Below are 115,343 nucleotides of genomic sequence, written 5' to 3'. Positions count from 1 at the left end.
ATCTGGTTTTACAAAATCCTAAAAATTCAACTTCGGTAAATGAACTGGCGAAAGTCATCAAAGCCAGAAGCTTGATGAACAATGGAAAAGACAACGAGGCGAAAACTGCGTACACAACTTTAGAAAAATCTTCAAATACCGAAGTTGCGGCCGAAGCTTTATATGCAAAAGCCTTTTATCAAAACAAAGGAAAAGCCTTTAAATCTTCTAACGAAACCATTTTTAAACTGGCTAATAATTATGCATCCGAAGAATATTGGGGTGCAAAATCTTTAGTCTTAATGGTGAGAAATTATATTGGATTGAAAGATAATTATCAGGCAAGTTACACGGCTGATCAGATCATCGCTAATTACGGTGATTTCCCGGAAATTGTTTCAGAAGCTAAAGATTTAAAAAAGCAAATTAAAAAGTAGGGACAAGTCGAGACTTGTCCAAACGACAGCATGCAAAGTATCTTTAACAAATTTAAAATACATTGTACATCAGACTTTTCAAATTAATACAAGAATAAATGAATAAGACCATTCAACATATATTTTTTATCGGTTTACTATTTGGCTCAACCGCAGTTTTTTCTCAGATCAAAGAAGAAAAATTGATTCTGGATCGAAAGCGTGAACCGGAAGTGAAGAAAATCGAGAAGAAGAAAACTTCCATCGAAGCAGAAAAGAACTATCCGCCTGAAGAAAAATCTGCAAATCCGCCGACTTACGATATTACGAATGTTCCGGCATCTTCAGATTTTAAAACTTCGTTAATTCAAGGAGAAGATATTTCGCCGAAGTTTGATGCGGATCATCAGAATAATTATTTCCAGATCGGAATGGGGAATTACGGTAAAATTCTTGCCGACGGAAATATTTCTACCAAATTAGAAAACGGAATGGAAGTAGGCGGCGATGTACATTTCCTTTCTACAAATGGTTTGCGAAAAGTTTATGACTGGAATTCTAAACAAAATTCCGGGAACGCTGGAGTGTATTTAAATTCTTACGGAGAAAAGGGGAAATTCAGTATCAACGCGGATTACGGTTTAAACGATTATAATTATTACGGAATTTATGCTTTAACGCCGGCTTCAAATAATGTCGATCTAAAGCAGAAGACGGACCGCATGAAAGTAAACGGATACTATGATTTTTATTCGAATGATATCTTAAATGATGTTCGTGTGAAATCATCTTTTTTAAGTGATCATTTTGGTGCGAAAGAAGATCAGGCAGAAATTTTAGTCAATTTATCCAAGCATGGAGTAGCGTTGCCGAGTTTTGATGATGTGAATTTTAATGCTGATTTAGGGCTTAATTTAGAAACTGTGAAAACGGATTTTAAATTGCTCAATGAAAATTCTTCTCAATATTTGAACGGAACTTTATCGCCGAAAATGACTTTCTTTAAAGGGAAATCTTACTTAATGATCGGTTCCGATTTTTCTTTTCTTAACGGGAAAACCGCGAGTTTGTGGAGAGGAGATGATTTTACATTTGCACAGGAGGATAAATGGAACAAAACGTACTGGTTTCCAAAAGCGGAATTACAGTTTGCGGCAGCCGATGAATTTAAGTTTTATGCGGGAATTACGGGTGGTTTAAAATTGAATACTTACGCAAATTTGCTGGAGGAAAATCCATATCTGGTTTCAGATCAGGAATTGCGTCCTACAGAAACAAAGTATAAATTCTATTTTGGATTGCGAGGTGACATCGATCAAAACATTAAGTACGATTTTAGCGCAGGATTTGGGAAAGTAAATGATATTTTATTCTTCCGAGCCAGTGATTTATTCAATAAAACGGTTGATTATAACCGACCATCGTATGATTTTGCTAATACTTTTTTCTCGGTGTACGACAATGGATCAATAAGTGAAGCAAAAGCCAGCGTTCAATATTTTCCTTTGGCAAATCTGGCTTTAGATGGTGAACTTAATTTCGAGAAATATATTCTGGATAATTATGAAAATATTTACTACAAGCCTTTGGTGAAAGCCAGTTTAGGCGCAAAATATTCGATGTTAGATAAAAAATTAAACTTAGGAGCGAAGGCAATTTTTGCGACGGATCAAACCACGAACTCTTTTCAGTTTGATAATGGCGGTATAAATCCGGACGTTTTTACTTCATCAGAAGACAGAAATGATAAAGTTGGAGGATTTGCTGATTTAAATTTGTCTGCAGAGTACAAAGTTCACAAAAATTTCAGTATTTTTGCACTCGGAAATAATTTACTCAACACCCAGTATCAAACTTACAAAGGTTACAAAGTTTTGGGAGCGCAGATTTTGGGCGGTGTGAAAATTACTTTCTAGTTATAAGCAATGAGTAATAAATAATGAGTAATCATAAATTGCTCATTACTTATCGCCAATTACTCATAAAGAAATGGCTGCGTAGTTCAACTGGATAGAATATCAGATTTCGGCTCTGATGGTTGCAGGTTCGAACCCTGCCGCGGTCACAACAAAAGGATAAAATTAATTTTTTATCCTTTTTTCTATTTAATTTACTATCAAACAATTCATATTGTTAAAGCAAAATTTTAAAGTAAAAAACGGCAAAACTTAAATAAGCTTGCCGTTTTAAATCTGGATCAAATCTTCTAATCGATTCAATCTTCTATATATATTGATGTGTTTCTATATAAATTCGACCGAAGAGAATTAATTATTGGTCACCATAAGTTTGACTTCAATATTATTTCTGGTTGCGTTCGAGTATGGACAAACCTGATGCGCCTGATCTGTCAGTTTCTGAGCTTCTTCCAAAGAAACTCCGGGCACATTTACATCCAGTTCTACCGCTAAGCCAAAACCTCCGTTATCAATCTGTCCGATGCTCACTTTTGCTTTTACCGTAGTTTCGCCGGTTTCTACTTTAGATCTTTTGATCATCAGGTTTAACGCACTGTCAAAACAAGCTGAATATCCAGCAGCAAAAAGCATTTCCGGGTTCGCAAAGTCATCGCTTGCACCGCCTAACGCTTTCGGAGTTTTAACCTCTAAATCTAAAATTCCGTTTTCACTTTTAACTTTTCCATCACGTCCGCCAGTTGCGGTAACGCTTGTTGTGTATAATGTTTTCATTTTATTATTTTTCTATTAATTGCATCAATTTGGTTACTGTTCCTTTCATTTCTAAAATATCAGCTTCCGTTATGTTAAGTTTTTCCTGCATTTTTCCCGGGATGATACATGCTTTTTTCTGAAGTTGGTTTCCTTCTTCTGTCAGAAATACTTCCACCACGCGTTCATCTTCCTTCTTCCGGTGCCGAATGATATATGATTTTGCTTCGAGTCTTTTCAGCAAAGGCGTCAAAGTTCCACTGTCTAAATATAATTTTTCGCCGATTTGCTTTACGGTTAATCGCTCATATTCCCAAAGTACCATCATGACTAAATACTGGGAGTAAGTTATGTCCAGTTCCTCCAGAAAAGGTCTATACAAGCCAGTAATTTCTTTAGCGATAACATAAAACGGAAAGCACAATTGCTCGCTTAATTTTGGGGTATCTTGATTTTCCATCATTCAAAATTTATAAAATTAAGTAACTCAATTATTTTCGGATGATAAATTCCTCCATTGGAATTCTCACCTTTTTCATATGAGATAAATAATCTTTTTCGGCATCTCTGTAACCGAGGTAGAGTAGGCTTACACTTCTTAATCCCAATTCTTTTAAACCCAACATTTCATCTACGATCTGGTTGCTGAAACCTTCTGCAGGAGTACTGTCGATCTTTAATTCTGCGGCTTGCGCCATCGCTAAACCTAAAGCGATGTAGGTTTGTCTTGCAGTGTGTGCAAAATGCTCCTCTTTGGTTTGACCGTTGTATAATTCTTTGATTTGATCGGTATAACTTCCGAATCTTCCTCTGGGTAAATCTCTTACATCGGTGTGATGATCGTAAACTTTGTCGATTTTTGCGTCTGAATAACTATCCCAGGCTGCAAATACCAAAACCTGTGAACAGTCTTTCATCACTTCCGGGTTCAATGCGCCCTGAACCATTTTTTCTTTTAATTCCTGATTTTCTACTACGATCACTCGGAAGGGTTGCAATCCTGAAGAAGTTGGCGCCAGTCTGGCAACTTCTAAAATCTTGGTTAAATCCTCTTGAGATACTTTTTTCGATGAGTCGTACGCTTTTACTGCGTGTCTCCATTTTAAATCTTCTATTAATGACATATATTTAATTTGTGTTGATTCTATTTTGAAGTGCAAATATAGGAAACAGTTATATTGTGCGCAATTTAATTGCTAAAAATATTATTTATTTAATTGATTCAAAAAAAACCATCTGATTTCTCAGACGGTTTGAAGAATTCGATCGTCGATTTAATGAGTAATTCATGAGCAGCTGAAAGCGTTTAGCAGCTATTCCCGCCTTCCGGTTTCTCCCGATTTTACATTGGAATTCATTCAAGATGGCTTGTGAGTTTATAGATTCTAAATATATCGGTAGATGAAGACTAAAACTTATTATGAATTTTCACTGATCAACTGTAGCAGATCTTCTGCGCCACCGTCAAATTTTTTCCCATTTACAAAAAAGGACGGAGTTCCGTTGACACCGCTCAATATACCGCTTTCGAAATCGTCATCAACTTTATCAGCTAATTCCGATTTTTGAACATCATTTTTGAATTGGTCGACATCTAAATTTAATTTTCCTGCTAACTCTAACAAAAAGTTTTCGTTCAGATCTTGCTGGTTTTCGTAAATAGCATCGTGCATTTCCCAGAATTTATTTTGCAAAGCAGCAGCTTCTGCTGCGATTGCCGCCGGACGTGCGTATTGATGAGATTCTGCTAGAGGAAAATTTCTGAAAACGAATTTTATATTATTTTCATACTTCCTCATCATTTCCTTTAAAACAGGATAAGCAGCGCCACAAGCCGGACATTGGTAATCTGCATATTCTACAATTTCTAGATCCGAATTGTCATTTCCCTGGATATGGTCAGAACTGCTGACCGCTTTTTTTAATGACATATTATTTTGTTTTAAGATTTTTTAATGCTTCTAAAATTCCGTCTGCACCAGGATTCACCGCCGTTGGAGACAGATAACTCCATTCGATAATCCCTTCTTTGTTGATTACAAAAAGCGCACGGTTGCATTGTCCTTCTTCTTCATCGTAAACGCCGTACTTTTTGGCTACTTCTCCCTTAGGTTCAAAATCTGCTAATAAAGGAAAATGTAAATTTCTTGTTTTCGAAAATTCTAAATGACTCCATTTGCTGTCAACAGATATTCCAAATATCTCTGCATCATATTTTTTAAAATAGTTAAGCATTTCATTATATAATGCCATTTGATCACTGCAAACTGGACTCCAGTCTGCCGGATAAAAAGCAAGAATTACATTTTTACCTTTAAATTCTGATAAGGATATTTTTTGATCGGGCGTTGCAAATAGTGTAAAATCGGGTGCAACCTCTTTTTCTTTTAACATATTAGTCTATATTTTAAAGTTAAGTGTACAAATAAAGAAGCAATAATTTAGCCGTGATCACTAAATTTACCGATAGATTTTAAGATTATCTTCAAAATAAATAGATAGAAACTTCCAAAAAAATCATTTAGAAATCAGATTGATCTGTCTGATAAATTGATAATTCGCACATCATTTCGTTGATTTCGTTTCCTCGATCACTATTAATGACAACGAATCGATATCAAAATTTCTTCAGATTTTACAGAAAAAGCATTTTTAAGTCCCTTGAACAACCGAAAAAATGCGCCATAATTATTTATGGGAATGTTTCGCTTAAATTTTTTATATTTGGGTACACACAAATGAAATGAAAAAAATCTATTTTTTTCTGATTGCCCTATGCGGTATTCAGATATTTTCGCAGATTACTATTGCTAAGGATAGTTCTTTCGGAAATAACGGTGCCTTTACGGCCAATCTTACATCTACCCAAACAATTCTCAACAGCAACGTGCTTATTTTATCGGATAGTTCGATACTCTATGTCGTTAATGGTGCAGAGAAGGATTATCTTCTAAAATTGAAATCTAACGGAAATCTAGATTCCAGCTTTGCCGTTAATGGCAAATTAGAATTTGAGCAGAATAATGCTATAAACGCGGTTCTGCAAGGTGAAAAGATCATTGTTTATTTCGGACCCAAACCCACAGATCTTAACACTTACGAAGATTCAAAAATATTGCGATACAATAGTAATGGAACATTAGATCAAACATTTGGTAATAATGGAATCCTAAATGAAGTGACTGAAAGTGCAAATCCACAATCTTTAAGTGTTTTGGTTCTTGCAGATCAAAGTTTAGTAATAACCAATTCCAATTCTACAAATCCTAAAAAGTATACGGCGAACGGTCAGCTACAAACCTCTTTTGGTAATAATGGTGAAATTATTTATGATTATCATTTTCCGCTGGGCCAGTCTTCAAACGGAAAAATAGCAACCTGCGATGTTAGTTCTCTCTCTTCCTCCGTATATTCGTTTTTTGACTTGAATTCTTTAACAACAAATACCGTATTAAATTTAAATAATAAGTCTTGTCACCATCTTAACGGAGTTTATTTACAGAATAAGACCAACCTTTCTACGCGTATGACCACTGACGGAATTGTTTATTCAATTTTTGAATATCAGAATTACCCAACTCCGGATTTTAGTAGATTAGTAGTGATGAAGAATGAGGAATTAAATCTTGATTTCAACGGGAATGGCTTTGTGACTTCTGAAGATGATGAACAGTTTTTAGATAGCGGATTTTCTAATAATGCATTTTTAATCTTATCTCAAAAATCAAATCAGAAATCATTAAAAGCTTTCTTATCAACTGGAAATCCTCTTGCTATTAACAACAGTGAGGATTTTGATCTTCAGTCTGGTCAAGAAATTGAAATGAAGGAAAATTATATTTTAGTAAATTCTATTCTTCCAGATGAAAATCAAAATATGAATCGCCTAAAAATTGAAAAGTTTATAATGGTAAATGAACTTCTTTCAACCTCAAATAATACGCTCAATAAAATTGAAATTGAAAATCCGGTTAAAGATTTTTTAAATATTAAGTATGCAGACAATGCTGAAAGTTTCGAGATTTATAATATGGAAGGCCGGAAAATTTCGGAAGCCAGCAACTTCAAAAATATTAATGCGACGAATCTTTTAAAAGGAAATTATATCATCAAGATCAATATGAAAAACGGAGAAATCTTTTCTAAGAAATTAATTAAGAATTAGAATTTGCTTTTTTAATAGCGATTTTAATTTAAGCTCCATTTAATTTTCATCCCAAAAAAACCGTTTGATTACTCAGACGGTTTTAATATTTTGCAAAGTGATTATTTATCCCATTTTCTTCGCATCAGCTACAAACTGCGCTAAGCCTTTGTCCGTTAATGGATGATTTAATAAATTCAAAATTGAATCTAAAGGCGAAGTCACTACATCAGCACCAATTTTCGCACAGTTAATAATATGCATTGGTGAACGGATCGAGGCTGCCAGGATTTCTGTATCGAACATATAATTATCAAAAATAATTCTGATCTCTTCAATTAGATTCATTCCATCTACTGAAATATCATCTAATCTTCCCAAGAAAGGAGAAACGTAATTCGCTCCCGCTTTTGCAGCTAATAAAGCTTGTCCGGCAGAGAAAATCAAAGTACAGTTGGTTTTAATTCCTTTGTTTGAAAAATATTTTAAAGCTTTGATACCGTCTTTGATCATTGGAATTTTAACGACGATATTTGGGTGAATTGCTGCTAATTCGTCGCCTTCCTTAATCATTTCTTCATAAGTCGTGCTCAAAACTTCTGCAGAGATATCTCCGTCAACAATTTCGCAAATGGTTTTGTAATGGTTCATCACAGCTTCTTTTCCGCTGATTCCTTCTTTCGCCATTAATGATGGATTGGTGGTAACTCCATCTAAAATTCCTAAATCCTGTGCTTCTTTAATTTGCGCAAGATTGGCAGTGTCGATAAAAAATTTCATATTACTTTTTGTTTTTGCAAAGGTAATATTTTCGGGTGCAATTAGAAAATGATTTCAATCTTAAAAAGAAACTTCATTCAGAAAAGGCGAATAGTTTTTAGATGTTGAATTCATAAGTCACATAGGCCGTTTTGATGATAAGTTCAATTCTTCTTATTTCCAAAAGTACTCATAAGCAAATGAATAATTTCCGAAGATAACCCAATCATCTGAGTTTCTTAAACATAATTTTAATGGTGAATTTCTTATTCAAATCGTGTTATTCGTGAAATTATTTGTGCCATTTGAGTTTAAGAAGAATTAAAAATGAAATTGTTTATCAATTATTTCACACCAAGTTTCTCCTCAATCACAGCCAACGCAGATTTCACATCACGCATTTTCTCCATAGAATCCGCATCGATCTCAATATCAAAAACTTCTTCAACATCTAAAATAACATCAACTAAATTAGCAGAATTAATATTTAAATCATTGATGAAGTCTGTGTTTTCATTAATGTTTTGCAATGCTGATTCATCCTTCACATAAGGTTTTACAATTTCTTTCAGTTTCTGAATAGCCTCTTCCTTGTTCATATTGAGAATTAATTTTTATTAAGAATATTTTTTAAAGATAATACATCCGTTCACGTCGCCAAAACCAAAACTCACTTTTGCCGCAATATTAATTTCCTTATCAATTAACTGTTGCGGAATGCATTCTAAATCGATGATTGCCGATATTTCTGGATTTAAATCTTCACAATTAATATTGGGTGCAACAAAATTTTCAGACAGTTGCAAAACCGTCGCCACACATTCAATACTTGCCGCCGCAGAAAGACAATGGCCTGTTAAAGATTTCAAAGAATTGATGTAAGGGAAATATTTTCCGAAACGATTTAAAGCTTCTGCTAAATTTTTAATTTCTGTGCTGTCTTTCGATGTTGCGGTTAAATGTCCGCTAATGTAATCGATGTCGTTTGCCTGAATTCCAGCATCGATAATGGCATCTTTCACACATTTTTGAACCGCTGTGGAGTTTGGAGCAGTCATACTTCCGCCGCCACGTTGACCGCCGCTGTTGAGATTTCCACCGAGAATTTCACAATATATTTTCGCATTTCGTGCTAAAGCAGATTCCAGATCTTCGATAACCAAAGCTCCGGCGCCACTTCCAGGAACGAAACCAGCTGCTGAAGCGCTCATCGGACGGGAAGCAACTTCGGGATCATCATTTGATTTAAAATTACAAACTTTTATTGCATCAAAACCTGCCCAAATGTAAGGGCCTGAATCACTCGTGCTTCCGGCTAAAATACGTTTTGCTTTTCCTGCTTTTATACGGTCAAAAGCCATTAAAATACTTTCTGTTCCGGTTGTACAGGCAGAAGAATTGGTGGTGACTTGATTTCCAAAACCTAATTTTCCACCCAAATAAGCGCTAATTCCACTGTTCATTGTTTGAGAAACGGCGGTACTTCCTAATTTTCTGGTTTGCAGCGCGTCGATTTTGTAAATACTTTCGCGAAATTTTTCAATTCCAGATGTTCCAGCACCGAAAATTGTTCCGCTTTCCCAATCTGGATTTTCGTCTTCTGACGGTTCTAGACCGGCATCTTTCCAGGCATCTAAACCTGCAATAACACCAAACATGATTCCGGTCGAATTGAAATTCCGCATTTCTAAATCCGTAAAATATTGATTGAGATTATCTTTATCAACAGGCGGAGTTCCGGAAACCTGACAGGAGAATTGCAAGTCGGCTAGCTGTTGATCAAACTGGATTCCGGAATGTCCATTTTTTAAAGCAGATCTGAAATTATCCAGTCCAACACCATTTGGTGCGACGACTCCTAATCCTGTGATGACAACTCTTCTTTCCATATTAATTCACTTTGATAATGCCGGCAATCATTCCTTCACAAACGATTTCGGATTGTTCATTCAGCATTTTGACTTTGCATTTTAATTTATTAAATCTAAAGTATATTTTTTCTGAAATCACAGTTACTTTTTCACCCGGAAAAACGGGTTTTAAAAATTCAATATCGGTTGATGTTAATCCAATTTGGCTTTCTGAATCCAGATCATTTCCAACCAGAAAAATCCCTAAACAAACCAGTCCGATTTGCGCCATAGTTTCCGTTAAAATAACGCCCGGAGTTACTGGATGATCTTTAAAATGACCTTTGTAGAAATCTAAATTTTCATCAAAAGTAAAAACTCCCTTTGCGCCATTTTCATCAACAGATAATAGTTCATCAACAAATAGAAACGGTTTTGAATAAGGTAATTTATCTACAATTTCTTCTGATTTCATTTTAAAAAATTCGTGTACGTGAAGATGCGAAAAAAATAGATAATCTAGCTTTGGTTGAATTAATTATTTTAAAGATTCACATCTTAATATTTAAATGGTTTCAAATTGAGAATTTATAACCCATGATAAACGTAAAAGTAACGAATAGAATAAATGCGCGATAAATTTAACAAAATCTTACCATAGGTCAGGAAGACTGTGGCCGGATTGTTGGTAGTTTTGCAATCACAAAAAATAATTAAATGAAACTCTTAGAAAAATACACATCAAAAAATTTAAAGTTAGAAAACAGAATTGTGATGGCGCCAATGACGAGAAGTCGCGCAGATAATGAAGAAAACCTTGCAAATGACCTGATACAAAACTATTATGCACAAAGAGCAACTGCAGGTTTGATCATAACCGAAGGCGTAAATGTGAGTAAAAATTCGGTTGGATACATCAACGTTCCAGGTCTTTATACCGAAAATCAAACAGAATCATGGAAAAATGTAACTACCGCCGTGCATGTAAATGGTGGGAAAATTTTCGCTCAACTGTGGCACGTTGGCCGCGTTTCACATCCAGATTTTCACGATGGAAAACTTCCTTTAGCGCCGTCTGCAGTAAATCCGGATACACAATCGTTCACTTATAACGGATTTAAAGATACGGTTACGCCAAAGGAAATGACCACTGAAGATATCAAGCAAACCGTAAAAGACTTTGTTAATGCTGCAGAAAATGCAATTAAAGCAGGTTTTGACGGGGTAGAAATTCACGGTGCAAACGGTTATTTGTTTCAGCAGTTTTTTGCATTGACTTCCAACAAAAGAGAAGACAGTTACGGCGGATCAATTGAAAATAGAGGTCGGTTTTTATTCGAAGTTTTAGATGCAGTTGGAGAAAAAGTTCCCTTTTCTAAAATTGGTTTGCGGCTCTCCCCCGATTGCGACGGTCTTTTCGGAATGAAGAGAGATGATGAAACGACAGAAATGTTCGAATATTTGGTTAGTAAATTAAATGAGTACGATTTGTCTTATCTGCACTTCAGTGGATTTGCAGGGAAAGACGATGATCCTTTGAAAACTGTTCTGGAAACTGCGGAACATTACCGCAAGATTTATAAAGGAACATTTATGATCAACGGTGGATTTACAAAAGAAACTGCCAATAAAGCACTGGAGGATGATCTTGCAGATCTGGTTTCATTTGGAATTCCATTTATTGGAAATCCGGATCTCGTACAGCGTTTTGCAGTTGATGCGCCTTTGAACGAGTTTGATAAAGATACTTTCTATACTCCCGGATCAAAAGGATATATTGATTATCATACTTTAAAATAGTCAAAGACAAACTATAGAAGTTTTTAGAATACATTAAAGTTTTTCGAAAGTAGTAGAAGATCAGTTCATAGCGCTGATCTTTTTTTAATACTTTAACTCAAATGTTCGCCGCCATCAACAGGTACAACGCAACCATTGATCCAAGCAGCTTCATCCTGGCAAAGCAAACTGACCACATTTGCCACATCTTCCGGCGTGGTTAATCTCTTAAATGGATTACGTTTTTTGGTGTGTTCTTTTATTTCGTCACTTCCCGGAATCATTTGTAGAGACCGAGTATCAGTCACGCCGGCTTGAATACAATTTGATCGTAAACCAAATGATGCAAATTCCAAAGCAATGTTTCTGGAAATTGCTTCCAAAGCAGCTTTTGCAGCGGAAACTGCGCCGTAGTTATTGATGGGTTTTGAACTTCCTTCACTGGTAAAAGCTAGAATTCTTGCATCGTCAGCAAACAGATTTTCATTGTGAATTAGCTTCGTCCAATCGTATAAACTTGTCGCCATCGCTTGGAGAGTGATCGCGAAATCATCGGTCGATAAACTTTCGTTTTCATTCCCGATCATTGGTTTTAAATTTCCTTTAGCAATGCTGTGTAAGAGACACCGAACCTTTCCGTCTGGACCTAAAGTGTTTTTTAGTTGTGATATTATATCTTGCTGTATGATAGGATTTAAGATATTAATATTTAAAGTTAAATATTGGATCTTTTCATTTTTAATAAAGGAAAATTCCTGGTTAATCGATTCCATTTCAGCACGTGAGTTTCGGTGAATAATGAAAATATTCATTCCTTCACTTGCTAATTTTTTTGCAGAAGCCAATCCTAATCCTGAACTTCCGCCCAGAATGACTGCCCAATAATTTGTATTGTCAAATCTTCTTACCATTGCAATAAAACCCGTTGTGCAGAAAATCCCGGTCCGAAACTTAGCATTAAGCCCTTCTCGCCTTTCTGCGGTTTTTGATCCATGATTTCTTCTAAAACGTAAAGAACGGTCGCACTCGACATGTTTCCGTACAATCTTAAAATTTCTTTCGTTGTATCAATATTCTTTCCCAATTCTGAAAACAAACCTTCTACCATTTGAACAATTTTTTTTCCACCTGGATGAAAAATAAGATAATCTACATCTTTAATTTCTAAATTTTGTTTGGCTAAAAACGGATGGATTATATTTGGAAAATGTTCTCCAATCGTATCTGGAACTTCAATATCTAAAATCATTTGCAACCCAGAGTTCGTTAATTTGAAACCCATCATGTGTTCGTTATCATAAAAATGATACATTTCTTCCGCCAAGATTTTTGGACCTTCTGCATTTTCTTCTGATGATAAAAGGACACACGCAGCGCCGTCGCCAAAGATTGCAGCGCTTACAATATTTGCCATGGAGAAATCCTCTAACTGAAAAGTAGCGGTCGGACTTTCAACTGCGATTACTGCAGCACGCTTTCCTGGATTTGCCTGAAGAAAGTTCTTGGCATAAATAATTCCGGAAACTCCGGCTGCGCAACCCATTTCGGTCACTGGTAATCTAACGATGTCTTGCCGTAAATTTAATTTATTGATCAAATAAGCATCAAGCGACGGAATCATAATCCCAGTGCAACTTACGGTGATAATATAATCTAAGGATTGCGGATCCCAATTGGCTTTTTTCAAAGATTTATCCAAAACCTGTTCGCCTAATAAAACGACTTCACGGGCGTAAATATCATTTTTATCTTCGAACGATGTTGCAGTGAAAACTTCAATTGGATCCATAATGGAATATCTTTCGTCAACCGCGGCACCTTCAAAAATCTTTTTGACTTTTCGGACAAATCGGCTGTCTTGATCAACCAACCATTGATCTAAAAAAGGTAGAACTTCTGAAGTTTTTCGGGAATATTTGGGCAGTTGCTTAGCAACGGTAACTATTTTTACACTCATTAATTAAATATGTTTAACCACGAAATCACAAGATTTTCGCAATGATCTTTGTGACTATGTGGTTTTAAAATTATCTTTTTGTCGATCTTTATTTTTCGATGATCCATTGGTATCGGAAGGCCCACTTCCAGCTAATGCTGAATTTTTTAAATCCTAAATCTTTGGAAAATCTCTTCAGATCTTCTCTCTTAAAACCTCGCAAAATGGAAATTAGACCGTCATGCGCGGTCATTTTTTCTAACCTAAAAATAAAAATTATTACCTGGAAAAGTCGGTAAGCAATTTTGCTTCTTTGCAGATCGTTCACCACAACTCCTTTGGTAACAAGACCATAAATAACTTTCATTATGTTGATGATCCCGTCATTTTTAAAGTGATGTAAAGTAAGCGTAATTAGGGCGATATCTATACTAATTTTTGAAAAATCGTATAAAAATATATCTTCTGCCAGGTAGGAAATATTTTCAAATTCTGCAGAACATTTTTCTGCGTGTCGAATCGTAGCTTCATTAGCATCAATTCCAATTAATTTGAAATTTAAATTATTATTTGTTCCATATTTAGAAAGCATTCGAAGCATATCGCCGCCACCGCATCCAAAATCGATGATCGTCACTAATTTATCTTTCGGAAAATCTTTAATTAAGGTTTTGACGCCATCTAAAGTCACTGAATTTCCACCAAGCAATTGATTTATTCGCGCAATATCGTCTAGGGCAGTTACCAATCCTTCGTTATCCATCGAAAAATCATCCATTGATTCTTCTAAATCTGTTCTGTAAGTTGTTTCTAAAGCCATTATTGATTGATGGTAATTTCCTTACCATGGGTTTTTCTTATAATTAAAGGGAGCAGAAAGGGAACGTAAGTAATTAAAGTGGTCAAAATTTCTGAAAGTTTTGAATGTTCAAAAGTACTACCTAAAATTCGGCCATACCGTAATCTTTTTTTGAAATTTTTATTCCATTTCAAAGAATAATTTTTTTCCATTTGTTCCCGTGAAATTTTATTGGATAAAAAATCTAAGGTTTGTTCCGAAGCTAGTTTAGCGCTGTGAATCGCCATTGCCATTCCGTTTCCACATAAAGGATGAATTAATCCGGCAGTGTCGCCCATCATTAAAATATGGTTTTCTACATTTTTTTTCTTCTCAAAACAAATCTGACTGATGGTCAAAGGTTTCTCAAATACAGAACTAGAATTTTCTAGAATATTTTTTAAATGTGGATTTTGCGAAACTATTTTTTCTTGAAATTCTTCAATATTTTTGTATTTCTTAAACGATTTAAAATTCGTTAAATAACAGATGTTGAGCAAATTGTTTTCGACTTTTGAAACGCCACAATAACCGCCTCTAAAATTATGCAAACCAACCACATCATTTTCAAATTCTCCTTCATAATGGGATTTCACCGCCAACCACGGAGATTTTTTCTCAAGAAAATTTCGCTTCATTTTAACATCTAAATTGGATCTTTTTCCAAATCCTCCCAAAACTACTTTCGAAGTCAAAGTTTTTCCTGACGCCAAATGAATTTCAAAGAAATCATCCTTAAAAATAACTTCATTTACTTGATCTTCGATGATTTCGCAATTTTGAGATAAGGCTTTTTGGTACAAAAATTCATCTAAAGTAAATCTGCTAATTCCAAAACCACCCAACGGAAGTTTAGTTTCGATTTTCCGTCCAGACTCGGAGGAAAATTGCAGTGTAGAAATGTGCGTTGGATTTAAAGATTCGATGTCCACATGCAACCAATCAAAATAGGGAAGGACTTCGTTGGAAATATATTCGCCGCAGACTTTATGTTTTGGATAAGAATTCTTCTCGATAACAATGACTTTACGACCCATTTTCGTGAGGTGTATCGCGCTTGTTAAACCTGCTAAACCTCCGCCAATGATGATGACTTCGGTATCGCAATTTGAATTCTTCAATTTTTTATTTAAATGTAGTTATTTTTGAATCATGATAGTTTACTATTAATTACAAAGTCACAAAAGTTTTGGTAGTTAAAATAAACCTTTTTAGAAAGAGTATAAAATTTTTTATTCTATTTAAGCCATTTCTGCTTTTCCAATATAGCGTGAATCGAATCATAAAACTTTAATAGACCAAGAGAACCTTTCTCGCCATAATCATAGATCATTTTTATTTTTCCGTTGTCATATATTATCTTTGTTTCAATTGCAGAACAGTCATAACAGTCAATGAAATATTTGTCTTTTAAATTTTTAAAATCAATCTTATTAAGATACAATGCTAGATTTTGAAAATCGTGTTTATTATTTCCGAAGAAATTACCTTCTAATTTTTTGTAAAATTTTGAATTTAAAATGATCGAATCTTTTTGTAAAGTCAACGTGTAGGAAACTCCAGGTGCATAACCTCCAAACTGGGTGAATATAATTTCTGAAATAATATTGTTACTTCTTTCATTTACAAATTCTGTAAGTTGATTATTTCTAACCATCAAGGCATCAAACTTCAGGATATTATTTAAGTCATCAAATCTTGGTTTGAAATTTAACACCTTAATCAAATTCTGACCTTTGTAATTTATAATTTTGGCAGCATAGATATCGTAAACTCTCTTCTTACCTGCATTTAAAATTTTATAGCCAGTCGAAGTGCTTAATAAAATTACACAATTTTTCGAGTCTTCATCAAAGAAAGGTTTTACAATTACTTGATTCAAACTTTCTTTTTGATATTCTAAGTTGACTAAATAATCCTGTTTTTCGTCACCATTCAGATCCCCTTTAAAAATACGTTTTAGATTTTCATTCTCAATTATTTTTCTGAAAGATTTTATAGAGTCAATGAAATTTTCACCATATAAAAAATTAGATCGTAATTGAAGAGCGTGGTAATTATCATCCGCATGAATGATTTCTAATATTTCCTTATCAGTAAGATCTTTTTTCCCGCACGATACAATTAGTAATATACCAAAAAATAGAAAAATATATTTCATCTTTTAAATTTCATATACGGAAAGATACAATTTATCACAAAATAAAAAACCTCGCGTTTCCGCAAGGTTCATTATAATTAAGTATTGTGTTATCATCAACAAATCAACACATCAAATCTTCTCATTCTTAATCTCCTCCACAATCTCCGGATTCAAAAGGGTAGAAGTATCACCGAAATTAGCAAAATCACCTTCCGCAATTTTACGCAAAATACGACGCATGATTTTTCCGGAACGGGTTTTCGGTAAGGCAGAAACAAACTGAATTTTATCCAGTTTCGCAATTGGCCCGATCGTATCGGAAATAACGCTGTTGATTTCTTTTCTCAAATTATCTTTATCACGTTGCTCGCCGCTATCTTTCAACATCACGAAACCATACAACGCACTACCTTTCACATCGTGTGGATAACCGACAATAGCGGATTCCGCCACGGCTGGATGTAAATTCACACTATCTTCAATCGGTGCTGTGCCCAAATTATGTCCGGAAACAATGATCACATCATCAACTCGTCCGGTGATTCTGTAATAGCCAACTTCATCTCTCAAAGCGCCATCTCCAGTAAAATATTTTCCAGGAAAAGCTGTGAAATACGTTTCTTTATATCTTTGATGATCACCCCAAATTGTTCTCGCAATTCCCGGCCATGGAAAACGGATACATAAATTTCCATCTACTTGATTTCCGGTAATTTCATTTCTTTTGTCATCCATCAAAACAGGCTGAATTCCCGGTAATGGCAAAGTCGCATAAGTTGGTTTTGTTGGCGTGATAAATGGCAATGGTGAAATCATTATTCCTCCAGTTTCTGTCTGCCACCAAGTATCGACAATCGGACATTTTTTCTTTCCGACGTGATCGTTGTACCAATGCCATGCTTCATCATTGATCGGTTCACCAACGGAACCAATCACTCTTAAACTAGACAAATCATGCTTTTCAACCCATTCGTAAGATTCTTTTGCCAAGGCACGAATCGCAGTCGGAGCCGTGTAGAATTGAGTCACTTTATGTTTTTCAATGACTTCCCAAAAACGATCCGGTTCTGGATAAGTTGGAACTCCTTCAAAAATGACGGTCGTCGCACCATTTGCAAGTGGGCCGTACAAAATATAAGAATGTCCCGTAATCCAACCGATATCTGCGGTACACCAATAAATGTCGTTCTCTTTATAATTGAAAACATTCTTAAAAGTGTAAGCCGTAAAAACCATGAAACCAGCAGTTGTGTGCAACATTCCTTTCGGTTTTCCAGTCGAGCCGGACGTATATAAAATAAACAACGGATCTTCCGCATCCATAATGACAGAAATAAAATCTGCCGGCGCTTTATCATAAAGGGGTGCTAACCAAAGGTCTCTTCCTTCCTTCATTTTCACTTCGCTGCCGGTTCTTTTTACCACTAAAACTTTTTCCACAGTCGGACATTTTTCGACGGCTTCATCAATAATTCCCTTCAAATCAATCGATTTTGAACCACGGAAACTTCCATCAGAACAAATGATCATTTTCGCACCACAATCGTTCACTCGAGATTCTACCGCTTGAGCCGAAAAACCTGCAAAAATAACAGAATGTATTGCGCCCAATCGTGCACAAGCCAGCATTGTTACTGCTAATTCCGGAATCATGGGCAAATAAATACAAACACGATCTCCTTTTTCTACGCCTTGATCACGCAGCACATTGCCCATTTTACACACACGATCGCGCAACTCTCGATACGAAATATGTTGCGCTTCTTCTTTCGGATCATTCGGTTCAAAAATAATCGCCGTTTTATCGCCACGCTCATTCAAATGCCGATCGATACAGTTTTTCGTAATATTCAGTTTGGCATTTTTAAACCACTCAATCTTCGCATTTTCCATATCGTAGGAAACCACTTTCGACCAGCGTTGGTACCATACAAAATTCTCATCAGCAACCTTATCCCAAAATTTCTTCGGGTTTTTAATCGATTTTTTGTACTGTTTGAAATAATCTGGCAAATCGTCTATCACGTAATTTTTCATAATATTTAATTTTTTTTAATTCTAATTTTAATTAGGAGCCAAGAACCTGCTATCCGCTCATACTCCTCACGCCAAGGCTTTGCCCAACGCTTGTTCCGGGGTAACCGCTTCTATCAGGGCTAGTTACGACCCTTTTTTTTATGCCAATTTTGGTTTAAATATAATTTCATTTTTTCATTCATAGATTCATAGGGCTACACCCTATGCTATTGATTTCGCCACTTCGTGGCTATATAACCTACGGAGTTTTAAGTTTTGCTGAGTGAAACGCCTTTGCGCCTTTAAAAGCAGCATCATAAGTATTGTATTTGTAAAGAAATTCTTCGCGTCTTTGCGTGAAAACTCCATTATTAATCACCCAACAATTTACAAATACTTCTTTTTATACTCATCCATTTTCGACTGCAATTCCTCCACAACACTTTCATCATCAATCGTCGACGGCATTTGATATTCCTTCCCATCCAACATCGTTCTAATCAATTTCCTCAATATTTTCCCTGAACGGGTTTTTGGTAAACGATTCACCACCAAAGCATTTTTCATACTTGCAACTGGTCCAATTTTTTCACGGATCAATACTACGAGTTCTTTTTCCAAAGTCTTCTGATCCACTTTCGAACCTGATTTTAAAACTGCAATCGCAAAAGGAATCTGTCCTTTCAAATCATCATCAATTCCGACCACGCAACATTCTGCAACTTCTTTATGAGCTGCCACAACTTCTTCCATTTCTGCGGTAGAAAGTCGATGTCCGGCAACATTGATCACATCGTCAACTCTGCCAGTCACGAAAACATAACCGTCTTCATCTTTAATTGCGCCGTCTCCCGAAAAATAATAGCCGGGAAATTTGGTTAAATATCCAAACTTAAAACGTTCCGGATCACCCCAAATTCCCATCATTGCTCCAGGTGCAAGCGGTAATTTAATCACCAAATAACCTTCGTGATGCGCTTCCAATTCATAACCTTCTTCACTGAAAATTTTAATATCATAACCCGGAATCGGTTTGCCAGCCGAGGCTCTTTTGATCTTAACGTCTTCAACTCCAGGCATTAATCCTAACATTGCCCAACCAGATTCAGTTTGCCACCAATGATCAATCGCGGGAACTCCAACAAATTCATCAAACCAATCGAGCGTTGCAACGTCACACCTCTCCCCTGCGAGAAATTGCGTTCTCAAAGAGGATAAATCATATTTCTTTACCAATTTTCCTTCCGGATCTTCTTTCTTAATCGCTCTAATTGCAGTTGGCGCTGTAAACATTGCCACCACTTTATGCTCTTCAATGACTCTCCAAAATGTTCCCGCATCCGGAGTTCCAATTGGTTTTCCTTCAAAAATAATAGTTGTATTTCTATTAATTAATGGGCCATAAACAGAATAACTGTGTCCAACTGCCCAACCAATATCGGAAGCCGCCCAAAAGGTTTCCCCTTCTTTAACACCGTAAATATTTTGCATTGAAAATTTCATCGCCACGGCGTGACCGCCATTATCGCGAACAACTCCTTTCGGTTTTCCGGTCGTTCCAGAAGTGTATAAAATATAGAGCGGATGCGTAGATTCTACAGAAACGCAATCGGTTGGTTCTGATTCAGTCATCAAATTTTCAAAATCGGTAAGCGAAGAATCATTTTTAAAATCAACCCGATTTCCAAGTAATTTTCTATCAAAAGCCACGATATGTTTTGGTTGATGTTCCGACATCGTAATCGCTTCTTTTACAAAAGGTAAATAAGGAATTCTCCGGGAAACTTCCATTCCAGAACTTGCCGTGATGATCGCTTTTGGATTACAGTCATCAATTCTAATCGCTAATTCTTGTGGTGCAAATCCGCCAAAAACTACGGAATGCGTAACGCCTAATCTTGCGCAAGCCAACAGCGCAAACACAGATTCTGGAATCATCGGCATATAAATAATGGCAGTATCACCTTTTTCTAAACCTAATTTTTTCAGTCCTCCAGCAAATTTTGAAACATGTTCTAAAACTTGGGTGTAAGTATATTTAAAAATCCTGTTCGTTACTGGTGAATCGTAGATGATCGCAGTTTGATCGCCAAATCCATCATTGACATGTTTGTCAACCGCGAGAAAACAAGTGTTCAATTCGCCGTCTGCAAACCAGGTTGGATAAGTTTCACCATCGTCGGTTAGAATATGTGTTGGCTTTTTAAACCACTCGATTTTATCTGCTTGTTCCGCCCAAAATTTTGCTTTGTGAGCGATACTTTCTTTGAACATTTCATTTGCTTTCATGATATTTAGGTTTTAGATACTGGGTTTCAGGTATTAGTCTAGAGTACGAAGCCCGAAATTTTAATTTAATGCTTATTGCAAATTACTTATTACTTATCAGCCAAAAGTTCTTCAACTCGTTCTGTCAATTTTTTAATGGAGTAGGGTTTGGTGATATAATCGTCTGCACCGAGATCGAGTCCTTTTTTAATATCGGCTTCTCCAGTTTTTGCGGAGAGAAGAATGATCTTGATTCCGGCCATATTTTTATCTTTTTTAATTTCTGTAAGCGTTGCGTATCCGTCAACGTTGGGCATCATAATGTCCAACAGAATCATATCCGGAGTTTCGGTTTTCAACAATTCTAAAACTTCGGAACCGTCTCTTGCGATAAATACTTCATAACCCGCTTTGCGAAAGGCATATTCCAAGGTCATGATTATCTTGTGTTCGTCGTCGGCGATTAATATTTTTTTCATTTTTCTATCTTTTTGCCGTAGGTTTCGCCTACGGTTATTGTTGTTAAACGCTCCGCGTTCGTGTTTTTTTGGGCGACCGCGAAGCGGTCGAATTTCTTTGCCGTATGTGAAACTTACGGAGAAGGTTTATAAAAAATATTTTTCATCAAATTCAATTTCATTTTCCAACAATAACCTCCGATATTCCGTTTCAAAATCTTCCTTTAAATGATGCTTTTTTTGATTTTTAATATAGTTAATGATCATTTCTTTACCTTTAGTGGACTTGGTAAATGCGCCATAACCTTCTTGCCATTCTTCAAAATCTGGAAATAATCCGCTTTGTTTCATCCAAAGATTGCTTGCAACTTTAATGTCTTTTACCAAGTTACTCAAACAAACCGTTGGATGTACATGAGTAAAAATATGTAAGTGATCTGGCATCCCATTGATTCTATATAATTTACATTTTTTGTTTTTAATAATTCCCCAAATATATTTATACAATTCTTCTTCGTGTTCAGAATTGATGGTTGGTTTTCTGTGTTTTGTAGAAAATACGATGTGGTAGTATATTTGGGTATATGTTGACATGTTTTTTTATTCTTACCGTAAGTTTCACATACGGTTATTGTTGTTGAACCCTTCGGGTTCATTATTCTTTTCGATCATTTTCCGTACGTTTCACATACGGTTATTGTTGTTGAACTCTTCGAGTTCTTTATTGTTTTCGATCATTTTCCGTACGTTTCACATACGGTTATTTCTGTTGAACTCTTCGAGTTCTTTATTGTTGCGTATTTCTTCATTAATTAATCTTCAATAATTATTTCTTCATTTTCTTTAGATTTAATTGTCGCCATATAAATCTCAAACGTTACCCCAATTTCTTTATTTTTCACCACAATATCGCCGCCATGTGCGATCATTATTTTTTTACAAATTGCTAAACCTAAGCCACTTCCTGTTGGTTTTTGCAAATTTTGATTTTTGGACTGATAGAACTTTTCAAAAACAAACTCCAGATCTTCTGTCGGAATTATTTTTCCGGTATTGAATATGGAAATTTTTAATTGATTTTCTTGATTTTGAAATTTCGTTTGAATCATTCCCTGCTCATTCGTGAATTTCAAGGCGTTTCCTAGAATATTTTGAAAAACCTGAATCATTCTCGGTTCGTCATATTCAAAAATTTCATGATCTAAAAGATTAACTTCTGAATGGTGCAGACTTCTCTGTTCGAAAAGATGAAGTAAAGGTTTCACCGATCTATGGAACGTTTGAATGATATTATTTTCTTGAATATTTAAAGGAATAATTCCGGTTTCCAGTTTATCCAGATAAAGAATGTCATTTATAATTTCACTTAAACGATCTGATTCGGAGATAATATTTTCGAGGAAATCCTTCTTTAATTCTGCCGGCATTTCTTCATCGTCGAGTAGAATTTCGCTCGTGGCACGAATTGCGGTAAGCGGGGTACGAAGTTCATGTGCGACACTGTCGAGGAAATCATCTTTCTGTTTGTCTTTTACGATCAGATTTTTATTGGCACTTTGCAGATCGTCAGAAAGCTTCAGTAACTGTGAAGATTGTTCGCTCAGTTGTTTGTTGATGGAAATATTTTCTTTTGATTCTTCCAAAATTTTCAAAACTTCAGGAAGCGAAATCTTATCTTCTTTGGTAACGCCTTCAATTAAAATTTTTGCTGAAGCTGTTCCGATTCTACCGCTCAATAGATTTTCTGAAAACTTGATGAAACGGGAATCTGCCGTGTCACTATCATCAGTAATTTTATATTTCAGATTAAAAATCTTTAGAGCTTGTTCAGTCTTTTTCTCCCCAAGAAATTTTACTAAAATCTTTTGGATATCAGAAACGTTTGCGGTTCCTTTCCAGATGTAGGCATTTTCGTGATTTTGAATGTAATCATTAATATCAACATACAATTCTGCGTAATTTCTTTCCCGATAATTAGAAACGGTGTTCGAAGAAATTAAGGCAAATAACCCAGCATTGACGAAAATACTCCAAAAGAAAATCTGGGGAATTGGCGACAGATATGGGATGCTAAAAAAATTAATAAAGCTGTTATCGTAGAAAACACTTTGCTTAAAACCGTCAGAAAAACTTGGCAATACCAATCCTAAATAACAGATTAATACTCCAGCTACAATTCCGAAAAGTGAACCTGCGTAAGTTCCTCGGCGCCAAAAAATTGCCCCAAAAAATGAAGGTCCTAACTGCGCGATTAATACAAAAGAAACCAAGCCGATACTGAATAAACTTTTTTCTAAGATCCAAAACTTGTAGAAGAGAAAGCTGATCAAAATTAAGATGAAAATACTTACTTTTCTAATGTTGACAATGCTTTTCGTATTATCTATATCGGATTTTGATTTAAAGCGATCTAACCATCCAAAAGGAATAATAATGTTGTTGGAAAGCATGATCGAAAGCGAAATACTTGAAATAATGATCATTGAGATACACGCGCTTAAACCTCCAAAAAAAACCATTGTTGAAATGAGTGTATTTCCTAATTTTTGCGGAATAAGAATGGAGTAAAATTCCGGATTCACATCTTGGCCAGCGAAAAGAATCTTTCCGCCCCAAGCAATTGGGAAAACGAAAAAATTAAATATTAACAGATATAAAGGGAACAACCAGATCGCCGTTTTGATATGCTTCTCTTTTCTGTTCTCAATAATCGCGGTGTGAAATTGTCTGGGCAAAAGAAAGATCGCCGACATTGAAAGCATCGACATTAAGAACCAGTTGAAACTTCCTTCTAAACCATTAAAAGTATTTTTGGTTGCAAAATCAGGAAGTTTTTCAGCTTGCTTGTAAATATCTTCAAAGCCATTAAAAACTCCATAAACCACAAAAATTCCGAGAATCATAAAAAATATCAGTTTCAGAAAACTTTCCAGCGCTACTGCAGAAATAATTCCGAGTCTTTTCTCTGAGGCATCAACGTATTTTGTTCCGTAATATGCGGAAAATAGTGCGATAATTAAAACCACATAAGTCGCCGAGTCATAAAAGACATTTGTGGACTGACCAGTTTCTGTGATCAAATGAAAAGTTTCTGAAATCGCCTTGATCTGCAAAGCGATATACGGAACAATAGCAATCATACAAACCAACGCAATTAAGGCACTTAGGGAGCGGCTGTTTCCATACCTCAAAGAAATAAAATCCGCAATGCTACTGATCTTATTCACCCTTGAAATCCGTATAATTTTAGAATTAATGTAAATCCAGGACGGAATAATAATGATGGGTCCAATGTAGATCGCCATGTATTCTAACCCTTGATTTGCTGCAACTCCAACACTTCCATAATACGTCCAGGCGGAACAATAAACAGCCAGAGATAGTGCGTAAACGTAAGGATTGTTCACCCAAAAGCTGCTTCTTTTCTTTTCAGCATAATAAGCAACAAAGAACAAAAGTCCGAGGTAGAGAACAACCAGCGCAAAAAGCAAATAACTATTCATTGAACTTTTTAAAAATGATGAAAGAACTTATTGAAGAAGCTGCCCAAACGAAAAAAATATAAGCGTAAATGACCGGCAAGCCGATGAATTTTTGCGAACTGTTAAACAACAGCAAAACCGGCGCATTGAATAAAATAAACAATGTTATACTCAAAATAACCAGTTTTTGTTGATGTCTTTTTTTCATATGTAGTTTCTATCAATTTTAAAAGTCATATGGAATCGTCAATCGCCATTTTGAATTTTTTAGAAATGTGTAATTGCCGATTTCATTTTTATAATTAAAAGGAACTAACGGGAAACGAATTTCCCGTTAGTTTAGTTGAAGATCTTTATCTACATATTTTCGTCAGAATATTCTCCTTTGAAAGAATACCATCCGAAAATTCCCAACCCACCGACGATGATCGGCAAGAGAATAAAGGTATAAATAATTGCCGGAATTAAATCTTCCGTTTTACCGGTTTTAAATTTCGGGATTGACTGTTCTTCCAGTAAATAATAGCCTGCAAAAAGAGCTACTAAGATCCATATAATTCCTAAAAACTTTTTTATCGTGTTCATAATTTTTAATTTATTGATTAATCGTGTGTCGTATTATGGCCGTTTTTCAAGTAAATAATACCAATGAGTAAACTTACCGCACCAATGATTATTGGATACCAAAGTCCTTCAAGGTAAGGTTTATCGAAGACGACGCCTAAACCTGCCGCTTCTGCAATTTTATTCGCCTGTTTCGCATTTAAAACTAAAGCCGTTGCAATTGCGGGTAACAATCCGCCGAAAATTCCATTTCCAATATGATAAGGCAACGACATTGAAGTGTAACGGATTCTTACCGGGAACATCTCTACCAGAAAGGCTGCGATCGGACCGTAAACCATCGTCACAAAAAATATCTGAACGAATATCCAAAATATTAATGTCCATTTTCCGCTGTCATTCACGGTTGCATCTATTTTTAGATCCATTTTTTTCTCGCCTTTATCATTCAGAACCGGCATATTATTGCTGTCTAATACAAATGTTCTGGTTTCTTTCCATGTGGTTCCATCTGTGAAAACCTTTGAAGTTACATAAACGCTGTCGTTGATACTTGCTGTCAAAACTTTGAGTTCTGAAGTCTTCACTGTTTGATCAGCAACTTCTGTTTTATTTTTGATATTGGTTACTTCGTACATCGTTTCATAAATAGGTCTGTAAGAAATAATAGCGATGAAGATCCCGATCATCATGATCCATTTTCTGCCAATTTTATCACTTAACCAACCAAAGAATAAAAAAAACGGTGTGGCGAAAGCAATTCCCCAAAGCATGATTGGTCCAACCTGATCGGTAAGTCCAAGAACTTTTTCCAGAAAACTCATTGCGTAAAATTGTCCGGTGTACCAAACAACTCCTTGTCCCATTACGGCTCCAAACAAAGCCAGCAATACAAATTTGAAGTTATATTTATTACCAAAAGATTCCTTAAGCGGATTTTTAGAAGTTTTACCTTCCTCTTTTGCTTTTGCAAAAACCGGTGATTCAGACATTTTTCTTCTGATGATAAAAGAAATAATGATCATAATAATTGAAACCCAGAACGGAACTCTCCATCCCCAATCCATGAACGCTTCTTTGGTCATAGAAGATTTTGTAAGCATGATCACAATTAAAGAGATAAAAAGACCTACAGTTGCCGTGGTTTGAATCCATGAAGTCATAAAACCTCTTTTTCCTTTTGGTGAATGTTCCGCCACATAAGTTGCAGCACCGCCATATTCTCCTCCTAAAGCGAGACCTTGTAACAATCTTAAAACTAAAATTAAAACGGGCGCCATAAAGCCGATCGTTTCATAAGACGGAATACATCCGATTAAAAAAGTAGCACCGCCCATTAAAACTAAGGTCAGCATAAAAGTAAATTTCCGACCGATGAGATCGCCGAGTCTTCCAAAAAATAATGCACCAAAAGGTCTTACCACAAACCCCGCAGCAAACGTAGCCAAGGTTGATAAAAATGCAGCAGTTTCATTTCCGGGTGGAAAAAATTTCATTGAAATAATGGTAGCCAAACTTCCGAAAATGTAGAAATCATACCACTCAATCATTGTTCCTACAGACGACGCAGTGATTACACTGAATATCGAAGACTTTTTTTGTACAGAATTATCCATATAAATTATTTATTAATTAGTTTTTTTATTTAAAAAGAATACATCACTCGAACCATTCCGCGAAAATTACCAACTTCTTTGATGTTGTTTTCCGCTCTTCCATTTGCATTCACGTCGCCCCATTTTGCAGCGGTATATTCAATTTCCGGAGAAATCGCAAATTTATTTTGTTTAAAATCAACTCTCGCTGAAGCGCGCCAAACATCATCTAAGATTCTGGTTCCGGAAGCGCCCCGAACGTAAAGGTTTTTGAATCCGGCATCAACACCAGAATTTTTAGTATAACCGAAGAAAACACCTGGAGCAATTTTCGGATTTGCACTTGCAATATCGATCCAGGCTGCAGAAGTTTTTGTTGGGTGGTAAGATTCCTGTCCGTTCGCTTCTGTGTATCCGGCAAAACCGCCGATCATGACTAAATGATGAAGATTTCCACCTGTAATGCCGTAAAATTTGGTAATTATTTTTTCATTCGCATATTTGAAATAGGCGAAGTACATGTCTGAATTTACTTTTTCATTAGAAACCAAACCTGCCGATTCGATCACCGGTTTCAAAGATTGATATTCCGCACCAACACCTGTCGTAATCGTTTTTGTTTTGTACTGTAATTGTCCGTGGAAAGTTGGGATTGCAGAATTGAAGGTCGCACTGTTGACAGAAGCTCCGGTTGCATTTGCGGTTTGAAACTCGCGGTCTTTGTAAGCGACAATACTTAAAGTTAATTCCGGAGTCAGTTTTTGCGCCACTTTAATTTGACCCGCCCAACCAAATGGATTAAATAAAATTCCGGTGTTGAAATTGGCAACGCCAGGGAAAACATCGGCAACAAACGAAGGGTACCATGTTTGTCCGAAAGTTACTGCGGTTTTCGGCCAGGTTAAAGTAGCAGTAGCATGACGAAGTCGCATCAATCCTGTACTTCCGCTTCCTCCTGAAGTTTTGTTCAGCTCTGTGTTACCAAAAAAGTCAGCTTCTATATTTCCGCTGGCTTTGGCGCCCCAAACATCAGGACCTTTAAATCGAATTCCAACTCTGGAAGTAATAGAGAGAAAGTTACTTGCGTCTGAAGCGTTGATGTCTTTTCCATTAGCATCTAACTTTTCGTCGAGCGGATAAAGATTTAAATTGAATTCCCGAGAATAGGCTGATTGTCGGCTATCGAAGTTATATTCTGTACGAACCCAGCCGTAAAAAGAAGCATCCCATTCTTTGGGCTTGTTTTTTTCCGCTTCTAACGCTTCGATTCTTTTTAAAAGATCTGCGTTAGTTGGAGTTTCCTGGGCAAATGCAAACTTCGAAAAGAAGAGGGAAGAAATAATTCCTAATAAAACAGTAGTTTTCTTCATGGATCAATAAGTTTTAGTTTATTTTTTTGTTGAAACGAAATTGAAACTAAAAATTTAATTGAAGAAATTTAATATATATCAGTGTAATGAGTATAGTTATTAGAAAATAATATTAAAATAAATAAGAAAAATACTATTTCATTTCTTGAATCTTTCCCATTTGATCATCATGTATTTATCTCCAAACTCTGTAATGACAAGGCCGGAACCTTTAAGATTATCTTCTTTGGACATGTATTCAATAAGCTCATTTTGTTTGAAAACTTTGTAAACCGGATGAAAATCTGAATGAGGTGGTCGCGTGATATTGTACTTTTTGATCCAGGAACTTACCGTGTTGTGTGAAACACCGATGATTCGTTCAATTTCCCGATAACTTAATCCTTCCAGATAAAGTTGAAGCGCTTTAGTCACGACATAATCATCGATTTGCTTGCCTAATTTTTTTACAGTGAAGTAGTACTTACAGTCTTTGCATAAAAACCTTTGTCGTTCGTTGATAATACCGCTTTTAACCACATTTTTCTGTTTACATTTCGGACAGGAATTTGGCATAACTATATCTTTTTAGCAAATATATAGTAAATTAGCAAAGTTTAAAAATTAATCTATATACTTTTTCCTAAATATTGTGACTTTTGAAATAAAATTCTATCTTTGCACCTAATGAAAAGAATATTTCCATTAGACGATTTACATAAAGGCAGCAATGCCAATAATTACGATATTTATTGATAACGAAGCCGTTTTGGCTTCGTTTTTTTTTATTTAAAAACTAAAATTATGCTTAGAACATCTGACCTATCCGTTGAGAAAATCCACAAACTGCTTCAGGAAGCCAACGAATTTTCAAAAGGCAAAGTCCTTAAAGCTAAAACTGAGATTTATGTTGCCAATCTTTTTTTTGAAGACAGCACGCGAACAAAAACGAGTTTTGATGTTGCTGAAAGAAAATTGGGATTAAATGTAGTTCCCTTTGATATCACTGCAAGCTCTGTAAATAAAGGAGAATCTTTATATGATACCGTTAAAACTTTAAAAAGTATCGGCATCGATCTTTGCGTAATTCGTCATAAAAAAGAAAAATTTTATGATGAATTCAAGGGAATTGATATTTCTATTATTAATGGTGGCGATGGAACAGGAAATCATCCTTCCCAAAACATGCTTGATCTAATGACGATTCAACAGGAATTTGGAAAATTTGAAGGCTTGAAAATAGGAATTGTTGGTGATGTAAAACACAGTAGAGTAGCGAACTCTAATGCAGAAGTGCTAAGAAAACTTGGTGCTAAAGTTTATTTCTCCGGACCTGAACAATGGTTCGATGAAGGAGCAATTATTAATGGAACCTATCTAGCCATCGACGATCTAGTGAAAGAAGTTGATGTTTTGATGTTATTAAGAATTCAGCACGAAAGACACGAAAATGATGAACAATTAAAATTGTCTCCTGAAAAATACCACCGCAAATTTGGCTTGACAAAGGAGCGTGAAAAAGCGATGAAAAAAAACGCGATAATTATGCATCCAGCTCCAATAAATAGAGGTGTTGAGATCAATGATGAATTGGTAGAATGCAAACGTTCCCGAATTTTCAAACAAATGGAAAACGGCGTTTTCGCCAGAATGGCCATTTTAAAAACAGCCTTGGAAGCAAAAGGTTTTGAGTTTGAATAAAATATAAAGAGCCAAGTAAAAAGTAAAAAGAGCCATGTAATTGTCAAAAAAATTGAAAGAGTTTTTGACGGAGTGGTGAAAAAGCAGAATAAAAGTAAAAATGAAAAAGAAATTAGTATTAGAATCCGGCGAAGTCTTCCGCGGCAAAGCTTTTGGAGCCGATCAGGACATTGAAGGCGAAGTCGTTTTCAGCACGGGAATGACTGGTTATCAGGAGTTGATTTCCGATCCTTCTTATTGCGGACAAATCGTTTGTATGACCTATCCGCTCATCGGAAATTATGGAATAAACCGCGACGATTACGAAAGTATCGAACCTGCCATTAAAGGTTTAATTGTAAAAGAAGTTTGTGATTTCCCCTCCAACTTCCGAACTCAAATGGATCTGGATGAATTTTTTCAAAAGAGAAATCTCTCCGGAATTTCTGGGATCGACACCAGAAGATTAACAAGAGTTCTCCGAAATTCAGGAGTTGTCAAGGGAAAAATCGTCTCTGAAGATGCAGACGAAAATTCAGTAATAGAAAGTTTAAAAGTGACCGATTTTCCAACAGACCAAGTCGCTCAAGTTTCTACAAAAAAGGCTTACGCAAGTCCGGGAAGAGGTTTGAAAGTTGTCTTGGTTGATTACGGTTCAAAATCAGGGATCTTACGCGAACTTACCCAACGAGATTGCGATGTAACCGTAGTTTCACAAGATACAACAGCTGAAGAAATATTGCTCATCAATCCAGACGGCGTCATGCTTTCCAATGGTCCAGGCGATCCTGAAGATGTAAAGGGAGCGATTGAAATGATTCAGAATATCTTAGGTAAAGTCCCGATTTTTGGAATTTGTTTAGGACATCAGTTGATTGGTTTAGCGTGTGGCGCAAAAACTTTTAAATTGAAATTCGGACATCGTGGAGGAAATCATCCTGTTTTAGATTTAGAGAAAAATAAAGTAGCGATTACTTCTCAAAATCACGGTTACGCCGTCGATCAGGACTCTTTAAATAATACCGATTTAGAAGAAACGCATATCGCTTTAAACGACCGAACAAACGAAGGTTTAAAACATAAAATTCATCCATGCTTTTCTGTACAATATCACCCGGAAGCCAGTCCAGGTCCGGAAGATGCAAACTATTTGTTTGATGAATTTATTGAGTTAATGGAGGAATTTAAATCTAAAAAAGTATTGAATTAAAGATGGCAAAACGTACAGACATAAAAACAATTTTAGTAATAGGAAGCGGTCCGATCATCATTGGACAAGCCGCTGAATTCGATTACGCCGGAACTCAAGCCTGTTTATCTTTAAGAGAAGAAGGTTACAAAGTAATCCTCATCAATTCAAATCCGGCAACCATCATGACCGATGTTGAAATTGCCGATAAAGTATATATAGAACCGATTTCTCTGGAGTTTGTAAGTCATATTATCCGAAAAGAACGTCCAGATGCGCTTTTGCCGACTCTCGGTGGACAAACAGGATTAAATATGGCGGTAGAATTACAGAATTCTGGAATTTTAGATGAATGTAAAGTGGAGGTTTTAGGAACCAAACTTTCAGCCATTAATCAAGCTGAAGACCGGGATTTATTCCGCAATTTAATGCACGAATTAAACGAACCAGTTCCAGATTCTGATATTGTAAATGATGTCGAAGGTGCTTTAAAATTCGCCGAAAAAATTGGCTTCCCGCTAATCGTTCGTCCAGCTTTTACGATGGGTGGAACAGGTGGTGGAATTGCACATACTATTGAAGAATTAAAAGAAATAACCAGTTTTGGATTGAAATACAGTCCGGTTCGCCAATGTTTGGTTGAAAGATCCATCGCTGGATATAAGGAAATCGAATACGAAGTAATGCGTGACAAAAACGACAACGCGATCGTGGTTTGTAATATGGAGAACATCGATCCGGTGGGAATTCACACTGGTGATTCGATTGTAGTTGCGCCTTCGCAAACGCTTTCTGACCGGGAATATCAGATGTTGCGAAACTCTTCCTTAAAGATTATTCGCGCTTTAGGAATCGAAGGCGGCTGTAATGTTCAGTTGGCTTTAGATCCGCATTCTTACAATTATTATATCATCGAAGTGAATCCAAGAGTTTCGCGTTCATCAGCTTTGGCGAGTAAAGCAACCGGTTATCCGATTGCGAAGATTGCTGCTAAAATCGCGGTTGGTTTGACCTTAGATGAAATCATGAATCCTGTGACTGGAAAGACGTACGCATGCTTCGAACCTGCTTTGGATTATGTCGTAACGAAATTTCCACGTTTCCCTTTCGATAAATTTGAAACTGCTGATAGAAGACTTTCAACTCAAATGAAAGCAACAGGAGAAGTGATGGCAATCGGACGTAATTTTGAGGAATCATTGCAGAAAGCCATCCGTTCTTTAGAAACTGGTTTAAGACATATTGGACTTAAATCAAAAGATGCCGCTGCTTTAACCGATGAAGAAATCGAAAGAAGAATCAGAGTTTGTGATGATGAACGTTTATTCATTATCGGTGATGCTTTAAGAAGAGGTTACGATTGGGAAAAAATAGTAGAGTGGAGTAAAATTGATAAATTCTTCATCTGGAAAATTAAAAAACTCATCGATTTTGAAAAAGTTATCGCTGAAAATAAATTTGATACAGAAACTTTATTGGAAGCTAAGAAATTAGGATTTTCAGATATGAGTATTGCCACATTATGGGATTCCACTCAAAAAGAAATTTTTGAATTCCGAAAAAATAATGGAGTAATGCCTGTTTATAAAATGGTCGATACTTGCGCTGCAGAATTTGAAAGTGAAACCCCTTATTTCTACGGAACGTACGAAGAAGAAAACGAAAGTGTTCCTTCTGATAAAGAAAAAATCATCGTTCTTGGTTCGGGTCCGATTCGAATTGGTCAAGGTGTAGAATTCGATTACGCCACGGTTCACTCGGTTTGGGCGATTAAAGAAATGGGTTACGAAGCGATTATCATTAATAATAACCCGGAAACAGTTTCTACAGATTTCTCGATTTCCGATAAATTATATTTCGAACCGATTACGGAAGAAGATGTAATGAACATCATCGAACTGGAAAAACCAAAAGGCGTCATCGTACAGTTTGGTGGACAAACAGCCATTAATTTAGCCGATAAATTAGCCGCTCACGGCGTTCAGATTTTAGGAACTTCTCTGGAAGATTTAGATCGTGCTGAAAATAGAAATAAATTTGAAGCCGCACTTCAGGAAATGGGAATTCCACAACCTTTAGGAAAAACCTGTTTTACGAAAGAAGAAGCGTTGGTTATCGCAAATGAAATCGGTTTCCCGGTTTTGGTTCGTCCGAGTTATGTCTTGGGTGGAAGAGCGATGGAAATCGTTTACGATGAAACGGAACTCGCACATTATATGACGAATGCGGTAAAGGAAAATTCAGAACATCCAATTCTGATTGACCGGTATTTAACCGGAAAGGAAGTTGAAGTTGATGCTATTTGTGATGGTGAAACAGTCGTGATTCCGGGAATTATGGAACATATCGAAAGAGCTGGAGTTCACTCCGGAGATTCGATCGCAGTTTATCCGCCTCAAAATATCAATGATGAGCAAATTGCCACTTTAGTTGATTACACTGAAAGACTGGCTAAAGGTCTGAATGTAATTGGATTAATGAACATTCAATATGTTTTGTATCAAGGTGGTGTTTACGTAATTGAGGTGAATCCAAGATCGAGTAGAACCGTTCCTTTCTTATCTAAAATCACCGAAATCCCGATGGCGAATTTAGCAACAAAAGTAATCCTTGGACAAAAGTTAAAAGATCTGGGTTACAAAAACGGTTTGGCTCCAGTAAAAGACGGAGTTTACGTAAAAGTTCCTGTCTTCTCTTTTTCAAAATTAACGAGAGTTGATATCTCGCTCGGACCAGAAATGAAATCAACTGGAGAAGTGATGGGGAAAGACACGACGTTGGAAAAAGCTTTGTATAAAGGATTGATTGGAGCGGGAAGAAAAATGCCATTGCACGGCGCGATCTTATTTACGGTTGCCGATAAACATAAAGAAGAAGCTTGTGAATTAGCGAGAAGATTTCAGGAAATTGGCTTTAAAATTTGGGCAACTGAAGGAACTGCTAATTACTTTACAGAACATGGCGTTCGTACCAAAGTAGGTTATAAAATCGAAGAAAACCCAGAAATAAATTTGATTGATTTAATTCAAACCGGGAAAGTTCAATACATTGTAAATACCATGACCAAAGGAAAGCAATCCGAAAGAGACGGTTTCCAAATCCGCCGAACTTCGGTAGAAAATGGCGTTCCTTGTTTGACATCAATGGATACGGTAGAAGCGATTTTAAAAGTGATTGAAAGTATGAGTTTTAAAATGGAGCCGATGTAGTTCTACTTTGTCAAAGCTTAATAACAATAGAAACCTTCAATACTTTTAAAAGTTTGAAGGTTTTTTTAATGTCTATTTTTACATATAATTTTTTAGCATACCAATATGAGTTTCCTCACCGCCGAATGGAATAATTTAGCCATGATCAATTACGTAGTCGATCCAAAAATTCTGGAGAAATATGTTCCACCCGGAACCGAACTTGATTTTTTTGAAGGCAAATGTTATGTCAGTTTTATTGGGTTTCTTTTCGAAAAGGTAAAAGTTTTGGGATTAAAAATTCCATTTCATACCGATTTTGAAGAAGTTAATCTCAGATTTTATGTCAGACGTTTTGAAAATCGAGTTTGGAAAAGAGGAGCTGTTTTCATTAGTGAAATTGTTCCAAAGTTTGCGATCTCATTTGTTGCAAATACTTTCTACAACGAACACTATGAAACTTTTCCCATGAAACATACTTTGAAAGTGAATGACAATTCAAGGGAATTCATCTATCAATGGAAAGTCAATAATAACTGGAATACGATTCATGTAGAAACTGATAAAGATCCGGTCGCAATTGAACCGAATTCAGAAGCTGAATTCATCACCGAACATTATTTCGGCTATAATAAAGTGAGTGAAAATAAAACGATTGAATATCAAGTCACGCATCCAAGATGGAAACAATATGAAGTGACGAACAATAATTCTGCGATAAATATTGAGGAAGTTTACGGAAAGGAATTCGCTTTTATAAAAGACTTAGAGCCAACTTCAGTCTTTCTGGCAATTGGTTCCGAAATAAGCATTGAAGATAAGCGGAAAATAAAAATTGTATGAGATTAACTATAAAATAGAGTAGTAGATTCCCAATTAATATTGCGCACAAAAAATATAATTTTTATCTTGTATCAAATTATTTAAATGGATTTTTGGGAGCGCCGCATTTATTACCTTCAACTTTTAGCGGAACATTTGCTTCTCTCTTTAGGTTCACTTTTGGCAGTAACTTTTCTTGGAATTCTAATTGGTATTTTTGTTTTCTATTCGTCTAAAAGCCGAAAAATTATTCTTCCGCTTATCAACTTTCTATACACGATTCCGTCCATTGCGATGTTTGGTTTGCTGATTCCGCTTGTTGGAATTGGATTAAAAAATGCCTTGATCGTATTAGTTATTTATGGTTTACTTCCTGTTGTTAGAAGCACTTACAGCGGTTTAAAAGAAGTGCCTTTTCAACTCGTGGAAGCTGCTGAAGGTTTAGGTTCAACACCATTTCAGGTTTTCGCAACTATTTATTTTCCGCTGGCTTTACCTTCTATTCTATCGGGTTTACGAATTACCGTTGTCATGATTGTGGCTTTAACTGGTTTAGCAGCTTTAATTGGTGCAGGCGGACTTGGACAAGCTATTTTCCGAGGTTTGAATACGATGAATACAGGTTTAATTGTCACTGGTTCCTTGGGAATTTCCCTCTTTGCGATTTTGGGTGATCAATGGATCGGGCAGTTTGAAAAAAACGAAAGTTTATTACGCGTCATTTCTAAAAATGCTACAAAGCGTCAGAAAAACAGAATTATTTTCCCAACAATTGGCGTTTTAATATTGTCGGTTGCAGCAATTATCTATCTCAATCCATTGAATTCAAATAATGATAAAACGATTGTCGTCGCTTCAAAACCTACAAGCGAACAATTTATTTTAGGAGAAATTATTGCGCAGGAAATTGAGAATAACACCGATATTAAAGTCGTCCGAAAATTCGGAATTGGTGGTGGAACTACGAATATTCATCCGGCAATGTTGTCCAAAGATTTAGATGTTTATGTGGAATATACGGGAACCGCATGGCTGAATGTTTTGCAGAAAGACCTGCCTGAAAATCATCTAATCAATTTCAAAGAATTAAATAAAACCTATGAAAACCAGTTCAAATTAAAATGGCTCGGACTTTTAGGTTTCAATAATACCTATGGATTGGCAATCAGTAAAAGTGATTCTCAGAAAAATAATATCCTTACTTATACAGAACTTGCTTTGAAAAGTAGCGGCTATACTTTTGGTGCAGAATTCGATTTTTTTGAAAGAAGCGATGCTTTTCCAGGCTTGAAAAATAGGTATCCTTTTCAGTTTAAAAAATTGGAAGAGATGGATATTAACCTTCGTTATAAAGCATTTGAGGAAGGTAAAATAAATGCAGTTGACGTTTTTACAACTGACGCACAAGTCAAAAATTTGAATTTAAAAGTTCTGAAAGACGATAAAAACTATTTTCCCAATTATGAAGCAGGAATAGTGATTCGTCAAGAAACTCTAGAAAAATATTCGGAAGTCCAAAAGCTACTTTCTGAATTACAAGGAAAAATTTCCACAGAAAAAATGCAGGAACTGAATTATGAAGTTGAAATTCAAAAGAAAAGTCCGGCACAGGTTGCAACTGATTTTCTTAAAACTTTAAAGAAGTAAGATGGAGAAGAACACGATTATCGCCGTTGAAAATATCGATTTCAAATATGAAGGAAAAAACATATTGGAAAACTTTTCAGCCAATTTCGAACGGGGAAGTTTCACCTGTATTTTAGGAGAAAGCGGCAGTGGAAAATCAACGCTCCTGCGAATCATCAATGGTTTATTAGTTCCTCAAAATGGTTTGGTTAAAATTGATGGAGAAGTCTTATCAAAAGAAAATTTAATTCAGAACAGGTTACAAATGGGTTATGTTCTTCAGGGAAACTCTTTATTTCCTCATTTAACAGTTTATCAAAATATGGTTTACTGCCTCAAATTATTAAAAAAATCTGACGTTTTTTGTAAAGAGAAAATTATTGAACTTCTTCCTTTGGTTGGTTTGAAAGATGATCTTCTATATAAATTCCCAGATGAAATAAGTGGTGGACAAAAACAGCGGGTCGGTATTATTCGCGCAATTGCGCACAATCCTAAAATCGTTTTGATGGACGAACCTTTTTCAGCCCTAGACAGCGAAACGCGGGATAAATTGCAGATTTTAGCAAAAGATATTCATCAAAAATTGAAAACTACTTTTGTGATGGTAACGCACTCAAAACAAGAAGCAGAAGTTTTAGCTACGAATATTTTGGAGTTATAAAAATCAGCGGGAATTGGTAATAAGCATTTTTAAATATTTTGATTTGAAGATACATGATTGCTTTTTATTCAAACATTATTAAAAAAAATATTTTCAATTTACAATAGTGCCTCTGTCTTTTTTGAAAAACGAAGTCCGGCCAAATACTCAATAACTCATCTTTACAAAAAAAGTTAATAAATGGATGTTAAAACCATTAAGAAATACATCAAAGATCACAGCAATCCCAATTCCAGAAGTAATTCTTATTACGTCGATCCTAAATTAGAAAGCCATTCAATTTCGCATTTTGAGTTTACTTATGATGGTAATTCTGGATATGATTATCAAATTTTAGTTGATTTTCGAAATGGAATTGAAACTTCCTGCAATTGTCCTTATAAAAATAATTATCCAGGAATTTGTAAACACGTCATCGCTTCTTTAAATACAATTATTGTTAATTATGCAGACCAAATTGTAAATGCGATCACGACTGGTCAAAATGTAGATTTGTTCGGAAATATAATTCCTACAAAAATAATTGATGTAAAAAAAACAGTCCCAGAAGTAAAATATAAAACAGACAAAATTATTTTACCAGATTCTATTATTACCGATGAAATCATTAAAGAATGGTCTTTACTTTCAAATACAAGATATAACGACGATGATATCTATATTGTTGATATTAATGAAAATGAAATTCAATTAAAATCACAAAAAGGATGGTATAATTATGAACAAAGTTTAAAATTTCATTCAGATAGCAAAGCCTTGACTTTTAATTGCAACTGTGGAAAAACCAAAAGAATGTGTGAGCATTTTGGGTTGGTTTTAAAGAAAGTTGTAGAAGTTTTTGGTAATGATTTATTCACAGAGCATTATTTTCAAGATAAAATCGAAAAGATTGTGGTGGATAATGGCTTCACTTTGGAAGATGATTACAACAGTATTTTTAATTTTCAATTAACATCAAAAGGTTTTCAGGCTTCGTATAAAGTAGAAAATTTAGTGGCAAATTCGAGAGATATTTCCATTATTATTCCAGGTGATTTAGATGATTTGAGGATAAAACTTCCAGCGCAGTCGCTCATAAAAGAAGAATTTGGGTTAGGTGTTTTCTTTGAGTTTTATAGAAAATTTTTTGAAAGAGCAAGTCTTTTTCAGGGCAAATACAACAAAACCAGAACCGATTTCTCTTCCTCCATTGTTTCTATTAATTCTAATAATTTTGAAGATGCTTTGATGGTTTATGAAAGCGAAGAAGAGCAGAAATTAATTTTGAAATCCATCCAAATTGATAGAAGTTTGGCGAAATTTAAGTCTTCCAAGGATGTAGAATATTTAAAGAAAGCTATTACTGCAAATACCGTTTTTTTAAAATTAATAGAAAATAAATTTAATTATATTTATGATGCAGGTAAAAGTTTGGTCCGAAAGAATCTTACAGAAGCCATCATTGAACATAAAGCCATCAAATTATTTTTCACTTTAAGCGAAACTCCTTATTTCTATACTTTAAAAGCAAAACTTAATATTGAGGAGAAAAATTACAATCTAAATGCTTCTGCATTGCAGATTTCGCCGCTTTATATTTTTTTAAATGACGTGATAATTCCTTTAAAAGATGCAAGGTCATCTGCTTATATTTTACATTATTTAAAGTTTCCGGAAATTAATTATCTCAAAAAAGATACGCCAGATTTCTTTGATAAAATTATAAAACCATTATCTAAAAAATTTGAAATTCAATCTGCTTTAATTAAAAAAAGTAAGGTAAAACCTGGCGAAGAATTATTAGAAAAACAAGTTTATCTTACCGATCATGCTGGAGAATTTATCAGTTTCAGATTGGTTGTGAAATATGAAAATCAATTGGTTGATGTACTTTCTACTGAACTTTTATTTGATGAAAGACAGCAAAAAGTATTGGAAAGAAATCAATCTTATGAAGACAATTTTTTAGAAGAATTCCAAACTTTACACCCAAATTTCGAGAATGAAGAAGAAGTTTTCTACCTTAGTCCGGAAGAACTTTTTGAGAATTACTGGATGCTGCACGCCACAGAACGGATGACGCAAATGGGAATCACGGTTTTTGGTGCAAATGATTTAAAATCTTTTAAATTTAATTTGAATAAACCTGTAATTCAAGTTAATCTGAAATCGGATATTGATTGGTTTGATATTGAAATCGACATCAGTTTTGGCAATCAAAAAGTGAATATTAAAGAATTACAAAAAGCATTTATAAAAAAATCAAATTATGTTACTCTTGGCGACGGAACATTAGGAATTCTCCCAGAAGAATGGATGAAAAAATTTGCAAACTATTTCAAAACAGGTGAAGTAAAGAAAAATGGAATTCAAATGTCCAATTATCAATTTGGGATTATTGACGAATTGTATCAGGAAATGGATTCTAAACCCGCTTTTCTGGAAGAATTGTACAATAAGAAAATGCGTTTGCAAAACATCACTGAAATTGAATCGATTGCAATTCCAAAAGGGATAAAAGCAAAACTGAGAGACTACCAACATCATGGTTTGATCTGGCTTGCTTTTTTAGATAAAAACCAATTAGGTGGCTGTCTTGCAGACGATATGGGTTTAGGGAAAACTTTACAAACAATCGCTTTTTTGCAACATTTGAAAACAACAAATCCCAAAATTCAACCGTCGTTAATTATTGCGCCAACTTCATTGATTTTTAATTGGCGAAATGAAATAGAAAAGTTTTGTCCAACCCTGAAAATGCTCACTTTTACAGGATTAAACAGGCATGAAAACAAAGACAATTTCAAAAAGTATGATGTAATAATTTCTACTTATGGTTCCTTGTTAAACGATATTGAATTTTTAAAAGATTTCAAATTTAATTATGTTATTTTAGACGAAAGTCAGGCCATAAAAAACCCGAATTCTAAAAGATATAAAGCGGTTAGATTATTAAATTCTTATAATAAAATTGCACTTACCGGAACGCCGATAGAAAATAATACTTTTGACTTATATGCGCAACTCAATTTCCTGAATCCTGGATTATTGGGAAATATGACTCATTTTAAAAACAATTTTTCAGATGCAATTGATAAAGAAAAAGATGTTGCAGCCTCGCAAATTTTAAGTAAGATCATCACTCCATTTATGTTGCGAAGAACCAAAGAACAAGTTGCCACAGAATTGCCGGAAAAAACAGAAAGCATTATTTTCTGTGAAATGGAAAAAGAGCAACGTGCACTTTACAACACTTTCAAAGATAAATACCGCGATTATTTATTGAACAAGATTGATGAAAACGGCGTAGAGAAATCGCAGATGTACATTTTGGAAGGTTTAACAAAACTTCGTCAAATTTGTAATTCGACTGCACTTATTCCAACCGACGAAGATTTTGGAAATTACTCCGTAAAACTCGAAGCTTTGATAGAAAATATCAAAGAGAAAACTGGAAATCATAAGATTTTGGTTTTTTCGCAGTTTGTAAGAATGCTTCAAATTGTAAAAACCAGACTCGAAGAAGAACAGATCTCTTATGAATATCTTGACGGACAAACTTCGAACAGACAACAACGGGTTGAGAATTTTCAGAATAATTCCGACGTTCGGGTATTTTTAATAAGTCTTAAAGCCGGCGGAACTGGATTAAATTTAACTGAAGCCGATTATGTTTTCATCATCGATCCGTGGTGGAATCCAGCGGTTGAAAACCAAGCGATTGATCGTTGTTACCGCATTGGACAAACTAAAAAAGTAATGGCTTATCGAATGATTTGTAAAGATACCATTGAAGAAAAAATAGTTTCATTACAGCAAAAAAAGAAAAATGTAGCTTCGAGTATAATTTCGATCGACGACGAAAAAAAGTCATTCAATATTAATGAAGTGAAGGAATTGTTTAGTTAGTAAAACTGTGCCACACAGAACTTTGCAAGATTATCTTTTAAGCTCATAATTATTCCTTACAATAATGTATTTTTTACTTTGTATCAAATTATTTAAATGGATTTCTGGGGTCGTCGCATCTATTTTCTCAATCTTCTGGCTGCACATCAATTGCTTTCTTTAGGTTCGCTTTTGGCAGTGACTTTCCTGGGAATTGTCCTGGGTGTTTTTGTCTTTTATTCTACAAAAGGTCGAAAGATTATTTTCCACTCATCAATATTTTTTATACTATTCCATCTATTGCGATGTTTGGGTTGCTCATTCCTTTAGTTGGGATTGGGCTAAACAATGCCTTAATTGTTTTAATTTTGTTTGGAATTCTACCTATTGTTAGAAGCAACTACAGCGGTTTCAAAGAAGTTTCGCCGCAACTCGTGGAAGCTGCTGAAGGTTTACGCTCACCGCCAAGACAAGTCCTCAGAAATATTTATTTTCCGTTAGCATTGCCTTCCATTTTATCGGGATTAGGGATTACAGTCGTAATGACTGCATTGATCTTACCTTTTTCAAAAGCTTTGTAGATGTTTTCACAACAGACGCACAGATAAAAAATTTAAATCTAAAAGTATTAAAAGACGATAAAAATTATTTTCCAAATTATGAAGCAGGAATCGTGATTCGTCAAGAAACTCTGGAAAAATATCCGGAAGTCCAAAAGCTACTTTCTGAATTACAAGGAAAAATTTCCACAGAAAAAATGCAGGAACTGAATTATGAAGTTGAGATTCAAAAAAAAAGTCCAGCAGAAGTAGCGAAGAATTTTCTTAAAACTTTAAATCAAAAGAATGGAAAATAAAGCAATAATATTAGTTCAAAATACTGATTTTTCTTACGGAACACAAAATATTTTAAATGACTTTTCTGCAGATTTTGAAGAAGGAAGTTTCACCTGTATTTTAGGAGAAAGCGGCAGTGGAAAATCAACGCTCCTGCGAATCATCAATGGTTTATTAGTTCCTCAAAAAGGTTTGGTTAAAATTGATGGAGAAGTCTTATCAAAAGAAAATTTAATTAAGAACAGGTTACAAATGGGTTATGTTCTTCAGGGAAACTCTTTATTTCCTCATTTAACAGTTTATCAAAATATGGTTTACTGCCTCAAATTATTAAAAAAAACTGACGTTTTTTGTAAAGAGAAAATTATTGAACTTCTTCCTTTGGTTGGTTTGAAAGATGATCTTCTGTATAAATTCCCAGATGAAATTAGTGGTGGACAAAAACAGCGGGTCGGTATTATTCGCGCAATTGCGCACGATCCTAAAATTGTTTTGATGGACGAACCTTTTTCAGCCCTTGACAGCGAAACGCGGGACAAATTGCAGATTTTAGTAGAAAATATTCATCAAAAATTGAACACTACTTTTGTGATGGTAACGCACTCTAAAGAAGAAGCAACAATTCTAGGAACCTCAATTCTTCAACTGTAATATTTGATATGCAAACAAACTGTAAGAAATTCTTAAAAATTTTCCACAAGTAATGCTGTTCAATTTATTTTACACGTTCTGTGCTAATTTAGAGAGAATAACGATATTCAATCATAAACTGTTTTAAGAGCTTAAATCTTAATAATTGTTAAATTATTTAGTGAATGTGATTGTTGGCATCTTAATTGAATTTTAGCTGTCATCGAAAATATTACTAACATTAAAATTTTAAATTATGGAAAATTCCAACAACTACAAGCCAGAGTATAGAAACAATTACGTTTCTAAAGTATTTAACACGAGAGAAGAAGCAGATAATGCTTACAAGCACTTATCAGACAGAGGTTATGCTCAGGACGATATTAATGTAATGATGTCAGATGATACTAGAGACCGTTATTTTAAAAATCACGACAATGACGATTCCCCTCTTGGTGATAAAGTTGCCGAAAACGCCGGAACAGGTTCGTTAATTGGCGGTGGAGTTGGAGCGGTTGTAGGTGCAATTGCTGCAATTGGATCTAATGTTTTATTACCAGGATTAGGATTAATTATCGCAGGTCCGTTAGCTGCAGGTTTAGTGGGAGCAGGAGCAGGTGCAGCAACAGGCGGTTTGATCGGAGCATTAACAGGAATGGGTGTTCCAGAAGAAGAAGCTACAAGATACAGAGATGATGTTAAAAACGGCGGAATCTATATGGGTTACAAACCTAAAAATGAGCAAGATGCACGTGATACCTATGACAAATGGTATTCTGATGATACAAGAAATTTATAAAAAGTATTTTATTATAAAAAAATCCGTCTCGTAATTTTACGGGACGGATTTCTTTTTTTTGATAATAATTATAATTAAATCGTTCCCATTACATACATTTCTTCCATTGTTGGAGTAGGATTTCCGCCTTCTTTTTCCAAAGTGATAGCAAATGCTTGAGGGTTTTCTACAGATTTCATCGATTGCATTTTATCCGCATTTTTAGAATCGTACATTCCTAGATCTACAGGTTTTCCTTCCACGATTGCCCACAATTGATATTGTTTTCCTGTTGGCGCGGCCGGAAGATTTTTGACATCTAAATGAACTTCTTTATTTTGATCCCAATATACTTCAGCAAGCATATCCGGATGTTTTTCAACACCTTTCAACGGAATTTTTTTAGAATTCTGAAGCATCGAGTTCATTTCTTCTAAACTGGAAACTTTTGTTGCAAGTTCTGTATTGTTCTGTGCGATCTCATTTAATTGAGTGCTTTTCGAATTGACTTCATATCCTAAATATCCTAATCCGAAAAGAACAGCGACAGAAGCAGCCTTCATCCAGGTTGGAATTGAGGAAATGTTGCGTTCATCATTTCTGGTAGAATTCAACGGAATTATCTTACCGGAAGGTTTTTCTGAAATTTCGAAATTGATTTTCTTTAAAATTTCACCTTTCAAATGCAAAGGCGGTTCTATGGCTTGTGTAGTTGCTAACTGTTCTATAATTTGCTGCACTTCAAAAACTGCGGTTTTTACTTCTTCGTTATTCTGCATCACACACTCCAGGATAGATGCTTCCTCGGGAGAAATATTCCCCATTGCGTAAGCTTCGATGATGCCTGATGATATGTAATTTTTTATATCCACTGTTATTTAAGGAAAAAAAATAAAATTATAAACTTAAATTCTTTCAAAATACTTTTCAGTTCTGTTAGGGCGGCTCTGGTTCTGGTTTTCACTGTTCCCAAAGGAATTCCTAACTCTTCTGCGATTTCTTCCTGCGTAAGTCCGCCAAAATATGCTCTGTTGATCAGTATTCTGTAATCTTCGCGCAATGTATTTACTCCCTTTTCTACTTCGTTAAACTCATGTTTCTGCTCCGAAGAAAGGTTTACTTGATTATCTACGAAATCGGGAATGCTTTGGTTTTTTAAATCGTTCTGAAAAGATTTTGATTTTAATTTATCGATAGCAGAATTCCGCGCGATGTTAAGCATCCACGTATATAGAGACGCTTTGCCGGAATCGTAACTGGTAATAGAATTCCAGATTTTTACAAATACATCCTGTAAAACTTCGTTAGACTCTTCTTGATACTGCACCACACGAAAAATTACTCCATACAGAGCACCGGCATAATTATCATAAAGATAATTAAAACCACGTTCATCCCTATTTAATAATAAAGATAAAAGCTGTTCTGTAGAAATTGATTGTTTTTTCAATGGAGTTTATCGCCCTCAAAAATAGCTTATTTTTATTGATATCCAAAACCATTTTTTAGAATTTCGCGTATATGATTTCACAATAACTAAATATGCAAAATTTACTTAGGATATCTGCGGTTCTTCTAATAGGAACTTTAAGTTTTCAGCAAATACAGGCTCAAAAAATTCAGAAGGTTAATGGTAGAAATGTCGTTAATCCTTATTACTCCAGAACAGACACTAAAACCCTGAATGTTCCCAATGCAATGTGGAAAAAAGTTTTGAACGAAAATCTTTTTTTAGTATCAAGATTAAATGATACGGAAATGGCTTTTACAGGGAAATATAATGATTTTGATGGTCTTGGAACTTATTACTGCGCGGCGTGTGGAAATGCACTTTTTAAATCAGATTCCAAATTCGCCAGTACTTGTGGCTGGCCGAGTTTTTTTGAAACGATCCGCCCGAAATCGGTGATTTATAAAAGAGATGACTCTTATAATATGGAAAGAACCGAAGTGCGTTGCGGAAGATGTGATGCCCATTTAGGTCATATTTTCGATGATGGTCCAACCGCCACAAAAAACCGATTCTGTATGAATTCTATCGCGCTGGAGTTTCAACCGTTAAATAAATCACAAAAGTAAAACCAAAAAATATTTACCCTCGTAAATGACAGCAACACAAATCAATTATATAACATTAAAATTTATTATTATGAATTTCTCAAAAATCACGACAGCGGCTTTGGCCCTAACAATGACTTTCGCAATCGGAAACGTAGCCTCCGCACAAAAAATGGCTATGAAACAAAAAACAGTAATGGTCGGTGGAGCAGCAATGTATCCAACTAAAAATATCGTAGAAAATGCGATGAATTCAAAAGACCATACTACCTTGGTAGCCGCAGTTAAAGCCGCAGGTTTAGTAGAAACATTACAAAGCAAAGGACCATTTACAGTTTTCGCACCAACAAATGAGGCTTTTGATAAATTGCCTGCAGGAACAGTAGAAATGTTGGTTAAGCCAGAAAACAAAGCAATGCTTACCAAAATTCTTACTTACCATGTTGTTCCGGGAAAAATCTCATCTAAAGATCTTGCCATGTGGACTAAGAAAAATGGAGGAAAATATATGACCAAAACGGTTGAAGGCGAGGAATTAACATTCTGGACCAAAGGAAAAGATATGTATATTAAAGATGCAAAAGGGAATTCAGCTAAAATTACCATTGCAGACGTTAATCAGTCAAATGGTGTTATTCACGTGATCGACACGGTTTTAATGCCATAGTTTCATAGTTTTATTTTTAATGGAGTCACTTAAATTTCGGTTTAGGTGACTTTGTTATTGTAAACCGAATGGGATTTATTCTCGACTTTTTGTTATCTTTATCCAAAAAAAAAAAATATGAAAAAATTACTTTTTAGTGCTTTCCTGGCCATTTCTGTAACCGCTTATTCTCAGTGGTCAACGCCGGCACCAAGTCCTACTCAAAAAATAGAACAGGAATTTTCCCTCTCCAAAATAACCGTGGAATATGCACGACCCGGTGTTAAGGGCCGTAAAATATTTGGCGATCTTGTGCCTTTTAATAAAGTTTGGCGGGCAGGAGCAAACGCTGCAACCAAAATCACATTCGGTCAAAATGTAAATTTCGGCGGAAAAATGGTAATGGCGGGATCATACAGTGTATTTGCCATTCCAATGGACAAAGAATGGAAGATCATTTTAAATTCTGTCGCTGATCAGTGGGGCGCTTACGAATACAATGAAAAAATGAATGTTGCAGAAGTTACTGTTCCCGTTCAAAAATTAATGGACAAACAGGAATTTTTCGAAATCTCTCTTCAGCCAGTCGATGAGCACACAACGCATTTGGTTTTTAAGTGGGATATGACGCAGGTTAGCGTTCCAGTTAAAGAAGCTAAACCCGAAACAGTTTTAAAAATTATCGAAAAACTGAACGATATTAAGCAGATTGAAAAAGAGGCAGCGGCTAAAAAATAAATTAAGGTGAACTTCGGTTCACTTTTTTTTTGGTCAAATTTTAATTGTTTTTTGGGCGCCAATTTCCGCCTTCCGTTCCCAATCTTTTTTCCACCGCTTTTCCCCTCGCAAAAAAAAGGATTTCCACTCAAGTCGGGGCGCAAATTCTGGTTCAAAATAAACAAAATTATAAGAAGTAAACAGTTTAGAAATAAAGTAAATTCCTGACCAAACAGCACAATTTTAATTTGCTCAATCTCCTCAATCAGCGAGAGAAATTATATTTATTGAGAAATAGGTGTTAATTTTTCGGTTGCAGAATAAGTTCTGCCCAATTATTTTTGCTTTAAATTTACCACATGCAACTTTCCCCAGAAATAATGTATCAAGCTTCATTCGAAAAAAATCCTGATTTCGAGGGTGTTTTCTGGATGGGAGTAAAAACCACCGGAATATTTTGTCGCCCAACCTGTACCGCAAGAAAACCAAAACCGGAAAATGTAGAATTTTTTCAACATACAAAAGATGCTATTCTCAAAGGTTATCGACCCTGTAAAGTTTGTAAACCCTTAGAGAATCCTGATGAAACTCCAGAATATATACAGAAAATTTTAGAAGAACTGCGGGAAGATCCATCTTTAAAATTTAAGGATTTCGATTTGGTTCAGCGCGGATTCGAACCTGCGACCATCAGAAGGTGGTTTCAGAAAAATCATGGAATGACGTTTCAGGCTTTTCAAAGAATGTTCCGGTTAAATACGGCTTTTAAAAAAATCCAGCAAGGTGATAATATTATGGAAACTGCTTACGACAGCGGTTTCGAAAGTTTGAGCGGTTTTAACGAAAGTTTTAAAAACATATTTGGTGTTTCTCCAAAAAATTCGAAAACTCAAAATATTATCGATCTTAAAAGAATCGAAACTCCCATAGGAACAATGTACGCGGCGGCAGTAGAAGAGGGGATTTGCATGCTGGAGTTCACCGACCGAAAAATGTTGGAAACTGAATTCAAAGATTTAGCAAAATCATTAAATGCAACCATTGTTCAGGGAGAAAATAAACACTTTGAAACTTTAGAGAAAGAACTTAAAGAATATTTTGACGGAAACAGAACACTATTTACTGTTCCACTTTCGCCTGTTGGAACGGTTTTTCAAAAATCTGTCTGGAAAACTCTAATAGAAATTCCCTACGGTGAAACCTGGACTTATAGAAAACAGTCAGAATTCTTAGGAGATGCCAAAAAAGTTCGTGCTGTTGCCAACGCCAATGGAATGAACAAAATTTCTATTATAATTCCCTGTCACAGAGTTATAGGAAGTAATGGAACGTTAACAGGTTATGGTGGCGGGATTTGGCGCAAGCAGAAACTACTGGAACTGGAAAAAGCGATTTTATTTTAAATATGAAAATTATGAATCCGGAAGATTTAAAAAATATAGCACAACTTTGGTTTAAAGCTTTTAACGAACACGATTTAGAAAATTTGCTTGAATTATATGATGATCATGCAGAACATTTTAGTCCAAAATTAAAAGTCCGAGAACCTGAAACCAATGGTTTGATCAAAGGAAAGGAAGCTTTAAGAAAATGGTGGCAAGACTGTTTTGAAAGATTGCCGGGTTTACAGTACAAAGTAAATAAATTAACCGCCGATTCGGAACAGGTTTTCATGGAATATATTCGTAAAGTTGAAGGCGAAGATGAAATGGAAATTGGTGAAGTCCTGGTAATTAAGAAGGGTAAAATTATTTTTTCCAAAGTTTATCATGGTTGATGCCTCTTTAATTCTTTAGAACACCTGATAGAAAATCGTAGGAATATTAAAAATTCAATAAAACTTATTATTTATCTTTGAAAAAAAAACCGATGAACTTCTCCATTCAGCCGACTTTAGAAAATGATATTATCACTTTGGTTCCTTTAGAAAAACATGATTTCGAAGAATTATTTGCAGTGGCGTCTGATCCGGAAGTTTGGGCAATGCATCCTAATAAAGAACGTTATAGGCGAGAAGTTTTTCAAAACTTTTTTACTGGGGCACTTGAAAGTAAAGGAGCTTTTTTAATCATCGATACAAATACGGAGGAAGTTTTGGGAAGTACAAGATTCTATGACTACGACGAAAAAAATAAGAGCATTCTTATCGGCTATACTTTTTATGGAACTTCGTCTTGGGGAAAAAATATTAATCCGCAGGTAAAAAAAACAATGCTGGATTATATTTTTCAGTATGTTGATCAGGTCATTTTTCATGTCGGGAAAGATAATATTCGCTCCGTAAAAGCCATGAATAAATTAGGGGCAGAAAATACGGGTGAACAAGATGTGGCTTACTTTGGTGAAGATTCAAAAACAAATATCGTTTTCAGAATAACAAAAGAAGAATGGAAACTAAAACAGAATCTTCATTAATACGCAGGAATTCTCAGAATTAAAATCCGAAAAAATGATCAAAAAAGGCACAAAAGTAAAGTGGAATTGGGGCAGTGGAACCGCCACCGGAAAAGTTATTGAAACATATACCGAGAGTATCACCAAAACTATCAAAGGATCTAAGATTACGCGCAACGGAGAGAAAGGAAACAAGGCACTTTTCATTGAACAGGAAGACGGCGACAAAGTTTTAAAAAGTGAAAGTGAAGTCACAAAAGCATAATTGATGTTACCGGAAGCAGAGAAAATAAGAAATGCACATCTTAAATTTGCAGAAGATCGTGGTTCCGAAAAAACGTATTGTCCCTCGGAAGTGGCACGCGAATTATTTTCTGAACATTGGCGCGAAAAGATGGATGTGGTTCGCGAAATTGCAGATGCGTTAGTGATCGAAGGAAAACTAAACGTTTTACAAAAAGGGATCATAAAAAATGATTTGCCCTCTAAATTATCCGGTCCCATTCGTTTGCGTAAAACTTAAAATTAATAATCGGTCAGTCCATCAATTTCTGAATCAGATTGATCGCTCTAGTCCATTTTTTATAAACTTCGATCGCTTTTGGATATTCTGGAATGTCAAATTCCCACGGAATTAAAACCTCAATATCATTTTTGTCCTTCAGTTCCGGGATCCATTTTCTAATATAATCCTGGGCTTTATACTTATTCGATTGATGAACCGGATTCGTGTAATAAATTTCAAAAGCCTGCATATGCCAGTTCATCCAGTTGGAGGTAACATCATAATCGATTAATTTGCTTTCGAAGTAGGCCGCACCCCAGGTCCAGTCGATGTTCAGATCAACTACAAAATAACTTGCACAATTTACACGACCCCGATTACTCATATATCCGGTTTCATTTAACTGTCTCATATGCGCATCGATGAACGGAATTCCTGTTGTTCCTTCACACCATTTCTTAAATTTTACAGGATCGTTCTCGAAAGCGATTTCTTTATTTTTATAACCTTCTGATTTAAAGATCTCGTCTCCGAATTTCATTCCTTTAAATGTAAAATAATCCCGCCAAACCAGTTCAAAAACTAACCACCAGGTGCTCTGGTTTTTAGCGATCATCTGTTCATATTCTTTTACGGTTTCATAAATCTCCCGCGGAGAAATACATCCTAAGGCTAAGTATGGAGAGAATTTCGAACTGTAATCTAAACCTTCGGATCGATTTCTGGTCCAGCGATAGTCGGTTAAAAGTTCAGATTTAAAGGTGTAATACTGTAATCTTTCCAGCGCAAGATCTTCGCCACCTTCTACGAAAAGATTTGCAGAATCGTACTCTTTCTTGGTAAATCCATATTTTTTGTAAGAAGGAAATTTGGTGCTTTTTGCCTCGGGACAACTCTGGAGTTTTACAGGACTTTTATAGGTTCTCCGCGGCTCAGATTCTTTACCAGCCGGAATTCTATAGGCTTTACTCGTTAATGGAATATTTGGAATATCAAACGGAATGTCATTTTTGTGATAAAGCGTTTTTCCCCAAAAGAAATGATAATTGATCGCCGGAAGTTCTGCTTTTAAGGCCTCAATTAAAGACTGTTCTTCGCTTGCATATTCTTCTTCCGCATAAATTTCTGTAATTTTATATTTTTCAATAAGAAGCGGTAAAGTATGTAAAGCAGATTCTTCCCCAATGATCAAATGACCACCAATCTTTTCTAAATTCTGTTGTAAGTTCAGAACAGATTGTTCCAGAAATTTAAACCGGGAAATATCTGCTTTTCTGAAACCCAGATCTAATTTTTCAAAAATGCTTTCTTCAATACAATAACAAAAGATAAGTTCCTCGCATTCACTTATTGCTTTTTGGAGCGCTTCGTTATCGTGAAGTCTTAGATCATTTTTAAACCAAACCAAACCTCGTTTCATCAATTATATTTTTTAAAAACTTATTAATATAGAATCTAAAATTTCAAAATAAAGATAAAGTTTATTTCTTGTTAAAAATTAGAAAATTTAAAGTGCTGAGAAAGGGAGCTTTCTGTTAGTGATATTTGAAGAGGAAAGTTAAAGCCATTAAATGGTTGTCAATAAATGACCCTTTATAGGACTAATTATTTACCTGAACAATCCTGAAACATTTCTGCACCGTAATAAAAAACAAATAGCCACGTAATTCCCTTCAAAGTAAAAAAGATCAAACCGCCGATTCCGACGCGCTTAAACCATACTTTCATTTTTGAATTTTTATCTTCTTTGGGCTGTTGATTTTCCATTTGAAAACTTTGTTCGAAGATAATTAATTATTTTGAGCCGGGATCATGTGAAATTTTTAATATTAGATGTTATCAGAGAATAATTATACGCCAGAAACCACTTTCGATTCTGTTAAATTTTAATTAAAATACGTTTAGATTTTTTAGCCTTATGCAAAATTCATATCTTTAAAGACAACTCAAATATATATTTATGTCCAAAAAAATCGATGATTTCGGAATTGAAAAAGCGCTTGAAAACTTAGGGATTTCCAAAGAAAATATGGGAGTTTCCTCAGGCGGAAAATTCTTTGCTAATGGCGATCTGCTAGAAAGCTATTCTCCAACAGATGGAAAATTGATCGCAAAAATTAAAACGGCAAACGCTGGTGATTACAATACTGTTATCGAAACTTCAAAAGCAGCTTTCAAAGAATTTCGCATGATTCCGGCACCCAAAAGGGGAGAATTGGTTCGTCAGTTTGGACTTAAATTACGGGAATATAAAGATGATTTAGGAAAACTTGTTTCTTATGAAATGGGTAAATCTTTGCAAGAAGGTTTAGGCGAAGTTCAGGAAATGATCGATATCTGCGATTTTGCAGTTGGACTTTCGCGCCAGCTTCACGGTTACACCATGCATTCCGAAAGACCTGGACATAGAATGTACGAACAATATCAACCTTTGGGAATTGTAGGAATTATTTCTGCTTTCAATTTTCCAGTTGCTGTTTGGTCCTGGAATACGGCTCTCGCGTGGATCTGTGGAAATGTTACCATTTGGAAACCATCAGAAAAAGCACCGCTTTGCGCCATTGCCTGTCAAAATATTATTACAGAAGTTTTAAAAGAAAATAACCTGCCAGAAGGAATTTCGACCATGATCGTCGGCGATCATAAAATTGGTGAAATGATGGTTAACGATAAAAATGTATCGCTTATTTCTTTCACAGGTTCTACCAAAGTGGGCAGAATTGTAGGAACAAACGTTGCGCAAAGATTCGGGAAATCGATTCTGGAATTAGGTGGAAACAATGCCATTATTTTTACAGAAAACGCAGATTTAAATATGTCCATCATCGGAGCGGTCTTTGGCGCAGTTGGTACTGCGGGACAAAGATGTACTTCAACCAGACGATTAATTATTCATGAATCAATTTTTGATGAAGTGAAAAACCGTTTGGTAAAAGCCTACGGACAAATAAAAATAGGTAATCCTTTAGATGAAAATAATCACGTTGGTCCTCTGATCGATAAAGACGCCGTAAAACAATATCAGGATTCCATTGAGAAATGTAAAACAGAAGGCGGAAAATTTGTCGTTGAAGGTGGCGTTCTTGAAGGTGATCAATACGAATCCGGCTGCTACGTAAAACCATGCATCGCCGAAGTTGAAAATTCCTATAAAATTGTTCAGCACGAAACGTTCGCACCAATCCTTTATATAATGAAATATAAAACTTTGGAAGAAGCGATCGCGATGCAAAACGATGTTCCTCAAGGTTTAAGTTCCGCAATAATGACGACCGATATGCGTCAGGCAGAATTATTTTTATCCCAGGAGGGTTCTGATTGTGGTATTGCCAATGTTAATATAGGAACTTCTGGCGCGGAAATCGGTGGCGCTTTCGGCGGTGAAAAAGAAACCGGCGGCGGTAGAGAATCCGGATCCGATGTCTGGAAATATTATATGCGAAGACAGACCAACACCATAAATTATACCGACAGTTTGCCTTTAGCACAGGGAATTAAATTTGACTTGTAAAAATATTAATAATTATTTGGGTAATCTCGTCAAAAAAGACGAAATCTCTGTTCCCTCCCGATTTTATATGGGGATCAACTTAGGCGGATTTTAACCCAATTAAATTTACTAAAAACTAAAAAAATATGAACGACGCAATTGCATCTCATCCACAACCAACAAACGAAGTAAAGAAAACACTCGGCAGACACATGCTAGCAGATGGTTTCGATTTCGTGATGGATATTGAAAATTCCCATGGTTCCTGGATCCATGATCGGGTTACCGGCAAGAATTATCTGGATATGTTTTCTATGTTTGGTTCTGCCTCCATTGGTTACAATCATCCTTATTTGGTAGAAAGATCAGCTTGGTTAGGAAAAATGGCAATCTATAAGCCGACTTTAGCCGATGTTTATTCTCAGGAATTCGCAGATTTTATGACCGTTTTTGAAAGAGTTGCGATTCCAAAAGAATTGCAGTATGCCTTTTTTATTGAAGGCGGAACAATGGGTGTAGAAAACGCGATGAAGGCTTGTTTCGACTGGAAAACCCGTAAAAATTTTGAAAAAGGAATCGATCTGGAAGCAGGAATTTGTATTCATTTCAAGCAGGCGTTTCATGGGAGAAGCGGTTATACGCTGAGTTTAACCAATACCTCAGATCCAAGAAAATATCAATATTTTCCTAAATTTGATTGGCCAAGAATTATTAATCCACACTTAAATTTTCCAATTACTGAAGAAAATTTAGCAGAAACCATCAAACACGAAAATCTTGCACTTTTAAATATTGAGGAAGCCATTCTTTCGAATCCAAATAAAGTAGCTTGTATCATCATCGAGCCAATTCAGGCAGAAGGTGGCGACAACCATTTCCGTGATGAATTTTTTGTAGGCCTAAGAAACATTTGCGATGATAACGAAGTGCTTTTAATTTTTGACGAAGTACAAACAGGAATCGGTCTGACTGGAAAAATGTGGGCTTTCCAACATTTTAGTGTGAAACCGGATATTATCTCTTTCGGTAAAAAAGCGCAGGTTTGTGGTGTTTTAGCCAATAAAGAAAAATTTGATGAAATTCCGGATAATGTTTTCCGCGAGAGTTCCCGGATCAATTCTACTTTTGGCGGAAACTTTATTGATATTTTAAGATTTCAATTGATTTTAGAAGTGATCGAAAAAGAAAATTTGGTCGAAAATGCAAGAGTCGTTGGTGAGTATCTTTTAGAGGCTTTACAAAACTTAGCGCAAAAATATCCAAATCAGATTTCGAATCCAAGAGGTCGTGGATTAATGGCTGCAATTGATTTACCGAGCACCGAACACAGAGATCGCATGCGTGAAGTTTTATATGATGATGGCTTAATTATTTTGGCTTGTGGCGACCGTTCCATTCGGTTCAGACCACACTTGAACGTAACAGAAGAAGAGATTCAGCTGGCACTGGATAAGATCGAAAGTAATCTTGATAAGATTTAGTAGCGATTATGTGCTGTAAATCAGGTTAAAGCCGTAAAAAGTGAATTTTCACTTTTCATAAAATTACTGGAGCAAAATTTTGCTTTATCTACTTAAAGGATCAGTAATTTGCATATTTCATTATTTATATGTAATTTAGAAATTCAAAATAGAAAAGATTATGGAAAGAGAAACAAGAGTGTCTGTATTTGAAAGCGAAAAACCCTCAGAAATTCAGTTGATAAAATCAAAGTTAGATGCGGAAAGTATTCTTAATTTTTCAAATGATAAATACATGTCTTTCACTACAACACCAACGGCAAGCACTATAAAATTGATGGTGAATTTGCAAGACGAAGAAAAAGCATTTAAAGTAATAGATGCTTACCTAAAAGAAACAGATTTAGACTTAGTTAATAACCTCAAAAACTGATTTCATATTTTTAAATTTTACTTTTACAGAAGTCGGGACCTTGCAAAAGGTCTCGATTTTTTTGTGTCTTTTTCAGGAACAAAATTGTAATTCATAAAATCTGGTGGACGGGAATTTGAAATTTTTTAAAAACTTTGAAATTCCACTAAAGTTTATCCTTCATCATTTTGATAAATACCGAAGGTTTTAGATCAAACTTTCTACGAAAATTAGCGGAGAAATTTTCGGCACTCGAAAATCCGGCTAAAGAGGCAAGTTCCTTCACATCCATATTAAGATATTTCAGATCGCTTTTCAAATGATCAATAATGTAATCCAATCGAAGATCGCTAATGTAAAGTGCGAAATTTTTTCCCTTATAGAGATTAATTATTTTTGAGAAGTAAGTGGAATTGGTTCCGAGTTCCTCGCTCAAAGATTTCTGAGAAATCTGAGAATCCAAAAATTTATTTTCATTTTCGAAAATCTCCAATTGCTCTAAAATATTTTGAACAAAAAGTGGATTGAGACCGGAAATTTTATTATAAAAATCGTAATCAAATTTTTGCTGATGTTCGTAGTCTGTAGAATCAATAACTAATTGTTCTGCTTCCAGATTTACCCTATTTTGTTGGGCAATAATTTCCTCGAACCTTTTTTTGTAGTTTTGTTTCTCCTTAAATATCCGGAAACCAAAAAACGAAGAACCGATCAGTAATAAAATAAACAGGCTTACAAAAATTATTCTTTGAGTTTTGAGCGTCGTTTCAATTCTGTTTTTTTCGGAGATCAGTTTTTTAGTATCGTACTCTTTAACGATCTTTTCATAAAGATATCTATAGTTTTTTTCGTAGGATTTGTCCAGAACCATTAATTTATTAATATATTCCAACTGTTTCTTCGTATTCCCAGTGGAATTATAATATTTAATCAAGATCTCGTATGCAGACCGGAATTGTGGATCCAGCTTTTTTGTCTTATTATAATGCTTATCAATTTCTTCTAAATATTTTACGGCTAATTTTTCTTTACCGGTATACCAATAAGATAATCCTAAATAGAAAACCTCAGTATTATGTTCCCACTGATCATTGTACAATCTAATGGACTCCGAAAATTTATTTATCGCAGAGTTATAATCTTTTGAGTAGTAGTCCATTATGCCTTCAGAAGTTATAAAGTACGGAACATACTGAGAGAGTTTATTTTCTTGAAGATAATCAAATGCTTCTTTCAGTCTTACTTTGTTTTGATTAAATTTACCAAGTTTTGTGTTAGAATCTATAAGACTCATCAGTGAATATATATAATATACCTGATAATTCTTCCCTAGAGATGTTTTGTCCCGCAAATTATCTTTAAAAAACTTTAGGCAAACTAAAAGTTCTTTATTCGCATCTTCGTATTGACCCAAATAGATTTTATTTTGGGCGATATAATAGATTGTTTTATTATATATATATTCGTTACCAGATTCCTGAGACAATTTATTTGCAACTAAAATATCATCAAGTGCTTTTTGATATAATTCTTGGGACATATTTATATTTCCCCGGTTGAGATAAGCATCTAAAAGTATTTTTTTTATCCCCGACTTTTTGCCAGTAATTAATGCACTGTCCGCATATTTTATGTTTAGGGGGTAAGTGCTTGTAATACTTGCGTACCGATAGGCATAAAATAAAGACTCATTATTACGTTCTAGTTTAGACCTTTTAATGTAGAAATTAATCAGTTCCCACATTTTTGGAGGATTATTACTGTAACTATCTATCCTTTTTTCAATTTCTTCGTTGCTCAGTTTTGAGTTTGAACCACTTTGAGCACAAAAATTTGTAAAAAAAGCCAAGAAAAACAGAATAAGAAAGGGATGAATATATTTCAACTGCATAAAACCTTAATAAAATGATTATTAGTTAGATAGATCATTTTCCGTCATTTGTTTTACAAAAATACTGCTATTTTATTGAAAAAACGGTACATAATTTACAATTTACTTGTGATTTTTTATAAAGTATCGGTTGTATTCTTTGTTTCATAATTGCTTTCTAGCATACATTTGTAAAAATAAAACGAATGAAAAAATTAGCATTGATCGCAGCAGTAGTTTTTACTACACTTACTATACAATCTTGTAGACAAGCTGACGAGGTATTATCTCCACAAGAAGCAGCAACTTTACAAAGAGTACAGGATTCTTCAAATAATTTATTAGAAAAGAATAATTTTGATACTATAAATAATCAACAAAGCGCTCCAGCGACTTCAAACCTTGACGGAGAAATTGTACCACCTCCTAGAAAATAACCCCTAAACTAAATATTTTTTTTTCATCATTTGTGTTGGTTCTTCCGCGGATTGTTTCGCGGAAGAATCGTTTTTATAGGTAGTGTAAAACCAATTTTCTATTAATGGTATTTTACAGGTTTCCTTATTTTCGTACATTTGTAAAATATCACTTTGTTATGCAGGAAACTTATATTGAAACTCAGGAAATCTCTTTCCAATATTTTAAAAAAAATATACTAGAAGATTATCGTCTCGGAAGAATTTCCCGTGAAATGTCTTATCTCGGCAGAAGAGAAGTGCTGACGGGAAAAGCCAAGTTTGGAATTTTCGGCGACGGAAAGGAATTGCCACAGTTAGCGATGGCAAAAGTATTTAAAGATGGCGATTTCCGTTCCGGCTATTATCGCGATCAAACGTTCGCTCTGGCAATTAATGCAGTTTCTGTCGAAAGTTTTTTTGCTCAATTATATGCAGATACAAGTGTTGAGCGCGAGCCTGCTTCTGCGGGAAGACAAATGAACGGTCATTACGCGACCCGAAGTTTAAACGAAGACGGCAGCTGGAAAAATTTAATGAGTCAAAAGAATATTTCTTCAGATATTTCCCCAACTGCAGGGCAAATGCCACGATTATTAGGATTGGCGATGGCTTCGAAAGTTTATAAATCGGTAAAATTTGAAGGCTCAGAAAAGTTTTCAATTGGTGGTAACGAAGTTGCTTTTGGAACAATCGGCGATGCATCAACTGCAGAAGGACATTTTTGGGAAACCTTAAATGCTGCCTGCGCTTTGCAAGTTCCGATGATTACTTCGATTTGGGACGATGGTTACGGAATTTCTGTTCCTACTCAAAATCAAAGAGCCAAAGCTGATATTGCAGAAATGCTGTCCGGTTTCCAAAGAAATGAAGGCGAAAACCAAGGTTGTGAAATTATTCAGGTGAAAGCCTGGGATTATCCCGCACTTTTGGACGCTTATGCGAAAGCTGAACATTTTGCAAGAACGGAAAGCGTACCTGTCGTTGTTCACGTTATAGAAGTAACTCAACCTCAAGGACATTCAACGTCCGGTTCACATGAAAGATATAAAAATGCAGAACGTTTAAAATGGGAAGGTGAATTTGATGGTCTGCTTAAATTTAGAGAATGGGTATTAGATTATTCCATAGAAATTGAAGGCGAGGAACAACGTTTAGCGACTATACAAGAACTGGAAAATATAGAATCTTACGCAAAGAAATTTGTTAAAGACGGCCAGAAAAGAGCCTGGGAAAATTACCAGAAGACAATGCAGGATTTAAAAGGAGCAATTCTTCCTTTGGTTGAAAATTTAAAAAGTCAAAATGTTGACGTTGCTACCGAATTAGAAAATTTTGGTAAGGTGATTTCTTTAGCAAAAAAAGATATTTTTCATTTGGTGAGAAAGTCATTAATGGCCACAAGAACAAATCAAACTCCTGAAAGACAAACGCTTCAAAACAAATATGAGGAACTTTTCTCAGTTGAAAAAGACAATTATTCATCTCACTTATATTCGCAGTCTGAATGGAAAGCTACTGACATTAAAGAAATTGCGCCAATTTATTCCGACGCTTCAGAAACCGTAGATGGTCGGGTAGTCGTTCGTAATAATTTTGATAAGATTTTTGAAAATTATCCGGAATGTTTAATTTTTGGAGAAGACGCCGGAAATATCGGTGATGTAAATCAAGGATTAGAGGGGCTTCAGGAAAAATATGGTGAACTAAGAATCGCAGATACCGGAATTCGGGAAGCGACAATTCTTGGGCAGGGAATTGGAATGGCGATGCGTGGATTAAGACCAATCGCTGAAATTCAATACCTGGATTATATTTTATATTGTCTTCAAGGCATGAGCGATGATTTAGCGACAGTCCAATACCGCACGAAAGGTGGACAAAAAGCACCTTTAATTATCAGAACTCGTGGTCACAGATTAGAAGGGATTTGGCATTCAGGTTCTCCAATGGCGGGAATTCTCAATTTGTCTAAAGGAATTTTAGTTCTTGTTCCAAGGAATTTAACGAAAGCTGCAGGATTTTACAATACGATGTTGAAATCTGATGATCCCGCGTTAATCATTGAGTGTTTGAATGGATATCGTTTGAAGGAAAAACAACCGGATAATTTAGGCGAATTCACAGTTCCTGTTGGAAAAATTGAAGTCACCAAAGAGGGTTCAGATGTTACTCTTGTCACTTACGGTTCAACGTGGAGATTGGTGATGGAAGCTGCTCAGGAACTAGAAAAAATTGGAATTTCTGCTGAAGTAATCGATATTCAATCTTTAATTCCATTTGATTTAAGTCATGAGATCGGTGAAAGTTTGAAAAAAACAAGTAGATTAGTCGTGATTGATGAAGATGTGGAAGGTGGTGCAACTGCATTTATTTTGCAGCAGATTTTAGAAAAGCAAAAGGCATTCAGATATTTAGATTCGGATCCATTAACTATTTCTGCCGAAAATCACCGTCCGCCTTATGGAAGTGATGGCGATTATTTCAGCAAACCAAGTGTTGATGATATAGTTGAAAAGATTTACGCCTTATTTTCAGAAACAAATCCTGCGAAATTTCCGAAGATTTAATCAATACAATTTACTTTGTCAAAGTTTAAAATTTTTGACAAAGTTTTTAGACAATCAACCCTTTCAGCTTTTAAAAGGCTGAAAGGGTTTTTTAATCAGCATAAAATTAAAATGAATATTTAATTAGATATCAATAGGAGCGGGCTTTAGCCCGCTCTCTTTATTTACAAAATGAACTGGCTTTAGCCAAACTTAGTTTCCAATTTAATTATCGGAGTAAATAAATCTAATCATTAAAATAAACTTTCATTATTTATTGAAAGTTCAGTAATATTTATTATATTTGTTAAAGAAATTTAAATCAATCAGAATGAAACTCGCTGAAGCCAAAGAACAATACATTCAAACCTGGGGAACTTTCGCCACCAATTGGGGAATCAATCGAACAATGGCACAAGTTCACGCTTTATTGTTAGCAAGTGGAAAAGCACTTTCAACAGACGAAGTGATGGAGGAATTACAGATTTCCCGCGGTAATGCAAATACCAATCTTCGCGCTTTAATGGATTGGGGAATTGTAAAGAAAGAATTGGTTAGAGGAGAACGAAAAGAATATTTCTCCGCAGATAAAGACGTTTGGTTTCTCTTTAAACAAATTACCAAAGAGCGCAGAAAAAGAGAAATAGAACCTATTATCGAATTTTTAGATGGATTAAAAGAAATTGAAGATAACGATTCCGAAGAAGCCAAAGAATTTATTAAACTGATGAATGATTTCGGGAACGTTACCAGTAAAATTAATAATATAATGGATCTGGCGATCAAAAGCGATGAACACTGGCTCGTCGGCAAGATCACCAATCTTTTAAAATAATAAGCTCCTCTCCTTTGGAGAGGTTAGGGTAAGGATTAGGAAGAAATTCCTTTTTTATTTCCCTCTTAGTTTCATTAATTACTGAAAGTACAAAAATTAAAATAAAATGAAAAATATTATTTTTAACTGGTTCTTCCATTTTATCTTCAAAAATGCCAAAAGAACAAAATCTGATTTTTTACCATTTTAGAATTACAAATCATGAAAAATCTTACAAACCACAGTTTACTTTACGACAAAGATTGTCCGATGTGCAACGTTTATTCCAGCGCGTTCATCAAGTCTGGAATGTTGGAAAAAGACGGTCGGGAAAATTTCTCAGAAATGTCAGAAAAAAACAAATTGATCATTGATTACGAGCGGGCTAAAAATGAAATTGCGCTAGTCAATCATAATAACAATACAGTTGCTTACGGTTTAGACAGTTTGCTTCTCATCATCGGAAATTCATTTCCAATAATGGAGAAGATTGGACGCTTAACACCGGTTTATTGGTTTTTTAAAAAATTCTATTCCGTTGTTTCATACAACCGGAAAGTGATCGTTCCATCCTCCAAAATTATCACTGAGAAATCCTGCGTTCCGACTTTCAATTTAAAATACAGAATTTTTTATGTGTTTTTTGTAACGCTGGTTTCATCTTTTATTATTGGAAAATATTTAAGTCAAAGTTTTTCCGGAAATCTAATAACTGAAAAAGTATTTTTATTTATCGCGGCTTTAATTTGTTGGCAAACGCTATTTACAAGAAATTTTAGAAAAGAAAAATACTTTGAATATATCGGAAATTTAGCATCCGTAATTCTAATAGCAGCACTTTTTACAATTCCGGTTTTATTTTTTAATGTCAGTATTGGAACGACTTACTACTTTTTGACTTTCCTTATTTTCTTTATCTTTTTTGAACATTTAAGACGGTCAAAATTATTAAAGGTTGGATATCTGCCAAGTATTTCTCTCCTGTTATTTTCTATATTTTCTATCTTACTCTATTATTTCCTATTTATTTAATTCCACAATCGTATGAAATTTTTATCTGCCGAATGGCGAAAATTAGCGATATTTAATTACGAAGTTGATCCAAAAATTTTAGAAAATTATTTACCGAAAGGTGTAGAACTTGATTTTTGGAAAGAGAAATGTTACGTCAGCATTGTCGGATTTATGTTTTTAAAAACAAAGTTGTTAGGAATTCCGATTCCTTTTCACCGAAATTTTGAAGAAGTTAATCTGAGATTTTATGTTAAGAAATTTGAAAACAACGAGTGGAAAAGAGGCGTAGTATTTATTCAGGAAATTGTTCCAAAGATCGCCTTAGAATTGGTTGCGAATATCTTTTACAATGAACATTATAAAACCTTACCCATGAAACATTCGACTGAAGAAGCAGGTGGCAAAATGAAAATTTCTTACAGCTGGAAAACAAATGGCTGGAATGAAGTTCAAATTGAAGCGGAAAATTTACCACAACCTTTAGTTGAAGGATCAGAATTTGATTTCATCACGGAACATTATTTTGGATACACAAAAAATAAAAATAGCACCACCGAATATGAAGTTCAGCATCCAAAATGGGATTTTTATAAAGTGACGGATTATAAAGTTGATCTGGATTTCAAAGAAAATTATGGCGATGATTTCGAATTTTTGAATCATCGTAAACCAAATTCTGTAATGCTTGCCGAAGGTTCTCAGGTTACGGTGAAAACCAAGAGTTTTTTAAAATGAAAAGATAAGAACTCCGACTGTTAAAAACCGTATCAATCCTCCACTAAAAAAAACAAAGTCATGAAAAATCCAGTCTACTTCTCCGCTCAAAAAACCGCTTGGCTCTATTTAAATCTGGCCTTCTGTCTCTTTATTAGTTTTGCTGCCCTCAATAAAAGTGCGATCCTCATTTCCGTCATTATAAGTGTATTAACGGTTTCACTCGGACATTCCATTGGTCTTCATCGTGGGATTATTCACCAGGCTTATTCTACGAGTAAAGGATTTCGAAACTTTCTTTTGATGCTTTTTATTTTCACCGGTATGGGAAGTCCTTTGACTTGGATAAAGCTTCATTACACACGAGATTTTTGGCAAAACAAAAGCAGTTGTCATCCTTATCTGGGCTACCAACACAGCATTTGGAAAGACTTCATTTGGTATTTGCATTATTCCTTTACCGTTGATCAAAAAGATCTTGAAGAGTATGGTTTTCCCAAAGAATTTTATAAAGATCATTTTCTGAAATTCTTGCACAAAACTTGGTATTTGTTCAGCATCATTCCCGCAATTTTGGTATGGTGGTTTTGGGGATTTCAAGAATTTCTGATTATTTTTCCCATTCGTATTTCTATTAATTTATTGATGCATTGGTTTATCGGCTACATTTCACACACGCATGGTTATCGAAAGTATATCATTGCAAACGCTAATGAAAGTGGTTACAATCATTGGATTTTAGGCGTAATTTCGTTCGGCGAAGGATTTCACAATAATCATCATGCTTTTCCATCTTCCTCAAGATTCGGAGTTCGCTGGTTTGAATTTGATCTGAGTTGGCAGTTCATCAAGATTTTAAAATTCTCAAAATTGATCTGGAACGTAAAATGCGCAAATCATGAAACCTTAAAACCAACCGCCATCGAATTAGAAAAAATGGAATGGAATTGAAAATTTTAAATGAAATAGTACAGTAAATTAGTTGGGTAGTTTAATAAATATAGCACATTATAAAAACTGATTAACACTATTTAAAAAACACTTTCATGGTATTAAAAATTCTTAAAATCGAGGTTGCTTCACAATTCCTGTTGTCGATAACGGCCTTACTATTCTACCTTTATGTAATTTTACTAACTGATGAACATAAAATTGAAATAATTTATTTGGGTCTTCTTTTCTTAACTGGAGTTTTTAATCTCATTGGTTTAGTCATCCGATTATTTTTAGTCAGAAATTACTTGAATCTCATCTATCTTTTCGGAGTGCTGTCCTTTTTCATTTTCAGTTTTGCCCTCTACTTTTTTTTAGATTACGATTTTGAAAGAGATGTCGATGGTATCATGATCTATTTGTTTGTTTTTGGATTTCTTTTTAATATCTATTATCTCTTTTATGGTTATCTGCTGATTAAAAACTGGCAATCAAAACCGTTAGAAAATTAATCATAAAATTTCCGTAAATTCGCATCAAATTTTTAAATAATGAACTACGATATTATTGTCATCGGAAGTGGTCCCGGTGGATATGTTACGGCAATCAGAGCCGCACAATTAGGTTTTAAAACTGCCATTATTGAAAAAGAAAGCTTAGGCGGAATTTGCTTGAACTGGGGTTGTATTCCTACAAAAGCATTGTTAAAATCTGCACACGTTTTTAAATATTTACAACAAGCCGAACAGTATGGTTTAAACAAAGTAGAAAATCCAGGATTCGATTTTACGAAAGTGATCCAGAGAAGTAGAGGAGTTGCCAGCAAAATGAGTGGTGGAATCGCTTTCCTGATGAAGAAAAATAAGATCGACGTCATTATGGGAACTGCAACCATCCAAAAAGGAAAGAAAGTTTCTGTAACCGACAAAGACGGAAAAGCAACTGAATATTCAGGGGAACATATCATTATCGCAACTGGAGCTCGTTCCAGAGAATTGCCAAATATTCCTCAAGATGGAAAAAAAATAATCGGATACCGTCAAGCGATGGTTCTTCCGGAGCAACCAAAATCAATGATCGTTGTTGGTTCAGGTGCGATCGGAATTGAGTTCGCTGATTTCTATAACACGATGGGAACGAAAGTTACCGTTGTAGAGTTTATGCCAAATATTCTTCCTGTTGAAGATGAAGATACTTCAAAACACGTTGAGAAATCTTTGAGAAAATCAGGGATTGAAATCATGACCAACGCTTCCGTAGAATCTGTTGATACTTCTGGAAACGGCGTAAAAGCAACCGTGAAAACGGCAACTGGAAACATTACTTTAGAAGCAGATATTTTACTTTCGGCCGTTGGAATCGCTTCCAATATTGAAGGTCAAGGTTTTGAAGAAGTTGGAATTCAGACTGATAAAGGAAAAGTTTTGGTGAACGAATGGTACGAAACTTCTGTTCCGGGCTATTATGCAATTGGTGATATTTTGGCGACACAGGCTTTGGCGCACGTTGCTTCCGCAGAAGGAATTACCTGTGTTGAAAAAATCAAAGGACTTCACGTAGAAAAAATTGATTACGGAAATATTCCAGGTTGTACGTATGCTCATCCAGAAGTGGCGTCTGTTGGTTTAACCGAGAAGCAAGCGAAGGAAAAAGGCTACGAATTGAAAGTAGGTAAGTTCCCGTTCTCAGCTTCCGGAAAAGCTACGGCAAACGGTGATACCGATGGTTTCATCAAAGTGATTTTCGATGCCAAATACGGTGAATGGCTAGGTTGTCACATGGTAGGAGACGGCGTTACCGATATGATTGCAGAAGCAGTTGTCGCGCGTAAATTAGAAACAACAGGTCACGAAGTTTTAAAATCAATTCACCCGCATCCAACCATCTCCGAAGCAGTGATGGAAGCTGTTGCCGCCGCTTATGGCGAGGTGATTCACATCTAAAATATTCAAAATATTGATATACAAAACTCCAGTGATTTGCTGGAGTTTTTTTTATTTAATAGCTTCTGTACTAGTTGTTATGATTTTTATTTGGGCAGCTATTTCCGTCTTCCACTCCCGCTTTTTTGTTCCACTGCGTTGCACAAAAAGAGCTCCGTTCAAGCCGGGCTGCAGAGTTGGTGTTTTCACAAGCCTATTTATAATTTAAAGAACTTATGTATATTTGAGAGTTATCTACAATTTAACAAAAGCATATATGAATAAAAATATTATCAAAGAATGGTTAAAAATTTCGATTTTAATTTTTTTCATTGCAGTAATTTTTAAATATATCCAAAATGTAAATATTTATTCTGTACCATGGTTCGCAATATTTATTTTTTTTGGTTATAAAATTTATAAAAAACACATTTATGATACATCTATCATATTGTTTGTTTTGCTTCCTCAATTTTTCTTAGGGATTATATTCGTCTTAATTCTCGATAGCCATTCTACTAAAACTTTCCCTTTCAATCCGCATTATTACGGAGTTAACATTTTTACTGAAAAAGGCGATGATGATTATGGAAACGCAGTTGGGACAGCAGAATATTTAGATTTGAATGTTATAAATGATATTGATCATAATGCAATAAATTCTGATAAATCGTATGGAATTGAATATTTTATTTTTTGGCAATCAGGAATAGCAAATGGTTACACGGCGAATAATATCAAATATTTTGATAAAAATAAAAATGCTTTAAATCTAATTTCGAATTTTTTATCCATAGGCATTATTTCATTTTTTGAATCTATTTTGTTATCAATTAAATATTTCTTAGTTGGAATGGTGGCATTTATTGTATTCAATATTTCTTATAAAATTATAAATAAGAAGAAATTAATAAGTGTTTTTAAACCATGTACCATAGATGAAAGAGAAAAAATTAAATGAATCAAAAATGATAGTTGATAAAAAGACATTTTTTTAATCGGCTGAATTAATTAATTTAATGAGGCTATTTGGAATTTTCTTATTAGACGCAACTGCGAAATTGTGCAAGTATATTGTAACATTAAAAATTTAACCAATTGATGATCAAATTTTTAAATTATTTTCTAACTTACAAAAATTATAGAGTAATTGTACCAATTATCTATTTGGTGATTTTTATTATAATTTTTTGTAATTGGACAGTGATAAGTAATGAATGGATGAAATTAGTTCATGAAATTCTGATCCTTGGAGGTGTAAAATCTATCATATTATTAGTGTACTTTATTTTAATAACAATTAGTTTATGTACTTATATAATATTTATTCCTTTGATAGAAATTGATAAAAAATATGACAGTAATGATAGAGTTAAAATATTTGAACCTAGTAAGGCTACAATAATCGGATTTTTAGAGGGAGCAAGTGCAGTCATTTTATTACCATTATTTACAATTCTTTTCATAGGCTTATTTTTTATTTTAGAAGTACTAATAAAAATTTATGCAGGTATTGTTGCAATATTATTCTTCACATTATTTCCTCTATTAATAATTTACATAATTATAAAAAAAATAATTTTAATTTTTAAAAAGTAGAAAAAGGCTGATGAAAAAAATATATAAACTAATTTGTTTGAAGTTCTGCGCTGCGCAAAGTCTCCGACTTTGAGCAAACTTTAAAACAAATCAGATTCACCAACACTTTGTCCTCCAATATTTTAACATCAAAAACAAAAATCTAAAATCAACATTCTCTACATTTGTATAAACTAAAAACACAATACCATGAGATTTTTCGATTTTCATTGCCACCCGATTTTTAAACAATTATTCAGCGATTCACTCAATATTGATTTTCTAATTTATAAAAGCGACCTCAAAAATAAAATTCAAATATATGCCCCAATTTGATAAAATATTTTTCCTAATAATTTTCCTGTTTGTCCATAGCGTTTTCGCTCAATCAACCACCAATAAAATTGATTCTCTAATGAAATTCTATAGTCATAATGGAACTTTTAACGGTAATGTACTGATAGCAAAAAATAATAAAATTATTTATGACAAGTCTTTTGGATTTACGGATGAAACTAAAACGAAAAAATTGACTTGTGATTACCGTTTTAATATTTGCTCCATTACAAAGGAATTCAGCGCTGTCGCACTATTGCAATTAAAGGAGCAAGGCAAACTGAATTTAGAAGACAAAGTTTCCAAATTTTTACCGGAATTATCAATCTGGGCAAATGAAGTTTCAATCAGCCATTTATTAAATTATACCAGCGGAATTCCTAAGGTGAACTGGAAGAAAGTTAAGACTGATGAAGACCTTTTTAATGGTTTATTGCAAATAGATTCGCTTGATTTTAAACCAGGTACAATATACGATTATAACAATAATAATATTTTTTTGAGACAGTTTATTGTCAGCCGAATTACAGGAATACCTTTTAAAACTTATGCAGAAAAATCGATCTTTAAACCTTGTAAAATGTACGCATCGGTTTTAACGCCTTTCACCAATGAGAAAATGATTGCTAAGGGATTTAACAATAATTTGATTAAAGACAAACCAGATTTACCCTTTACGGGCGGAACTTATCTAACCGCAAACGATTTATTGAAATGGGCGAAATGCCTTCATTCCGGAGAATTAATAAATAAGAAATCGTTGTTTAAAATTGGTCAGCACTTTAATCAGGAAGAAACGCAATCTGCGTTAGGTAATGCGAAATATAAAAACGGAACTTTGTTTGAGCACGATCATCATGGAAGAGCAGGAAGTTATGAGGCACTTTTAGTTTCAGATATCGATAGAAAGTTGACCATCATATTATTGACTAATAACTATAACGGAAAAGTTTCCGAAATTTCAACTGCAATTAGTACAATATTAAAGAACTCAAAATAACCAGTCAGCTTCAACAAGCAATAGCGGAATGACAGCACAGACTCACGATTCCAGTCTGAAAAAAATCTTCCAAAAACAAGAAAACGACTGGAATAAAAATATAAAAGCATTTTCAAATACTTTCAGTGATGATGCAACTTTGATTAATTTTCCGCTGTCCGTCATACCAAAACGATTCAAAACAGAAACAAAAATACATATAAAAATGAAAAGAATTACAGTTTTCTGCGGCTCAAGTATGGGAACAGAAGATAGCTACAAAATACAGGCAACGCTACTTGGAAAGACATTAGCAAAACAGAATATTGACTTAGTTTACGGTGGGGCCAATGTTGGACTTATGGGTGCTGTTGCAGACGGGTCTTTAAGCGAAGGCGGAAAAGTAATTGGCGTACTTCCTACTTTTTTAAAATCTAAGGAAGTCGCTCATGATGGTTTAACAGAATTAATTTTGGTTGAAAGTATGCACGAGAGAAAAACTAAAATGAACGATTTATGTGACGGAGTTATCGCAATGCCCGGAGGATTCGGGACACTCGAAGAGTTTTTTGAAATGCTAACATGGGCTCAGCTTGGACTTCATAAAAAACCAGTTGCAATTTTAAACATTGACGGATTTTATGACGCTTTAATGGTTTTGGTGCAAACAATGGTAGAAAAAGGTTTTTTGAAAGAAGTAAATCAAGAAATGATTTTAGTAAGCGACAACATTGAAGAGTTGCTGCACAAAATGAAAAATTATGAAGCTCCAAAGGTTGGAAAATGGATCAATAAAGAAACGGTTTAACAAAGAAGTACGAGCGCACAACATTAGCAGCGCAAAGTCTTGACTTGAGCTATTACAAGCAAAACCACAATTTAATTTGTGGTTTTTTATTTTTGAAATTTTTTTAATTAATTAATTGATTGGTTTGTAATAACCATACAAACATTCCACATCACTTTATTTTTAGCTAACTTTTAGTAATGAAAAAATTTAAACTCGGTCTCGTTCTTTCTGGTGGTGGGGTTAGAGGAGTTGCACACGCAGGAGTCTTGAAATTTCTGAGCGAAAAAAAAATCCGTCCAGATATTTTCGCTTGTTGTAGCGCGGGTTCAATTGTGAGTTCGCTCCACGCCATTGGAAAAACTCCTCTTGAAATTTTGAATTTTTCAAATCAATTTACTTTTTTAACTGGCATCATTTTACTTTTAACAACCCTGGTTTTATTTCTTCAATGGTTTTTGCGGAATATCTTAATCCGATTTTTGGACCAATGAGAGTCGGTGCACTCCATGTTGATCTAAAAATAATTTCGACCGAATTGGTCTCAGGAAAACAGAAAATTTTTGATAAAAAAGATAAGGTCTTCGATCCTGTGATTGCTTCATGTTCAATTCCTGGAATTACCGTTCCGAATATTGTTGGTGGTGAAATATTTAGTGATGGTGGCGTTCTTAATAATTATCCGGCAGATATTATTCATCAGGATTGCAAAAAATTAATTGGCGTTTCAGTTTCTCTACTTCAAGATGTGACCTTTAATGATCTGAATTCTTTAAAATCAGTTACTATGAGAGCGTTTGAACTACTTTCTCACCGAACGGATCCGTAAATTTTCTTACTGCGACTGGTTGATTACTTCCAACAACTAGCTAATTATGGAACCTTCGAAAGAAATCCGCAACATTAGAAGAAATTTTCGAGATCGGTTATCAAGCTGCAAAAACATCTTATGATGACAGCGTTTTTAAAATAAAGCCTTAAAAAATATTTATAAATTGGAATTGTTCAAACTGATAATTTCAACTAAACAACTGATTTTACTGCATTAAAAAGAGTATATCTTTATTTGCTGAAGAGTTGTAATATAATAAGATGCAAAGATTAGCATTTTAAAAAAGCAAAAATTCATCAAAGTATAATGTTCGTTTCTTACTTTTGACTAATTATTAAAAATGGAAAAATATGATCTTGGTTTAGTGCTTTCCGGTGGTGGAACAAAAGGTGTGGCTCACGCTGGAGTTCTCAAATTTTTTGCGGAGAAAAATATTCAGCCGGATATTTTGGCGTGTTGCAGTGCAGGTTCAATTGTAGGCGCACTGCATGGAATTGGAAAATCTGGAGATGAAATTCTGGATTTTTTTAAGTCCGTTTATTTTTTTAACTGGCGGCATTTTACCTTCAATAAACCTGGATTGGTTTCCTCTCTTATTTTTTCGAATTACTTAAGTCCGATCTTCCACGATATGACTTTGGGAGAACTGGATGTTGATCTAAAGATCATTGCCACAGAATTAGTCTCTGGCGAACAGCGAATTTTTCAACCTCAGGATAAAATCGTTGATGCCATTATTGCTTCCTGTTCGATTCCAGGAATTACAGTTCCGTACATTGTGGGCAACGAAATGTTTAGCGACGGCGGCGTTTTGAATAATTTTCCTGCAGATATCATTTATCAGGATTGTAAAAAACTAATAGGAATTTACGTTTCACCACCGCAAGAGGTAGAAATCGCCGATCTGCAAACCATTAAAGCCATCACGACAAGAGCCTACGAATTGATGTCGCACCGAACAGAAATCCATAAATTTTCTTATTGTGACTGGATTATCACGTCTAAAAAATTAGCGAATTACGGAACATTTGAGAGAAAAGCCAGCCGACTTGAAGAGATCTTCGACATCGGTTATCAGGCTGCAAAAGATTCTTATGAAAGTTTTAGCCTTTAAAAAAGATATTTCCAATACACCAAAATTCCCACACAAACTGCGGCAAAAGACATTAAAACTACGGCTCCTGCAGCGATATCTTTAATGACCTTAATGCGTTCATCAAATTCAGGTTGTACAACATCACAGACTTTTTCTGCGGCCGTGTTCAGGATCTCTAAACTTAAAACCGCAAAACAAACGATCAATATCAAAGCAGTGTCAGTCGCATTGAGCTTTAAAAATACGATCAGGAAAATATTCAGGAGCAAACCAAAAAGTTCTAACTGAAAATTCCTTTCTGATTTTACCATCCAGAAAACCCCGTGAATTGAATTTAAAAAACTTTTGTAAAAAGGAGGTTTGCGCATTACCAGTTTTTGTCGATCATGTAAATCAATTGTCCCATTGCAACGGAACCTAAAAGCAATTCGCGGTGATTTACTTTATCAAAAGTATCTTCATCGGAATGGTGAATCTCAAAATAACGCTGTGAATCCGGGACTAATTCGGCGAGAGGAACGCCAGCTTCCTGCATCGGTTCGATATCGGTTCCGGCGTATTGCAAGTCAAAAGTATGAATTCCATAAGGCACGAAAAGTTCTTTCCAGGATTGAATTTGTTTCCGTTTTTCAGGACTCATGACCAAAGCAATTCCGCGCGGCGTAAAACCACCACCATCAGTTTCGATGGCGAACAGATGTTTTTCGTTATTTTTTTTGATGTTTTCCGCGTATTGATCTCCGCCTTTTACCCCATTTTCTTCATTTGCAAAACAAACTACGCGAATCGTATGGTTATTTTTTAAACCCATATTTTTGAAAGCCCGAAGAACTTCAATACTTTGAACAATTCCGGCACCATCATCTTGCGCACCTTCACCAACATCCCAGGAATCTAAATGTCCACCAACAACGATGACGCTTTTATCTTTATTTCCAGTGATTTCACCAATAACAGAGTGGGAGAGTTTCTCCCCTTTCATTGCACAATTTGAATTTAATTTCGCAATTACTTTTTGAGTCTTTAAAGTTTTTTCTAATTCATCGGCGCTTTTTGGACCGATCGCAACAGCAGCGATCTTGAATGTATCGTCAGCGTCATATTTCATCATTCCTGTGTGTGGAACATCATCAAAGGCGGAAGAAAGCGAACGGATGATTACTGCTTTTGCACCACGTTTTCCAGCCCACGAAGCTGCACTTCTTCTGTATTTTCCCGCGTCGCCATAAGCTTGTCCGGTATTAATAAACTTTTGATTGAAAGCATAATTAAAGAAAACAATTTTCCCTTTAATGGCCGCATCCGGAAGTTTATCGAATTCTTCCTTATTTTTAACGAAAACAATTTCTGCTTCTACATCTTTTCCTTTTGTTCCTTCAGAATTTCCGAGAGAAAGCATTCTCAAAGTTTTCCATTTTCCACTTTTTTCTTTGATTTGGAGAGATTCTTTTCCGCGTTCCCAAACCGGAACCATCACGTCTTCTTTCCAGACTTTATCTGCTCCGGCTTCTTTTAGTTTTAAAACTGCCCAATCGGTGGCTTTTTCGTACGCAGCGGAACCGCTTAAACGATGTCCAATATTTTGAGTCAGATCGCGCAGATTTTCATACGCCGTTCCATTCACTAAAATTTCGTCGGCAATTTTTCTGAACTGTATTGAATCCTGTTTGTTTTGGGAAAATAAAATTCCGCCCAAAAAGAGCGGAAGTATTTTTATTAAATTGTATTTCATGACTTGAATTAAGATTGATAGATCCAAATTTAAGAAAATTTATCTAAAGACGAAATAAGTCCTAAATATCTATCACCGAAAATTTGTCATCCAAAAATTTTACTGTTTCATATCAAACATCACCAATGCTGTGACCAGTTTAGGCTCAATATAGGTACATTTCGGTGGCATTACAACTTTGTGATCCGAGACTTTAAGCAGATCATTAAAACTGACAGGATAAATTCCAAATCCGACTTTGAAATCACCGGAATCTACTTTCTCTTTCATCTTTTTTATGCCTTCAACTGAAGAATCTCCTTTAATGTAGGTAATCTTGTCGGTAGTTTTTGGATTTTGAATTCCAAGAATATCTTTAATAACAAATTCTTCTAAAAGGAAATGGTCCAGATCATTAAGATCGCCCTGCTGTTTTCTCACATCATGTTTTACGTGGAGGGAATAAAACTTTCCACCCAGATACATTGAAATGTGAAATTTCTGAGATGGATAATAGGGAGTTTCTCCTTTGTCGTGAAGCAGGAAATTTTCTTCGATCCTGGCCAGAAACTGCTCTTCCGAAAGTCCGTTTAAATCCTGTAAAAGTCTGTTATAATCGTGAATTTTAATTGATTGATTAGATACAATAAAACTGAATACATAGTTATAATATTCTGTTCCGTTGTGTTTCTTATTTTTTTCCTGAAGATGCTGTGCGTTCAATGCGGTAGAACCAATTCTATGATGACCATCGGCAATATAAAAGGAATCGATCTGTTCCAGAACATCTTTAAACTGCTTCATCTTTAATCTATTGTCGATTTGCCAAACCTTATGTCGGGTGCCGTTATCGTCTAAATAATTAAGAATAGGAACGTTTTTTTCTTCATGATTCATCAGCAATTCCACTTTTGGATTTGCGATATAAGTTAGAAGAACCGGTTCTGCCTGAATATTCACCTTCTCCAGATAATAAGCCAGTTTTTCTTTTTTATGAGTCAGCGTTGATTCATGCTTTTTAATTTTTCCATTACGAAAATCATCAACACTTACCAAGCCTAAAAGACCGCGGTAAGTTGATTTATTCGGTAAAAACTGCTCATACAAATAATAGGAAGATGAATCCTGAACCAGGATCTTATCATCTAAAAGTTCCTCAAAATTGGTCCTTATTTTCCTCAGGTTACGGTCGATATCTTTAGATTTACTAACCACATAGGGTTTTATCATCTGGACGTACGACGATTCCAACTGGGATTTTTTATTGATCTCTTCCTGAGAGAAATTATCTAGGGGATGGGTTGGGAATATATCGACAAAGTCTTCACTCGGCCGAACTCCCCGAAAAGGTTTGAAAATAGGCATGTATATCTATATATTCTTTTTAATATCAATAATTTGCAGTGCAAGTTCCGTTCCGATTTTTTCTTGCGCATCTAAAGTATTTCCGCCTAAATGCGGAGAAAGCGAAAGATTTGGATTCATCAGCAATGGCAATTCCGGAGCTGGTTCGTTTTCAAAAACATCTAAAGCGGCACCTGCGATTTTACCGGATTCTATATGTTGTAGGAGACTTACTTCATTTAAAACACCGCCTCTTGCAGTATTTACAATGAAAATGCCGTCTTTCATTTTTTCGAATTGCGGCGTATCGAGAATATATTCTGTAGTTTTTGGCGTATTAATGCTGAGGAATTCTACGTCTTTCAAAAATTCATCCCAGTCATTCGTAGATGAAATTTCAAACTGAACTTCCTGGCCGTCGAAAAACTGCAAGGCTATTTTTTCTGTGCGTGGTTTTCTGGTCAGAACTTTCACTTTCATTCCTAAAGAAATTCCGATTTTCACGACTTCCTTTCCAATTCCACCAAAGCCGATCACGCCCAAAGTTTTGCCTTCCAGCTCAACTGCCTTTGAGAACGATTTTTTCATGGCAGAGAAGTGCGTATCACCTTCTAGTGGCATTAAACGGTTGGATTCGTGTAGGAATCTTGCCAAAGATAAAAAGTGTGCAAAAACCATTTCCGCAACTGATCTGGAAGAAGCATTTGGCGTGTTGATGACGTACAGACCTTTTTCAATGGCGTATTCAACATCAATATTGTCCATTCCAACACCGCCACGACCAATAATTTTTAAACTTGGACAAGCGTTAATTAGATCTTCTCTTACTTTGGTTGCACTTCTTACCAAAAGAACGTCGATCTGATTTTCATTAATGAAATTGATCAACTGCTCCTGAGAAACTTTGGCATCTATAAATTCAATACCTGCCTCTATTAAAGCATTTTTTCCTGATTCTGAAATTCCGTCGTTCGCTAAAACTTTCATATTTTACAATTTAATATTTCAAAAAAATTAATTTGAAAATTTTATTTAATATTTTTCATTACGTCCACTAAAACCTGTACACTTTCGATGGTTAAAGCGTTGTACATGCTTGCTCTGTAACCGCCAATGCTTCTGTGTCCATTCAATCCATTAATTCCCGCAGCTTTCCAGGCAGCATCGAATTCTTCTTTTTTGGAATCATCTGATAATTTGAAACACGCGTTCATTAGTGACCGATCTTCTTTTTCACAGAACGTTTCGAACAAAGGATTGCGATCGATTTCCTCGTACAATAATTTTGCTTTGGCTTCATTTCTAATTTCTGCAGCTTCGATTCCACCGTTATTTTCTAAATGCTGTAGAGTCAACATTGAGGCATAAACTGGGAAAACGGGTGGTGTATTATACATCGATTCTTTCGCGATGTGCAACGAATAATCCAGCATTGAAGGAATATCTCGTCCTGTATTTCCTAGGATTTCTTTTTTAATAACGACTAAAGTTGTTCCTGCAGGACCCATGTTTTTCTGAGCTCCGGCGTAAATGAGATCAAATTTTGAAAAATCAATCACACGGGAAAAAATATCTGAACTCATGTCGCAAACCATCAACGTATCAACCTCTGGAAAAGTTCTCATCTGCGTTCCATAAATGGTATTGTTAGAAGTACAGTGGAAATAATCATATTCACTCCCAACTTTATAATCCTTCGGAATAAAAGAGTAATTTTTATCTTTCGAAGAACCAACAACATCAACCGTTCCTAGTTTTTTAGCTTCTTTAATGGCTCCAGCAGACCAAACTCCGGTGTCTAAATAAGCGGCTTTTCCATTCTCAGATTTCATTAAATTGAAAGGAACCATTGCAAATTCTAAACTTGCGCCACCTCCTAAATAAAGCACTTCATAATCATCATTAAGTTTCATGAGTCTTTTAACGATCGCTCTAGCTTCGTCCATCACGGCTACGAAATCTTTGCTTCTATGAGAAATCTCCAGAAGAGAAAGTCCGCTGCCATTGAAATCTAAGATTGCTTCTGCAGATTTTTGAAAAACTTCTTGCGGTAAAATACAAGGTCCAGCGCTGAAATTGTGTTTTTTGCTCATTGTTTTAATTTTACAAGATTTCGCTCCCGGCGATTTCTATTAATGAATTATTAAATTTATTTGATAGGATTTTTATAAAAAAAAACGCCCACAATACGTGAGCGTAATTTTTATTCACCGTGTAAAAAGGCTTTTTTCTCGAGTAAACTTTCTTCGGATTCTACATGATCCTCGTCTGGTATGCAGCAATCTACGGGGCAAACTGCGGCACATTGTGGTTCCTCATGGAAACCCATACATTCTGTACATTTATCGGTTACAATAAAATATACATCGTCACTTACCGGTTCTTGGGGCGCATCTGCATCTACCGTTAACCCTGATTTCATAACGACTTTTCCTTTCAGCGCAGTACCATCGGAAGCTTTCCAATCTACAGCGCCTTCATAAATCGCATTATTCGGGCATTCTGGTTCACAAGCACCACAATTTATACATTCGTCTGTTATTCTGATAGCCATTGCTACTTTATTTTTTAAATTTGCACAAAATTACTAAAATTCCACCAATTTTCCATAGAATGAATACAGAAAAGCAAATTTCCGGACTTTGTAGATTAAGTTCTTATATCAAGAAATTTTTAGAGACAAAAACTGAAAATTTTAATGAAACTGATGAGGAATTCTCTGCATTATTACGAAAATCAGAAAATGAAAATTCTTGGTTCACACAAGATAGTCAAAGATTCGCTCTAAAACAATGGGCTGATCTGTTAACAGAAGATCATCTGGAAAAGTGGCTTTCAAAATATCGACCGTCCACAATTTCAAAAAAAGTAGGATTGATCCTGGCCGGTAATATCCCAATGGTGGGCTTTCATGATGTGATCTCTGTGATTTTGAGCAATCATATTGCGCTCATTAAATTATCTTCTAAAGACAAAACACTTTTGCCTTTTCTCCTTAAAAAATGGAATGAGTTTTCCGACGGAAACATTCAGTACGAATTTGTTGAAAGACTTCAGGATTTTGATGCCGTAATTGCGACCGGCAGTAATAATACCGCGCGATATTTAGAATATTATTTTAAAGATAACCTCAGTATCATTCGGAAGAACAGAACTTCTGTCGCTGTTTTAAAAGGAGATGAAACTCAGGCAGAACTGCAGCTTTTGGCAGAAGATATTTTTAGATATTATGGATTAGGCTGCAGAAATGTAACCCGCCTCTTTATTCCGGAAGATTTTAAAATTGATGGCTTGTTTGAGAATTTTTTAAATTTTAAAGACATTATTAATCACAACAAATATGCTAATAATTACGAATATAACCGTGCGATCTATCTGCTGAATCTGGAGAAATTTTGGGACAATAATTTTGTGATGTTGAAGGAAGATGAAGCCTTATTTTCGCCTTTATCAGTGATCAATTTTACACGATATTCAAATATTGAGGAAGTGAAAAATTTCATCAATGAAAATGAAGAGAACATTCAGGCAATCGTCGCTAAACCCGAATTGGGACTTGATTCTATTGCTTTAGGAGAAGCACAGAACCCTGATCTTGGAACCTATGCTGATCATGTAGACACGATGAAGTTTTTGGAGGTGATTTAAATCAAAATTTAAAACCTGGAATTTTTCGGATTCAAAAAAGTTTTAAAAACCATAACATGTTCACCGAATGCGCCTTCAATTCTGTCCGTAATATTAATCAATTCGATTTCAACAAAATCCTGACGCTTTTCGTCATTGTCAAAAATTAATAAAAGATTGGTGTTTTTTCCTTCGTTGATCATGTCACTTTCGACTTCCGAAAGCATATACTTTTCGACATCGATCAGGTTCTCTACCATTTCGAAAAGGTCTTTTTCCATATATTTCTGCCAGGCGTTGCTAACGGTCTCGGTCGTATGAAAGGTAAGGCTTAAAACGCTCATTATTTTTAACTTTTTTTATGATTTTGGTGCTAATTTGAGGGGCAAAAATCGGTAAATTTTTCGTAAATTAGCACGTTATTAAAATCAGAAATTTAGGAATTGTCAGGCGTGGGTATAACTGCTTGATTTTCATTTTATTAAAAAAGATATATGCATACAGAAGGAGAAAGGTTAATTCCTATCAACATTGTTGATGAAATGAAATCCTCTTATATCGATTATTCGATGTCGGTAATTGTTTCCAGAGCGTTACCCGATGTAAGAGATGGCTTAAAGCCGGTTCACAGGCGAGTTCTTTACGGAATGTATGGACTCAACGTTTTTTCAAACAGAAAACATTTAAAATCAGCCAGAATTGTTGGGGATGTTCTTGGTAAATATCACCCACACGGTGATACTTCTGTGTACGACGCAATGGTGAGAATGGCGCAACCCTGGAGTCTGCGTTATCCACAAGTTGATGGGCAGGGTAACTTTGGGTCTATGGATGGTGATCCGCCGGCTGCAATGCGTTATACGGAAGCAAGATTGAAGAAAATCTCCGACGAAATTTTAGCAGATCTTGATAAAGATACCGTAGACTTTCAAAATAACTTTGATGATTCCATGACGGAGCCGACCGTAATGCCCACGAAAATCCCGAACCTTTTGGTGAATGGAACTTCGGGTATTGCAGTAGGAATGGCGACAAATATGGCGCCTCATAACTTGACAGAATCAATTGATGCCATTTGTGCATATATCGATAATCCGGAAATTGATATCGATGAGCTCATGAAACACATCATCGCGCCTGATTTCCCGACTGGTGGAATTATTTATGGGTATGATGGCGTGCGCGATGCCTTACATACAGGACGCGGACGAATCGTTCTGCGTGCAAAAGTAGGCTTCGAAGAAGTTCACAACAGAAACGCGATTATCGTTACCGAGATTCCTTATCAGGTGAATAAAGCGGAAATGATCGCGCGAACTGCAGAATTAGTTAAAGACGAAAAAATCTCCGGGATCTATGAAATCCGGGATGAATCCGACAGACAGGGAATGCGTATCGTTTACGAATTGAAGAATGACGCGATACCGAATGTAGTACTGAATATGCTTTATAAATATACTGCATTACAAACTTCCTTCAGCGTTAATAATATTGCCCTCGTCAAAGGCCGTCCTGTTCAGTTAAATGTGAAGGACTTAATTCTTCATTTTGTAGAACACAGACATGAAGTTGTTGTTCGCAGAACGAAATATGATCTAAGAAAAGCGCGCGAAAGAGCGCATATTTTAGAAGGTTTCATGAAAGTGATCGGAACCCAGGATTCGCTCGACAAAGCCATCGCAATTATTCGTCACAGTTCAAATCCTGCAGAAGCAAAAGACGGTTTGATCACAGAATTTGATCTTTCTGATATTCAGGCGCAAGCAGTGTTAGATCTGCGTTTGGCGAGATTAACCGGAATGGAACTCGACAAAATTCGTGCAGAATATGACGAGATCATGGCATTGATCAATGATCTGGAAGATATTTTGGCAAATGAGCCAAGAAGATATCAGATCATCAGAGATGAAATGTTAGAAATGAAAGAAAAGTACGGCGACGAGAGAAGAACGGAAATCGATTATTCCGGTGGCGAAATGTCCATCGAAGATTTAATTCCAGATGAAAAAGTAGTACTTACAATTTCTCACGCCGGATATATTAAAAGAACATCACTTTCCGAATATAAAGTTCAAAGCAGAGGTGGAGTTGGTAACAGAGCAGCAACGACAAGAGACGAAGATTTCTTAGAATATATTGTAGCAGCGACCAATCACCAGTACATGTTATTCTTTACAGAGAAAGGGAAATGTTTCTGGTTACGGGTATTTGAAATTCCGGAAGGATCTAAAATTTCAAAAGGAAGAGCCGTTCAGAATTTAATCAATATTGAACCGGATGATAAGATCAAAGCCTACATCCGAACCAATGACCTAAAGGATCAGGAATACATCAATCAAATGAATGTCGTAATGATCACGAAGAACGGAACCATCAAGAAAACATCATTAGAAGCTTATTCCAGACCAAGAACAAATGGAGTAAATGCGATCGAAATTAGAGATAATGATCAACTTTTAGGTGCAAGATTAACGAACGGAAGTTCCGAGATCATGATTGCTACCAAAAACGGTAAATGTATTCGTTTCCCCGAAGAAAAAGCAAGAGCAGTTGGACGTGGATCCATTGGTGTTCGCGGAATTTCTCTGGAGAAAAACGATGAAGTTATTGGTATGATAGTTGTGAACGATGTGCAGAATGAAACCGTTTTGGTAGTTTCTGAGCGTGGTTACGGAAAAAGAACCGCTGTTGAAGATTACAGGATCACAAATCGTGGTGGTAAAGGAGTAATCACTTTAAACATTACAGAGAAAACCGGAAATCTAATTGCGATTCAAATGGTAACGGACGATGATGGTTTAATGATCATTAATAAATCTGGAGTTGCGATCAGAATGGGAATGGACGAAATGCGGATTATGGGTAGAAATACGCAGGGAGTAAAAGTAATTAATCTTAAAAAGAATGATGAAATTGCTGCCATCGCAAAAGTGGAAATGGATAAAGATGTAGAGGAGATTATCGAAGAAGATCCAGATGCTTTACCGGCAGAAGTTCACAGCGACCTTGTTGAATTCAGCGATTCTGAACAAACCGGCGATAATGCAGTAAGCAATATTGGCAACGAAAAAGAATTGAAGAAGATAGAAGACGAAGAAGCGGAAGAAAATAAAAAAACAGAAAACGGCGAGGAAGATAATTCCGAAGACGAAGATTAATAGTTAACCAATTTTTAAAAAAATATAATGAAAAAAATATTTCTAAGCATTGCGCTAGTTTCTATGACTTTTGCACTTGCACAAAAAAAGGAGATCGCTGCAGCTGTTAAAGCGATTGACGCAGGAGATACTGCAACTACAAACACGCAGATTGCTGCCGCAGAATCACTAATGGGAGATAAATCCTATTTATTGGAGCCTTCTGTTTTAGAGCAGTATTATTACGCAAAAGGAATGTCGCTTCTTAAATCTGGTAAAAATGCAGAAGGAGCAGCTTACTTAGCGAAAATGAGCGAACTGGGAAATTCTAAAATTTATACCGGTAAAGACAGTTCCAAAAACAAAGTTTATTATGTTGGGAAAGCTGCAGCCGATAAATCTGGAATACAGGGATTAAAGGAAGAAACTTATACCACTACTTTAACCGGAAAGATCGGAAATACGCTTAATCCTTTGATCGAAGCTGCGAACAAAACTGCAATGGATGCCTACAATGCGAAGAATTACTCAGTTGCAGCTCCAAAATTCCAGGAGGTTTATGATCTTTTAAAAGCTGGCGGACAGGATAATAAACAATATTTGTATTACTCAGGACTGAACTATGCGTTAGCCGGTAAGAAAGAAGATGCGATCAACGTATATAATGAATTGATCAATGCTGGTTATACTGGTGCAGAGACGACCTATACTGCAAAAAATAAAAAATCAGGAACGGTAGAATCTATGGATAAAACTTCCTGGGATCTGTACAAAAAAATGGGCGCAACTGCTGATTATACCGATTTCAAAGTAGATACTTCCAAAAATATCGAGAGTGAAATTTATGAAACCAATGCAGCCCTGATGATTGAAGCTGGAAAAACTGATGAAGCCTTAAGTTTAATAGACAAAGGTTTAAAGAAATTTCCTACCAGCGCTAAACTTTCCGAGTTACAGGGAACAGCCTACTTTAAAGCAGGGAAAATGGATGAATTTATTGGAAATCTGAAAGTTCAAACCACCAAAAATCCTAATGATGCAAACAACTGGTATAACTTAGGAGTTTTACAAAGCAAAGATCCTGCAACGCAGGCAGATGCCATTGCATCTTACAAAAAAGCAGTAGAATTGAAACCAAATATGGTTCAGGCCTGGCAAAATCTTACCTATGCAACAATGGGTGATGATGGAAAAGCTATTGATGATTACAATGCGGCGAAAAAAGCCGGTAAAACTGAAGTTGCTAACCAGATCATCGAGGCAAGAAGAGGTCGATTGGCTGCGACCGTACCTTTTGCAGAAAAATGGTATCAAAATGATCCGGAAAGCATGGACGCCGTTAAATTATTGAAAGGTCTTTACCAATCAACAAAAAACGACGCCAAATTCGAGGAATTTAAAGCAAAGGAAACAGCTATGAGTGCTGGTAAAAAATAAGGTCTTACCTAAAAGATTTTCAAAGTATACTGAATTCATTTCCAGTATACTTTTTTTTGTGAAATTCTGAAACCAACATTTTAGCAAAACTTTAGCATCCAGACTTTTTCAGACTCTCAATTTCTTCGTAAATTCACGTCAAATAATACATGTTATGACTTCATCAGAAAAAATAAGCGCGTTACGCCAAAAAATGTCCGAAAATAATATTGATGCTTTTATCATCTATTCCGCAGATCCGCACATGAGCGAATACTTGCCGGCAGAATGGCAGGAGAGATCCTGGCTTTCAGGATTTACAGGTTCTGCAGGATTCGTGGTCGTTACCAAAAAGAACGCCGGATTGTGGACGGACGGTCGATATTTCGTACAGGCGCCAATCGAACTTAAAGATTCCGGCATCGATCTTTTTAAAGATGGGATGGATGGAACACCGAATTATGTAGACTGGATCATTTCAGAAATTCCGGATGATGGGAGAGTAGCGGTCAACGCGATCGCGACCTCAAATGCAAACTGGGAAATGCTGCAGGAAAAACTATCCTCTAAGGGACGAACTTTAGTCGATTTACCTTTATTGAAAGAAATCTGGACAGACCGCAGTTCCGGAGCCCAAAAAAATCCCGTCTTTGTTCATCCCATCGAAAGAGCCGGTAAATCGGTGACTGATAAGCTCATCGACATTCGCAATAAAATGGAAACCTTAGAAGCTTCTGTTCATATCATCTCCAGTTTAGATGATGTTGCGTGGACTTTAAATTTGCGCGGAAGCGATGTTCAGTCGAATCCTGTATTTTTAGGCTACCTAATTTTGACCAAGAATGAAGCGAAACTCTATGTTGATCTGGAAAAATTAGACGTTGATTCCCGCAAACAAATGGACGAATCTTGTGTGAAAATGTTTCCTTATGAAAACTTTTTCAGTGATTTAAAAAATATCAGCAACGAGAAGATCTTAATTTCTCCTACCAGCAATCAGTTAATTTTTGATGCTTTAAAGGATAACAATACTTTTATCAAATCAGCTGTTCCCGGCAATTTAATGAAAGCCATCAAGAATAATACTGAGCTCGAAGGCTTTCGAACCGTAATGCAGCGGGATGGAGTAGCGATGGTCAAATTCCTCTATTGGCTGACTCATACCGCAGGGAAACAAGCAATGAACGAATTCTCGATTGGGGAAAAATTAAGAGGTTTCCGTGCGGAAGGTAAAAACTTTGTGGGCGAAAGTTTCGGCAGTATCGTTGGTTACAAAGAAAATGGCGCCATTATGCATTACTCTGCAAAGAGCGAAGGCAGCAAAGAAGTGACGAATGAAGATACTATTTTGGTAGATTCCGGCGGTCAATATCTTGAAGGAACAACCGATATTACCAGAACTTTTGCTTTAGGAACGGCTTCCGACGAATTTAAACACAACTGCACTTTAGCATTGAAAGGTTTAATTCAATTGTCAATGGTAAAATTCCCGAAAGGAACGCGTGGAGTTCAGCTCGACGCTTTTGCGAGAATGGCACTCTGGAAAGAGGGAAAAGACTTTAACCACGGGACTGGACACGGTGTTGGTAGTTTTATGAATGTGCACGAAGGTCCTCAGAATATCCGAAAAGATATGAATCCTCAGGTACTTATTCCCGGCATGGTTTTATCCAATGAACCCGGCTTTTATTACGACTATCATTACGGAATCCGTCACGAGAACCTCATCGCAGTAACAGAAAAAGAAACCACCGATTTCGGAACCTTTTACGAATTCGAAACATTAACGATCTGCCCATTCGACAGAAACGTGATCGCCACCGAGTTATTAACGGATCCGGAAAAAGAATGGATGAATAAATACCATGACTGGTGTAAGGAAAAATTAGAAAACGATCTGCAGGGCGAAGTCAAAGACTGGTTCCTGGAACAGGTTAAACCCTTATAAATTTTCAGAAAAAATAAAATTTTAGTTTTGTTGAAATTTTAAAAGTAATCGTAGAAAAAGTGCAGAAAAAAAAATCTGCACTTTTTTTTGTTTTAAAATAAATTCATGGGAGCATTTCTAAATACAGAAACAAGTGCTTATTTATATAATTTCCAGTTAAAAAGCACTCTGTTTTAGGAGCATTAATTTTTCAGCTTCTCCAGAGATTATACCCGCTGTCCACTAAATCTTTTCCTTTTGCATTCGCAAAAGAAAAAGGATACCGTTCCCATCGCGGCTAAAACACAAGGCGTTTTCTCTTTCCAAAAATTAAATAGATGAGGCAAACATAAAATTCACCATCACAATATTAACTTTAATTTCCACTGTCATTCTGAGCCCGCCGAAGAACCTCCATGCGAAAAAAATTAAGAAATCAAACAATACCTCGCAGCCACACTGTCATTCTGAGCTTGTCGAAGAACTTTCATCCAAAAAAAATTAAGAAATCAAACAATACCTCGCAACCACACTGTCATTCTGAGCCTGTCGAAGAATCTTCAATCAAAAATAGTAGATTCTTAAATCTAAAAACTCATTTTAGCGCTCTCTTCTCCAGTAAATTTCATGCAATCCTTTAATCTCCGCTAAAATTTCCCCTTCTCCAGGGCCACGAACATCCACATTCTTTATAATATCTTCAACCGGTAAAAAATTAATTTTCGCTGCCGGAATATTAAATTCTTTCTGCCATTCACCGAACTGTTTTGCAGAACTCAAATAAACCAGAGAACCTAAACCTGCTAATCCATGCGCCGCAGAACACATCGGACAATGTTCGCCAGTCGTGTACATCGTTGTTTTTGCACGATCTTCTTCCGATAAATTTTCCGCTGCCCAATATGCTAAATCAATTTCCGGATGCGCCAAAGCCGTCTTTTCATTCACGCGGTTTCGAGCTTCTGCAATAATTTCTCCGTCTTCATTTACCAACACAGAACCGAAAGCTTCATCGCCGGCTTCTACCGCTTCTTTAGCCAATTCCAGACATCTGCGTAAATATTTCTCATCGATTGTTTTGATTTGATCAGCCATTGTTATTGTTTAATTTTTTAGAGATTTTCTACGTTTTACTTTTCTAATTCTCCTGTTTTCCAAATTATATTTGTTTACGAATACAAGTCAGCAGCGATGCGATAGGTATTGGTGTGCGCGTTGATGATCGTCTTTATTTCCGGTGAATAACCGCCGCCCATACTGCACTGAACAGGAATTTGAAATTTTTCACAATTCGAAAACACGATCTCATCTCTTATTTTACAACCTTCCAAAGTGCAGCTTAAATTTCCGAGTTTATCGGAATCTAAAATATCAACACCGCTCAGATAAAATATAAAATCGGGTTTTTCACTTTCGATTAATTTGGGTACAAACTCTTTAATGATTCCTAAATATTCTTCATCTCCGGTTCCGGTAAGAAGTGGAATATCCAGATCAGAAACTTCTTTTTTGAAAGGATAGTTTGTCTTGCCATGTACAGAAAATGTAAAAACTTTAGGATTGTACTGAAAAATTTCTGCCGTTCCATTTCCCTGATGCACATCTAAATCAATGATCAAAATTTTTGAGGCTAACTTTTTCTGCAATAAGTAACTCGCGCCAATCGCCTGATCATTCAGCATACAAAATCCTTCGCCACGATCGGTAAAGGCGTGATGCGTTCCACCCGCGATATTAAAGGCAACTCCAGTGTTCAAAGCCATTTCGCAGCCTGTAATGGTTCCCTGCGTTATTCGTAATTCCCGCTCGATTAATTCTGCAGAAAGCGGGAAACCAATTTTGCGAACTGCTTTTGCGCCTAAAGTTAAATTCAGTAAATCATCGACGTAATCTTTCTCGTGCACCGCGTAAACATATTGTAAATCTGCTATTTCGGGCGCAAAGAAATCTTCTTCGTCTGCAATTCCTTCCAGTACTAATTGTTGCGGCAATAATTCATACTTCAACATCGGGTTTATGACCTTCCGGCAAGGGATGTTTGTAAATCGGATGAAAAGCAATTGGTAGCATTTAAACTTTTTTAGTGCGGATATTTTTCAAAATAAATTCAGAAACAGAACTTATTCTTCTAACTCAGACAGATATTTGATGATCGCCAACCTGGAATCTGACCGTGGATCATTTACGTTTGTCGGAACAGGATAAATTTTAACAATATCTGGATTATCTTTATTCAGAAAACTCATATTGGCTTCTCCGCCCGTCATTAAAAAATCTGCAAGACCAACGTGATAGGATTTTTGCGGATTGATAGGAATGTTTTTCAAAGTCTAGGTCTTCGTTTCAGGAACATAATTTACATCTGCGGAATACTGTAGAAAACCTCCGGAGCCAACATTATTTCGGCCAGCTTCCAAAACCCGGGTTAAGAGGCTTCCCTTCATATCGACTTCCACAATTGATCCGCCATAAGGCAAAGTACGAATGATATCATATTCTGTTATGGGCATTAAAAGAAGATCGTCTACGCGAATAGAACCCGAGTTTAAAAGCACCACATCGGCAGTCGGAACGGCCTTTTCCATAGCTGAAACAATAATGCGGGTTAAATTTGTTTTTTCAATTCGGATCATATTTTCCCGGCCATCTAAAGGTTCGCCAGCTTCCCGAATAACTCGTTTGGAATTAAATCCCAGCGCTGAGAAATTTGTATCTCCAATATCCATCCACTTTTTAACCACCAAAGCGGTTGAGGGATCTTCTGCGATTGAGGTATCGATCATCCGCAATTCGGGAACCACAGAAGTTTTTTTATTTTTCAAATCGATCGTAAGATAATTCACATAGGCTGATTTCGCATTTGCATGTGCTTTTGTGATATAAATATTACCAATGTTTTTAAATTGCATATTGTGCTCATGACCACCCATAATTAAAGCCAATCCGGGAACGCGACGAGCCAGAATGCTGTCCTGATCAACGGAAAGATGAGTTAGCGCAACCACAGCATCACAAGAATCTTTGAGTTGTGCATATAATTTTTCTGCCGCGGCGAAATAATCGGTATAACTTACATATTCCGCTTTATTAAAGGGAATTGTTAATCCAATAAATCCGATTTTTGCTTTGGTTCCATCCTTATCCTGAACATTCATTACGTAAGATTCGGGGAAGGCTTCCGTTCCGGAGGAAGTTGTTTTTACAAAAGGGCTAATGCCGGACTTTGTCTGATGAAAAGTATGGGAGGCGATCCACTTGAACGCAGATTCATCGATCCTTTCCTGTAGTTCCTCTTCTTTTATATCAAACTCATGATTGCCGAAAACTGCCAGATCTAAACCTGCGGAGTTTAAAGATTCCACCATTTGTTTTCCGCGGATCCATTTACCCTCGTATTTTAAACTGTTAAAGACAGAAGGACTTAAAAAATCACCCGCCATGACCATAAAAGTGTTGGGGTTTTTTGCGAGTTCCTGCTTTTTTAAAGTTGCGACCCTCGCGACGCCACCAACTTTACCACCCTGCATCGGTGCAATTTCATAAACATCATTTACCTGGACAAAAGTCACTGTTATTTTACCATCGTCCGCAGGTGCAGGAAGTCGTTGGGTTTTACAGGAAGTTAAGACCAATGCTAAAATTACGGCACAAAAAGAGATCTGCGTTTTCATTATTATAAGTTTAAACCCAAGATATTAATAATAAGCCATTTCCACAAATCAGAAGTAAAAGTCTTATTGGATCTGGTCTGATTTTATTGGGATTGATGAATGCTCCTTTTTAAAGTGATCATATATTAATAAGATCTAGAGCAGTTTCTTTCCAGATTTATTCGCTCCACATTCTTGTGATAAAATCCAAAGCGTTCTGACTGCTAATTTTAGCCATTTGTTCTTTGCCAAATTCTTTTTCGAGAATGGAATTGATTTCTGGATAACGGCCTGCATTTTCATGCTCCGGAAAATAAAACGGGATTCTAGATTTGTCTGGATTTTCTTTGGTGTAAAAATAATCCGCGCCATAGCAAATTGCATTTTCGGCGCCCAATTTTAAGCCTTGAGAAACATGGTCTTGAAGAGCGTCGGATTTTTCCGGATTTACAAAGGCGCGGACGAAGTTGAGGCCGATTAATCCTTTTTGGTGAATGATTTCCTGGGCAATATCATCTGGTAAATTCCGTGGATGATCAAAAACCGGTCGGTAATTGGAATGACTCGCAATAATTGGAACGCTGCTGTTTTCTTTGGAAATATAATTCAGAATATCATAAGCCAAGGCGTCGCTCGTATGGGAGAGATCGATGGCAATGTTTTTTTTATCCATATAATCGATCAAAGCTTTACCATCATTTTTAAGCCCGGCAGTGGAGTAGTTGCCGCCCCCAAATCTGTTTTCTGCATGGTGGGTAAAGCTGATGTACATAATGGAACCAACATTTTCAATAATTCGCTCCAGATTTTCAAAACCTTCTTTTAAGGTCATACTTTCATCGCAGAAAGCCGAGCCACTTTCTACAGAAGCCAGCATTCCGATATTTTCATTGGTTTCAAAAGTTTCAAGATGTTGCTTTTCAAAACGATAAAGTTCATTTTCTTCTTTATTTAAAGTCTTGAATATTTCGCTTTGCTGAAGTCCAAATTCATGGCTCTTGGCTTCTGTCGGAGCGAAGATGGCCATGATCTGTAATTTTACATTTCCCTCTTTTAAGTAAGGAACTGCACAACCCATATCGTCAGTATTATAAATGGTAGTGCCGGGTCGGGTGAGATAACTGAGTAGATCACAGTGAAGGTCGATAACAGGATTTTTCATATTTTTTTATATCGTAAAGATAAGGAAACGGAAATGTGAAGCAAATGATCATTACATAACTTGAAAAATCTACGATGTCAAATCCAGAAGATTCCAGCGTTTACTTTCAATATTTTGCCTCGATTTCCAATGTTTTTCCTAAAATTATGGACAGATTGATTTGACTTGAAAGCAAAAGAACAAAAAATTAACGAGCTATAAAATCAAACTTTAAGCAAAAGTGATGTTAATTTCTCCCACCTTCACTAAAGCATAAAATTTATTATTCAAACTTCTTTCCTATATTCGTCGTATATAACTTCAAACTCACTATTTTGATACGAATTATCCTCCTTATTATTTTGTTTTTCGCCTCCCTCGTCAATTTCTTTCCTGTACCCAGCAAATACGTCTGGTATGTGGGGATTGCAGTACCCGAATTTCCCTGGATATTTATGCTGGTTTCTCTGGCGTTAATTATCTGGAGCTGGTTTTCTAAAAAATTTCGGACAGGTTCTTTAATTATTGGTGCGATCACTTTCATGATATTAACTTCGCCCATTGTACGCGCTTACAATATCGGAAGTCAGCTAGACCAGGATCTCCAAAATTCTTTTGGCGTTACAGATGCTGACATGACTGGTTTTCATCAGCAGAAACCTTATAGTTTTTTTCAGATGTTCACGGGAAACGGCGCAAAAGATATTCCTTTTAAAACGTATCACTATTCAAAAAATGGTGGCGTAGATCTGACTTTAAATTTTACACCGTCTGCAATTCCAGGCGTTCGTCCTTGTTTGATCGTTGTTCATGGCGGTTCCTGGAAGCAGGGAAATAACAGCGAAATCGCTGCGGCCAATAATTACTTTGCAAATGCCGGTTATCAGGTTGCTACCATCAATTATCGATTGGCGCCTAAATTTCCAAGTCCGGCTCAGCAGGAAGATTTACATTCCGCATTCAAATGGCTTCGTCAGCACTCTACAGAATTAAAGATCGATACAACCAATTTCGTTTTGATGGGAAGATCAGCCGGAGCTTCTATTATTTTAACGATGGGTTACACCGGAAATGAAACTGGTATAAAAGGGATTGCAGCTTTTTACGGAGCCGTTGCGATGCCGTGGAGTTATAAAAACCCGGATAATCCGTGGATCATGGATTCTAAAAAAGTTCAGCGCGATTTTTTAGGCGGTACTCCCGAAGAAGTTCCGGAAAAGTACAATGCAGAATCTCCCTTGCTACACGTTACCGTAGATTCGCCGCCTACGCTTCTTGCTCATGGCAGCAATGATGCGCACGTTTGGCACATACAAAGTTTAGCCATGAAGAGAGCCTTAGATAAAGAGCACGTAAAAAACTATTTGCTGACCATTCCGTGGGGAACGCATGGTTTTGAATATAATTTAAACGGTCCGGGCGGACAGTTGGCAATGTATTCTGTAGAACGCTTTTTTAAGTCGGTGACGCAAATGAAAAAGTAACTGTATCGATGTAATTTCCTTTTTTATTGTTGTGAATGGTATTGAGAAAAGTAATAAAGAATCTTCTTCTAATTTTCCTGACGGCTTCGTTTCCCAGGTCGCTACAAGTACAATATTTATTTTCTAACTAAAATTTTTGTCATTCTGAATGAAAATGAAGCAAAGCGAAATGCCGTAAAGAATCTCAAATTTCAGGTTTTTAACACCTTCGTTTTTTAATTAGAATTGAAAATCATTTCAAATTATCACATTGTCACATCAACAAATTAGCAATTATCTAACGTCAATAATTTTTCGCACGATCCAAATCTATTTGATCTGCGTTAGAAAGATCCAAAAAGTGTTCGGTCTGCCAACCTTGAGTTTCCTCTGCCTGTTTGCTTGTGGTTTGATCCCAAATTGGATAAACCCTGATTCCGCGTTTTCCGTCCCTTGTTTCGTCCGACAGAATTTTATTTTCGTGTAAAATCTGTTTTGGAAATATGAAAACTCCAAAATTTGTCGGAGTTTTGGCGGTAATTAAATAAAAATCAAATTCGTCAGTGATATCAGATGGTGCTGTAATACCCTGGTTATTTCTTTTCCAAAGCGTCACAAATTGACCGGTTTTTGTCGGCGTTATTTTTGCCGTGCGAAATAGAACTTTTAAATCATTTAATTGAAAAGTAAGTGCAGAATACTCCCGACTTTCTGCTTTAGCTTTTATATTTTTTAAATGAAATTGACACCGCTTGAAAACCAGTTCATCAATAATTTCGAGGTCGGGAAAAGAGGTGTTTTGAAAATCCGTTTTTTTCAGCACTACTCATTAAGTTTTATGCATTTTTTCTTGTTCACAGTGAAGTATTCGATCTTAAGCTTTACTATCAACTCTAAAAAAAATAGAATTTTTATTAAAAATAATCGTTAAAAATATCCATTCCGCTGTAGGAATTTTTCATAAATTTTTCGAAATCTTTCGTGAGGATGAAAATTGTAATGAATTGATCTGGCTTCGAAGATCTTTCTTCGTCGGTTTCTTGTGTTTCCTCATATCCGCCGAAATCGCTGTTAGACCTGGATTCGACCGAAAGTTTCACAACCGTATTATCTTTCTCCCAGCGATAATAATCTCCACTGGACAGTTTATCTATTTTTATTGATTCACCATATTTTTCCGAAATTGTTTTAATCAGTTCATCTTTTCGCACTGCGGTCACACTGTCCTCGCTTGCCGCAATCAAAAAGACTTTCTCATCGTTCAGATCTGCCAGAAGTTCTAAATTTTCAAAATTAAAACTTCCGAATTTTGCGAGTTTGAGCTTTTTCTTATTGTTATGAACATTGTAATAAACAAAAGAAGTGCTTTTTCCTTCTTCGTGGTCGATGTCTCTTTCTTCAACTTCTACAAACAGATCATTATTAAACTGGTCTTCAAAATTTTTCTCATCTGAAAAAAAATCAGAAATACTGACATTTAATGCATTCTGTTCGAGATCTAAAGGCTGTTTTCCTAATTTTACACTGCTATTTTCGCTGCAGTTCAAAGTTAAAAAGCAAATTGTTAAAAGTGTGAATACCGTTTTCATTATTTATTAATGATATTTTTGCTGTTAAAAGTTTCGTTCTCAAATTGAAAAATTACGCTCTTTCCTTCTAAAGACTGGCCCAGAAAATGACCTGCTGAAGAAGGAAAAGCATAAATAATTTTCCCTGTTTTATCGATCACTGTAAATTTTTCATTTTCAGTTTCTACAACTGCAAAACCTCCAACAAAATCATTCGCATCCAGAAATTTTGCTGGAAAAGCGTTTGTTCCGTTAGGATTTACATATTCATAAAAATCAGAATCGAGTCGTTTTGCAACCATCACATTTTCCGATAAAGGATGGATTACTGAAAAATCTGGTGATGATAATTTCTTTCCTTTCGCATTCATGATCCCTAATCGTAATGGCTCATTTGCAATATCTATTTCGTATTGCAAAAGGGGACCTTTACCAATGATAAACAATTTTTCATTCTGTAGTGGTATTGCAAATTTTCCTTTATTATCCAAAAGACCCGTTTTTTTATCCATCGTTTCAATGATCACACCGTCGTTATCATCTGAAATTTGCACATTCTTAACTCTTTCGAAAAGAATTTTTCCATCCTTATTAAGAATTTGGTAGTAGGTTCTGCCTCGTAAAGATTTTTCACCTACATACAGATCTCCGGAAGCGCCCAAACTTTTGTATTTAAAAGGAATAATTTCTTTTTGATTTTCATCTAAAACCCCATTCATTTCCAGGGAATCTTCAAGTATCATTCGGTCTTTACCGACCGATCGCACAAATTTTTTGTGATCCAGTTTGGTGAGTTTCTCTTTTTCAAAATTAAACAGGTAAGCGGATGTATAATCAGTGAAAATATTATTTTCCTCGTGGGAAACTGCATTGTCAAATGTTGGTTGAATAATTATTTTTCCTTCAGAATTTACGATTCCATATTTTTCTTTTTTACTGTCGAAGTAGGAGCGATATTCTTTTTCTTCATTTGGATTGATTGCGGTTACCTTCGCTGAAAGTTTTTTGTATTCTTGTCCAATGTAGAAGTAGATGGTTGCAACCTGATTGGGAAAAGACATTTCTACCTGTTGATATTCGGGTGCGAGAATATCCTGAAAATCCTCCATCAATTTTTTAATGGGCTCCACCATTTTAGCAAAATCTTCGTCGTCATTTCTCTTCTTTTTCTTTCTTTTTTCTTTTTTTTCCATTTTATCCATCGCTTCTTCCAGATCTATAAGCCGGTTTTTATGCGGAAAAATTTCTTTGGGAATATTTTGCAGTTGAGCCATAAATTCTTCCCCTGTTTTTGATCCTTTTACTTGTTCTAAAATTGCTTTTGTTTTTTCCAGTTCCGCCGCAATACTTTTTCTTACTGAAGTTACAGGAAATGCAGAATTTGCGTTAGGATCCATCAGAATCCCATCTTCATCTAAAGCCTGATAACCGAGCAAACGCTGATACATCGCCTGCGGAAATTCAAATTCAAACTGATTTCCGTCACTTTTAGTGATGTCGATAATACTTTTTTCGATGGTGAAATCATTTTTTTTGGATGAAGGTAATTCGTATCGCTGCATCGAACTCGGATATTGGTAAACGACCTGAACGTAAGCGCTGTCAACCTTTCTCAAACCCATTTTTTTTAGCGTCGTTTCTTTGCCTTTACTAAAAATTTTAGTTATTTTGGAATCGATGGTTGCGCCATTTTTATCTCCGGAAGATATTCCTGTTTCAATTTCGGATTCCGGAGTCTTCAATGATTGTGAAAGTTCCGGAAATTCAATTATTTCTGCTAACGCAGCCTTTGCTGAATCTTCGTTACTGTTGATCTGGAAAGGTTTTGCGGCATCAATTTCTACTTTTACTCCGTTAGATTTGACGCTGCCTACAGAAAAGCTGAAACTGTAATAAAGGGAGAAACCTTTTGCTAAACTTAACACCGAATCGACGTCTGCCAAATCCTGAGAAACTGCTTTCTTTTTACTTTCGAGATCCAAATTTCCATACTTTCCCAGGTAATCTTCTTTGGAATCACTACTTTTGAAAACACCCGATTTCCCGCAGGAAATCAACGTAATACTGACTAAAAATAGCAGACTGGTTTTTAATCTATTTTTTTTGAAGTTCATTTTTTGTATCATTATTTACCCTGTAGAAATAAATATTTTGTTTTGTTTCCTTTGAAAGAAACGCTGTGTTTTCTTGATCAGGAATGTTATTTCTTCCTTGATTTTTTTTGAGATTTCTGAACTTCTTTCGCCGCATCGTTCGCCGAATCTATTGTAGCTCCAGCTGCATCGTTGATGTCATCAGTTTCATAATTTTCTTCAGTTTCGGTTTGGGAAACAGGGGTGAGTTCGATGAAATCCTGTTTAACAACGTAAGAATAATTTCCGATCAGACTTTTCGGTTCTTCACAATCTCCGCTCATTCCTGCCATACCTTCAGAAAATTCGATGGTTTGGTTGTCATAAACCTGATAAGTTCCGGTCATTCCAAAACAAGATGTCCCGGTTTGATATCGATCCTGATCAAATTGGAGGTAGTGGAATTTACTTTGCTCGTCTGGTAAGTTGAGTTTTTTAGCTTTTTTCAGAACCGTTTTGCCATCAGCAGAAGACGGTTCGATTTTCCAGGTTGTTGTATTAAAAACGTTGGATTGGGCACTGAATTGCGCAGCTAAAATTAGTGCCGCAATGCAAAGAATACTTTTCTTACTCATTTTTTTAATTTTAAAGTTCAATATAATATTTTTTATCGGAGCAGAGAATCTTTTATTAATTTTCACCCGGTAATTTTTAAAATATATGATCAGAATTCTGATAATAGATTAGTCTAATTATATAGTTGACATTTTTCCGTTCCTCATTTTTATCTTCAATTAATTTAAAGCTGTTTTATTCTAAAGTTGATTATTTACCAATATATTGAGGGAAAACCGCAGACAAAAATCTACATTTAGGATGTTAAAATGAACTATTGAGTACGATGAAATAATTTATCTTTGCTCCTTTAAAATCAGAATTAAATCATTATTTCAAACAAATGAAAGTAAAATTATTATCTGCTGCACTAACTTTTCTAAGTGTGATCAGCTTTGCACAGGAAGTGAAAGTAAAAAAAGGAGAAATACAGGTTGATGGAAAATCTGTTGCCAAAATTGACAAAAAAGACGGGCGATATTTAATCAGCAATCTTGCCGGGAAACAACTTTTAACCGCCAAGGTAAATAGCAAAACGCCGCTGAAAAATATTACAGAAAAAAGTTGGTTAGAACTTACCGGAAACAATGACATTGTAAAAGAAATTCCAAATACTGCCAGTTTTACTTTAAGCGCAGAAAAGTATACAAGTGAAAGTTTAGTGCTTGGAGGTACAGAATTATTCAGCGGGGAATTAGATGAGAATAAAGTAAATGAGTTCTTTCAAACAGACGACCGTAGTATATCCACAGCTATTGATCTGGAAATGGAAAAAGCAAAAAGTGTGATTGCGGCAGAAGATGCAATGGCAACAGCAGAAAAACTAAAGATTGATAAAGCAGGAATTATCACCGCAAATAATCAAACCATTGGTTATCTGATGAAAAAAACCACTTCTAATGATCCAATTTTTGGCGCGGCAATCATTTACACAGTTTTAGATTTGAATAAACTTGCTGTTGCTACAATAAATTTCGCCTCTTTACCGACCATGAACGGAAAAACAGGTTATATCTTGAAAACTTATGATGGGAAATCTTTTCCGATAGATGCAACTTATACTTCTTCTGATATTCAAAACGATGCTTTGGCTTTGCGAGTCCTTCGAAAACTTTACGCTAATGGCTATAAATTGGGTGATATGAATAGCGAAGTTAAAATCGCTCAACAGGAAGGTGAAAATCAGGCAACGTCAGAAAATCAAAAACGGGAAGCAGAAGCCAGAAAAAACTCATTAAACATTTATGATCAGCAGGGAACGCTTACAGATAATAACGGACAAAAATTTGAGGGGCTCTTAACCATTGAATTTGAATCGATCGATGCGAAATTAGGCCGGGAAAAAGGCATGTCAGATATCACCAATTACGGCGGATCTGTCTCTTTAAAGTCCGGTGATAAAGTACTGTATTTTAAAGCAAAAGACGGCGTAAAATTTTGTGCTGGAGCGCGCTGTTTCTTAGGAACGCAAGGTGAAGAAGACAGTGGAACCGGTAACAGCAGTAGTTCGCAATTAAGCGTTTTGGGTGAAAGTCAATTTTTTGAAATTCAGTTTGAATCTGCCGGAGACTACGTACTGAGCCACGTAAAACATCCGCAATATTATTATCTTAAACTAGCCAATCAGCCAAAAGCAATTTATTTAGGAAATAAAGCAGGTTTCGGAACTAAAAAACCCGAAAAAATTAAGAAAATATTTGACGCTTATGTAAATTGTAATTTAGATTTTGCAAAGTATGATACCAGTACCAAAGAAGGAATTGTTCAGGTAATCAAAGATTATCAGACTTCTTGTAAAAAGTAAATTATCCAAATTGATTAAGGGGACAAAATGCAGGTTTTGTCCCTTTTTGTATTTTATCTTAAAATAGTATTTGACTTTACAGTTTAAAAAAATAGGATTTTTGTCCCTGCGAACTTAATCTGAAATTGAATTTTTTCTTCAATCCTCAATTTTTGTCGCTCTTTGAGCACGTGAAATTTGCCATACTTTTTTTTAATCGGTGTAATTACTTAGTAGAGTTCTTAACGAATCAAATTCTAATTTTCTTAACGGCTCCGTTTCCGAGGTCGCTCAAGTACAAGTTTGTTTTTTATAAACTGGTTTGTCATTCAGAATGCAATGGAGCAAAGCGAATGCAGTGAAGAATCTCGACTTCTAATTTTCCGTATGAATCCGTTTACTAGTTCGTATTGACGTTCATTTTCAAATTGCCACATTAGCACATTTTCAAATTAATTTTTAAACTTCATTCTTTTTTCTTGATAAAAAAGAACCAAAAAATCAAGACTGGAAACTCGCCTAAAAATTAGAATTTAAATCTAAAACTTCCATTATTTATCTCGTCCTCAAGACGAGACTCGCGCGATACGAAATTTGTCTTCGAATCGATATTTTTCCGCGCTCAAACACTGGAGATTTGCCTACTGTTTTTTATATTTTATTTGAATAGGCGAACCTCCATTGTCGGTTTCTTAACGTATTCAAATTCAATTTTCTTCACGGCTCCGTTTCTTAGGTCGCTCAAAAACGAGTTTGTTTTTTATAAACGGATTTGGCATTCAGAGCGGAACGGAGTGGAGCGTGGAATCTCTGCATTGTTTTTTAACGGAATTTTTTTTCTTTCTGAATTCTTTTTTCTTGATAAAAAAGAACCAAAAAATCAAGACTTGGAAACTCAGCTAAAAATTGAAATTTAATTCTAAAACTTCCAAACTCGGGCGGAAAGAAAATTGCTTCTTCGATCTTAGATTTTTGCCGCCACTCAAACACTGGAATTTTTTTTACGAATTAAATTCCAATTTTCTTAACGGCTCCGTTTCCCGGGTCGGTTCCAAATACAAGTCTGTTATTTGATAATAAATGTTGTCATTCTGAACGAAATGGAGCAAAGCGAAATGCAGTGAAGAATCTCTACTTTTAATTTTCCGCACGTAAAAGATTACAAGGACATATTGAATTTAATTAGCAAATTAGTACATTTTCAAATTAGCACATCATCAAATCAACCCATCAACCCATCAATCCATCGTCAACAAGATCTTCCCAATGTGTTCGCTGCTTTCCATCAACTCCTGCGCTTTTGCAGCTTCTGCGAGGGGAAAGGTTTTGTAAATAACAGGATGTATTTCTTTGGAATGAAACATCGGCCAGATATTTTTTTCTACATCTTTGGCGATTTGGGTTTTTACTTCCGCGGTTTGAGGTTTTAAAAAACTTCCGGTGAGGGTGAGATTCTTGGCCATAATGGTGCGCAGATTGATATTCACGTCTGTGCTTTTCATACCGTTGATGTAACAAAGACGGCCTTTTTTATTCAGTATTTCTAGATTCTTTTGGGTGTAATCTCCGCCGACCATGTCTAAAATGACATCAATTTTCTCGTCTTTCAGGACTTCTTCGAAAGCATCTTTTTTGTAATTGATGACTTGATCAACGCCCATTTTTTGGAGGAAATCGATCTTATCTTCACTTCCGGCGGTGGTGTAGGTTTTGCAGCCCCACGCTTTTGCCATTTGCAAGCCCATGGTTCCGATGCCGCTGGTTCCACCGTGGATGAGTAATTTCTCACCAGGTTGCAATTTCCCCAAATGAAAGACGTTAAACCAAACCGTAAAAACCGTTTCGGGAATTGCCGCCGCGTCAGTCAAACTGATTCCTTCGGGAATGGGAAGACAGTGAGAACTATCGACCGCCACGTATTCGGCATAACCGCCATCTGCAATGAGAGCGCAGACTTTATCGCCGACTTTTTTATCTTTTACGGCTGAACCGATTTCTGTTATTTCGCCGGAAACTTCTAAGCCAGGAATTAAAGTAGTGGGAGAACCTTTGCCGTAAGTGTCTGTGTTTTTTCGCGTGATAATATCGCTGCGATTGACTCCGGCGGCTTTTACTTTAATTAGAACCTGGTTTTCTGCCGGTATTGGTTTTGGAGTTTCCTGTAATTGTAAAACTTCCGGTCCCCCGGATTTTGTGATGTGGATTGCTTTCATATTTTTGTTTTTAGAAGGACTATTTGTGGGATATTTTTTTTAAACCACAAAGTCACAAAGTTTTAATTTAATAGTTTGAAAATAGTGCATACAGAAAAAGTGAACAAAGAAGGAGAATCAAAATCAGACAACCATTTCTTTTATTTTTGTCTGACATTCTTAATTTTTTACGATAATCAAGAGCGTTTTGCTCGGTTAAAAAATATCCTCTCCAGGCGTTGTCCGGTATTGATAATACAAATTTTTCACTGCAAGTATTACATTTGAAATACAAGTGAAAATCCATTAATCCTTTTGCTCCTTCATTTTCTGATTCCAGAATTTCAATCTTTTGCGAATGAGTTTTTAAATCTAAAATATCCTCAAATTTTTTGTATTCATTTTGAGAAGGAAAACCGTAATACTGCTTATCAAAACAATCGCTGCACATTTTAATTTTTATAAATAGGAATATCGTTAAGGAATCACCGTATATGTCGTACTGTCATTATTTCCAAAAATTTCTTTTTGAATTCGTTTTGCTAAATCAACCGTTTCCGTGATACTCGTGTTTGTTTTAATACTTAAATAGGGGATTCTGTCCAGTTTTTCTGTTTCGAACTTGAAATTGTGTTTCGAAGCGAATTTTTCTAATAGTTCTAAGTAAGGAACCTGAATCTTTTTAATTGCCCTGATCTCTAAATTAAAGTTCTGGTCATTCCGGACAAAAAACAGACTGTCGTATCCATTTGCATTGATCCCGATAAAATTAAAATCGGTTTTACCTTCCAGAACTCTGTTGAGTTCTTCAGCTAACTCATCCAATTGAATTTGAATTGCAGTAAACCGATCTCTGCGTTTCTCAGTGCCAGTTTTTCTACCGAACTTTTTGACGCTGTTGATAATAGATTTAAATATATTCATATTGATTTAGCTTTTTGATCGAACGCTCTTACTTGCTTTTTGCTTTCTGCAATTCAAGACGGAAAACCTTACTGTCTTCTAAAAGTTCTGCCTCTTTACTTTTCTTATCCATTTTAGTGAAAATCTCTTTTCCAGTTTTCTTTATTGAAAATAATTTGGAGTTTTCAAAATAAAACCGACCTGTGTAGACGGATTCTAGTTTCGTGTGATCCAATCCAATTACTTGATTTGATTGGTCTTTTATATCTGCAAATTGATCCTGCTTTTCAAAAACGAAAATTAGTTCATCGTCTGAAAAGAAATATTCGGAGGTTTTCATTCCGTAAGATAGACCGACACTGTAAGCGATTTTTTTTAGTTGTCCATTTTTATAATAACCGGAAAGTTCCTGTCCGCCATCAGTGGCTTCGTTTTTTACGTTCACAAAATAGTCGTTATCTAATTTTTTGATATGATAACTTTTTTCTGTATTGATGGCTTCAACCTTTTTGCGAACTGCAGCAATTCTCTCTGCTGTTTGTCCGAAAAGCAAAGTTGTTATAGTTAGAAATGTTAGGATGAAGAGTTTAGTGTTCATTGAGGTTTTGGAGTTTCTGTAACGGTAGAAAATCCGCTCCACCAGATTTTGTGATATGGATTGCGCGAATTATAATTTGGTTTTTTGATGCGATATTTGTTGTAGTATTTTTAAGTACTAAAGTCAAAAAAATTTTATTTAAACCAATTTAATAATGTGCTAAAAAGAAAACGAGAATAATTTGGCAGAAACACTATTTTATGAATTCATTTTTAACTTAATAAAAGCACGCATCATGGGGTTTTTAAAAGTATATCTAGTTGACATTCCTTTTCCTAATTTCGCTAATATCTCACCTCTGCTTTCGGTAGCTAATTTATTTAAATTATAGTTTAAATTGTTATTTTTTGAGTTAGTTTTAGTAAGAGAATTATATTTTTTCACAATGTCAGATATAGAAAATGAATTGAACTCATCTAGATTACAATTTGCGCAAGCATGAAGAAGAAATTTCCATTTCTCACTACTGTTTGATGATAAAATAGCTTTCCTATAAGATATCCTTAATTGCTCAGAAGTGTTGTCAATACCTTTGTTTATAGCAATTGTTAAATAAGCTTCCGAAAATGTTATACGTTCATTATTTATTAATTCTCTACATCCATATTTGCACAAGAGATGTATGTAATGAGGAAATCCAGAAGAGAATTCAATAATTTTTTCACGTACGCTTTTGTCAATTTTTAATCCAAGCTTTTTTATTCCATTGTCAATAATTTCTTCACATTCATCTTTCCCCATCCTTGGTAATTTCACCTGCTTTAAGCACCTTTCCAAAGATTGATGATTTCCTATTAATGATTCAATATTATCTGCAATCCCTACAAGAATTATAGTCGTGTTAATATTATTATCAGACAAAGATTTGATTAAATCGGCGAATGAAGCTCTCGTTTTCTCGTTATTTATATTATCAAATTCGTCAAATATGAACATTAATTTAAAATCCTCTCCAAATGAATTAAGTAATGTAATGATATGATTAGTTTTAAGATTTTGAATAGTTGTGATATGTTCTTCCATATCAACAATTTCTGTCATCTTTTCTGCATTAAATCCAATTCCAGAGGTGGTCTTTGAAAATTGAATTTTTTCAAATGCGCTTTCCCATAAACTTTTAAAACTATCTTTCCTATCACATGTAACCTTAACTGGAAAAACATTAGTAAAAGATTTATTCATTGTATTTGCCAAGGAAGTTTTGCCAACTCCTCTTTCTCCATATAAAATCGCATGTTGACCTTTTTCATTTATAGCTTCAATTATTTTTTCTAATTGAGACATTCTTCCAAAAAAGAAATCTTTTTCTTGAATTGGAGTACTTGGCGAAAAAACTTGATTTAAGAGTATTAGTTTAGATTTTTTATCCATAAAAAAAGACCTTTTTAAAGGTCTTAAAGTTATGCTTTATTTTTTAATGCAATCTTCAATTCGTCAATGAAAGTTTGTGCATCTCTTTTGTTTCGAATTGATTTTGATAAGCTGTCATTTGACATTCTTATCATTGTCTTCATAACTGGCTTTGAACTAATAGAGGATTTAGCTATTCCTTTTATAGCAGCCGTTTTAAGTAGTAAATCGGACTTTTTCATATTGCAAAGGTATTAAATTAATTCAGTTTATACATATAATAGCGATATAAATCTCTCGCATCTCGGTTTAAATCAAACAGTTCTGGTCTCGGTTTGAACAATGGTAGATTATTAGTATCTCTCTCAATGTCTGTTTGGTTGCGTAGTAATTTTACATACCAATCGACTCCTACGACTGATAATATTTCATTCAAATCCGATAGATTATATCTGAACATTCTGTGATAAAAATAAGCTCTTAAATCATCTGAACCATCAATACCTATAAAACTATCTTTATGTTCATTCAAAAATGTTATTCCATACAATATGATAGTTGAAAAAACTTTATTTACATTTTTGTGTTTTAGTTTACATTTATCATCTATTTCTCCTGTTTCATCTATAGGACCAAAACCTATATTATATACATCTTGTAGATATTCATCCGGATGTTGACTTATGATAACATGTAATTCTATTGAATTTCCATTAGCTAATTCGGAATCAAAAATAAAATATTTTAAATCTTCGGAAACTTCTTTTGGAACATAAGTGTCATTTAAATCTATTTTTATCATCTTTCTTTAAAAATATTGGCTTTAATATCCAAATATACAAAACACTTCTAAGTTTCAAAATCATTACTTTAATTTTCCTGAAAGAAAAACCACTCTCAATTCTAGCCCCGGTTGCAGCGGCATCCTTTTTTTGGGAAGGGCATTTTGCGGAGGCGAAAAAAGATAGAGCGGAAAACGGGACGGGTCTTCGAAAGAGGCGAAATCTTGGTGCTTCTAAAAACAGGAATAATTCCGTAATTTTGCAACATGAACGTGAATTTGAATCAAGATACTATTTGTGCAATCGCCACGGCAAACGGAGTTGGTGCTATTGGGATTATCAGAATTTCGGGTAACGAGGCTTTTAAAATTGCAGCCAAAATTTTTGAAGGTAAAAATCTGGAGGAGGTGAAAACGCACACTATTCACTATGGTTATATCGTGGATAAGAGCCAAGTAAAAAGTGAAAAGAGCCAAGAAGTAGGAGGCGGGATGCGAGATGCGGGATGCGAAATGCAGGATTCACCAATTGAAAATGATCGACCAACAATAAATATACATCAGCAAACATCTGACATCAAACATCAAACATCCGACACTTCCGAAGTGATTGACGAGGTGATGGTTTCGGTTTTTAAAGCTCCGAAAACCTTTACGGCCGAAGATTCTGTGGAAATTTCTTTTCACGGATCACCGCATATTGCCAAGAAGATTCTGGAGGTTTTGGTGAAGAATGGGGCGCGACTGGCGAAAGCCGGGGAATTTACGATGCGTGCTTTTATGAACGGCAGAATTGATCTGGCGCAGGCGGAATCGATTGCTGATTTGATTGCTTCGGAAAATGAGGCGTCGCGGAAAGTGGCTTTGAATCAGTTGAAAGGGGGAATTACGAATGAGATTTCGATCCTAAGAAATGACTTGCTGAATTTTACGTCGCTGATTGAACTGGAACTGGATTTCGGGGAAGAGGATGTGGAATTTGCGGACCGGACCGCCATGAATAAATTGCTGCTCAACCTGCGCCAGAAACTGAGCGCTTTGATTGAGAGTTTCCAATACGGAAATGCGCTGAAAAATGGAGTAGAAGTCGCCATTATCGGAAAACCGAATGCGGGAAAATCGACGCTTTTGAATGCTTTGTTGAAAGAGGAAAGAGCCATTGTTTCTGAAATTGCGGGCACGACGCGCGATACGATTGAGGAAGTGATTCATTTGAAAGGAACGGCTTTCCGGTTTGTGGATACGGCGGGACTTCGGGAAACGACGGATATCATTGAGAAAATTGGCGTGACGAAAGCGAAGGAGAAAATTGCGTCGGCGAAAGTGCTGTTGTATCTCTACGATGAGCGGGATTCTACGACGGAAGAAGTGATCGCTTTTGTGAAGGAATTTCACCGCGTGGATCTGAAGATCGTGCTGGTTCATAATAAAGTGGATCTGACCAACGACGAAATCCCAAACGAATTTGACGCTACATTAAAGCTGGAATTGTTTCCGTATTATTGTGATGAGTTGTTGAGGATTTCCGCGAAAGATCAAACAGGAATTGAAGCCGTGAAAACGGTTCTGATCGATTACGTTGAGAATTTGAAAGATCAGGAAAGCAATGTTATTATTACGAATCAAAGGCATTTTGATGCTTTGCAGAAATCGCTGCAATCTGTTCTTCAGGTGGAGGAAGCGGTGAGTTCCGGGATTCATACGGAATTGCTGGCGTATGAGTTGAGAAATGCTTTGGAGCAGTTGGGGGAAATATCTGGAGAGTTTACGAATGATGAGGTGTTGGGGAATATTTTTTCTAAGTTTTGTATTGGGAAATAATACCAAATAAATATATAAAAAGCCTCCAGCTTATCATGTTTTGGAGGCTTTATTTAGGTTTAATATCATTGCTATTACTATTCCTTATAATAAATGAATATTTCAAACTTAATTTACATATTTTTGATTACTTAAATAATTTTCTTACCAATATCATTTCAAATATGAAAAACATCCTATTTCTCCTCGTTGCTTTATTTACATTTTCTACGGTCAAAGCACAAGACCTTAAAATGACAGACATTGACGGTTTGGACAAATCCATAAAACCTGGCAATAACTTTTTTATGTACGTCAACAAAAAATGGTTTGATGCCACGCCGATTCCTTCAACGCAAGCGGGAGTTGGTGCTTATATGTTTATGAATTATCCTCAAAAATTAAGGTTGCAGGGAATTTTGGAAAATGTTTCGCAGCGTACTCAACCTGCGGGAAGTTTGGAACAAAAAGTGGGAGATTTTTATGCGTCCGGAATGGATACGATCACTATTGACAAGCGTGGTTATGATCCAATCAAACCAACGTTGAATCGCATTGAAGCTATTAATACTATTCCTTCTTTAATGAAATTTGTTGCAGAGGAAATCAAAGTGGGCAATGGCTCCATTATGTCTTTTGGAGTTGGACCCGATGATAAAAACAGCAGTATCAACATTGCGCACAGTTACCAAACAGGAATCGGATTGCCGGATCGTGATTATTATTTTAAAGAAGATGCCTCCACTGTTGCCATTCAAAATGCCTACAAAACCTATCTTTCTACCTTGTTTCAATTGACAGGCACTGATGCAGCGACTTCTAAAAAAGATGCGGAGTTGGTTTATATTATCGACCAACAAATTGCGGCTTCCCATAAAACAAGAGTTGAACGTCGGGATGTTCATGCAAATTACAACATGATGGCCATCTCAGATCTAGAAAAAAGTCAACCCAGTATCGGCTGGAGAGCGTTTCTAAAAAACCTGGGTGCTCAAACGGATTCCGTTGATGTGGCTCAACCTGCCTATTATGACAAATTGAATTCCCTCATAAAAACCGTTCCTCTTAAAAACTGGAAATTGTACCTCAAAGCGAAAACCATTAGAAACTATGCGGGTAATTTAAGTAAACCCTTTGTAGATGCCAGCTTTAATTTTAATAAAGTGATTTCGGGACAGGCTGTTCAAAAAACGCGTGGCGAATTGATGGCTACTGCGGTTGATAATTATTTGGGTGAAGCGCTGGGACAATTGTATGTGAAGAAATATTTTTCGGAAGCAGCAAAGAAACGGATGGCGGTTTTAGTTGATAACGTGCAAAAAGCCTACGCTGCAAGAATTGACAAACTGGAATGGATGAGTGACTTGACCAAAGTTCAAGCAAAAGAAAAATTATTTGCCATCACGAAGAAAATAGGATATCCGGATCAATGGAAAGATTACAGCACTGTAAAAATTTCCAGAGATTCTTATTTCGAAAATATGATGAATGCTTCTGCGGCGGAATATCAGCTTGAAATTGCAAAATTGGGTAAACCAGTGAATAAGTCGGAGTGGTTTACAACGGCCCCAACGGTAACTGCATATAACAATCCGTCGGCTAATGAAATTGTATTTCCTGCGGGAATATTACAAGCGCCTTATTTTGATAATGAAGCAGATGATGCTTTAAATTATGGCGGCATTGGAATGGTGATTGGTCACGAACTCACGCATACTTTTGATGACCAGGGTGCGCAATATGATAAAGAAGGAAATGTTAAGGATTGGTGGACCAAGGATGATTATACGCAGTTTAAGTCAAGAATTCAGCAAGTCATCAATCAGTATGATCAATTTACAGTTCTAGATAATTTACATATCAATGGCGCGATGACGGTAGGAGAGAATACTGCAGATATTGCAGGAATTGCTGTAGCTTACGATGCTTTTAAAATGACAAAAGAAGGTCAAAGCGATACGAAAATTGATGGTTTGACGCCGGATCAGAGATTCTTTCTTTCTGTTGCTAAAATATGGAGAGTGAAAATGAAGGATGAGTTTTTACGTTTGTGGATCAAAACCAATCCGCATTCCCCACCAAGCTGGAGAGTAAATGGGCCACTCATGAACAGCACTCCTTTTTATAATGCGTTTGATGTTCAGGAAGGCGAGCAGATGTTTTTACCGGAAGAGGATCGGATAACGATTTGGTAAATGCTGAGGGAAAGAGCAAAGTAGGACAATTTTAAATATTTGTAACGTTTCATCATGTTTCTGAAGTAAATTTTAGAATTACTTACAGATATTTTAAAACTTAGTTGCTTACTCGCAATAACCATTTTAAACAGTATTAAAACCGATCATTTTTAAGTGCTGTTTCGATTGAAGTAAACTAAACTTAGATAATATTTCTGGAATATTTTTTTGCTGTTGTTTCGCAAAATAACTTAGCCTATATTGAACTTCTTTTTATAGCATTTTAAGATTACCTTACTGAAATATGACATCTACGGAATTAAAATACGATTATATCATTGCCGGCTCTGGCTGTGCGGGGTTAAGTTTGCTCTACCGATTGCTTGTCGATCCCGTTTTACAATCTAAAAAAATCCTGGTTATTGATCGCGTTCAAAAAAATGAAAACGATCGAACCTGGTGTTTTTGGGAGGAAGGGAAAGGTCTTTTTGAATCGGTGGTCACGCACGAATGGAAATCTTTAATCTTTAAAAATGAAGACATTACGCGGCAATTTGATTTGGAAAGGTATCGCTATAAAATGATACAGGGAAAAGATTTTTATGATTTTGTCCTTTCGTATGCAGCCAGTTTTGAAAATGTGACCTTTAAAAATGAAAATATAAAAGGGATTACGTCAGACCAAATTGAGGCGACCGTAGAAACGGAGGAGAGTAGGTACCAATCTGAATACTTATTTAATTCGACCTCTTTATTTAATCCGAAAATTACAGAAGAAAATTCTTTGCTTCAACATTTTACGGGTTGGGTCATTAAAACGAAAGAAGCCAAGTTCGATTCAAAGGTAGGGACGTTAATGGATTTTACTTTAGATCAAAATCATGGCGCGACCTTCATGTATGTTTTACCAACGAGTTCAACGGAAGCGTTGGTAGAGTACACCTTATTCAGTAAAAGTGTTTTGCCAAAAGATGAATATAAGGAGGCCTTGACGCAGTATGTTAAAAATGATCTTCAAATCACGGACTACGAAATTACCCATACTGAGTTTGGAATCATACCAATGTCTCTGGCCAAGTTTGAGCGGAATAGCGATGCTTTTAACCGCATCATCAACATTGGAACCGCGGGCGGTTACACCAAGGCGAGTAGTGGTTATACTTTTCAGTTTGTGCAGAAAAACACAGCACATATTGTCAAAAATTTATTGCAACAAAAAAGTCCTAACCCTGAAAAATATTTTGATGATAAGCGATATGAATGGTATGACCGCACTTTGCTGGAAGTTATTCTGTCTGGAAAAATGGAAGGAAAAGAAATTTTTTCACTGATGTTTTCAAAACGGTCGCCTGAAGATATTTTAAAATTTTTGGGTAATGAAAGTACGATTTGGGATGATCTTAAAATTATTAGTGCACTACCGATTGGACCTTTTATGAGGGCTGGTTTGAAGCAACTCTAAAAATATTGAACTTATTTTTTAACATGCTAGTTTTTAGCAAATATCATTTTTCTCCATTTCATTTAGAAACGAAAAGAGAACCTTTGGTTAAGCTTCGCATCGAATTTATGAGGAATAGTCTTATTAAATCATAAAATAGATATAATAAAAGAAGTTTCGTTCGGAGCTTTTTCTCTAGTATGTTTCAACAGTCCTTTGGAAGACTTTCTAATCTCGAATGAAACACGATTTCCTGTTTCTTAACTAGAGACAAATTTGTTTCTTTTTTGGCATTATCATTTTCGGCCTGTTTTGATAGAAACACTTTAGCACATATTTGCACACCTAATAAGTAATGACAATCTGTTGAGTAATAAATATACTCTGAATTACATCCACTTTCTTCAGGCAAAGGCGCACCTGCAACATTAATAATTTCCGATATATGAATCTGCCCAGAATCTACAAACTCAATTTTCCCCGGTTCCGGCGAACTACCTCCAGGCATAATACCCACACCGGTATTAAATGTTTTTTTATTTGAACTTTATTATCCTTTACTTTTACTGTACCGAAATCCTGCCACACTGTGAGTGTATTCAAAGTGAAACCATCATAAAAAGTAAAGTTCGGAATGTTTTTTTCAACAATAGTTCCCGTCAGTTTATCCTGACTTGTAGGTCACATCTGACAAAACTTTGAATTCTCCCACACGAGCGTTGAATTTTATATTTGCGTCGTATATTACAATGAGTTGGTCTGAAGTGGCGTTATCTTTTTTTCTCTATCCTTTCTGCTTTTCTTTAATTTCGTAATTTCAACTTAATTGGAATTTTAATTTACAATAATATAGCTCCAATAACCCGACTCTTGGATAAAAATTTTATTGTTCCCATAAAAATATTTTGTTTTCTACCTTCATTTTTATACATTTTTCAGTGGTATATTTTACGGGACATTTAAAACAATTATTTGAAAGTGCAGTATTATTAAGGAAATTCTTTAACACAAAAAAACCTTTAAGATTTAGTTTTATTTTTGAATTATTTTGACAAATTTGAGTTGCAGGAACATCTACAAAATCATTATCTGCAATTTTTAATCTGTGAGAAACATTAGAGAATTCTTCAATTTTATCGATAAATAAATCTTTTTTATCCGTCACTATGTGAAACTTAAAATTCTGTGCAGTAAAAGTATTAGAAATTTCAATTATATTATTGGAAATGGCACTAACAGTTATTTGGTAATCACTTTGAAAAATAGAAATATTTTTCTGTACTGTTGTTGTTGAAACAGAGATTTTCACTTTTACATCTTTATTGTAGATTTTCACTTTTTCAATACAATAACATTCTTTGCATTTAAATTTAGTTTCGTCATTTATTTTTCCTACTAGTTTACCTTTTTCGAAAACCTGAGACTCAATGTTTTGTGCAAAACAAGAAGTGAAAATTGAAACATAAAGAATAAATATTATTTGTTTTGGCAATTTTCCTCGTATTTTAAAAATTCTTTTGTCCATTTTGTATAGTTTTGTCTTTCAGATAGATTATTTTCTCCACCATTAATTGCAATTGTTACTTTTTTCACATTACTATTCTCAAGTCCTTCATCCATTGCATCCATTGTTTCTTTTTTATAGATGGTAGAAAACCAACCTGCCGAATTAAATGCGTGGAACAGATCTTCTGAAATCTTTTTTGCGAAGGTTTTAAGATCTTCATAAAACTTTTCTGTCAATCCATTTTCTGTGGCTTTTTTCCTATTGATTACAGTTTCGGCGACACTCTCATATCCTGATCGATATTTCATATAAACATCTTTGAAAAATGCTTTATCATTTACATAATCATAATATGCCAGATAATTGTAATCATGTGTGATTTGCTTCATGCCTCTTCCTTGAAAATCAACTCCTCCCTTATAATTGCTTGGAACTGTTTTTCTACTTTCATATGTATATTGAAAACTGATTGTCTCAAGATAAATTTGACCTAAAAAATGAATTTTCCTTTTACATGTATTAACCTCAAATTTTTTGAACATTGCGTTAAGCTCATTCGTAAATAGATCAACTTTGTCTCTATTTTCAGTAATTGTTCCTTTTGTAATACGGATGCTTTCAATAAACTCTGATCCTTTGTCAAAAAAAACTTCTTTTTTGGAAATATAACTTTGTTTTTTTCTTAAAAAATAAATTAAATCAATTATGTCATCGACTGTGAAATCTTTTGTACAAAAACATTTCTTTTCTTCTTCTTTCGTTTCCGGTAATGGCGCACCTTTAGTATGAATACTTTCCGGCATATTTATCTGCCCGGAATCTAAAAACTCAATTTTCCCATTTTCCGGTGGCATATTTCCAGGCATTTTACCTATTCCCGGTAAAGTAGATTTTTTTAACAGTACAAAATTATCCTGTACTTTTACGGTACCGAAGTTTTGCCATTCTGTAAGGGTAATCATCTGAAAACCGTCATAAAATGTAAAATTTTCGATTTGCTTTTCTACAGTTGTACCAGTTAATTTATCCTGTGTAGTAGGAACATCTGATAGAACTTTGAATTCTCCGAGGTGTGCATTAAACTTCACTCTTGCACCATTAATGACGATCAGTTGGTCGGCAACTTCTTTATCTTCTGCCTCCCTTTCTTCACGGCTTTTTGCAATCTCTTCGGTTATTTCATTCTGTTTATTTTCAAGCGCATTTTCTGGCTGTTCTTCAGCACTTGAATTTGTTGAAGGCACAGAAGAATCATTTTTACCATTAGAAGGTATTGGTTCAACAAAATCACCCGAACTTGCATCTGTATCTTTTAGCCCATCCATAATAAAGAATGTTTTATTTGTTTGTCTTTCATTTTAAAATCTAAAAAAGCCTCTGCTAAATGATTATTCTCGTAAAAGAAAATACCATTATATTTTTCTATTTCTGTGGCGTTTTTTTCTGAAATTTCAGTTTTCACTTCTCTCTTATTTTCTTTCTTAATTAATTTTAAACTTTCGGTAAATACATTATTATCTTCATAAAATATTCTTTTTTTAATGCCATGATCATCATAACCACCATATTGCCCGTTAAATAAAAGTCCAAACATTTTATAGGAATTTAAAAAATAACAAACTTTTTGGTTGTCTTCCATAATATCGGTGACAAATTGGAGATATCTTTCAACTACGTCTCCCGCATGATTTTGTAATAAGGCATTACTGATTTCTAACCATCTTAATTTAAGTTTAAATAAATTTTCAATTTTTATAATTAAGTTTTGATCGTTTACTATAACTTCTATATCATCCCAGAGATAACTAATTTTTTTGAGAAAAAAAACGTCCGAATTGTCTTCATCTGAAAACTTAAATTTTAAGGTTAATAGCCTGAAATGCTGGTTTTTTTCGTTCTTGCCCAAATAAAATATTTTCACATTTCGTACAAAGCTTTTTTCAATATTATAATTTTCTTTTACTTTTTGAGTTATTATCGTTTCATAATGATAGGTGGCATCATTAAATTGAGTCATTTTCGAAGCTTCTATTTTTTTACTCAAAATTAATTATTTATAAAATTTCTCATTTTATTTATTTAATTCTCTCCCCGTTTTCCCGTTGCTGTCGGATTGTCACCATTATTTGGTTCCATTCCCACCCATTTTCTGTTAGCGGACCAATGCAGATATTCGTTTCTCAATCTTCTTAATATATTCTGGGGGGTTGGAGCAAGTATATCGACTTGATCTATAACTAGTACTTCGTTTCCTTCATTGTCACACTCTATTTTTGGCTCTGGTAATTTATCTTTATTAATAAGAATTGGGACTTCTGGTTGTCTTCCATGCGGTATATTATCCTGAACCTTTTCTGGATATGGATTTTCGATTTGCTTTTCGGCATCGAGATTTCCAAAAGGGTTTAGTATATGATCTGGTATGAATTTTAATTCAGAACCTTTTCCAAAAACGTAATCATATAAAATTTTGTATGTTGCTTTCAGTACACCGTTATGCTCTCCTATTTTATACGTTTCTTTGCACGAAATAGGCATTTTTACAAAAGATTCATCTCCCAGCTGCTCACGAAATAATTCTTCCATAAATTGTAAAGGTATATAACTGTATTCTTTCTTGATAAACCTTGTTCCCTGCAATCTTTTGTAATTTAAATGAGGAGCTGCATAGCGGTAAATCCTGCCGCCAGGCAAAGCAGATATCATATTATCTTTAAAAATTTCTAATTGTTCGTCCTTATACCAATATTCCTTTATAAGATGTTGCCTATAATGTTTGAGACCGTTATCAGATAAATGTTTATTTGTTTCTATTTCTGTTTTTACTTCTGTCTCATTTTCATAGGCACCACCTATATCACAGTGCACACCCGGAAAATTTTTCTCAGTACCAATTTTCATTCGCGTTAGACGAAAGTTTTTTCTGTGCTCATCTTGTGCTGTAAAATGGACGGCTTTAGTTACCCGTAATGAGTTTAGATTTAATGGTTTAACATCATCTTTAAACAAATCACGTTTTAAACTCTCTTTTATATTTATCCCTAAAAGAATAGTACTATCATAGGTTTCTTCATAGGAAGAAACTGTATCATAAATTCCTAAAAAACGAATCGTAACAGACAAATCTTCTAATTCTTCGGGACTCAAAACACCCTCGTTTATTAAGTAATATCCAAGCAAACCCCGAACGGGCATTTTGCCATCTTTTACCGCAGAAGCGTTTACAACGTGCCAATCACCGTCTTTATAAGTCACTTTGTTTTCATAAATTGGAATTACACCATCGTTACCAAAAGATCGGCTATTTCTGTAACCAACTTTCTCTCTTTTTGTGGTAGATCTGGGTATTTCCTGTTCCTTCACTACTACTTCATACACAAAATTTCTCGCTGCAGCTGCACCACGGCTGAAACCAAAGACATCGATTGTAATTTGGCTTGGAACTTTATTATTATTTTTGTTTCTTAAAATTTTGATATTATTTGCTAAATTTTTACACCCTTTTCGCACTTTTCCTCTAATACCCGTCTTTCCCGCGCCAAACATAAATCCATGTGTATTGTCTTTTGCAATATCACCATTTAAGTTTCCCATGGGGTCATCTACACCTATTCCCGTTCCTATTCCTTCAACATATAGTGCATATTCTTTTCGTTCACAGCACTTATATTTTCTTGCTACGTTGGTATAATCGTTAGCATAACTATTATCTGTACCTTGTTTATCTACAAAATTACGATGAGAATTTTTTAAATATTTGAGGTATTCTTCATTATCCTGATTTACTATAGCTTTTTTGTACATGTTGTACCTTTCATCCTGCTTATCTAACGAAACTTCATGCAGTTTTTCTTTTCTTGCAATTGTCTCATCATCATCTTCGGGTTTTATATCATTACCTTTCTCTAAGTATTTTTTACGAAGTTCCGTATTTTTCATATTATTTAAAGTGCCATCAAAAAATACTCCGAATGGAAGATGTAGTTCACCTACTGCTGCTTTTGCATTTCCTGCATTATATACAAATGTTCCCATAATTATTTGTATTGTTTTCTCTTAAAGACTTCTAAATCTTCTGTTTTTATAAATATATCTTTTCCACTCCCTTTTAATTTTACTGTAAAAAAGGTATTTGTAAAATTCATTTTTATATCTAAATTAGCAGAAATTGCATCCGCATTCCCACTATATAAATCCTTAAAAGCATTAAAAACAGATCGTTCATTTAAAACCGCCCCTGCACCATATTGTACACCATCTTTATCTTTAAACGAAAACTGTATTTCTCTTGGTATTGCTTTTTTATTATAATCATTTAATGGAAATTTATTAGAGAAAAAGCTTTCAATTTCCCCATTGTACAGTACTATTCTTATCTCGTATGTGTCATCCAAAATAGATCCATCTGGAAATTCAAATACGGGTTTCCAATTGTATTTTTTTCTATAGGTATCCCACAGTCCATAGACTATATTTTTGCCTTGCATTTCTAAAGGAACTATATTGGCATTCGTCATCATTTTTTGACGGTATTCATGTTCAAATAATAGATGATCATGGCTGTCTAAATTTTCTATTTCTTCAGCTGGAATTACTACTTCTTTACCTTGAAACCTTCCCACTTCTATCTGTACACCTGAACCCGCGATCCAAATCACACAGACGCCGCCCGGTGCGAAACCTACAATAATTGTATCATAATTTACATGACGAATATCTCCAGAACCATTTGTCAATTTCGTATCGTATCCTTTTCTGAATAGATCTCTTATTTTTTCATAATCCAAGTTCTCATCTACTTGGTAAAATTTCTCTTCTGCATAAGATAAAAAAACTACGTTCAGATGATCTGGCAAAGATTTTGCTCCTGAACCCATACCATAACTCGCTTCTCCCCAATATCCGTTCCCAATGGTAGTGCCGGCATTCAGGCTCGTGTAAGAACCGGTATTTAAATTTTGCAGACCTCCTTTATAAATATCTACGGGAAATCCATAAGGACAAGAAGTTGCATCTTTCCATTCGTAAATTTCTGCACTCATATTTTTTGTTTTATTGCTATTTTTTTGGCACGATGCCAGTTGGCTCATAAATAAAAGGATCAATACGCAATTCTTAATAATAATTTTGATCATAATTATAAAGTTAAAAAATGAAGAATTAATACTGATGACAGTGTAAAGAACAGTGTCATTACAATAAATGTCTTAAAGATTAAAGAGAACGTTTTATTTTTAAAAATCATACTTACTACTGTAAATATCATAAAAGCAACTACAACCAATGCAATGCAGAAGTACATCAAAAAATATAGAGCGTATCCAAGATCGTCACCAAACAAATAGAGATCAACAAAAAAAAGTATGATACCAACTAATAAGGATAATGGACTAATTTTTAAAATAAAAGATAAGTTTGACTGTAATTGATTCATTATCCTTTATTTACTTTAGCATCTATTTTCCCTAAAACTTTCGCCACACCCGCACTTTGAATTAAAATATCGCCGTTGGTCGATTTATGTATTGTTGTGGAAGTAGTTTCTTTTAAATCTCCAGTGATAGTAATTGTCTTATTTTCACTTATAGTTTGTTTATAATTGGTAGAAGTAAACTTATGATTTTTAGTAATACTCATGCTGTGATCTACACCAACGTTTGTAGTCATATTTTTACCTACATTAATATCTAAATTCTCTCCCGCATTAAAAGTCATATTCTTAGGTGCAGTCACCGTAATATTCCCCGCTCCATCCATAAAATAAGTATTCCCGCTTGGATCCAAAATCGTCACGCTTTTCTCATTATCATTCATCAAAACCTTGATACCGCTTTTGGTTTGGATAGATCGCATATGATTATTGATTCCACCACCAAGTCCAACTCCCCCATGAAACATTCCGCCCATCACAAAAGGTCGGTCCGGATGATTGTGTACAAAACCCACCATCACTTGATCACCAACTTCCGGGATGGCGACATAGCCGCGATTCTGAGAAACCTGATCTGTACCACCCGCATCTGGAGACATCATTCTGATAAAGTTCGTTGTGTC

At 35.4% G+C, this 115,343-nt stretch carries 106 protein-coding genes, 1 tRNA gene and 1 pseudogene (1 of these 108 running past the window's edge); 51 read left to right on the top strand and 57 right to left on the bottom strand.

What is annotated here, in order from left to right:
- From ACZ9HT_RS08135 to ACZ9HT_RS08125, 3 genes are all read left to right on the top strand, one after another.
- Nucleotides 1-416, top strand: the end of a protein-coding gene (locus tag ACZ9HT_RS08135) for a tetratricopeptide repeat protein (RefSeq protein WP_476039975.1). It extends 2,548 nt beyond the left edge of the window; only the last 416 of its 2,964 coding nucleotides appear in the window; the start codon falls outside the window, past its left edge; it ends in the stop codon at nt 414-416.
- Between the two features lie 98 nt (nt 417-514).
- Entirely contained in the window at nt 515-2,311 is a 1,797-nt protein-coding gene (locus ACZ9HT_RS08130; RefSeq protein ID WP_476039974.1) for a TonB-dependent receptor, read from the top strand.
- Nucleotides 2,312-2,386: 75 nt separating this feature from the next.
- A tRNA-Arg gene (locus tag ACZ9HT_RS08125) sits at nt 2,387-2,460 on the top strand.
- Nucleotides 2,461-2,662: 202 nt separating this feature from the next.
- Here the strand turns inward: ACZ9HT_RS08125 and ACZ9HT_RS08120 are convergent.
- From ACZ9HT_RS08120 to ACZ9HT_RS08100, 5 genes are all read right to left on the bottom strand, one after another.
- Nucleotides 2,663-3,085, bottom strand: coding sequence for an organic hydroperoxide resistance protein (locus ACZ9HT_RS08120; protein ID WP_476039973.1), 423 nt, complete (start codon nt 3,083-3,085; stop codon nt 2,663-2,665).
- A 4-nt stretch (nt 3,086-3,089) separates the two neighbouring features.
- A complete protein-coding gene (locus ACZ9HT_RS08115) occupies nt 3,090-3,527 on the bottom strand; it encodes a MarR family winged helix-turn-helix transcriptional regulator (RefSeq protein ID WP_476039972.1) in 438 nt (145 codons plus the stop codon).
- Between the two features lie 28 nt (nt 3,528-3,555).
- The gene (locus ACZ9HT_RS08110) at nt 3,556-4,188 is read right to left on the bottom strand and encodes an NAD(P)H-dependent oxidoreductase (RefSeq protein WP_476039971.1); all 633 of its coding nucleotides are present in this window, start codon (nt 4,186-4,188) and stop codon (nt 3,556-3,558) included.
- Between the two features lie 294 nt (nt 4,189-4,482).
- Nucleotides 4,483-4,995 (bottom strand): DsbA family protein, encoded by a 513-nt coding sequence (locus tag ACZ9HT_RS08105; RefSeq protein ID WP_476039970.1) that lies wholly within the window; start codon nt 4,993-4,995, stop codon nt 4,483-4,485.
- 1 nt (nt 4,996) lies between these two features.
- Entirely contained in the window at nt 4,997-5,458 is a 462-nt protein-coding gene (locus ACZ9HT_RS08100; RefSeq protein WP_476039969.1) for a redoxin domain-containing protein, read from the bottom strand.
- Between the two features lie 349 nt (nt 5,459-5,807).
- Here ACZ9HT_RS08100 and ACZ9HT_RS08095 point away from each other — a divergent pair, with 349 nt between their 5' ends.
- Nucleotides 5,808-7,229 (top strand): T9SS type A sorting domain-containing protein, encoded by a 1,422-nt coding sequence (locus tag ACZ9HT_RS08095; protein WP_476039968.1) that lies wholly within the window; start codon nt 5,808-5,810, stop codon nt 7,227-7,229.
- A gap of 105 nt (nt 7,230-7,334) precedes the next feature.
- On the opposite strand, the gene fsa is transcribed toward ACZ9HT_RS08095, so the two are convergent.
- The 4 genes from fsa to ACZ9HT_RS08075 all read right to left on the bottom strand — a co-directional run bounded on the left by fsa (nt 7,335) and on the right by ACZ9HT_RS08075 (nt 10,292).
- A complete protein-coding gene (gene fsa / locus ACZ9HT_RS08090; protein WP_476039967.1) occupies nt 7,335-7,988 on the bottom strand; it encodes a fructose-6-phosphate aldolase in 654 nt (217 codons plus the stop codon).
- A gap of 323 nt (nt 7,989-8,311) precedes the next feature.
- Complete coding sequence (locus tag ACZ9HT_RS08085; RefSeq protein ID WP_476039966.1) at nt 8,312-8,566, bottom strand: acyl carrier protein; 255 nt, start codon at nt 8,564-8,566, stop codon at nt 8,312-8,314.
- 18 nt (nt 8,567-8,584) lie between these two features.
- The gene (locus ACZ9HT_RS08080) at nt 8,585-9,856 is read right to left on the bottom strand and encodes a beta-ketoacyl-[acyl-carrier-protein] synthase family protein (RefSeq protein WP_476039965.1); all 1,272 of its coding nucleotides are present in this window, start codon (nt 9,854-9,856) and stop codon (nt 8,585-8,587) included.
- A 1-nt stretch (nt 9,857) separates the two neighbouring features.
- Nucleotides 9,858-10,292, bottom strand: a complete 435-nt coding sequence (locus ACZ9HT_RS08075) for a 3-hydroxyacyl-ACP dehydratase FabZ family protein (protein WP_476039964.1) — start codon at nt 10,290-10,292, stop codon at nt 9,858-9,860.
- Between the two features lie 242 nt (nt 10,293-10,534).
- On the opposite strand from ACZ9HT_RS08075, the gene ACZ9HT_RS08070 reads away from it, so the two are divergent.
- Nucleotides 10,535-11,617, top strand: coding sequence for an alkene reductase (locus ACZ9HT_RS08070; protein WP_476039963.1), 1,083 nt, complete (start codon nt 10,535-10,537; stop codon nt 11,615-11,617).
- A 92-nt stretch (nt 11,618-11,709) separates the two neighbouring features.
- Here the strand turns inward: ACZ9HT_RS08070 and ACZ9HT_RS08065 are convergent, their stop codons facing one another.
- The 14 genes from ACZ9HT_RS08065 to ACZ9HT_RS08000 all read right to left on the bottom strand — a co-directional run bounded on the left by ACZ9HT_RS08065 (nt 11,710) and on the right by ACZ9HT_RS08000 (nt 28,821).
- Nucleotides 11,710-12,507 carry an SDR family oxidoreductase gene (locus ACZ9HT_RS08065; protein WP_476039962.1) on the bottom strand — a complete coding sequence of 266 codons (798 nt, stop codon included), beginning with the start codon at nt 12,505-12,507 and terminating at the stop codon, nt 11,710-11,712.
- A complete protein-coding gene (locus tag ACZ9HT_RS08060) occupies nt 12,501-13,553 on the bottom strand; it encodes a type III polyketide synthase (protein WP_476039961.1) in 1,053 nt (350 codons plus the stop codon). Before ACZ9HT_RS08060 ends, ACZ9HT_RS08065 begins: the two co-directional genes overlap by 7 nt.
- Before the next feature lie 88 nt (nt 13,554-13,641).
- Nucleotides 13,642-14,352 carry a methyltransferase domain-containing protein gene (locus ACZ9HT_RS08055; protein ID WP_476039960.1) on the bottom strand — a complete coding sequence of 237 codons (711 nt, stop codon included), beginning with the start codon at nt 14,350-14,352 and terminating at the stop codon, nt 13,642-13,644.
- On the bottom strand, nt 14,352-15,491 hold the full coding sequence (locus ACZ9HT_RS08050; RefSeq protein WP_476039959.1) for an NAD(P)/FAD-dependent oxidoreductase: 1,140 nt from the start codon (nt 15,489-15,491) through the stop codon (nt 14,352-14,354). Before ACZ9HT_RS08050 ends, ACZ9HT_RS08055 begins: the two co-directional genes overlap by 1 nt.
- Nucleotides 15,492-15,607: 116 nt before the next feature.
- Complete coding sequence (locus tag ACZ9HT_RS08045; RefSeq protein WP_476039958.1) at nt 15,608-16,531, bottom strand: DUF6438 domain-containing protein; 924 nt, start codon at nt 16,529-16,531, stop codon at nt 15,608-15,610.
- Between the two features lie 111 nt (nt 16,532-16,642).
- Nucleotides 16,643-18,550: an acetate--CoA ligase gene (gene acs, locus ACZ9HT_RS08040; protein WP_476039957.1), complete on the bottom strand. Its 1,908-nt coding sequence runs from the start codon at nt 18,548-18,550 to the stop codon at nt 16,643-16,645.
- A gap of 366 nt (nt 18,551-18,916) precedes the next feature.
- Nucleotides 18,917-20,818 carry an AMP-binding protein gene (locus tag ACZ9HT_RS08035; RefSeq protein WP_476039956.1) on the bottom strand — a complete coding sequence of 634 codons (1,902 nt, stop codon included), beginning with the start codon at nt 20,816-20,818 and terminating at the stop codon, nt 18,917-18,919.
- A gap of 89 nt (nt 20,819-20,907) precedes the next feature.
- Nucleotides 20,908-21,276 (bottom strand): response regulator transcription factor, encoded by a 369-nt coding sequence (locus tag ACZ9HT_RS08030; RefSeq protein WP_476039955.1) that lies wholly within the window; start codon nt 21,274-21,276, stop codon nt 20,908-20,910.
- Nucleotides 21,277-21,402: 126 nt separating this feature from the next.
- Nucleotides 21,403-21,849, bottom strand: a complete 447-nt coding sequence (gene tnpA, locus ACZ9HT_RS08025) for an IS200/IS605 family transposase (RefSeq protein WP_476039954.1) — start codon at nt 21,847-21,849, stop codon at nt 21,403-21,405.
- Between the two features lie 218 nt (nt 21,850-22,067).
- The gene (locus ACZ9HT_RS08020; protein WP_476039953.1) at nt 22,068-24,758 is read right to left on the bottom strand and encodes a sodium:solute symporter family transporter; all 2,691 of its coding nucleotides are present in this window, start codon (nt 24,756-24,758) and stop codon (nt 22,068-22,070) included.
- Between the two features lie 336 nt (nt 24,759-25,094).
- A complete protein-coding gene (locus tag ACZ9HT_RS08015) occupies nt 25,095-25,322 on the bottom strand; it encodes a DUF6814 family protein (protein WP_476039952.1) in 228 nt (75 codons plus the stop codon).
- Between the two features lie 17 nt (nt 25,323-25,339).
- Nucleotides 25,340-26,917: an MFS transporter gene (locus tag ACZ9HT_RS08010; protein ID WP_476039951.1), complete on the bottom strand. Its 1,578-nt coding sequence runs from the start codon at nt 26,915-26,917 to the stop codon at nt 25,340-25,342.
- A gap of 29 nt (nt 26,918-26,946) precedes the next feature.
- A complete protein-coding gene (locus ACZ9HT_RS08005; RefSeq protein ID WP_476039950.1) occupies nt 26,947-28,266 on the bottom strand; it encodes a hypothetical protein in 1,320 nt (439 codons plus the stop codon).
- A 138-nt stretch (nt 28,267-28,404) separates the two neighbouring features.
- Entirely contained in the window at nt 28,405-28,821 is a 417-nt protein-coding gene (locus ACZ9HT_RS08000; protein ID WP_476039949.1) for a transposase, read from the bottom strand.
- Nucleotides 28,822-29,049: 228 nt separating this feature from the next.
- On the opposite strand from ACZ9HT_RS08000, the gene ACZ9HT_RS07995 reads away from it, so the two are divergent.
- From ACZ9HT_RS07995 to ACZ9HT_RS07945, 11 genes are all read left to right on the top strand, one after another.
- Nucleotides 29,050-29,946, top strand: coding sequence for an aspartate carbamoyltransferase catalytic subunit (locus ACZ9HT_RS07995; RefSeq protein ID WP_476039948.1), 897 nt, complete (start codon nt 29,050-29,052; stop codon nt 29,944-29,946).
- Between the two features lie 100 nt (nt 29,947-30,046).
- A complete protein-coding gene (locus ACZ9HT_RS07990; RefSeq protein WP_476039947.1) occupies nt 30,047-31,135 on the top strand; it encodes a carbamoyl phosphate synthase small subunit in 1,089 nt (362 codons plus the stop codon).
- 2 nt (nt 31,136-31,137) lie between these two features.
- Nucleotides 31,138-34,323: a carbamoyl-phosphate synthase large subunit gene (gene carB / locus ACZ9HT_RS07985; RefSeq protein WP_476039946.1), complete on the top strand. Its 3,186-nt coding sequence runs from the start codon at nt 31,138-31,140 to the stop codon at nt 34,321-34,323.
- Nucleotides 34,324-34,428: 105 nt separating this feature from the next.
- Nucleotides 34,429-35,145 carry a YqjF family protein gene (locus tag ACZ9HT_RS07980; protein WP_476039945.1) on the top strand — a complete coding sequence of 239 codons (717 nt, stop codon included), beginning with the start codon at nt 34,429-34,431 and terminating at the stop codon, nt 35,143-35,145.
- 84 nt (nt 35,146-35,229) lie between these two features.
- A complete protein-coding gene (locus tag ACZ9HT_RS07975) occupies nt 35,230-36,771 on the top strand; it encodes an ABC transporter permease/substrate-binding protein (RefSeq protein WP_476039944.1) in 1,542 nt (513 codons plus the stop codon).
- 1 nt (nt 36,772) lies between these two features.
- Nucleotides 36,773-37,414 carry an ABC transporter ATP-binding protein gene (locus tag ACZ9HT_RS07970; RefSeq protein ID WP_476039943.1) on the top strand — a complete coding sequence of 214 codons (642 nt, stop codon included), beginning with the start codon at nt 36,773-36,775 and terminating at the stop codon, nt 37,412-37,414.
- Nucleotides 37,415-37,594: 180 nt separating this feature from the next.
- Nucleotides 37,595-41,302: a DEAD/DEAH box helicase gene (locus ACZ9HT_RS07965; protein WP_476039942.1), complete on the top strand. Its 3,708-nt coding sequence runs from the start codon at nt 37,595-37,597 to the stop codon at nt 41,300-41,302.
- A gap of 68 nt (nt 41,303-41,370) precedes the next feature.
- Nucleotides 41,371-41,862 carry an ABC transporter permease gene (locus tag ACZ9HT_RS07960; RefSeq protein ID WP_476040221.1) on the top strand — a complete coding sequence of 164 codons (492 nt, stop codon included), beginning with the start codon at nt 41,371-41,373 and terminating at the stop codon, nt 41,860-41,862.
- On the top strand, nt 41,784-42,137 hold the full coding sequence (locus ACZ9HT_RS07955) for an ABC transporter substrate-binding protein (RefSeq protein WP_476040220.1): 354 nt from the start codon (nt 41,784-41,786) through the stop codon (nt 42,135-42,137). Before ACZ9HT_RS07960 ends, ACZ9HT_RS07955 begins: the two co-directional genes overlap by 79 nt.
- Nucleotides 42,127-42,768, top strand: a complete 642-nt coding sequence (locus tag ACZ9HT_RS07950; protein ID WP_476039941.1) for an ABC transporter ATP-binding protein — start codon at nt 42,127-42,129, stop codon at nt 42,766-42,768. The genes ACZ9HT_RS07955 and ACZ9HT_RS07950 overlap by 11 nt, the downstream gene beginning before the upstream one ends.
- Nucleotides 42,769-43,003: 235 nt before the next feature.
- Nucleotides 43,004-43,546, top strand: coding sequence for a hypothetical protein (locus tag ACZ9HT_RS07945; protein ID WP_476039940.1), 543 nt, complete (start codon nt 43,004-43,006; stop codon nt 43,544-43,546).
- 74 nt (nt 43,547-43,620) lie between these two features.
- Here ACZ9HT_RS07945 and ACZ9HT_RS07940 read toward each other — a convergent pair whose 3' ends face one another.
- On the bottom strand, nt 43,621-44,397 hold the full coding sequence (locus ACZ9HT_RS07940; RefSeq protein ID WP_476039939.1) for an anti-sigma factor: 777 nt from the start codon (nt 44,395-44,397) through the stop codon (nt 43,621-43,623).
- Between the two features lie 2 nt (nt 44,398-44,399).
- Nucleotides 44,400-44,975: an RNA polymerase sigma factor gene (locus tag ACZ9HT_RS07935; RefSeq protein ID WP_476039938.1), complete on the bottom strand. Its 576-nt coding sequence runs from the start codon at nt 44,973-44,975 to the stop codon at nt 44,400-44,402.
- Between the two features lie 92 nt (nt 44,976-45,067).
- On the opposite strand from ACZ9HT_RS07935, the gene msrB reads away from it, so the two are divergent.
- The 8 genes from msrB to ACZ9HT_RS07895 all read left to right on the top strand — a co-directional run bounded on the left by msrB (nt 45,068) and on the right by ACZ9HT_RS07895 (nt 49,863).
- Nucleotides 45,068-45,604, top strand: coding sequence for a peptide-methionine (R)-S-oxide reductase MsrB (msrB, locus tag ACZ9HT_RS07930; protein ID WP_476039937.1), 537 nt, complete (start codon nt 45,068-45,070; stop codon nt 45,602-45,604).
- 112 nt (nt 45,605-45,716) lie between these two features.
- Nucleotides 45,717-46,250: a fasciclin domain-containing protein gene (locus ACZ9HT_RS07925; RefSeq protein ID WP_476040219.1), complete on the top strand. Its 534-nt coding sequence runs from the start codon at nt 45,717-45,719 to the stop codon at nt 46,248-46,250.
- A gap of 117 nt (nt 46,251-46,367) precedes the next feature.
- Nucleotides 46,368-46,967 carry a DUF2911 domain-containing protein gene (locus ACZ9HT_RS07920; RefSeq protein ID WP_476039936.1) on the top strand — a complete coding sequence of 200 codons (600 nt, stop codon included), beginning with the start codon at nt 46,368-46,370 and terminating at the stop codon, nt 46,965-46,967.
- Between the two features lie 338 nt (nt 46,968-47,305).
- The gene (locus tag ACZ9HT_RS07915; protein WP_476039935.1) at nt 47,306-48,349 is read left to right on the top strand and encodes a bifunctional transcriptional activator/DNA repair enzyme AdaA; all 1,044 of its coding nucleotides are present in this window, start codon (nt 47,306-47,308) and stop codon (nt 48,347-48,349) included.
- Nucleotides 48,350-48,351: 2 nt separating this feature from the next.
- A complete protein-coding gene (locus ACZ9HT_RS07910; protein WP_476039934.1) occupies nt 48,352-48,723 on the top strand; it encodes a nuclear transport factor 2 family protein in 372 nt (123 codons plus the stop codon).
- Nucleotides 48,724-48,815: 92 nt separating this feature from the next.
- Complete coding sequence (locus tag ACZ9HT_RS07905; protein ID WP_476039933.1) at nt 48,816-49,361, top strand: GNAT family N-acetyltransferase; 546 nt, start codon at nt 48,816-48,818, stop codon at nt 49,359-49,361.
- A gap of 34 nt (nt 49,362-49,395) precedes the next feature.
- On the top strand, nt 49,396-49,605 hold the full coding sequence (locus ACZ9HT_RS07900) for a hypervirulence associated TUDOR domain-containing protein (protein WP_476039932.1): 210 nt from the start codon (nt 49,396-49,398) through the stop codon (nt 49,603-49,605).
- Nucleotides 49,606-49,608: 3 nt separating this feature from the next.
- A complete protein-coding gene (locus ACZ9HT_RS07895) occupies nt 49,609-49,863 on the top strand; it encodes a DUF3253 domain-containing protein (RefSeq protein WP_476039931.1) in 255 nt (84 codons plus the stop codon).
- A 13-nt stretch (nt 49,864-49,876) separates the two neighbouring features.
- Here ACZ9HT_RS07895 and ACZ9HT_RS07890 read toward each other — a convergent pair whose 3' ends face one another.
- Both ACZ9HT_RS07890 and ACZ9HT_RS07885 read right to left on the bottom strand, forming a co-directional pair.
- Nucleotides 49,877-51,265, bottom strand: coding sequence for a DASH family cryptochrome (locus ACZ9HT_RS07890; RefSeq protein WP_476039930.1), 1,389 nt, complete (start codon nt 51,263-51,265; stop codon nt 49,877-49,879).
- A 185-nt stretch (nt 51,266-51,450) separates the two neighbouring features.
- Nucleotides 51,451-51,612 (bottom strand): hypothetical protein, encoded by a 162-nt coding sequence (locus tag ACZ9HT_RS07885; RefSeq protein ID WP_476039929.1) that lies wholly within the window; start codon nt 51,610-51,612, stop codon nt 51,451-51,453.
- 193 nt (nt 51,613-51,805) lie between these two features.
- On the opposite strand from ACZ9HT_RS07885, the gene amaB reads away from it, so the two are divergent.
- From amaB to ACZ9HT_RS07870, 3 genes are all read left to right on the top strand, one after another.
- Nucleotides 51,806-53,356, top strand: coding sequence for an L-piperidine-6-carboxylate dehydrogenase (amaB, locus tag ACZ9HT_RS07880; RefSeq protein WP_476039928.1), 1,551 nt, complete (start codon nt 51,806-51,808; stop codon nt 53,354-53,356).
- Nucleotides 53,357-53,481: 125 nt separating this feature from the next.
- On the top strand, nt 53,482-54,816 hold the full coding sequence (gene lat / locus ACZ9HT_RS07875; RefSeq protein ID WP_476039927.1) for an L-lysine 6-transaminase: 1,335 nt from the start codon (nt 53,482-53,484) through the stop codon (nt 54,814-54,816).
- A 160-nt stretch (nt 54,817-54,976) separates the two neighbouring features.
- Nucleotides 54,977-55,228 carry a DUF2007 domain-containing protein gene (locus ACZ9HT_RS07870; protein WP_476039926.1) on the top strand — a complete coding sequence of 84 codons (252 nt, stop codon included), beginning with the start codon at nt 54,977-54,979 and terminating at the stop codon, nt 55,226-55,228.
- A gap of 145 nt (nt 55,229-55,373) precedes the next feature.
- Here ACZ9HT_RS07870 and ACZ9HT_RS07865 read toward each other — a convergent pair whose 3' ends face one another.
- Nucleotides 55,374-56,747, bottom strand: a complete 1,374-nt coding sequence (locus ACZ9HT_RS07865; RefSeq protein ID WP_476039925.1) for a helix-turn-helix domain-containing protein — start codon at nt 56,745-56,747, stop codon at nt 55,374-55,376.
- A 536-nt stretch (nt 56,748-57,283) separates the two neighbouring features.
- Here ACZ9HT_RS07865 and ACZ9HT_RS07860 point away from each other — a divergent pair.
- The 15 genes from ACZ9HT_RS07860 to ACZ9HT_RS07790 all read left to right on the top strand — a co-directional run bounded on the left by ACZ9HT_RS07860 (nt 57,284) and on the right by ACZ9HT_RS07790 (nt 71,104).
- Nucleotides 57,284-57,514, top strand: coding sequence for a hypothetical protein (locus ACZ9HT_RS07860; protein ID WP_476039924.1), 231 nt, complete (start codon nt 57,284-57,286; stop codon nt 57,512-57,514).
- Nucleotides 57,515-57,672: 158 nt separating this feature from the next.
- Nucleotides 57,673-60,102 carry an alpha-ketoacid dehydrogenase subunit alpha/beta gene (locus ACZ9HT_RS07855; protein ID WP_476039923.1) on the top strand — a complete coding sequence of 810 codons (2,430 nt, stop codon included), beginning with the start codon at nt 57,673-57,675 and terminating at the stop codon, nt 60,100-60,102.
- Nucleotides 60,103-60,412: 310 nt separating this feature from the next.
- Entirely contained in the window at nt 60,413-60,916 is a 504-nt protein-coding gene (locus ACZ9HT_RS07850) for a GbsR/MarR family transcriptional regulator (protein ID WP_476039922.1), read from the top strand.
- Nucleotides 60,917-61,117: 201 nt separating this feature from the next.
- Complete coding sequence (locus ACZ9HT_RS07845; RefSeq protein ID WP_476039921.1) at nt 61,118-61,927, top strand: thiol-disulfide oxidoreductase DCC family protein; 810 nt, start codon at nt 61,118-61,120, stop codon at nt 61,925-61,927.
- 12 nt (nt 61,928-61,939) lie between these two features.
- Nucleotides 61,940-62,644, top strand: coding sequence for a YqjF family protein (locus tag ACZ9HT_RS07840; protein WP_476039920.1), 705 nt, complete (start codon nt 61,940-61,942; stop codon nt 62,642-62,644).
- Between the two features lie 60 nt (nt 62,645-62,704).
- Entirely contained in the window at nt 62,705-63,574 is an 870-nt protein-coding gene (locus tag ACZ9HT_RS07835) for a fatty acid desaturase (RefSeq protein WP_476039919.1), read from the top strand.
- Nucleotides 63,575-63,669: 95 nt separating this feature from the next.
- On the top strand, nt 63,670-64,068 hold the full coding sequence (locus tag ACZ9HT_RS07830) for a hypothetical protein (protein ID WP_476039918.1): 399 nt from the start codon (nt 63,670-63,672) through the stop codon (nt 64,066-64,068).
- Between the two features lie 39 nt (nt 64,069-64,107).
- Nucleotides 64,108-65,499 carry a dihydrolipoyl dehydrogenase gene (gene lpdA, locus ACZ9HT_RS07825; RefSeq protein WP_476039917.1) on the top strand — a complete coding sequence of 464 codons (1,392 nt, stop codon included), beginning with the start codon at nt 64,108-64,110 and terminating at the stop codon, nt 65,497-65,499.
- Between the two features lie 256 nt (nt 65,500-65,755).
- Nucleotides 65,756-66,439 carry a hypothetical protein gene (locus tag ACZ9HT_RS07820; RefSeq protein ID WP_476039916.1) on the top strand — a complete coding sequence of 228 codons (684 nt, stop codon included), beginning with the start codon at nt 65,756-65,758 and terminating at the stop codon, nt 66,437-66,439.
- 260 nt (nt 66,440-66,699) lie between these two features.
- Nucleotides 66,700-67,077: a hypothetical protein gene (locus tag ACZ9HT_RS07815; RefSeq protein WP_476039915.1), complete on the top strand. Its 378-nt coding sequence runs from the start codon at nt 66,700-66,702 to the stop codon at nt 67,075-67,077.
- Nucleotides 67,078-67,471: 394 nt separating this feature from the next.
- Nucleotides 67,472-68,392, top strand: coding sequence for a serine hydrolase domain-containing protein (locus ACZ9HT_RS07810; RefSeq protein WP_476039914.1), 921 nt, complete (start codon nt 67,472-67,474; stop codon nt 68,390-68,392).
- A 205-nt stretch (nt 68,393-68,597) separates the two neighbouring features.
- Nucleotides 68,598-69,179 carry an LOG family protein gene (locus tag ACZ9HT_RS07805; protein ID WP_476039913.1) on the top strand — a complete coding sequence of 194 codons (582 nt, stop codon included), beginning with the start codon at nt 68,598-68,600 and terminating at the stop codon, nt 69,177-69,179.
- Between the two features lie 179 nt (nt 69,180-69,358).
- A complete protein-coding gene (locus tag ACZ9HT_RS07800) occupies nt 69,359-69,652 on the top strand; it encodes a patatin-like phospholipase family protein (RefSeq protein ID WP_476039912.1) in 294 nt (97 codons plus the stop codon).
- Nucleotides 69,610-69,987 (top strand): patatin-like phospholipase family protein, encoded by a 378-nt coding sequence (locus tag ACZ9HT_RS07795; RefSeq protein WP_476039911.1) that lies wholly within the window; start codon nt 69,610-69,612, stop codon nt 69,985-69,987. The genes ACZ9HT_RS07800 and ACZ9HT_RS07795 overlap by 43 nt, the downstream gene beginning before the upstream one ends.
- A 343-nt stretch (nt 69,988-70,330) precedes the next feature.
- On the top strand, nt 70,331-71,104 hold the full coding sequence (locus ACZ9HT_RS07790; protein WP_476039910.1) for a patatin-like phospholipase family protein: 774 nt from the start codon (nt 70,331-70,333) through the stop codon (nt 71,102-71,104).
- On the opposite strand, the gene ACZ9HT_RS07785 is transcribed toward ACZ9HT_RS07790, so the two are convergent.
- The 6 genes from ACZ9HT_RS07785 to ACZ9HT_RS07760 all read right to left on the bottom strand — a co-directional run bounded on the left by ACZ9HT_RS07785 (nt 71,101) and on the right by ACZ9HT_RS07760 (nt 76,695).
- Entirely contained in the window at nt 71,101-71,454 is a 354-nt protein-coding gene (locus ACZ9HT_RS07785; protein ID WP_476039909.1) for a diacylglycerol kinase family protein, read from the bottom strand. The two genes, ACZ9HT_RS07790 and ACZ9HT_RS07785, sit on opposite strands and share 4 nt — an antisense overlap.
- The gene (locus ACZ9HT_RS07780) at nt 71,454-72,818 is read right to left on the bottom strand and encodes a M20/M25/M40 family metallo-hydrolase (protein WP_476039908.1); all 1,365 of its coding nucleotides are present in this window, start codon (nt 72,816-72,818) and stop codon (nt 71,454-71,456) included. The genes ACZ9HT_RS07785 and ACZ9HT_RS07780 overlap by 1 nt, the downstream gene beginning before the upstream one ends.
- A gap of 99 nt (nt 72,819-72,917) precedes the next feature.
- Nucleotides 72,918-74,162 carry a DUF1015 domain-containing protein gene (locus ACZ9HT_RS07775; protein WP_476039907.1) on the bottom strand — a complete coding sequence of 415 codons (1,245 nt, stop codon included), beginning with the start codon at nt 74,160-74,162 and terminating at the stop codon, nt 72,918-72,920.
- Between the two features lie 6 nt (nt 74,163-74,168).
- A complete protein-coding gene (locus ACZ9HT_RS07770) occupies nt 74,169-75,128 on the bottom strand; it encodes a D-2-hydroxyacid dehydrogenase (protein ID WP_476039906.1) in 960 nt (319 codons plus the stop codon).
- A gap of 41 nt (nt 75,129-75,169) precedes the next feature.
- Complete coding sequence (gene serC, locus ACZ9HT_RS07765) at nt 75,170-76,234, bottom strand: 3-phosphoserine/phosphohydroxythreonine transaminase (protein WP_476039905.1); 1,065 nt, start codon at nt 76,232-76,234, stop codon at nt 75,170-75,172.
- Between the two features lie 110 nt (nt 76,235-76,344).
- The gene (locus tag ACZ9HT_RS07760; RefSeq protein WP_235141987.1) at nt 76,345-76,695 is read right to left on the bottom strand and encodes a 4Fe-4S binding protein; all 351 of its coding nucleotides are present in this window, start codon (nt 76,693-76,695) and stop codon (nt 76,345-76,347) included.
- Nucleotides 76,696-76,754: 59 nt separating this feature from the next.
- Here ACZ9HT_RS07760 and ACZ9HT_RS07755 point away from each other — a divergent pair, with 59 nt between their 5' ends.
- Complete coding sequence (locus tag ACZ9HT_RS07755) at nt 76,755-77,789, top strand: acyl-CoA reductase (protein ID WP_476039904.1); 1,035 nt, start codon at nt 76,755-76,757, stop codon at nt 77,787-77,789.
- Nucleotides 77,790-77,797: 8 nt separating this feature from the next.
- Here the strand turns inward: ACZ9HT_RS07755 and ACZ9HT_RS07750 are convergent, their stop codons facing one another.
- Complete coding sequence (locus tag ACZ9HT_RS07750; RefSeq protein WP_476039903.1) at nt 77,798-78,112, bottom strand: DUF4286 family protein; 315 nt, start codon at nt 78,110-78,112, stop codon at nt 77,798-77,800.
- Nucleotides 78,113-78,262: 150 nt separating this feature from the next.
- Here ACZ9HT_RS07750 and gyrA point away from each other — a divergent pair, with 150 nt between their 5' ends.
- The 3 genes from gyrA (at nt 78,263) to ACZ9HT_RS07735 (ending at nt 84,269) form a co-directional block, all read left to right on the top strand.
- Nucleotides 78,263-80,926, top strand: a complete 2,664-nt coding sequence (gene gyrA, locus ACZ9HT_RS07745) for a DNA gyrase subunit A (RefSeq protein ID WP_476039902.1) — start codon at nt 78,263-78,265, stop codon at nt 80,924-80,926.
- Between the two features lie 27 nt (nt 80,927-80,953).
- Nucleotides 80,954-82,342: a tetratricopeptide repeat protein gene (locus tag ACZ9HT_RS07740; protein ID WP_476039901.1), complete on the top strand. Its 1,389-nt coding sequence runs from the start codon at nt 80,954-80,956 to the stop codon at nt 82,340-82,342.
- Between the two features lie 154 nt (nt 82,343-82,496).
- Nucleotides 82,497-84,269 (top strand): aminopeptidase P family protein, encoded by a 1,773-nt coding sequence (locus tag ACZ9HT_RS07735; protein ID WP_476039900.1) that lies wholly within the window; start codon nt 82,497-82,499, stop codon nt 84,267-84,269.
- A 579-nt stretch (nt 84,270-84,848) separates the two neighbouring features.
- Here the strand turns inward: ACZ9HT_RS07735 and ACZ9HT_RS07730 are convergent.
- From ACZ9HT_RS07730 to ACZ9HT_RS07710, 5 genes and pseudogenes are all read right to left on the bottom strand, one after another.
- Entirely contained in the window at nt 84,849-85,343 is a 495-nt protein-coding gene (locus ACZ9HT_RS07730; RefSeq protein ID WP_476039899.1) for a nucleoside deaminase, read from the bottom strand.
- Between the two features lie 74 nt (nt 85,344-85,417).
- Nucleotides 85,418-86,318 (bottom strand): annotated as a pseudogene (locus tag ACZ9HT_RS07725) (histone deacetylase family protein).
- Between the two features lie 50 nt (nt 86,319-86,368).
- Nucleotides 86,369-86,575: a hypothetical protein gene (locus ACZ9HT_RS07720; protein ID WP_476039898.1), complete on the bottom strand. Its 207-nt coding sequence runs from the start codon at nt 86,573-86,575 to the stop codon at nt 86,369-86,371.
- Nucleotides 86,576-86,578: 3 nt separating this feature from the next.
- The gene (locus tag ACZ9HT_RS07715; RefSeq protein WP_476039897.1) at nt 86,579-87,919 is read right to left on the bottom strand and encodes a bifunctional metallophosphatase/5'-nucleotidase; all 1,341 of its coding nucleotides are present in this window, start codon (nt 87,917-87,919) and stop codon (nt 86,579-86,581) included.
- Between the two features lie 157 nt (nt 87,920-88,076).
- A complete protein-coding gene (locus tag ACZ9HT_RS07710) occupies nt 88,077-89,060 on the bottom strand; it encodes a dipeptidase (protein WP_476039896.1) in 984 nt (327 codons plus the stop codon).
- 314 nt (nt 89,061-89,374) lie between these two features.
- Here ACZ9HT_RS07710 and ACZ9HT_RS07705 point away from each other — a divergent pair, with 314 nt between their 5' ends.
- Nucleotides 89,375-90,523, top strand: coding sequence for an alpha/beta hydrolase fold domain-containing protein (locus ACZ9HT_RS07705; protein ID WP_476039895.1), 1,149 nt, complete (start codon nt 89,375-89,377; stop codon nt 90,521-90,523).
- 283 nt (nt 90,524-90,806) lie between these two features.
- Here the strand turns inward: ACZ9HT_RS07705 and ACZ9HT_RS07700 are convergent, their stop codons facing one another.
- The 4 genes from ACZ9HT_RS07700 to ACZ9HT_RS07685 form a co-directional block, all read right to left on the bottom strand.
- Nucleotides 90,807-91,325, bottom strand: a complete 519-nt coding sequence (locus tag ACZ9HT_RS07700; RefSeq protein ID WP_476039894.1) for a MepB family protein — start codon at nt 91,323-91,325, stop codon at nt 90,807-90,809.
- 91 nt (nt 91,326-91,416) lie between these two features.
- The gene (locus tag ACZ9HT_RS07695; protein WP_476039893.1) at nt 91,417-92,091 is read right to left on the bottom strand and encodes a hypothetical protein; all 675 of its coding nucleotides are present in this window, start codon (nt 92,089-92,091) and stop codon (nt 91,417-91,419) included.
- Nucleotides 92,091-94,184: a WG repeat-containing protein gene (locus tag ACZ9HT_RS07690; protein ID WP_476039892.1), complete on the bottom strand. Its 2,094-nt coding sequence runs from the start codon at nt 94,182-94,184 to the stop codon at nt 92,091-92,093. The genes ACZ9HT_RS07695 and ACZ9HT_RS07690 overlap by 1 nt, the downstream gene beginning before the upstream one ends.
- A gap of 86 nt (nt 94,185-94,270) precedes the next feature.
- Nucleotides 94,271-94,777 (bottom strand): hypothetical protein, encoded by a 507-nt coding sequence (locus ACZ9HT_RS07685; protein WP_476039891.1) that lies wholly within the window; start codon nt 94,775-94,777, stop codon nt 94,271-94,273.
- A 323-nt stretch (nt 94,778-95,100) separates the two neighbouring features.
- On the opposite strand from ACZ9HT_RS07685, the gene ACZ9HT_RS07680 reads away from it, so the two are divergent.
- Nucleotides 95,101-96,561 carry a hypothetical protein gene (locus tag ACZ9HT_RS07680; protein ID WP_476039890.1) on the top strand — a complete coding sequence of 487 codons (1,461 nt, stop codon included), beginning with the start codon at nt 95,101-95,103 and terminating at the stop codon, nt 96,559-96,561.
- A gap of 1,217 nt (nt 96,562-97,778) precedes the next feature.
- Here the strand turns inward: ACZ9HT_RS07680 and ACZ9HT_RS07675 are convergent.
- The 6 genes from ACZ9HT_RS07675 to ACZ9HT_RS07650 form a co-directional block, all read right to left on the bottom strand.
- Complete coding sequence (locus tag ACZ9HT_RS07675; protein ID WP_476039889.1) at nt 97,779-98,753, bottom strand: NAD(P)H-quinone oxidoreductase; 975 nt, start codon at nt 98,751-98,753, stop codon at nt 97,779-97,781.
- A gap of 456 nt (nt 98,754-99,209) precedes the next feature.
- Nucleotides 99,210-99,656: a hypothetical protein gene (locus ACZ9HT_RS07670; RefSeq protein WP_476039888.1), complete on the bottom strand. Its 447-nt coding sequence runs from the start codon at nt 99,654-99,656 to the stop codon at nt 99,210-99,212.
- Between the two features lie 28 nt (nt 99,657-99,684).
- A complete protein-coding gene (locus tag ACZ9HT_RS07665) occupies nt 99,685-100,233 on the bottom strand; it encodes a hypothetical protein (protein WP_476039887.1) in 549 nt (182 codons plus the stop codon).
- Nucleotides 100,234-100,431: 198 nt separating this feature from the next.
- Nucleotides 100,432-101,604, bottom strand: a complete 1,173-nt coding sequence (locus ACZ9HT_RS07660) for an nSTAND1 domain-containing NTPase (RefSeq protein ID WP_476039886.1) — start codon at nt 101,602-101,604, stop codon at nt 100,432-100,434.
- Between the two features lie 29 nt (nt 101,605-101,633).
- Nucleotides 101,634-101,825 carry a hypothetical protein gene (locus ACZ9HT_RS07655; RefSeq protein ID WP_476039885.1) on the bottom strand — a complete coding sequence of 64 codons (192 nt, stop codon included), beginning with the start codon at nt 101,823-101,825 and terminating at the stop codon, nt 101,634-101,636.
- A gap of 17 nt (nt 101,826-101,842) precedes the next feature.
- The gene (locus tag ACZ9HT_RS07650; protein WP_476039884.1) at nt 101,843-102,385 is read right to left on the bottom strand and encodes a DUF6934 family protein; all 543 of its coding nucleotides are present in this window, start codon (nt 102,383-102,385) and stop codon (nt 101,843-101,845) included.
- Between the two features lie 246 nt (nt 102,386-102,631).
- Between ACZ9HT_RS07650 and mnmE the strand changes: the two genes are divergently transcribed.
- The 3 genes from mnmE (at nt 102,632) to ACZ9HT_RS07635 (ending at nt 107,803) form a co-directional block, all read left to right on the top strand.
- On the top strand, nt 102,632-104,185 hold the full coding sequence (gene mnmE, locus ACZ9HT_RS07645; protein ID WP_476039883.1) for a tRNA uridine-5-carboxymethylaminomethyl(34) synthesis GTPase MnmE: 1,554 nt from the start codon (nt 102,632-102,634) through the stop codon (nt 104,183-104,185).
- A gap of 164 nt (nt 104,186-104,349) precedes the next feature.
- A complete protein-coding gene (locus tag ACZ9HT_RS07640) occupies nt 104,350-106,359 on the top strand; it encodes a M13 family metallopeptidase (RefSeq protein WP_476039882.1) in 2,010 nt (669 codons plus the stop codon).
- A gap of 286 nt (nt 106,360-106,645) precedes the next feature.
- Nucleotides 106,646-107,803, top strand: a complete 1,158-nt coding sequence (locus tag ACZ9HT_RS07635) for a lycopene cyclase family protein (protein ID WP_476039881.1) — start codon at nt 106,646-106,648, stop codon at nt 107,801-107,803.
- 184 nt (nt 107,804-107,987) lie between these two features.
- Here the strand turns inward: ACZ9HT_RS07635 and ACZ9HT_RS07630 are convergent, their stop codons facing one another.
- The 7 genes from ACZ9HT_RS07630 to ACZ9HT_RS07600 all read right to left on the bottom strand — a co-directional run.
- Entirely contained in the window at nt 107,988-108,290 is a 303-nt protein-coding gene (locus tag ACZ9HT_RS07630) for a hypothetical protein (RefSeq protein WP_476039880.1), read from the bottom strand.
- A gap of 375 nt (nt 108,291-108,665) precedes the next feature.
- Entirely contained in the window at nt 108,666-109,274 is a 609-nt protein-coding gene (locus ACZ9HT_RS07625; RefSeq protein ID WP_476039879.1) for a hypothetical protein, read from the bottom strand.
- Nucleotides 109,259-110,614: a hypothetical protein gene (locus tag ACZ9HT_RS07620; protein WP_476039878.1), complete on the bottom strand. Its 1,356-nt coding sequence runs from the start codon at nt 110,612-110,614 to the stop codon at nt 109,259-109,261. The genes ACZ9HT_RS07625 and ACZ9HT_RS07620 overlap by 16 nt, the downstream gene beginning before the upstream one ends.
- The gene (locus tag ACZ9HT_RS07615) at nt 110,602-111,333 is read right to left on the bottom strand and encodes a hypothetical protein (RefSeq protein WP_476039877.1); all 732 of its coding nucleotides are present in this window, start codon (nt 111,331-111,333) and stop codon (nt 110,602-110,604) included. The genes ACZ9HT_RS07620 and ACZ9HT_RS07615 overlap by 13 nt, the downstream gene beginning before the upstream one ends.
- A gap of 35 nt (nt 111,334-111,368) precedes the next feature.
- Nucleotides 111,369-113,324, bottom strand: coding sequence for a T6SS phospholipase effector Tle1-like catalytic domain-containing protein (locus ACZ9HT_RS07610; RefSeq protein ID WP_476039876.1), 1,956 nt, complete (start codon nt 113,322-113,324; stop codon nt 111,369-111,371).
- A 2-nt stretch (nt 113,325-113,326) separates the two neighbouring features.
- Nucleotides 113,327-114,424, bottom strand: a complete 1,098-nt coding sequence (locus ACZ9HT_RS07605; RefSeq protein WP_476039875.1) for a DUF2931 family protein — start codon at nt 114,422-114,424, stop codon at nt 113,327-113,329.
- Nucleotides 114,425-114,722: 298 nt separating this feature from the next.
- Nucleotides 114,723-115,343 (bottom strand): phage baseplate assembly protein V (locus ACZ9HT_RS07600; protein ID WP_476039874.1); only part of this gene is annotated, 621 nt, incomplete at its 5' end.

The organism is Chryseobacterium sp. UYP7 (genome assembly GCF_056279225.1).
This window is presented reverse-complemented; position numbering and strand designations above follow the sequence as displayed.

Coding starts and splice junctions, on each gene's coding strand:
- ACZ9HT_RS08105 (WP_476039970.1), bottom strand. CDS start 4,995: ATGTCATTAAAAAAAGCGGTCAGCAGTTCTGACCATATCCAGGGAAAT.
- ACZ9HT_RS08080 (WP_476039965.1), bottom strand. CDS start 9,856: ATGGAAAGAAGAGTTGTCATCACAGGATTAGGAGTCGTCGCACCAAAT.
- ACZ9HT_RS07890 (WP_476039930.1), bottom strand. CDS start 51,265: ATGAAACGAGGTTTGGTTTGGTTTAAAAATGATCTAAGACTTCACGAT.
- ACZ9HT_RS07805 (WP_476039913.1), top strand. CDS start 68,598: ATGAAAAGAATTACAGTTTTCTGCGGCTCAAGTATGGGAACAGAAGAT.
- ACZ9HT_RS08065 (WP_476039962.1), bottom strand. CDS start 12,507: ATGGTAAGAAGATTTGACAATACAAATTATTGGGCAGTCATTCTGGGC.
- ACZ9HT_RS08120 (WP_476039973.1), bottom strand. CDS start 3,085: ATGAAAACATTATACACAACAAGCGTTACCGCAACTGGCGGACGTGAT.
- ACZ9HT_RS07785 (WP_476039909.1), bottom strand. CDS start 71,454: ATGCGCAAACCTCCTTTTTACAAAAGTTTTTTAAATTCAATTCACGGG.
- ACZ9HT_RS08005 (WP_476039950.1), bottom strand. CDS start 28,266: ATGAAGAAAACTACTGTTTTATTAGGAATTATTTCTTCCCTCTTCTTT.
- ACZ9HT_RS07750 (WP_476039903.1), bottom strand. CDS start 78,112: ATGAGCGTTTTAAGCCTTACCTTTCATACGACCGAGACCGTTAGCAAC.
- ACZ9HT_RS07980 (WP_476039945.1), top strand. CDS start 34,429: ATGAGTTTCCTCACCGCCGAATGGAATAATTTAGCCATGATCAATTAC.
- ACZ9HT_RS07685 (WP_476039891.1), bottom strand. CDS start 94,777: ATGAGTAAGAAAAGTATTCTTTGCATTGCGGCACTAATTTTAGCTGCG.
- ACZ9HT_RS07845 (WP_476039921.1), top strand. CDS start 61,118: ATGAAAAATCTTACAAACCACAGTTTACTTTACGACAAAGATTGTCCG.
- ACZ9HT_RS07680 (WP_476039890.1), top strand. CDS start 95,101: ATGAAAGTAAAATTATTATCTGCTGCACTAACTTTTCTAAGTGTGATC.
- serC (WP_476039905.1), bottom strand. CDS start 76,234: ATGAGCAAAAAACACAATTTCAGCGCTGGACCTTGTATTTTACCGCAA.
- ACZ9HT_RS07715 (WP_476039897.1), bottom strand. CDS start 87,919: ATGAAAACGCAGATCTCTTTTTGTGCCGTAATTTTAGCATTGGTCTTA.
- ACZ9HT_RS08130 (WP_476039974.1), top strand. CDS start 515: ATGAATAAGACCATTCAACATATATTTTTTATCGGTTTACTATTTGGC.
- ACZ9HT_RS07905 (WP_476039933.1), top strand. CDS start 48,816: ATGAACTTCTCCATTCAGCCGACTTTAGAAAATGATATTATCACTTTG.
- ACZ9HT_RS07640 (WP_476039882.1), top strand. CDS start 104,350: ATGAAAAACATCCTATTTCTCCTCGTTGCTTTATTTACATTTTCTACG.
- ACZ9HT_RS07945 (WP_476039940.1), top strand. CDS start 43,004: ATGGAAAATTCCAACAACTACAAGCCAGAGTATAGAAACAATTACGTT.
- ACZ9HT_RS08045 (WP_476039958.1), bottom strand. CDS start 16,531: ATGAAATATATTTTTCTATTTTTTGGTATATTACTAATTGTATCGTGC.
- ACZ9HT_RS07665 (WP_476039887.1), bottom strand. CDS start 100,233: ATGAACACTAAACTCTTCATCCTAACATTTCTAACTATAACAACTTTG.
- ACZ9HT_RS07915 (WP_476039935.1), top strand. CDS start 47,306: ATGCAACTTTCCCCAGAAATAATGTATCAAGCTTCATTCGAAAAAAAT.
- ACZ9HT_RS07620 (WP_476039878.1), bottom strand. CDS start 110,614: ATGGATGGGCTAAAAGATACAGATGCAAGTTCGGGTGATTTTGTTGAA.
- ACZ9HT_RS07970 (WP_476039943.1), top strand. CDS start 36,773: ATGGAGAAGAACACGATTATCGCCGTTGAAAATATCGATTTCAAATAT.
- ACZ9HT_RS07910 (WP_476039934.1), top strand. CDS start 48,352: ATGAAAATTATGAATCCGGAAGATTTAAAAAATATAGCACAACTTTGG.
- ACZ9HT_RS07650 (WP_476039884.1), bottom strand. CDS start 102,385: ATGATAAAAATAGATTTAAATGACACTTATGTTCCAAAAGAAGTTTCC.
- gyrA (WP_476039902.1), top strand. CDS start 78,263: ATGCATACAGAAGGAGAAAGGTTAATTCCTATCAACATTGTTGATGAA.
- ACZ9HT_RS07810 (WP_476039914.1), top strand. CDS start 67,472: ATGAAATTCTATAGTCATAATGGAACTTTTAACGGTAATGTACTGATA.
- ACZ9HT_RS07860 (WP_476039924.1), top strand. CDS start 57,284: ATGAAAAAATTAGCATTGATCGCAGCAGTAGTTTTTACTACACTTACT.
- ACZ9HT_RS07835 (WP_476039919.1), top strand. CDS start 62,705: ATGAAAAATCCAGTCTACTTCTCCGCTCAAAAAACCGCTTGGCTCTAT.
- ACZ9HT_RS07735 (WP_476039900.1), top strand. CDS start 82,497: ATGACTTCATCAGAAAAAATAAGCGCGTTACGCCAAAAAATGTCCGAA.
- ACZ9HT_RS07690 (WP_476039892.1), bottom strand. CDS start 94,184: ATGAACTTCAAAAAAAATAGATTAAAAACCAGTCTGCTATTTTTAGTC.
- ACZ9HT_RS07865 (WP_476039925.1), bottom strand. CDS start 56,747: ATGTCCCAAGAATTATATCAAAAAGCACTTGATGATATTTTAGTTGCA.
- ACZ9HT_RS08095 (WP_476039968.1), top strand. CDS start 5,808: ATGAAAAAAATCTATTTTTTTCTGATTGCCCTATGCGGTATTCAGATA.
- ACZ9HT_RS07920 (WP_476039936.1), top strand. CDS start 46,368: ATGAAAAAATTACTTTTTAGTGCTTTCCTGGCCATTTCTGTAACCGCT.
- ACZ9HT_RS07770 (WP_476039906.1), bottom strand. CDS start 75,128: ATGAAAGTTTTAGCGAACGACGGAATTTCAGAATCAGGAAAAAATGCT.
- ACZ9HT_RS07630 (WP_476039880.1), bottom strand. CDS start 108,290: ATGCCTGGAGGTAGTTCGCCGGAACCGGGGAAAATTGAGTTTGTAGAT.
- ACZ9HT_RS08000 (WP_476039949.1), bottom strand. CDS start 28,821: ATGCCAAATTCCTGTCCGAAATGTAAACAGAAAAATGTGGTTAAAAGC.
- ACZ9HT_RS07740 (WP_476039901.1), top strand. CDS start 80,954: ATGAAAAAAATATTTCTAAGCATTGCGCTAGTTTCTATGACTTTTGCA.
- amaB (WP_476039928.1), top strand. CDS start 51,806: ATGTCCAAAAAAATCGATGATTTCGGAATTGAAAAAGCGCTTGAAAAC.
- ACZ9HT_RS07895 (WP_476039931.1), top strand. CDS start 49,609: ATGTTACCGGAAGCAGAGAAAATAAGAAATGCACATCTTAAATTTGCA.
- ACZ9HT_RS07780 (WP_476039908.1), bottom strand. CDS start 72,818: ATGAAATACAATTTAATAAAAATACTTCCGCTCTTTTTGGGCGGAATT.
- ACZ9HT_RS08085 (WP_476039966.1), bottom strand. CDS start 8,566: ATGAACAAGGAAGAGGCTATTCAGAAACTGAAAGAAATTGTAAAACCT.
- acs (WP_476039957.1), bottom strand. CDS start 18,550: ATGAAAAATTACGTGATAGACGATTTGCCAGATTATTTCAAACAGTAC.
- ACZ9HT_RS07760 (WP_235141987.1), bottom strand. CDS start 76,695: ATGGCTATCAGAATAACAGACGAATGTATAAATTGTGGTGCTTGTGAA.
- ACZ9HT_RS07605 (WP_476039875.1), bottom strand. CDS start 114,424: ATGATCAAAATTATTATTAAGAATTGCGTATTGATCCTTTTATTTATG.
- ACZ9HT_RS07950 (WP_476039941.1), top strand. CDS start 42,127: ATGGAAAATAAAGCAATAATATTAGTTCAAAATACTGATTTTTCTTAC.
- ACZ9HT_RS08030 (WP_476039955.1), bottom strand. CDS start 21,276: ATGAAAAAAATATTAATCGCCGACGACGAACACAAGATAATCATGACC.
- carB (WP_476039946.1), top strand. CDS start 31,138: ATGGCAAAACGTACAGACATAAAAACAATTTTAGTAATAGGAAGCGGT.
- ACZ9HT_RS07670 (WP_476039888.1), bottom strand. CDS start 99,656: ATGAATATATTTAAATCTATTATCAACAGCGTCAAAAAGTTCGGTAGA.
- ACZ9HT_RS07655 (WP_476039885.1), bottom strand. CDS start 101,825: ATGAAAAAGTCCGATTTACTACTTAAAACGGCTGCTATAAAAGGAATA.
- ACZ9HT_RS07675 (WP_476039889.1), bottom strand. CDS start 98,753: ATGAAAGCAATCCACATCACAAAATCCGGGGGACCGGAAGTTTTACAA.
- ACZ9HT_RS07775 (WP_476039907.1), bottom strand. CDS start 74,162: ATGCCTATTTTCAAACCTTTTCGGGGAGTTCGGCCGAGTGAAGACTTT.
- ACZ9HT_RS07795 (WP_476039911.1), top strand. CDS start 69,610: ATGGTTTTTGCGGAATATCTTAATCCGATTTTTGGACCAATGAGAGTC.
- ACZ9HT_RS07855 (WP_476039923.1), top strand. CDS start 57,673: ATGCAGGAAACTTATATTGAAACTCAGGAAATCTCTTTCCAATATTTT.
- ACZ9HT_RS07925 (WP_476040219.1), top strand. CDS start 45,717: ATGACTTTCGCAATCGGAAACGTAGCCTCCGCACAAAAAATGGCTATG.
- ACZ9HT_RS07820 (WP_476039916.1), top strand. CDS start 65,756: ATGAATAAAAATATTATCAAAGAATGGTTAAAAATTTCGATTTTAATT.
- ACZ9HT_RS08110 (WP_476039971.1), bottom strand. CDS start 4,188: ATGTCATTAATAGAAGATTTAAAATGGAGACACGCAGTAAAAGCGTAC.
- ACZ9HT_RS07870 (WP_476039926.1), top strand. CDS start 54,977: ATGGAAAGAGAAACAAGAGTGTCTGTATTTGAAAGCGAAAAACCCTCA.
- ACZ9HT_RS07975 (WP_476039944.1), top strand. CDS start 35,230: ATGGATTTTTGGGAGCGCCGCATTTATTACCTTCAACTTTTAGCGGAA.
- ACZ9HT_RS08075 (WP_476039964.1), bottom strand. CDS start 10,292: ATGAAATCAGAAGAAATTGTAGATAAATTACCTTATTCAAAACCGTTT.
- ACZ9HT_RS07815 (WP_476039915.1), top strand. CDS start 66,700: ATGAAATTAGTTCATGAAATTCTGATCCTTGGAGGTGTAAAATCTATC.
- msrB (WP_476039937.1), top strand. CDS start 45,068: ATGCAAAATTTACTTAGGATATCTGCGGTTCTTCTAATAGGAACTTTA.
- lat (WP_476039927.1), top strand. CDS start 53,482: ATGAACGACGCAATTGCATCTCATCCACAACCAACAAACGAAGTAAAG.
- tnpA (WP_476039954.1), bottom strand. CDS start 21,849: ATGTCAACATATACCCAAATATACTACCACATCGTATTTTCTACAAAA.
- ACZ9HT_RS08100 (WP_476039969.1), bottom strand. CDS start 5,458: ATGTTAAAAGAAAAAGAGGTTGCACCCGATTTTACACTATTTGCAACG.
- ACZ9HT_RS08055 (WP_476039960.1), bottom strand. CDS start 14,352: ATGGCTTTAGAAACAACTTACAGAACAGATTTAGAAGAATCAATGGAT.
- ACZ9HT_RS07710 (WP_476039896.1), bottom strand. CDS start 89,060: ATGAAAAATCCTGTTATCGACCTTCACTGTGATCTACTCAGTTATCTC.
- ACZ9HT_RS08015 (WP_476039952.1), bottom strand. CDS start 25,322: ATGAACACGATAAAAAAGTTTTTAGGAATTATATGGATCTTAGTAGCT.
- ACZ9HT_RS07885 (WP_476039929.1), bottom strand. CDS start 51,612: ATGGAAAATCAACAGCCCAAAGAAGATAAAAATTCAAAAATGAAAGTA.
- ACZ9HT_RS07830 (WP_476039918.1), top strand. CDS start 63,670: ATGGTATTAAAAATTCTTAAAATCGAGGTTGCTTCACAATTCCTGTTG.
- ACZ9HT_RS07755 (WP_476039904.1), top strand. CDS start 76,755: ATGAATACAGAAAAGCAAATTTCCGGACTTTGTAGATTAAGTTCTTAT.
- ACZ9HT_RS07995 (WP_476039948.1), top strand. CDS start 29,050: ATGCTTAGAACATCTGACCTATCCGTTGAGAAAATCCACAAACTGCTT.
- ACZ9HT_RS07660 (WP_476039886.1), bottom strand. CDS start 101,604: ATGGATAAAAAATCTAAACTAATACTCTTAAATCAAGTTTTTTCGCCA.
- ACZ9HT_RS07900 (WP_476039932.1), top strand. CDS start 49,396: ATGATCAAAAAAGGCACAAAAGTAAAGTGGAATTGGGGCAGTGGAACC.
- ACZ9HT_RS08060 (WP_476039961.1), bottom strand. CDS start 13,553: ATGAGTGTAAAAATAGTTACCGTTGCTAAGCAACTGCCCAAATATTCC.
- ACZ9HT_RS07840 (WP_476039920.1), top strand. CDS start 61,940: ATGAAATTTTTATCTGCCGAATGGCGAAAATTAGCGATATTTAATTAC.
- ACZ9HT_RS07800 (WP_476039912.1), top strand. CDS start 69,359: ATGAAAAAATTTAAACTCGGTCTCGTTCTTTCTGGTGGTGGGGTTAGA.
- ACZ9HT_RS07635 (WP_476039881.1), top strand. CDS start 106,646: ATGACATCTACGGAATTAAAATACGATTATATCATTGCCGGCTCTGGC.
- ACZ9HT_RS08070 (WP_476039963.1), top strand. CDS start 10,535: ATGAAACTCTTAGAAAAATACACATCAAAAAATTTAAAGTTAGAAAAC.
- ACZ9HT_RS07790 (WP_476039910.1), top strand. CDS start 70,331: ATGGAAAAATATGATCTTGGTTTAGTGCTTTCCGGTGGTGGAACAAAA.
- ACZ9HT_RS07695 (WP_476039893.1), bottom strand. CDS start 92,091: ATGAAAACGGTATTCACACTTTTAACAATTTGCTTTTTAACTTTGAAC.
- ACZ9HT_RS08020 (WP_476039953.1), bottom strand. CDS start 24,758: ATGAATAGTTATTTGCTTTTTGCGCTGGTTGTTCTCTACCTCGGACTT.
- ACZ9HT_RS07730 (WP_476039899.1), bottom strand. CDS start 85,343: ATGGCTGATCAAATCAAAACAATCGATGAGAAATATTTACGCAGATGT.
- lpdA (WP_476039917.1), top strand. CDS start 64,108: ATGAACTACGATATTATTGTCATCGGAAGTGGTCCCGGTGGATATGTT.
- ACZ9HT_RS08010 (WP_476039951.1), bottom strand. CDS start 26,917: ATGGATAATTCTGTACAAAAAAAGTCTTCGATATTCAGTGTAATCACT.
- ACZ9HT_RS08035 (WP_476039956.1), bottom strand. CDS start 20,818: ATGAAAGCAAATGAAATGTTCAAAGAAAGTATCGCTCACAAAGCAAAA.
- fsa (WP_476039967.1), bottom strand. CDS start 7,988: ATGAAATTTTTTATCGACACTGCCAATCTTGCGCAAATTAAAGAAGCA.
- ACZ9HT_RS08115 (WP_476039972.1), bottom strand. CDS start 3,527: ATGATGGAAAATCAAGATACCCCAAAATTAAGCGAGCAATTGTGCTTT.
- ACZ9HT_RS07965 (WP_476039942.1), top strand. CDS start 37,595: ATGGATGTTAAAACCATTAAGAAATACATCAAAGATCACAGCAATCCC.
- ACZ9HT_RS07850 (WP_476039922.1), top strand. CDS start 60,413: ATGAAACTCGCTGAAGCCAAAGAACAATACATTCAAACCTGGGGAACT.
- ACZ9HT_RS07610 (WP_476039876.1), bottom strand. CDS start 113,324: ATGGGAACATTTGTATATAATGCAGGAAATGCAAAAGCAGCAGTAGGT.
- mnmE (WP_476039883.1), top strand. CDS start 102,632: ATGAACGTGAATTTGAATCAAGATACTATTTGTGCAATCGCCACGGCA.
- ACZ9HT_RS07990 (WP_476039947.1), top strand. CDS start 30,047: ATGAAAAAGAAATTAGTATTAGAATCCGGCGAAGTCTTCCGCGGCAAA.